Consider the following 115,343-nt stretch of genomic DNA (forward strand, 5'->3'; position numbering starts at 1 on the left):
CCAGTTCGCCGCGACGCCCGTCGCGACCACGACCACCGTGCGCGCGACCGTGCTCGGCCCGGGGGACGACCCGGCGCTCACCGCCCTGGACGGCGGGGCGGCGGCGCCCCTGGCCGCGGGGACGGACGCGGCCGTCGGCACGTCCGGCGACGGCGGGCGGGTCCTCACCGTCGACCCGGCACCCGACGAGCGCCTCCGGGCGGCCGCGTCGGCCGCGTCGGTCACCACCGCCGGGGACCTGCGCGGTCTGGCCGCCGCGTCGTGCGGCGCCCCGGCCACCGACCGGTGGCTCGTCGGCGGCGACAGCGCCACGGGCTCCAGCGCGCTGCTGGCGGTCCAGAACCCCAGCGCGGGCGCCGCCAGCGTGCACCTGGAGGTCTTCGGCCCGCAGGGACCCGTCCCCGTGGGCGGCAGCGCGACCCTCACGCTGGAGCCCGGCGCCGAGTCCGTGGTCCGGCTGGACTCCCTCGCCCCCGAGCAGGAGCGCCTCGCCGTGCACGTCCAGGCGACCGGCGCACGGGTGACGGCGTCGCTGCAGACGCAGGGGATCGACGGGCTCGTCCCCGCCGGCACGGACGTCGTGAGCGCCGGGGCGGCCCCCGGCACCACGGCCGTCGTCACCGGTGTCGTCTCCCGCGGCGAGGAGCCGGGGGACCCGCGGGCCGCCGAGCTCTGGCTGCTCGCGCCCGCCGAGGGCGGCCGGGCCGACGTGCACGTCTACGGCCCGGACGGTCGCGTCACGCTGCGCGGGGCCGAGAGCACCGACCTCGTCGCGGGCGCCGTGACCGCGGTGCCGCTCGGCGGGCTCGCCGCGGGCACGTACGCCGTGGTGGTCGACGCCGAGGTACCCGTCGTGGCCGCCGCGCACGCGGCCGTCCCGGGGACGCTCGGCGAGGACGCCGTCGTCGACGGCACCCCCTACGACGTCGCCTGGAGCCCGGGGCTCGGCGTCCCCGCGACCGACGCGGCCGCCACCGGCCAGGTCGCGCTGCCCGACGGCACCGCCGCGACCGTCGTGCTCGCGGGGGTCCCGGCGACACGCGGCGACGCCACCCCGGCCGGCGAGGTCGAGGTGACCGTGCGCGGGTTCGACGCCGCCGGGGCGGTCGCCGGGGAGCAGCAGGTCTCCGTGCCCGTCGGCGGGACCGTCGAGGTGCCCGCCGCTGACCTGGGTGCGGTCGCCGCGGTCGCGGTGGACGCCCCGGCCTCGGACGCCGGGTCGGTCACCTGGTCCGTGCGGCTCACCGCGTCCGACGGCACCGGCACGCCCGGCACGCTCGTGGCGACCCTCCAGCCCACGTCGTCCGGCGGCGTCGCGGGCGAGGTCGCCGTGCGCCGCGTCGACGTGCCCTGACGTCTCAGCGGTCCCGGAAGTCCGGGTCGATCTCCTCCGGCGTCCGGGCCAGCAGGTGCGCCACCTGCTCCACGACGACGTCGTGGACGAGCTCGTCCCGGTCGTCGGCGTCCAGCGCCCGGGTCTCCACCGGGCGGCGGTACACGACGATCCGCGCCGGCTGGCCCGCCTCCGCGGGGAAGAGACGACCGAGGGCGACGCCCCCGGTCTCCCACGGCGCCGGGTCCGACGGCGGCACGTCCTCGACGGCGAACTCGACGCCGCCCACCGCGGGCCACCGCCGCTCGAGACGGTCCACGGCCGCCAGCACGGCGTCGTCGAAGCGCTGCGCGCGCGTCCGGTGGGCGGGGGCGCCCGGCGGCAGCAGCGGGCCGCGCAGGCCCCGTCCGTGGCGGTCCCGGCGTCGCGACCCCCGTGGCGGCAGACCCCCGCCGAGCGGGACCAGGGGACCGGTCGGCGCGTCCGGCTCGTCGCTCGTCATGGACCGAGCGTAACCAGCGCGGCGCGCCGGTGAGCACGGCACCGTCCCGGCGGCGTATCCTCCCCGCGTGAGATCCGTCCGCCAGTGCTCGCGCACGGCATGCACCCAGGCAGCCGTCGCGACGCTCACCTACGTCTACGCGGACTCCACCGCGGTGCTCGGCCCTCTGGCGCAACGGGCCGAGCCGCACAGCTACGACCTGTGCTCCGTCCACGCGGGACGCCTCACCGCGCCCCGCGGCTGGGAGGTCGTCCGGCTCCAGCCGGAGTTCGACACCCCGTCGCCGTCCAAGGACGACCTGTCCGCGCTGGCCGAGGCCGTTCGCGAGGCCGGCCGCGGCGGACGCCCCGCGCCCGCACCCGAGCCCGACGGCGTCACCGAGACCGCACGACGCGGGCACCTGCGGGTGCTGCGGGGCGACTCCGACTGACCCTGCGCGGGTGAGGTCCGGGCTCACGACCCGACGTCGTCGTCGACGCGCCGTAGGGTGGGCACCGTGACCGACCTGACCGGCCTCGTCAAGGCCTACGACGTGCGGGGCACCGTCCCCGACCAGCTCTCCCCGGAGGTCGCTCGCGCTCTCGGCGAGGCGTACGCCCGCGTGGTCGTGCTCCCCGAGGGCGCCCACCGGGTCGTCGTCGGACGGGACATGCGCGACTCCGGCCCCGGGCTCGTCGCCGCGTTCGCCGACGGCGTCCGCGGCACCGGCGTCGACGTGGTCAACGTCGGGCTGTGCTCCACCGACGGGCTCTACTTCGCGTCCGGGCACCTCGACGCCCCCGGCGCCATGTTCACCGCGTCGCACAACCCGGCCGTCTACAACGGGATCAAGCTGTGCCGCGCCGGCGCGCGCCCCGTCGGGCAGGACACCGGCCTGGCCGACGTGCGTCGGCTCGCCGAACAGATCCTCGACGGCGCGCCCTCCGCGCCCGCGGACGCGCCCGGCGCGATCGAGGCGCGCGACCTGCTCGCCGAGTACGCAGGGTTCCTGCGCGGCCTGGTCGACCTGACCGGCGTCCGCCCCCTGAAGGTGGTCGTCGACGCCGGCAACGGCATGGCCGGCCTCACCGCGCCCGCCGTGCTCGGCACCGCCGCCGGGCTGCCCGCCCTGCCGCTCGAGATCGTGCCGCTCTACTTCGAGCTCGACGGGACGTTCCCGAACCACGAGGCCAACCCGCTGGAGCCCGCGAACCTCCTCGACCTGCAGGCCGCCGTCGTCGCCCACGAGGCCGACCTCGGGCTCGCGTTCGACGGCGACGCCGACCGCTGCTTCGTCGTCGACGAGAAGGGCGCCGCCGTCTCCCCGTCGGCCGTCACGGCGCTCGTCGGGCTGCGGGAGATCACCAAGGAGCAGGCCGCGGGCCGCACCGCCACCGTGATCCACAACCTCATCACCTCGCGCGCCGTGCCCGACCTGCTCGGCGCCACCGATGCGCGGCTCGTGCGCACCCGCGTCGGCCACTCCTTCATCAAGGCCGAGATGGCCGCCCACGACGCCGTGTTCGGGGGCGAGCACTCCGCCCACTACTACTTCCGCGACTTCTGGTTCGCCGACACCGGCATGCTCGCGGCGCTGCACGTGCTCGCCGCGCTCGGCGAGCAGCAGCACCCCGCCTCCGCGCTCGCCGAGATGTACACCCCGTACGTCGCCTCCGGCGAGATCAACTCCACCGTCGCGGACGCCGCCGCCGTCACCGACCGCGTGCGCGACACCTACGCCACGGCCTACCCCGACGCCGTGATCGACACCCTCGACGGGCTCACCGTCGCCCACTGGGACGGGCAGCACCCCCAGTGGTGGTTCAACCTGCGCGCCTCCAACACCGAGCCGCTGCTGCGGCTCAACGTCGAGGCCGCCGACGCCGACATCATGACCAAGCTGCGCGACGACGTGCTGTCGCTGGTCCGAGGAGAAGACGCATGACCGAGAACAGCCCCTGGATCGACCCCTGGGTCCGGTCCGTCCTGCGGTGCCCCGCCACCGGTGCCGAGCTCGTCGACGCCACCGGCCCGGACGGCGAGCCCGAGCTGCGGTCCACCGACGCCGAGCGCCCGCTGGCCTACCCCGTCCGGGACGGCATCCCCGTCCTGCTGGAGAGCGAGGCGCGGGCGCTCTGAAGCGTCGCGAGGTGAACGACAAATGAATAGATATTGCCGCCGCGATGAATTCCTCTCGTAACAGCACATTCTCCTTCAATTCGCTCATGCGATAGTTAGGATGCCTCAGTCGATCAAGACCGAGGAGAGTTCCACCCCATGAGTCAATTCGCCGTGGCGGCCAAGAGACGGTTCCGGCTCGCCGCCATCGAGAGGCTGCGCGGGACGCCGCAGACCCGTCGGGAGAACGCGACGGCCGCAGCCCTCCTCGCCGAGCTGAGTGCGATCGCGTCCGAGCTCTCCGGGAGCGCCGCGTGGCCCCACGTGCAGCTGACCCGCGCCGTCGTCGACCTGCAGGCCGCGGTGGCCGCCGATCGCGCCGACCCGGGACGCTCCGAGGCCGTGGCGCTGGGACGGGCCGCCTGGCACCGCGGTGCCGGGCCCGTCTGGGACGCGTTCCGCGTCGTGGGCGAGCGCCTGGTGCGGTACGACGCCGACCTCGCCGGCCGGGTGGCGACCCTGCTGCTGGAGGCGCGGCCGAAGAGCGACCCGGCGCGCGGCCTGCGCAAGGAGGCGCGCGCCGCGGTGCGTGACCGCGACCGGGACGCGGACCGGTGGCGCGAGCGTGCCGGGTCGAGGTCTCCCGACGGCGCGGTGCCGACCGTGCTGGCCGCGCTGGCACCTCCGACGGCGGTGGACGAGGACGGGTGGTTCGGCGTCGAGGACGCCCTGGACCGGGGCGTCGACCTCGCACCTGCCCTCGCGACCCAGCTCCGCCGGTCCTACCTCGGCGACGCGCGGGCGACGCGGGCCTACCTCCCGACGCTCCGCGCGGGAGTCGCCCGCGGGCTCGTGGCGGACCGTCCGCTGGGTGGGCTGCGACCGGTCCTCGACGCCACGTTCGACGAGTTCAGCTCCGCGGAGAGGCCCGGACTGGTCGATGTCGAGACGGTCGACATCTCGGGCCTGCGTGAATACCTGACAGGTCGGACCGTCTGCCTCGTCGCGAACTCGGCCGAGCTCCTCGAGCACGAGCACGGTGCCGAGATCGACTCCCACGACGTGGTCGTGCGCTTCAACTCCTTCGCGCTGGACCCGGTGCGGACGGGGGAGCGCACGGACGTGCACGCCACGATCCACCTGCACGACTTCAACTGGGACGTGCCGGTGGACGTGCGGCTCGTGTTCGCCGGTGACCAGTCGGCGTGGGGGCACAACCTGCGTCGGCACGTGCGCCCCGGTGCGCAGCGCCTCCTGGGGGACGACTCGCTGCGATGGCCGCGTCGGACGTTGCTGGCGCCCGAGCTGCGTGAGCGCTGCACCGTCCCGACGAGCGGGTTCAACATGCTGCTGGTGCTGGACTACCTCGACGTGAGCCCGCGCATCGACCTCTACGGCTTCAACTTCCACTCGGGCGCCCCGCACCGTCGGCCCGACGCGATGCACCTGCCGGTGGCGACGGCGCACTCCTACGACGTGGAACGGGAGTGGGTGGCCGCCCGGACGGTGTCCACCGCCCCGGGAAGGATCTCCCTGCGATGACGACCGCGACCGGCGGACGACGGGCCTACGCGGCCTTCGTCGACGACAACTACTTTCCCGGCTTCGTGGCCCTGCTCAAGAGCCTCCAGCTGTCCGACCCGGGCGGCACCGCGGACCTCGTCGTCCTGCACGACGGACTCGATCCCGCCAAGGTGGCGCGCACGCGGGCCCTGCGGCCCGACGCGCGCTTCGTGCGCGTGGACCCCGCACCCTACGAGCGGTACCGCAAGGGCGACGACTCCAACTACCTGTTCACCAAGGCGTACTTCATCCTCGACGCGTTCCGGCTGCGCGGCTACGACAAGGTGGTGACGCTCGACACCGACATGGTGGTCGTGGAGCCGATCGCCGACCTGTTCGACCTGCCCGCCGGGTTCGCCGCCGTCCCGCAGCTCTTCGACTCGGACGAGGGGCGCAAGCTCAACAGCGGCCTGATGGTGTTCGGCCCCGAGCACATGAGCGACGAGTTCGTGGCCCGCCTCGACGCCATCGGGGAGTCGGGGGAGTACGAGCTCGAACGGCACGACCAGGGCGTCCTGACCGCCGCCCTCGACGGCGACTACCTGCGGCTGGACCGCGCCTACAACTGGGTCAAGAGGGCGTCGCGCCCGGGCTCCCGGGCTCCGGCGGGCGCGAAGATCCTGCACTACACGGGTCGCTGGAAGCCGTGGCACGGTGGCGAGCAGGGCTACGCCGAGATCGAGCAGGCGTGGCACCGGTTCGCGATCAGCGACGCGGCGTACGTGGCCACGTTCCTGCAGGCCGCCGACGAGCTGGAGGCCGCGGGCGGGGTGCCGCACCCGGGGCTGACCTCCTGGTACCGGGACCTGGCGAGGGACCTCCCGGACGTCGTCCTCGAGCGGCTCCGCGTGGAGACCCCGACGACGCGGCAGGTCCTGGCGTCGGCACGCGAGCTGGCGGCCGGTGGCGACCACGACGGTGCGCTGGCGCTGCGCCGGCTGGTCGCGGCCGAGACGGGCCGCGTGGACGACGCGATCCTGCACGCGGTGTCGTTGCGCGCGGTCGGACGGGTCGACGACGCGGTGACGGTGGCGGGTCTCGCGGCCGTGGACGGCGACGGCGCGGACGGGCACCACCTCCTGGCCGAGACGGCCTGGGTGCGCTCGGACCGGGCGGCCGCCGAGCGGCACGTCCGGGCCGCGCTCGTGCGCCACCCGGCGCACACGAGGGCGAGGGCGCTCGCCCGCCGGCTGGCCGGAGGTGCGGCGGACCACCGGGTGGCGTCGACCCTCACGGACGGCGGCCTGCGACTGTCCCATGCCGCGTTCTACGTCGACGAGCTGGGAAACTTCGGTGACGAGCTGCTGCCCGTCGCGGTCCGCGAGAGCGTCGCCGAGCAGCGTCCTGTGGAGTCGTGGACCGGCTTCCACGTGCACCAGGTCTTCGACGAGGCGGCCGTCGAGCGGGCGAACGCGACCTCGGCGCTGCTGGTCGGCGGCGGCGGGCTGTTCCTGCCGGACACCATGCCGAACCGCAACAGCGGCTGGCAGTGGAACGTGCCCGACGCGAGCCTGCGACGGCTCGACGTCCCGCTGGCGCTCGTCGCGGTGGGGTACAACCTGTTCGACGGCCAGCGGATCACCGGGTCGAGGTTCGAGGAGTCCCTGCGCCTGACCGTGGAGACGGCGTCGCTCGTGGGGCTGCGCAACCACGGCTCGATCGACCGCGTGCGGTCGATGCTGCCCGCCGAGCTGGCCGACAAGGTCGTGTACATGCCGTGCCCGACGACGTTCCTCGGTCTGCTGTCCCACGGCCCCGGCGCCCGCGTGCGTGCGGGCGGCCCTGGCGGCGCCGACCGTCCGGTCGCCTACCTCAACGTCGCCTACGACCGTTCCTCCCTGCGCTTCAAGGACGGCTACGAGGTGTTCCTCGCCGAGATCGCGACGTTCGTCCGCTCGGTGGCCGACGCCGTCGAGGTGCGGGTCGCCGCGCACACCGTCGGCGACGAGCGGGTCGCGTGGGACCTGTACGCGGCGCACGGCCTGCGGGTCCCGGTGGACGCGTTCTACCGCAGGGGGATCGACGGCGCGCTCCAGGCCTACGCCGACGCGGCCGTCGTCGTGGGCATGCGCGGGCACGCGGGCATGATCCCGTTCGGGGTCGGCACCCCCATCGTCTCGCTGGTGTCGCACCCCAAGCTGCGCTTCTTCCTCGAGGACGTCGGGCACACCGAGTGGGGGATCACCGTGGACGACCCGGGTCTCGCCGAGCGCCTGGCGGACCTCGTGCGGGACGTCGCCGGGGACCAGGTGCGGTACCGCCGGGACGTCGAGGTCGCGCGCGAGCACCTGCGCACGCGGTACGACGAGGCGCTCGGCAAGCTGCTGGCAGCGGTGTGACGACGGACCGGGCCGCCACCTCGCTCGTGCGCACGGGCGAGGTGGCGGCCCCACCCGCGGGCGCGACACCCGTGCGGCGGGCCTTCCTGCCGGAGATCCAGGCCCTGCGCGCCCTCGCGGTGGGCCTGGTGGTCGTCTACCACGTACGCCCCGACCTTCTGCCGGGCGGGTTCGTCGGCGTCGACGTCTTCTTCGTCATCTCCGGCTTCCTCATCTCGGGCCATCTCCTGCGCGAGGTCACCGCCACCGGGCGGGTGTCGCTGGCCGCGTTCTGGGCGGCCCGCGTGCGGCGCATCCTGCCGGCGAGCCTCGTCGTCATCGCCGTGGTGCTGCTCACCTGCACCTGGGTGCTGCCGCCGAGCGAGTGGACGCTCGTCCAGCGGCACGGGTGGGCGTCGCTGCTGTACGTGGAGAACTGGGTCCTCGCCGCCGGGTCGGTGGACTACCTGGCCGCCGACGACGTGGCCACGCCGTTCCAGCACTTCTGGTCCCTCGCCGTGGAGGAACAGTTCTACCTGGTGTGGCCGCTGCTGTTCGTGGCGGCGGGCGCCCTTGCGGCACGAGGTCCTCGACGGCGCCGCCCCGTCCCGGTGCGGCGGGTGCTGCTCGTCGTGCTGGGCCTCGTCGTGGTGGCGTCCTTCGTCGAGTCGGCCGTCCGGGTCGGCGGGGGCGACCCGGCCGCGTACTTCGCGACGACCGCCCGCGTGTGGGAGCTCGGGATCGGAGGGCTGCTCGCGCTCGCCCCGCGCCCGACGGGCCGGGCCACGTCGCGTGCCCTGCTCGCCCTCGCCGGGCTCGGCACGATCGTCGCCGCCGCGTTCCTGCTCAGCGGCGCCGACCCGTTCCCTGGCCCGCACGCACTGTGGCCGGTGCTCGGCACGTGCGCCGTGATCGTCGCCGGGCGGACCGCGGGGCCGCTTTCGCTCCACCGGCTCGTCGACGCCCGTCCGGTCCAGTGGCTGGGTGCCACCTCCTACTCCGTCTACCTGTGGCACTTCCCGGTCGTCGTCTACGCCGCCACCTGGACGGGGCGCGAGCCGACCGCTCTCGAGGCCGTGGCGATGGTCGGCGCCGCGCTCGTCCTCGGCCGGCTGAGTCACCGGTACGTCGAGCAGCCGTTCCGTCGTCGTCGCCTGCCCGACGGCGTGACGTTGCGGCGAGCCGTCGTCGCGATGGCGGTCGTCGCGCTGCTGTCCCTCGTGGTGACCCTCCGGGTGGCGCTCGCGGACGACGTGACCGTGCCGGTGGCGCCCGGGTCGGGGTACGGGGCCGAGGCCGTCCAGGACGGCGGCCTGCCGACGTTCGTGGGACCGCACCGGGCCCTCGCACCCGCCCTCACCTCCGTGGTCGACGACGAGGTGTCGGCATTCGACGAGGACGCCTGCTCGGCCCGCGGCGACGGCCCGGTCTCCCCGCCCACCACCTGCTCCTTCGGACCCGCGGACGCCGCGTTCACCCTGGCGCTCGTGGGCGACTCGCACGCCCGCATGGTGGGCAGCCCGGTGCTGGCGATCGCCGCGCAGCACGGTTGGCGGGTCGACACCTACCTGCGCGACTCGTGCCCCTTCTCCACGGAGATGCGGACGATCGACCAGGGACCGGACTGCGTCGCCGCGAACGAGGCGACGCTGCGCGCCGTCCTCGACGACCCGCCGGACGCCGTCCTCACGGTCGCCTACGGCGCCTCGCGGTTCCGGGAGACGGAGGGGCCCGATCGCCCGGGGGTGCGCGGGTTCGCCCGGACGTGGAACGTCCTGGAGGACGCGGGCGTGGACGTGCTCGTGCTCAAGGACGCCCCGCAGCCGGACCCCTCTGTCGTCCGGTGCGTGACGTCCCACCCGGAGAACCCCCGGCGGTGCGCCCTGGACCGCGACACGGCCCTGAAGGGCCGCGACGTCGTCGACGACGCGGCCCTCCTCGCCCCGCGGGCGGAGGTGATCGACCTGACCGAGTACTTCTGCGGGCCGGAGGTCTGCCCGCCCGTCATCGGCAACGTCGTGGTCTACCGGGACACGAACCACCTCACGGACACGTACGCGCGGTCGCTCACCACGGTGCTCGGTGAGCGCATCGTGCCCGAGCGGTGATCAGCTGCTGATCCGGGTGATCCACGCCGCGGGCATGCTCCCGCGGGTGGTGGCGCGCCCGACCCAGGAGCGCATCTGGTCGGCCTTGCCGGTCAGCGTGGCCTTCGTGCCGTTGGGCTGGGTGGCGGTGAGCGTGCGCACCTGACCGCTGGACCAGGTGCGGGTCACCTTGACGGACTGCACGTTCTTGAGCCCGAAGAGCCGCCTGGCCTGCGCCTGGGTGAGGGTGCGGGTCCAGGACCGGTAGGAGTTGCCGGGGGCGCGCAGGCTGGCGGGATCGGCGACGCTGCGCTCGTAGGAGAGCCGCGAGGCCCACACGTCCTCGGAGTTCGCGGTGCGTCCGCCGCTCGAGGAGAAGTAGTGCGCGGCGACCGCGCGGCCCCCGACCTGCAGGACGCGGGCGTTCGTGCGGCTGCGGGTCGTGGCGTCGACCGCCTTGACCCACACCTTGCCGTAGCGGCCGCCGGACCCTTCGGCCTCCTTGCGCCAGCCGGCGTAGTTCTGGTCCCGGACGTCGTCGACGACGTGGCAGTTGCAGGCCGACTTGGTGCTCATCTTCGAGATCGCGTACGAGCGGGCGGTGACGGCCTGCGCGCGCAGCGCCCGGTCGCCGCCGTTCAGGCCCCACGACGACGGCATCTCGGCGATGCCGTACAGGTACTCGGTGTTGAGGAGCACGTCGTTGGTGATGTTGGGGACGCCGCGGCGGTTGACGACGGTGAGGCGGCCGTTCTTGTACGAGCCGTGGGTGCCGCTGATCGTGGCGACCGCGGTGCGGCCCGCGGGTCGCCAGTAGCGGGTCCCGGACCACTGGATGCGCAGCTTCGGGGCGACGTGCACCTTCCCGGCGACCTTGACCCGGACGTTGCCGCCGTTCCCGATGCGGACCTTGAGGGTCGTGGTGCCGCTGCCCTGGGCGACCGTGCCCTTGCCGGGCTCGCGGACCCGCCACTCGCCGCCGCGCACGGTCACCCACGTGGTGTCGCCGGAGTCTCCGTACCCGGAGTACCCGTACGGGTCGGGTCCGTGCACCTGGACGCTGACGCTCGACGGTGTCGTGCGGTATCCCTGCTTCGAGCCCTGGTAGTAGTGCCGGAGGATGCCGACGGCGGAGCGTCCTTCCCGCGCCATCTGGTAGGCGCCGTACTGGCTCATGCCCACGCCGTGGCCGTACCCGGATCCGGAGATCGTGAAGTCGTCGGGTACGGCGGCGGTGGCGGGTGCCGCGACGGCCAGCCCTCCGGTCGCGGCGACCAGCAGGGCGACGGTGCCCGCGAGGGCCCGCCGGAGTCTCAGGTGTCCCATGGTTGTTTGCCCCCTTCACCTCTACTGTGACTCAGGCAACAGAGGACGGCATCCGCTGGCTCCGGCGGGACGTGCCGCCCGGCGCCGGGGCGACTCCGCGTAGGCTCTCGCGCGTGCCTCTCGCCCAGCGCCTGATCCTGTCCGGTCGACCCGAGCGGCGTGCCCTGTGCGTCGAGGACGGTCCGGGCGTGCTCGCGGACGGCTCGCTCGCGGTGCCCGCCGGCGCCGTGCAGGGTCTGGGCACGTACCTCAACGGCTTCCCCGCGGCGTACTGGGCGCGCTGGACGGGCGCGTCGCGGGCGGTGCTGGTCGTCGAGGGGTCGGGGGACGCCACGGTGCGGCTGCTGCGCTCGGACGTCTCCGGCCGCGCGACCGAGGTCGCGAGCGGGGCGCTCGGGGAGCCGCTGGTCGCGGACCTGGCGGGGATGGACGACGGCGGCTGGTTGTGGGCCGAGGTCGAGGCGCACGACGACGTCGTGGTGACGGCGGGGGAGTGGGACGTCGACGTGGCCCCGCGCCGCGGCGGGACGGTCGTCGTGTCGATCACGACGATGGACAAGCCGGACTTCTGCGTCGCGACCCTCGGGGTGCTCGCCGGCTCGGCGGAGCTGGCCGCCGCGGACGTCACCGTGCAGGTGATCGACCAGGGCTCGCGGAAGGTCCGCGACCACGAGGGCTTCGACGCGGTGTCCGCGGCGCTCGGGGGGCGGCTGCGCCTGGTCGAGCAGGCGAACCTCGGCGGGTCGGGCGGGTTCTCCCGGGGCATGGCCGAGGTGCTCGACGCCGGCGCGGACGCCGTGCTCATCTGCGACGACGACGTCGAGGTGGAGCCCGAGTCGATGCTGCGGGCGGTGCGGTTCCACCGTGCGGCGGTGGACCCCGTGGTGGTCGGCGGGCACATGCTCGATCTGGCGCGTCCGACCGTCCTCAACTCGTGGGCGGAGGTCGTCCACCGTCGCACCTTCAACTGGGGCCCGCCGGCGATGGACCAGCAGTGGCACGACCTGGCGGGCGGGCTGACGGCGACCCCGTGGCTGCACCGTCGCGGGGAGTCGGAGTTCAACGGCTGGTGGATGTGCCTGATCCCGGCGTCGGCGCTGCGTGAGGTGGGCCTGAGCCTGCCGCTGTTCCTCAAGTGGGACGACGCCGAGTTCGGTCTGCGTGCGGCCGCGGCGGGGATGGCGACGGTGTCGCTGCCGGGCTTCTGCCTGTGGCACGTGGCCTGGACGGAGAAGGACGACTCGGTGGAGTGGCAGGCGTACCTGCACGTGCGCAACCGCGTGATCACGGCGCTGCTGCACGCCGACGGGCCGCGGCTGCTGCCCGCCGCGCTGCTCGCGACCGATCTCAAGCTCCTGCTGGCGATGCGCTACTACCCGGTGGACCTGCACGTGCGCGCCCTGCACGAGGTGCTGGACGGCCCGGGGCGCCTGCACCGCGAGCTCGGCTCGGTGGTGGGCGCCGTCCGGGCCGTCGGCCGCAAGCACCCCGAGACGGTCCGGCACGCCGCCGGCGACCCGGTCTTCGACGCGGCCCTCGCCGCGCGACCGGCCGCGGCGAGCGCCCCCAAGCCGGCCGGGGCGCTCGCCCTCGTCGCGTTCGTCGTGCGCGGCGCGCTGCGCACCCTGCGACCGGTGGTGGCGGCGGACCGGCGTGCCCCCGCGGCCACCCTCGACCGGCAGGACGCGCCGTGGTGGGAGCTCCCGCGGCACGACTCCGTCCTCGTGCTCGACGCCGCCGGCACCACGGGGGTGTGGCTGCGCCGCGACGCCCGGACGTTCTGGCGGCTCGCGGCCGCCTCGGTGGCCGCGCACGCCCGGCTGGCGGTGCGCTGGCGGTCGGTCGCGGGCACCTGGCGCCGGGCGGCGCCGGAGCTGGTCTCCCCGGAGACCTGGCGGGCGTCCTTCGGCGCCGATCGCTCCCACTAGGATGCTCAGGATGTCCGCCCCCGTAGTGGTCGCCGTCGTCGTGTCCTACAACCGGGCCGAGCTGCTCGGTGCCGCACTCGACGCCCTCGCCGACCAGAAGCGCCCTGTCGACCGTGTCGTCGTCGTCGACAACGCGTCCACCGACGACGCCCTCCAGGTCGCGCGTACCCACCCCAGCGCCCCGCACGTGGTGGCGCTGGCTCGCAACACGGGCGGCGCCGGCGGTTTCGCCGTGGGGCTCGCGACGGGGGTCGCGGACCTCGGGGCGGACCTGGTCTGGCTGATGGACGACGACACGATCCCCACCCCGACGGCGCTGGGCGAGCTGCTCGCCGCCCGCGACGCCTACGACGGCGAGGTCACGGCGCTGGCCAGCCGGGTCGTGTGGACCGACGGCTCGGACCACCCGATGAACACGCCGCGCCGGCACCCGCGCGCCACGGCCGCGGACGTCACGCGGGCCGACGCCGCGGGCGCGATGCCGGTGCGGTCGATGTCGTTCGTGTCGATGCTGATCGACGCCCGGGCCGTGCGCCGGTCGGGTCTGCCCGTCACCGACTACTTCATCTGGAACGACGACTTCGAGTACTCGACCCGCCTCCTACGGGACCGGGTCGGGCTGTACGTGCCGGGCTCCGTCGTCGAGCACCGCACGAAGAAGCTGGGCGCGACGGACGCCGACCCCGGACCGCGCTTCTACTACGAGGTGCGCAACAAGATCTGGATGTTCTCGCGCTCGCCCGCGCTGTCGTTCAGCGAGCGGGTGCTCTACGGCGGCTCCACGGTGCGCCGCTGGGTGCGCACCTTCGTCCGCTCGCAGGACCGCGGCACGCTGGCGAAGGCCGGCACCCGTGGCCTCTGGCACGGTCTGACCAAGCACCCCCGCCCCGACACGGAGGTCCTGTCGGGCGTCGGCCCCGCCGCCCTGACGGTCGCGCGCCTCGAGGCGGGCGCGGCGCTGCCGGCACCGGTGCACGTCAACCGGATCGCGGCGGCGCCGGGCCGGTTCGTCTCGGGCGAGCCGCTCACCGACCACCGGTTCTCCGTCCTGCTGCCGGTCTACCGCGGCGACGACGCGACCCACCTGGAGCGCGGGTTCCGCTCGGTGAGCGAGGACCAGACGCTGCGCCCGGACGAGATCGTCGTGGTGCGGGACGGCCCCGTCGGCGCGGAGATCGCGGCCGTGCTCGACCGGCTGGACCAGATCACGGACGTGCCGGTGACGGTCGTGCGCCTGCCGCACAACCTGGGGCTGGCGCGCGCGCTGGAGGAGGGGCTCGCGGCGTGCCGCCACGAGATCGTCGCCCGCGCGGACGCCGACGACATCTCCCTGCCGGAGCGCTTCGCCACCCAGGTCCCGCTGGTGGCCTCGGGCTTCGACCTCGTCGGTTCGGCCATCTGCGAGTTCGAGGACGACGAGGCCGAGCGCGGCATGGTGCGCGTCCCGCCGACGGGTGCCGCGATCGCCGAGTCGGCGCGGTTCCGCGACCCGTTCAACCACCCGTCGGTCGTGTACCGGCGGTCCGCCGTCGCGGCGGTGGGCGGGTACGAGCACCTCGACCTCATGGAGGACTACCTCCTGTTCGCCCGGATGATCGCCGCGGGCGCGCACGCCGAGAACGTCACCGAACCGCTCGTGCTGTACCGGGTGGGCGCGGGAGCGTACGCCCGGCGCGGCGGGCGCCGCCTGCTCGCCTCCGAGCTCGCCCTGCAGCGCACCCTGCACTCCGAGGGCTTCGTCTCGACGCCGCAGATGGTGCGCAACGTCGTGGTGCGGGCCGGCTACCGGCTGGTCCCGCAGCGGCTGCGCCGGGCCGGCTACCAGTCCTTCACCCGCCGCCGCGGCGGCTACGTGCCCGACGACCTCTAGGAGCCAGACCAGATGAATGCCGACGTCGTCGTCGTCGGGACGGGGTTCTTCGGCCTCACCGTCGCCGAGCGCCTCGCGTCCGCGGGCCGTCGCGTCCTCATGGTGGAGCGCCGCGACCACCTCGGGGGCAACGCGTACTCCGAGGCGGAGCCCACCACGGGGATCGAGGTGCACCGGTACGGCGCGCACCTGTTCCACACCTCGAACGAGCGGGTCTGGGAGTACGTCAACCGGTTCACGGCGTTCACGGACTACCGGCACCGGGTGTACACCACGCACCGCGGCGAGGTGTACCCGATGCCGATCAACCTCGGCACGATCAACCAGTTCTTCCGGTCGTCGCACGGCCCGGAGGCGGCGCGCGCGCTCCTCGCCGAGCAGGCCGCCGAGCTGGGCGACCGCACCCCGGCGAACCTCGACGAGCAGGGCGTGCGGCTCATCGGCCGCCCGCTGTACGAGGCGTTCATCCGCGGGTATACGGCCAAGCAGTGGCAGACCGACCCCCGCGAGCTGCCGGCGTCGATCATCTCCCGCCTGCCCGTGCGCTACACGTACGACAACCGCTACTTCAACGACCGCTACGAGGGGTTGCCCGTCGACGGGTACACCGCGTGGCTGGAGCGCATGGCCGACCACCCGAACATCGAGGTGCGGCTGTCCACGGACTTCTTCGACGACGCCCAGCCGGTGAGCAAGGCGGCCGTCGTCGGCCAGGTGCCGGTGGTGTACACCGGCCCGGTGGACCGCTACTTCGACTTCGCCGAGGGCGAGCTGTCGTGGCGCACGCTCGACTTCGAGCAGGAGGTCCTCGACGTCGGCGACTTCCAGGGCACGTCGGTGATGAACTACGCGGACGAGGACACCCCGTTCACGCGCATCCTCGAGTTCCGGCACTTCCACCCCGAGCGCGACTACCCGCGCGACCGGACGGTCGTGGTGCGGGAGTTCTCGCGGTTCGCGCAGCGCACGGACGAGCCCTACTACCCGGTGAACACGCCCGAGGACCGCGAGCGCCTGCTGCGCTACCGCGAGCTCATGACCGCCGAGCCCGACGTCCACTTCGGCGGGCGCCTCGGCACGTACCAGTACCTCGACATGCACATGGCGATCGGGTCGGCCCTGTCCATGGTGGACAACCAGCTCACCGCCTGAGCGCCCGCGGCCAGCGGCCGCAGGCGGTCAGGGCACCCAGGCGCAGACGAGGTGCCCGTCACCGGCGACGGTGGTCGCCCCGGCCGCGTGCGGCACCAGGCAGGACTCGCCGCGGCGCAGGTCGACCGACCCGGCCTCGGTCCGCACCTGTGCGGTGCCGTCGAGCGCGAGCACGATGCGCGGCCCGTCCGGGGCGAGGGCGGCGGGCTCGGCCGGGTCGAGGTCGAACGTGGTGAGCGCGAACTCCTCGACGGGCGCCCGGTAGGTCGTCACGAGGCTGTGCGTGCCGACGACGGTCGCGTCCGGCCGCACGGGCGGGCGGGGGGCGAACGCGGCGCACTCGACGAGCGCGTCGGTGTCGACGTGCTTGGTGGTGAGCCCGGCGCGCAGCACGTTGTCGGACGACGCCATGATCTCCACGCCGAGGCCGGACAGGTAGGCGTGCACCTCCCCGGCGGGGACGTACATCGCCTCACCGGGCTCCAGGGAGACCCGGTTGAGCAGCAGCGACACGATCGACCCGGGGTCGCCGGGGTGCTGCTCGGCGAGCTGGAGCAGCGTCGCGTCGGCGCGCTGCGACGGCGACGCCCCGGCGCGGGCGCGCACGCCGGCGACCGTCGCCTCGACGTCCGCCGCGCACCACGCGGAGCCGCGGGCGGCGACGAGCACCTCGAGCGCGGCGCGCAGGCCGACGGCGGAGCGCGTGCGGCCGAGCGCGTCGCGCACCTGCTCGACGAGCTTGCCGTCGAGCCCGTCGAGCAGCGTGAGGACGGCGCGCGGGCTGCGGAACCCGGCGAGGCCCTCGAAGGGCGTGAGCGCGACGAGCATCTCCGGCTTGTGCTGCTCGTCGTGGAAGGAGCGGCCCGGGGCGTCCAGGGCCAGTCCGGCGCGGTTCTCCCGCTGGAACCCGGCACGGGCGGCGTGCGGGCGGGGGTGCACCTGCAGGGACAGGGCGCGGCGAGCCGCGAGGACCTTGAGCAGGTAGGGCAGGCGGGGGCCGAACCGGTCGGCGACGCGGCGGCCCAGCACGCCGTCGGGGTCCGCGGCGACGACGTCCGCGAGGGAGGTGCCGCCGGGCAGCCGGGACGGGGCGGACGGGTGCGCACCGAGCCACAGCTCGGCGGCGGGGCTGCCGTCCGACGGGATCCCGACGAGGTCCTGGATGGCCTCCAGCCCGCCCCAGTCGTAGTGCTGCACGGTGTTGTCGAGAAGGGCAGGGAGTGCCGCAGGTGCCGTATCGACATGTGATGTTCGGCGAGAGTTCATCATCTCGACATCGACCTTCCCGATGCTGGCGTGATTCGCCTCGGCGGTCGAATTCGACCGCTGTTCCACCGTGATCGTTCGGAGCACCTGTGCACGCCTTTCATTCTCTCGCCTACCTCGACGTCGAGAAGTCCGGCTCGACGTACGTGTCGCAGTTCCTGCGCGACTTCCTCGACGACGACGAGGTCGTGTTCCGCAAGCACGTCGAGGTCGAGGACCGTCTCCCCGCCGGTCGGCTGCACGTCATCTCCGTCCGTGACCCGCTCGACTCCTACCTGTCCCTGTACTCCTACGGTTGTCAGGGTAAGGGAGGGCTGTTCGGCACGATGCGGAACGCGGGGGTGGAAAACCTGTACGACGGCACCGCGGACGGGTTCGACCGCTGGCTCGACGTCGTGCTGGACCCGGCCGGCGCGCACCGCCTCAACCCCGGGTCGTACGGGCGCAGCGGCGCCGCGCCGTACACCGGGCTGCTCTCGTTCCGCGTGGCCCGGCTGTCGGGCCCCCGGGCGCTGCGCTGGATCCGCCGCGTCCGCTCCGCCGACGAGTTCGTGGCGGCCTACCGCGAGCACCACGTCGTCGACGTGGTGCTGCACAACGAGACCCTGACGCAGGACCTCGTCGCCCTGGTGGGCCGCGACGACCTGGCGTGGCGGCCGGGACGGGAGGCGGCGCTCGCCGCCCTGGCGGCCCAGGACCGGCTCAACGCCAGCTCGCGGCTCGACGCGGACGCCGGCTTCGCGGTCCCCGACGACGCGTGGGACCGGGTCGCGGCGCGGGAGCGGCTGCTCACCGAGGTGTTCGGCTACGGGGCTCACCGGACCTCCACCCGCTCCGCCAGCCAGGCGATGTCGGCGGTGTAGCGCTCGCCCAGCTCCGCGGCGGCGTCGTCGGCCAGGAACCTGGCCGGCGCGTCGTCGGCGGCGGGCCGGCGGCCCAGCGTCGCCACGGTGAACCGGTGCAGCGCCTCGCGCTCGGCGCGGTCGTCGAGCAGCGGGAGGGTGGCGAGGGCCAGGTCGGCCATCCGCTGCGTGTAGCGGGTGTTGGGGCGGTGGTCCGCGTCGACCTGGACGGCGAGGTCGGGGACGCCGAGGCGCCCGACCGCGTCGAGGAGGATCTGGCGTACCAGGGGCGTGTCCGTGGCGCGCGAGCGGTCGTAGTCGTAGACGGTGACGTTCTCCGCACCGAACGTGTCGACGAGCCGCTCCACGACGGGTCGCCACGACAGCGAGCCCGCGACGCGGTCGGCGAGCGCCTCGAACGACGAGTGGTGGCCGTGCTTGAGCTGCTGCTGGTAGGCGGACTCCAGGAACGGCCCGTAGCTGCGCACGGTGAACTGGACGTGCCGGTCGGCGTGGGCCGTCGCGCGCGCGACGGCGTCGACGTTGGGCCCGAACCGGGGGTAGAGCTCGGCCGAGCCGGGCTGGAACGCGGCTCCCACGTTCGACTCGCACGAGTAGAACAGGCCGCGCAGCCGCAGGTCGTGCCACGGCGCCTCCAGGTACGCGGCGAGGCGCTCGTCGGCGCCGTCGCGGGACGTCTCGTACCAGCCGCCGAGCGCCTCGCGGACCTCCGGCTGGCTGGTGAGCGCGGCGAGCCCGGCGCCGGAGAGCTCGGCGGCGTGCTCCCGGCACCAGGCCTGCACGGCGGTGGTGCCGGTCTTCTGCGAGCCGAGGTGCAGCACGACGCGACGCTCCCGACGGTCCGGGAGCGGCATGCCGAGGGCACGGGCGGTGCGGGCGGCGAGGCGCCGCGGGGCGGTGGGACGGGAGCTCATCGGACCTCCACGAGATCGGTCAGCCGGGCGAGGTCGGCCGCGTCGCGTGCCGCGAGGTCGTCGGCCAGGGCGGCGGGCACCGGCCACGCCGGGGTGCCGCCGGCATCGATCTCCTCCTCGACGAAGCGGCGCATCGCGACGCGGTCCGCCTGCGAGCGCAGGTGCGGCAGGATCGCGAGCGCCACCTCGGTCTGCCGTCGGGACCAGTGCGCCGGGTCGGGCGGCGCCTCGAGGTCGGCGACCGGCACGGGGGCGCCGAGCCCGCCGAGCAGCGCGGTGAGGACGTCGTGCGCGACGGCGGTCGTGGCGGCGGGGTCGCCCCCCGGGCGGGCGCGGGTGGCGTCGTGCACGACGACGCGGTCGGCGCCGAGCGCCCTGACGAGCCGCCGCACGACGGGCACCCACGACGGGTCGGTGACCGATGCCGCGAAGTCGTCGAACCGGACGAGGTGGCCGTTGCGCACGGCCTCGACCCACGCGAGGACGACGGTGCCGGCGTGGTCGCCGATGCTCACGTGGGCGCGCCAGGGGACGTCCCGCAGCGCCACGGACAGGGCGGCGACACCCGCGCGGGCGTCGGCGTGCAGCGGCCCGCCGGTGTGCCGGTAGGCGGGCCCGAGGACGGCCGCGGAGGAGAACAGGGTGCGCGGCGCGGACACGAGGTGGTCGCGCAGCAGGTCCCGGCCGCGGTCGTACCGCCACTCGAGGCCGGGCACCGCCTTGCGCAGGGCCGCGTCCGAGGTCCGGGCGGTCACGCCGGCGGCGGTGAGCGGCGCGGGGTTCGCGTCGCACCAGCGGCGCACCGTCCGGCCGGTCGCCCGGTGGGCGGACAGGTGGACCGCGACGGCGCACGCGGTGCTGCGAGCGGTCGCAGTGGACATGGCGTCTCCTTGCTCGATCGGTTCGGCTCGGTCGAGACGTTAATGCACCGGCCCCCGCAGAAATGACGTCCGTGTGGCCGGATTCTGCTGATCGGTGGCGAGGTCGACAAATGTTCATCGACGGTCCACACGATGTTCGGTGACAGTTATCGAGAAGTGGCCGATCTCGCCTCATGGGCCTCCTAGTCTCGCCGCCATGAACGAATCCGTGCTCGTCGTGGTGCCGGCCCGTGGGGGGTCCGTCGGCGTGCCGCTGAAGAACCTCCAGCAGGTCGGCGGCGGCTCGCTGGTCGCCCGCGCCGTCCGCTCCGCGCTCGCCGCGCCGTCGGTGACCGACGTCGTGGTGTCGACCGACCACGCCGAGATCGCGGTCGAGGCCGAGCGGCACGGCGCCCGCGTCGTCCGACGCCCCGCCGATCTCGCCGGGGCGGCCGCCAGCTCCGAGTCCGCCGTGCTGCACGCCCTCGACGCGGTGGCCGCCGGGTCCGGCGCCGGCGACCCCGCCGTCACCGTGCTGCTCCAGGCCACCAGCCCGTTCGTCGACCCCGGCGACCTCGACGCCGCCGTCCGCCTCGTGCTGGACGGCACTCACGACGTGGTCGTCGCCGTCGCCCCCACCCACGACTTCCAGTGGCGGCTCGACGCCGACGGGCCGGTGCCGGTGGGCCACACGACCGACCACCGGCCGCGCCGTCAGGACCGTGCCCCGCACTTCCGCGAGACCGGCGCGTTCTACGTGATGCGCACCGCGGGCCTGCGCGAGCACGGCACCCGCTTCTTCGGGTCGGTCGGCCTGCGTCCCGTCGCGGCCGAGTGGGCCGTCGAGATCGACGAGCCGCGCGACCTGTGGCTCGCCCGCACCCTGCTCGACCAGCCGGGCGGCACCGCCGTGGAGCAGATCGACGTGGACGCGCTCGTCACCGACTTCGACGGCGTCCACACCGACGACGCCGTGCACGTGGCCCAGGACGGCACGGAGTCGGTGCGCGTGCACCGCGGCGACGGCCTCGGCGTCGCCCGCCTGCGGGACGCCGGGCTGCCCCTGCTCATCTTGTCCAAGGAGCGCAACCCGGTCGTCACGGCGCGCGCCCGCAAGCTCGGCGTCGACGTCCTCCAGGGCGTCGACGACAAGGCCGGCGCCCTGCGCGACTGGCTCGCCGTGCGCCGGATCGACCCGGCGCGCGTCGCCTACGTCGGCAACGACGTCAACGACCTCCCCGCACTGCGCGTCGTCGGCTGGCCCGTGGCCGTCGCCGACGCCCATCCCGACGTCCTCGCCGCCGCGCGGGTCGTCACAGCAGCCCGCGGCGGCCACGGAGCCGTCCGCGAGGTCTGCGACCGCATCACCATCACCCATCGGAAGGATCCCGCCATGACCGCCACCCCGACCGCCCCGAACCCGGTGCAGATCGGCGAGCACGTCGTCGGCGCCGGCGAGCCCGTCTACGTCATCGGTGAGATCGGCATCAACCACAACGGTGACGTCGAGATCGCCAAGCAGCTGATCGACGTCGCCGTCGCGGCCGGCTGCCAGGCCGTGAAGTTCCAGAAGCGCACCCCGGAGATCAGCACCCCCAAGGACCAGCGGGACAAGATCCGCCAGACACCCTGGGGCGAGATGACGTACCTGGAGTACAAGTACAAGGTCGAGTTCGAGCACGAGCAGTACTCCGAGATCGACCAGTACGCCAAGGCGCAGGGCATCCAGTGGTTCGCCTCCCCGTGGGACGTCCCCTCGGTGGCGTTCCTCGAGGAGTTCGGCGTGCCGACCCACAAGATCGCCTCGGCGTCCGTGACGGACACCGACCTGCTGCGTGCGCTGGCCGACACGGGCAAGCCGCTCATCCTGTCGACCGGCATGTCGACCCTGGAGCAGATCGACGACGCCGTGGAGATCCTCGGCACCGACGGTCTCGTGCTGCTGCACGCCACCTCGACGTACCCGCTGCCCCCGGAGGAGGCGAACCTCCGCACGATCTCGACCCTCCAGGAGCGCTACGGCGTGCCCGTCGGCTACTCGGGCCACGAGACCGGCCTGCAGATCTCGCTGGCGGCCGTCGCCCTCGGTGCCGTCGCCGTCGAGCGGCACATCACCCTCGACCGTGCCATGTGGGGCTCGGACCACGCCGCGTCGCTCGAGCCCAAGGGTCTGAGCAACCTGGTGCGCGACATCCGCATCCTGCAGGACGCGCTCGGCGACGGCGTGAAGAAGGTCATGCCGGGCGAGCTCGCCCCCATGTCCCGCCTGCGCCGCATCGGCTGACGGGGACGCACGACGCATGACAGACGCGCGACCGCAGGTGTCCGTCGTCGTCCCCGCGCGGGACGCCGGCGGGCACCTGCCCGACGCCCTGGGCAGCCTGGCCCGCCAGGGGATCGCCCCGACCGACCTCGAGGTCGTCGTCGTCGACGACGGGTCGACCGACGACACGCTGGAGGTGCTGGAGGAGGCCTCCACCCGCATGCCCGGTCTGCGCTGGGTGCACCACCGCACCGCGCGCGGGGTCTCCGCCGCCCGCAACCGTGGGGTCAAGGAGTCCCGCGGACGGTGGGTGACGTTCCTCGACCCGGACGACTGGTTCTACCCGGGCCACCTGGCCCACATGCTCGCGGCGGGCGACGCCCTGGACGTCGACTTCCTCGTCTGCGACCAGGTGCAGGCCTACGGCGAGGAGCGCCGCCGGGTGCGGGCCCCCGAGGTGCGCCGCCACGTCGGCCTCGACCCGCGCACCGGCATCCTGCCGACGACCCGCTCCACGATGGTCAACTACGTGCAGGTGTCCTCCCGGTTCCTGTCCCGCCGCGTGGTGGACGACGGGCTCGCCGTGTTCGACGAGGACCTGCCCACCGCGGAGGACCGGGAGTGGGCCTGGCGCCTGCTGCTCGGCACCCGGCGGTACGCCGTCGTGGACGCCCCCGGGTACGTCTACCGCCGGCAGGTCGCGAACTCGCTGACCGACATCGGCGACGTCCGCCAGCTCGGCTTCGTCACCGCCTACGACGGGGTGCTGGACCGGCTGCGGCAGGACGCGACGCTCGCCCGCTACGAGCCGAAGGTGCTGCGGGACACGATCGCCGTCCTGCACCACCACACCAAGCGGCGGCAGGCGTACCCGGACGACGTGTGGGCGCAGCTCGTCGACCGCTCGCAGGGGCTCGTCGACCGGTTCGACCCGGCGGTGCGCGCCGAGCAGCGCGCGGCCATGGACGCGAGGCGTGCGCACGACCTCCGCAAGCAGGGGGTCCACGTATGACCGAGGTGAGCTGTCAGGTCGTCACGGCCTCGACCCTGTTCGGCGCCGCCACCGTGGTGGCGGCCTGGGACGCGGGCGTGCTGCCGCGGCGCGAACGCACCGTGCTGGTCGTCCAGCACAACGTCCCCTCGCCGGAGGCGAGCGGCGACCTCACCGAGAGCCCGGCGTTCGCCGCGATCGCCGACCGCTTCGACGCGGTCGTCGCGTGGAACGACGTCGTCGCGCCCTACCACCCCAAGCAGTGGAAGCCGCGCCCCGAGGACGTGCCGCTGTGGGAGCGGCTGCTCCGGGAGCGCTGGGGCCTCGGCGACGGCCCGCTGGAGCTCGTGGGGGAGTCGGTGGCGACCTCGCCCACCGGCGCCCTCGTCGCGATCTTCGCGTCCGCGGCCGTGTCGGTCTACGCCGACGGGCTGATGGTCTACGGCCCCACCCGGTTCGCCCTGAAGTACGAGGTGGGCGGTCGCGTCGAGCGGCTGCTGCACCTCGACCTGCTCCCCGGCGTGCGGCCCACCCTGCTCGCCGAGTGGGACGTGCCGGGCGTCGTCGTGCCGTCCGAGTCGTTCCGCAAGGTCGTCGGCGCCCTCACCGAGCACGCCGTCCTCGGTGCACCGGCCTCCGGGGCCGCGCAGGAACGCTCCGGCGTGCGGCTCGCCGACCACCTGCCCGCACCCGGGTCCTACGCGCTCGTGCTCGGCCAGTACATGGCCGCGATCGGGCTGATCAGCGTGGCCGAGGAGGCCGCGCTGCACCGCCGGATGGTGGCGCACGCCGCCGAGCGCGGCTACCGCCACGTCCTGCTCAAGCCGCACCCCTCGGCCCCCCGGCAGGGCACCGAGGAGCTCGCCGCCCACGCCCGCACCCTCGGCGTCGAGCTCGAGGTGGCACCCGCCGCCGTCCTCGCCGAGTCCCTGTTCGGCGAGTCCGCGCCGGGGCTGGTCGTGTCCTGCTTCTCCACGGCGCTGGCCACCGCGGCCGCCCTCTACGACGTCGACGTGGCCGCGGTCGGCACGGACCTCCTCCTCGACCGGCTCGAGCCGTACCCGAACTCCAACCGGGTGCCGGCCGTCGTCGTCGACGCCCTGTGGTCGGCGCAGCCGTGGAGCGGCGACGCCGCGGACCTGCAGCGGCTCGTGCGCGCCGTGTCCTACTGCCAGCAGCCGGGCCTCCTGGCCGCCCTGCGCGACGACGCCACCGGGCTGCTGCCCAACCTGGAGGACGACCGGCTGCGGCGCTGGTTCCGGCGCAAGCGCCTCACCGCGCTCGGGCTGCCCGGCGGGTTCCCCGCCCCGTGGTGGCGCTCGCACCGCCTCGTCCACCTGGGCGACGCCGTCGACAAGCGGCTCCTCGGCGGGCGGCTGCGCCGCTTCGTGCGCCGCCGCTACGCCGCCGGCGGCGACGACCTGCGCGCCGCCGTCGGCGCGATGAAGGGGAAGCTGGACGCCGATGGCTGAGAGCACCCCGGCCCTCGGCGCGGTGCGGGTCGAAGGCCGGCCCGCCCGCTGCGACGTGCGGGTCGTCGCCTGCGTCCGGGACGAGGAGGACTACCTCGAGGCGGCCGTGCGGTCCGTCCTGGCGCAGGAGCACGACGGCGACCTGCACGTCGTGCTCGCCGTCGGGCCGTCGCGCGACCGCACGGCCGAGATCGCGGCGGCGCTCGCGGCGGACGACTCCCGGGTCACGGTGCTCGACAACCCGACGGGGTCCCGCTCGATCGGGCTGAACCTCGCCATGGGCCACGACGCCCCCGGCGACGCGGAGGTCGTGCTGCGCGTCGACGGGCACACGGTCCTGCCGCCCGGCTACGTGCACCGGTGCGTCGCCCTGCTGCACGAGCGGGGCGCGGTGGCCGTCGGCGGGGTGATGTCGCCGGTCGGCCACGGCGCCGTGCAGGAGGCGGCCGCCCGCGCCATGAGCCACCCGGTCGGGATCGGCGCGGCGTCGTTCCACACGGGCGGTCGCGCGGGGCCCGCCGACACCGTCTACCTGGGGGCCTTCCGCCGGGCGGCCGTCGAGGCCGTGGGCGGGTACGACCCGTCGCTGTTCCGCGCCGAGGACTGGGAGCTGTGCCTGCGGCTGCGCCGCGCCGGTGGTGTGCTCTGGTTCGACCCGTCGCTGGTCGTCGAGTACCGGCCCCGGCGCACGCTCGCGGCCGTCGCCAAGCAGTTCTGGCGGACCGGCATGTGGCGCCGCGAGGTCGTCCGGCGCGACGCGTCGACCGCGTCCCTGCGCTACCTCGCCCCGCCCGCGCTCGTGCTGCTGCTCGGGCTGGGGCTCCTCGCCGCGGTGGTCGGGGCGCTGACCGGCGCCGCCGCCCTCGCCGTGGCCGGGTTGGCGCTCCCGGCGGCGTACCTGGTGGGCGTCGTGGTGGCCGCCGTCGTCGCGGGCGCGCGCCGGCCGCGGCTGCGGCCCGCCGCCGCGCTCGTGCTGCCCGTCGTCCTCGTCGTCATGCACGTCACCTGGGGCGCGGGGTTCGTCCGTGGTCTCACCGCGCGGGCGGCGGCCGACCACCGGGCCTGACCCCGTCCCGCGACCTGCCCAGCGAGCCCTCGCCCCGAACGGGGGCGAGGGCTCAGCGCGTCAGGCGCGCGGACACCGCGACGGGCAGCGCGGACCGCACGCGGGACCAGCCGTGGCGGGGCAGCGAGTACGGCGCGACGGGCGCGAGGCCGGGCAGCGTGCCCGACCGGGCCGCCGCCGCGAGGCGCCGCACGGTCGACCCGAGCTCGTCCCGGTCGTGCAGGTACCCGTCGGCGCACCACGCCGCGTCGGGCGTCGGGCCGCCGGACCGCAGCGCGCCGGCGACCTCGTCGAGCCGGAGCAGGCAGCCCGACGCCGCGAACGGCTCGTTGAGCAGGGCGGGACCGACCCCGAAGTCGGCGAGGAACACCGTCGGCAGGCCGCGGGCGAGGGACTCCAGCGCGGCGGTCGAGCTGACCGTGAGCAGTGCGGTGCCCGGCGTCAGGTGCTCCGCCATCGGACCGACCGCGAACGTCACCGCGCCCGCGGCGTGCCCCGGCGCCCGGGCCTGCGCCGCCCACAGCACGTCGAGCGGGTACGGCTCGTTGTGCGTCTGGCGCTCCCCGGCGCGGGCACGCAGCTTCACCACCACCTCGAAGCCCGCGCCCGCCAGCGCCGCGAGCCCGTCGAGCAGCCGCACCCGGTCCGCGCGGGAGGCCGGGACCTTCGCCTGCGCGGCGACGACGACCCGGTGCGGGACCGTGCGCCCGGCGTCCGCCGCGGGTGCGACGTCGAGGAACGGCAGCCGGGTCACCGGCAGGGCCGGGGCGCAGCCGTGGTCGGCGAAGGCCGCCCGGTAGGGCTCGACCTCCGCGGGGGCGTGCACGACGAACGCGTCCGCCCAGCGACGCCAGCCCGTGCCGTGCGCCGTGGCGGGCAGCGCCATCCCCGGCAGGCCGGTGACCAGGGCGGGCCGGTGGTGGCCCGAGGCCCGGACGACCGCGCGCGCCACTAGCTCGGCCACCGGCCCGGTGGCTGCGACCAGCACCACGTCCGGGCGGGTGTCCCGCACCCGGCGGGCGACGGCGCGCGGCCCCAGCACGGCCGGCGGCTCGAGCCCCGTCCCGGCCACGGCGGCCCGGCCCTGCGCGGACGTCGGCGCGAGCGGGGAGCGGACGACGACGGCCTCGCCGCGGGCACCGGCGTCGTCGCGCAGCCGGGCGAGGGTCCACGCGGCCCACTTGAGGTAGGAGTCGGAGTCGGCGACGGCGAGGACGGACGGACCGGTCATGCGACGCGGCGCGCCCGGTCCCGCCCCGACGCGGCGGTCGCGAGGTCCGCCGCCAGGCCGAGGTGCGCGCGCAGGCGGGGCGTCGCGCGAGAGGTCCACCAGGCTTCCGGCACCTGCTGGGCCACGACCTCGACCCCCCGCGGTCCCAGCAGCCGGGACAGCGTGATCGCGGACGTCGAGGGCAGCGACACGACGCGGCGCCCGGCCGGCAGGTCCCGCAGCCGCAGCTCGACCGGCGCGCCGGGGGCGTCCACCCGGACGCCCGGGAGCTGCTCGAACAGGGCCGTCACCAGCGGGTCGTGGCGGCGGTGCGGCAGGTACCGCACGGGACCGTCCGCGGCGAGCCCGCGCAGCCAGGCCGCGTACGCGTCGGCGTGCACGAGCCGGTCGCCCACCAGCCCGGACCCGACGACCACCGTCGGCTCGTCGATCCCGTGCCCCGCACCGCCGGCGTCCGGCCGCGAGGCGAGCCACTCGAACGAGTGCTCGCGCACCTCGACACCGATCGCGCGCAGCGCGTCCGCGCGCACCGCGTCGGCCGGGAGCATCGTGCACAGCGTCAGCCTGCCCTGCCGGGCGGCCCGCTGCAGCCGCCGTGTCGCGACCGCGCCCAGCGCCGACCGCAGCGGGCCGCCCGGGGCGGCGAGCCGCACCATCGGCTCGCCCGCCAGCAGCCGCCGGGCCACGTCCACGGTGGCGAGACCGTCGTCGACCACGACGAACCGGTCCACCCCGCTCCCGCGCACCAGCGACGACTGGAACACGCCCGAGAACGGGTCCCCGACGACGCGCACGTCCGTACCCGTCAGGGCGGCCCGCGCCGAACCCACCTCGACCTGCAGCCCGTCCGGGAGCCCGACGGCACGCACCGCGTCGACCGCCGCCCCCATCGACGGGACGTCCGCGCGGGCCACGACCCGCAGCGACGGACCGGTCAGGCCGGCGGCGTGCGCCTCGACGACGCACAGGAGCTGCAACGGGGACTCGACCAGAGCACTCACGCCGACAGGGTGACACCGGCGGGCGACGCGCCGGGGGACGGCACGTGACCTGTCGATGAACGCCCGGTGCCCGCCCGTCCCGCGCGCACCGACCCGCTCCTGGCTACGATCCCCGGGTGACCGAGCCCGACGCCGCACCCGGTGCGGCGGACCGCCCCCCGCTCGGCGGCCTCGCGACCGCCACGTGGTCGATCCCGCACGACTTCGGCGGGATGACGTCGGCGCTGCTGCGCCGCTCCCGACTCCTCGCGGCGCACCTGGGCGAGCCCGTGCGGATCCTCACGTACGCCCCGGGGCTCGACGTCCACGAGGCGCGACGTCGCCTGGAGCGGCGCGGCGACCTCGGACCCGGCGTCACCCTGCACAACGTGTGGGAGGACCTGCGCGAGCTGCCCGACGAGGCGCTGGGGCCCCGGGACGACGCCCCCGCCGGGCCTCGCGTCCGCGGGCGGCGCGCCGAGCTCGTCCGGGAGGAGCGCCTCGGCGACGACGCCACGCGCACCCTCGTCTTCCGGGGGGACCGCAGCCTGCTCGCCATCGAGGAGAGCCGCGGAGGCCGTCGCACGATCGAGACGTTCACCCGGTCCGGCCGGCCGGCGCGGTCCTGGCCCACCCGGCGCGCGTTCTGGCTCGAGCGGACCCGCGCGCTCCTGCCCGACGTGCCGACGTCCGTCGTCGTGGACAGCAAGGAGCTCATCCGGTTCTTCGCGACGCTCCGCGACGAGCCCGGGATCCGGACCCTGCAGATGGTCCACGGTGCCCACCTCGCCACCGACGCCGCGGACGCCCACGGCCAGGTGGTCGGCCGACGGGGCCGCCTGCTCGGCGCGCTGGCGGACTACGACGCGGTCGTCCTGCTCACCCCCACGCAGGAACGCGAGATCGCCGAGCGCCTCGGCCCCGGCGTGCGGACCTTCGTGGTGCCCAACAGCATCGACGTCGACGTCCCCGCCGACCTCACGGGCCGGGACCCGGCGCACGGAGTGATGCTCGCCAGCCTCGACGGTCGCAAGCGTGTCGACCACGCCGTCACGGCCGTCGACGCCGTCCGGCGCCGCACCGGCCGTCCGCTCCGCCTCGACGTCTACGGCGACGGCCCCGAGCGCGCCGCCCTCCGCCGGCTCGCGGCGAGGTCCCCGGGCGTCCGGCTGCACGGGCACGTCCCCGGTGCCGCCGCCCGGTTCGCCGAGGCGTCGTTCATGCTCCTCACCAGCAGGTCCGAGGGCATGGGTCTCGTCCTCGCCGAGGCGATGGCGCGCGGCTGCCTGCCGATCGCCTACGACGTCCGGTACGGCCCCGCCGACGTCGTCACGCACGGCGTCGACGGGTTCCTCGTCCCCGCCGGCGACACCGCGGCGCTCGCGGCGGCCGTCGAGCAGGTGACCGGCCTCGACGAGGCCGCCCTGCTGGCCATGCGGCAGGCCGCGGTGCGCTCGGCGCAGCGCTTCGACGACTCCCGTGTCGCCCGGCGGTGGGCCGAGGTGCTGACCCGGGTCGCGGCGGCCCGGCCCGCCTGAGGACCGTCCACGGCACGGACCGGTGTCCACCAGGTGGGCCGGGCGGCCGTGGCGCACCACTACGATGGCTCGGTGCCCTCGACCCCCGGACGCGACACGACCGTGGCCTTCCCCTCGGGAACCTACGCCGCCGCCACCTGGACGATCCCGACGGACTTCGGCGGGATGACCTCGGCACTGCTGCGCCGCTCGCGCACGTTCGTCGAGGAGGCCGGTGTCCCCGTCAAGGTCCTGACCTTCGACCCCCTCCTCGACCTGGGACGGGCCCGCGCGGACCTCGAGGCCGTCGGCGCGCTCGCCCCCGGGGTCACGCTGCACAACGTCTGGGCGGACCTGCGCGAATGGTCCGACGACGACGTCCGCCCGGCGGAGGGCGCACCACCGACGCCGCGGGAACGCGGCAGCGACGGAGAGCAGGTGCGGGTCGAGCCCGACGCCGAGGGTGGGCCGGACCGCTACCTGCACTTCCGTCCCGACGGCTCCCTCGCGGCCGTGGACGAGCGCACCGACGACGGGCGGCGCATCACGCTGTACACGCGCGACGGCCGGGAGGGCCGGTCGTGGAGCTCCGTCTACTCGGTCTACCGCGCGTGGATCGGCCGTGTCCTGCCCGACCGCCCCGCCTACGTCGTCGTGGACTCCAAGACGATGACGAAGTTCTTCGCGGTGCTCCAGCGGCCCACCGTCTACACGGCGCAGGTCGTCCACGGCGCGCACCTCGCGGCGAAGGCCAAGGACGCGCACGGGCCCCTCACCCTCGCGCGCACGCCGCTCATGGAGAACCTGGACGCCTTCGACGCCGTCGTCTTCCTCACCGAGGGGCAGCGGCGCGACGTGATCGAGCGGGTCGGCCCGCGGGACAACACCGCCGTGGTGCCCAACAGCACCGAGCTGCCCGCCGCGCCGGCGACGCTGGGGCCGCGTCCGCCGCACGGCGTGATGCTCGCCGGGCTCACCGGTCGCAAGCGGGTCCCGCAGGCGCTGCGCGGGTTCCGCCTCGCCGCCGAGGCCACGGGCCTGCCGTTGCGGCTCGACGTGTACGGGGACGGCCCGGAGCGCGCCCGCCTGGAGGGGCTCGCCTCCGACGTGCCCGGCGCGACCCTGCACGGCTACGTCCGGGGCGCCGCCGAACGCTTCTCCGAGGCGTCGTTCATGCTGCTCACCAGCCGTGCCGAGGGCCTGCCGCTCGTGTTCGCCGAGGCCATGGCGCGTGGGTGCGTCCCCATCGCCTACGACATCCGGTACGGCCCTGCCGACATCATCACCGACGGCGTGGACGGGTTCCTCGTGCCCGACGGGGACGTCGACGCCCTCGCCCTGGCGATCGAGAAGTTCGTCCGCCTCGACGACGAGGCCGTCGCCCGGATGCGGGCCGCCGCGATCGCGACGGCCCAGGGCTACTCGGCGACCGCCGTCGTCGGCCGCTGGGCCGAGGTGTTCGCCGACATGACGCGTCGTCGCCCGGTCCACGTCGAGCGGCCGGGCCGGGGGCAGCAGGTCGTCCGCCGCCTGGCCGGTATGCTGCGACGCGCCCCTCGCTGAGACCGTCACAGGAGTTCCATGCCTGCCGCACCCCGGGGCGCCACCTGGCGCCGTCAGATCCGCTCGGCGGGCGGACAGGTCATCCGCCGCCTCGGGATGCTGCCCGCCGGCACCCCGGACGGCCACGGGGAGGACGCCGCCCTGCTCGGGACCTCCTGGCCGTACGAGGTGCTCGTCTACTTCGCCGACACCGCCGAGGCGCTGTACCAGATCGAGCAGTGGTACGACACGTTCCGCGCGCTGCACGCCGAGCACCCGCTGGTGGTGGTGACCCGCGACTCCCGCACGGCCGCGGCGATCCGCCGCGACTCGGGGCTCGACGTCCGCACGGTCGCGCACTACACGACGCTCGACGACGTCCTGCGCCGGTCGCCCACGAAGCTCGCGCTGTACGTCAACCACAACCCCGAGAACTTCACGTGCCTGCGGTTCGGCAACCTCGTGCACGCGTCCCTCATGCACGGCGACAGCGACAAGCTCGTCACGGTGTCGAACCAGACCAAGGCGTACGACTTCTCGTTCGTCGCCGGCCGGGCCGCCGTCGAGCGGATGGCGCGGTTCAGCACGCTCTACGACGCCGAGGCCCGCTGCGTGCCCGTGGGAAGGCCTCAGCTCGACGAGCAGCTCCGCCTGCGGGAGCAGACGCCCCGCGGACCGCTGCCGACCGTCCTGTACGCCCCGACCTGGGAGGGCGGCCAGCCGTCCGCCGAGTACGGGTCCCTGGTCAGCCACGGCCTCGCGGTCGTGCGCGCGCTGGTGACGTCCGGCCGCTACCGGGTCGTCTACCGGCCGCACCCGCTGACCGGCGTGCGGGACGCCGCGTACGGGGAGGCCGACGCCGCCGTGCGCCACTACCTCGCCGAGGCGCCGGTCCCCGCCGAGGGGCCGGGCCACGCGACCGACACCGCCGGCGACGTCGGCCCGGCGTTCGCGGGCGCCGACCTGCTCGTGTGCGACGTGTCCGGCGTGGCGATGGACTGGCTGGCCACCGGTGAGCCGATCGTCGTCACCCGGCCCACCGGCCAGGTGACGATCGCCCGCAGCCCCCTGCTGGAGCTGGCGCCCGCGCTGACCGTCGACGACCTCGACGACGTCCTCGCGCTGGTCGACCGCGAGCTCGGCGACGACCCGACGCGGGCCGAGCGACTGCGCCTGCGCGAGCACTACCTGGGCGACACGTCCCCGGGCGCCGCCACCCGCCGCTTCGTCGAGGCGTGCGAGCGGCTGATGGCCGTGCGCGACCGCGAGGTGGCGCGGGTCAACGCCGAGCTGGGTCGCTGATCAGCACGTCGCGGCGGTCGGTGGCCGAGACCATGAGGTCGAGGAACCGGCGGCTGCTCTCGCCGCGCGCGAACCCGAAGTAGTGGTCCCGCAGCGCCGCCCGCGCCTCGTGGTGCGGGTCGGCGGCGAGGTTGGCGCCGAGGATCGCGGCGACGTCGCCCACCGAACCGGCGTCGACCACGTCGGTGGCCGCCGCGATCGGCGCGTCCGCGAGGAGCCGCGCCCGGTCGGTGCGGCGGTCGGTCAGCACCATCGGCGCGTCCGGGCGCAGGTAGAGGAAGTCGAGCCCGACGGACGAGATGTCGGTCACCAGCAGGTCGACGCCCTCGAACACGCCCAGGACGTCCGCCGCCAGGGGCATGACGTGCCCGGCGGACGCCTGCGCGGAGAGCAGCCGCTGGATCTCCTGATGGGCGGCCGCGACCGGCTTGTCGTCCGTCGTCAGGACGCGGGGGTGCGGCTTGTAGACCACCCGGACGTCGTCGCGCGCGAGCAGCGCGCGCACGATCGCGACGCCGTACCGGTCGAGCGACGTGTAGTTGTTGGCGTCGTCCTCGCCGGACCAGGTGGGCGCGTACAGGACGGTCCGGCGTCCCGTGACGGGCCCGAGCACGGGCGCGACGTCGAGGTCGAGCTGCGGGCGGCCGCACACGACGAGCCGGTCGAGGTCGAAGTCGATGAGCGCCCGGCGGTGACGCTCGACGGCGGCCTGGCCGGCGACGACGACGTGGTCGTACGCCTTCACCTGGTTGGACACCATGGAGATCTTGTCCGACTCACCGTGGTTGACGTGCACGTGCAGGGCGTCCTGGTAGATGAGCGACTGGAAGTTCCGCATGCTGTTGTTGACGTAGACGATCGTCTTGGTGCCGAGCCGGCCGTAGGCGGGGCGCAGGCCGTCCAGCTTGCGGACGAAGACGACGGGCAGGTCGGTGAGGTCGCGCAGCGCCGCGGTCGTGCCCCAGTGCCGGGTGACGATCGCCACGGGCCGGTGCTCCGCCACCTGTGCCAGGACGGGGAGCCACTGCTGGACCTGGTAGACCAGGTCGGGCGGGTCGGCGAAGTAGACGGCGACGGGGTGCGGCGTCAGGGCCGGGAGGTCGGGGTCGAGCAGCGGCGGCTCACCCACCATGGTCTCGCGGACGAGGCGGTTGGCGACGTTCCCGACGCCGAGCAGGATCTGTCCGAGGCGGACCTTCCCGCGCTCGACGATCGACGGCTTCGGCGGGCTGACGTGCGACAAACCGATCCTTCCTCCGGACGGACCCGTGCGGGCACCCGCACGAGAGCACCCCGAGTATTCCACGGCAGGCGCGGGATTCCCGCCAACGTGCCGCTGTAGGATCGATGCGGCCGGACGGCCGGGGGCACCACTTCGAAGGGCAGGTAGAAACGCGTCGTGACCACCGACATCACCGCTGGTTCCACCTCGGGTGGACGCGGGAAGGCGGGGCCCGAGAAGCGGTCCGCCGCGCCGGAGCCACCCGAGCCGATCGTCCCCACGGGGACCTCGGCAGATCGCCGCGAGCTCGCCGAGCGCTACGGGCTCACCCAGATGGGTGTGCGCCCGCCGCTGTGGGCGTACATCAAGGACGTCACGTCACGCTGGGCGTTCGTCCGTGTGCTCGGGACGGCGTCGGCCTACGCGCGGAACCAGAACAACTACCTGGGCCAGCTCTGGGCGGTCCTCAACCCGGTGCTCAACGCGACCGTCTACGTGCTGATCTTCGGGATCATCCTGCAGACCAGCCGCGGTGTGGAGAACACCATCGCGTTCATCGTGATCGGCGTCTTCCTCTTCCGGTTCGTCGAGCAGTCGGTCAACGGCGGTGCCGGGTCGATCGCGAAACGCACGAACCTCATCCGTTCGCTGCACTTCCCGCGCGCGGTCCTGCCGCTGTCGAACGTCATGTCCCACCTGGCCTCGCTCGTCCCGGCGCTCGTGGTGATGTGCCTCATCGTGCTGGGCTCCGGGCTCCTGCCCAAGTACGACCCGGTGCCGGTGACGTGGGAGTGGTTGCTCCTGGTGCCGGCGGTCGCGCTCCTGTGGGTGTTCAACATGGGCCTGGCGTTCATCATGGCGCGGGTCGTGGCCATCACCCCCGACCTCGACAACGTCATCTCGTTCGTCCTGCGCTTCGCGATGTACGGCTCCGGCGTCATCTTCCCCGTCGTGCACTACGTGGAGCGGCTCCCCGAGTCCGTGCAGTCGTGGCTCGCGCCCCTCATGGAGTTCCAGCCGATCTCGGTCTACCTCTACCTGGGGCGCTCGTCGCTCATGGACGAGCCGGCGTTCGTCCAGGAGCCGATCATGTGGGTCCTGGGCGTGGTCTGGGCCGTGGTCTTCTTCGTGGCGGGCTTCATCATCTTCTGGCACGGCGAGGAGAGGTACGGACGTGACTGACGACGTGGCAGAGGCCGACGCCCACCTGGACTTCGACATGGAGGTCGAGGAGGACGACAAGGGTCAGCGCGCCCAGGAGATCCCGCTGGGCGACCCCTGCCTCGTGGTCGACGACCTGCACATCGTGTTCCGGGTGTTCGGCGGGCGCAGCCGTGACCGGGCGAAGCGTTCCGGCGCGACCGTGAAGGACGCCACGGTGAAGCGCAAGGGCTTCGTCAAGCGGCTCCTGGGCGCGGGGCAGCAGCACGTGGGTGCGGTGAGCGAGGTGCACGCCGTGCGCGGGGTGTCCTTCACCGCGCGGCACGGCGAGTCCATCGGCATCGTCGGCATCAACGGGTCGGGGAAGTCGACGCTGCTGCGCGCGATCACCGGCCTCATCCCGCCGCACCGCGGCGCCGTCTACGTGGACGGCAAGCCGGCCCTGCTCGGCGTCAACGCGGCGCTCATGCCGCAGATGACCGGGGCGAAGAACATCGAGATCGGTGGTCTCGCGCTCGGCATGACGCCCAAGCAGATCGACGAGAAGTTCGACGAGGTCGTGGAGTTCGCCAACATCGGCGACTTCGTCGACCTGCCGATGAAGACGTACTCCTCCGGGATGGCGGCCCGGCTGCGGTTCGCGATCAGCTCGGCCGCGGTCCCGGACATCCTCATGGTCGACGAGGCCCTGGCGACCGGTGACGCGGCGTTCAAGTCGCGCTCGAAGGCGAGGATCGAGGAGGTCCGCCAGCAGGCGGGCACCGTGTTCCTCGTGAGCCACTCGCTGTCGACCATCGAGGCCATGTGCACCCGGGTGCTCTGGATGCACCAGGGCAGGCTGGTCATGGACGGGCCGGTCGAGGAGGTGGCGCGCGCCTACGGCGACTTCGTGCGGGCGCACCGCAACGCGGGCACCGGTGGGCGCGCGGGCGGCAGGCAGCGTCGCCGCAACCGGAACAACGAGGAGCTGGCCGACTGACGCCCGCACCGGGAGCGTGACAGGGGCCGTACCGCCGCAGCGGTACGGCCCCTGTCGTCGGAGCGGCCCGTCGGGGCCGGTCCGGCTACAGCACGGCGCGCACCTGCGCGACGGCGTCGGCCACGGACACCTGGGAGGTGTCGATCACCAGGTCGGCGTCGTCGGGCGACTCGTAGGGTGAGGAGATGCCGGTGAACTCGGCGATCTCCCCGCGGCGCGCCTTGGCGTAGAACCCCTTGCGGTCGCGGGCCTCGCACACCTCCAGCGGCGTGGACACGTGCACGAGCACGAAGCGACCGGCCGCCTCGGCCAGCGCGCGGACCTTCGCGCGGCCCGACGCGAACGGGGCGATGGGCGCCGCGACCGCGACGCCGCCGTGGTGGGCGACGAGCGAGGCGACGTAGCCGATGCGCTCGACGTTCAGCTCGCGGGACGCCTTGTCGAAGCCGAGGCCCTTGGACAGGTGCTGGCGCACCTCGTCGCCGTCGAGCAGGGTGGTGCGCACGCCCTCGTCGTCGAGCTCGGCGGCGAGCGCCCGGGCGACCGTCGACTTGCCGGAGCCGGACAGCCCGGTGAAGAACACCACCGTGCCGGTGCGTCGCGCGTGCGCGGCGGCGTCGGCGACCTCGCGGGCGACGTCCGGCGGGTAGAGCCGCTCGACGGCGTCGGTCCAGACGGTGCCGAGCGCGGCGACCGCCTCCTGGACCTCTGCGGGGCGGGCGTCGGCGAGGCGGGTGACACGGTTCGCGCCGTGGGCCCGGGCCGCGTCCGCGGTCAGCGGGCCGTGGGCCCAGGGCACGACGACGGCGTCGACGCGGGGGGCGCCGGCGGCCAGGGCGGCGTCGCGGACCTGCGTGGCCACGCGGGCGAGCCCGGGGCCGCCGAGGGCTCCGGCGGCGGGGGAGCGGCGCGCGACGGGCGCGAGCACCAGCACGGCGGCGGCACCCGGGACGAGGCCGGGCAAGGCCCCGAGCTCGGCGGTGGTCGGCGCCTCGTCCACGACCACGGCCAGGACGTCGCCGTCGGGCCCGACGGCGCGGCGGACGTCGGTGGCGACGTCGCGGGCGGCCCGGCGCAGCGCCGGGTCCCAGTGCGGTCCGGCTGCGCGGGCGAGCGGCTTCACGGGGGTGGCCGAGCCGCCGTCGAGCACCGCCAGCGGGGTGTTCTCCGCGTCGGTGAGGGTGACGGGCCCGCCGTCCCCCGCCGTCAGGGCGGGCGTGGTGGTGCCGCCGCCGAGGTGGAGCTCGAGCGCGTCGAGCTCGTCGTCGGTGAGGACGTGCGTGGTCTCGGGGAGGTTCACGGGGTGTCGGGGTCCTTCGTCGGGGCGGCGGGGAGGGCAGGGTTCGCGCCGGCGTCGCGGCCGTCCTGGTCGGCACCTGCGGAGGGACGTGCGGCCGCGCTCGGACGGCGGATGAGCACGCTGGCACGCATGGACGGAATGGTAGCCTCAGCCGGGTTCCCGATGACCCCGTGCTGCCGCCCCAGACCCCGAGGAGCTCGATGCCCACGCCATTCCCGGCCTTGCCGGACCCCGCCCTGGGGGACGGTCCGCTGGCGACCGCGCTCGCGCAGGGAGCGGGCGAGGTGCTGCTGGGGCTGCGCGCCGACGTCGACGCCGCCGGCGGCGCGTTCGACGCGAAGCCCCTCAAGGACGCCGGTGACGCCGCCGCGCAGGCCTGGCTGGCGGCCGCCGTCGCCCACGCCCGTCCCGGCGACGCCGTGCTGTCCGAGGAGGCCAAGGACGACGCCGCGCGCACCGGGGCCGACCGGGTCTGGATCATCGACCCGCTCGACGGCACCCGCGAGTTCGCGGAGCGCGCCGGGGACGGTGCGCCCACGGATCCGTGGCGCGACGACTTCGCCGTGCACGTCGCCCTGTGGGTGCGCGGCACCGACGACGCCACCGACGGGCCCGGCGGGCTCGCCGCCGGTGCCGTCGCGCTGCCGGCGCGGGACGTCGTCCACACGACGCACGCACCGGCGTCGGCCACCGATCTCGACGCGGCCGTCGCCGCCGTCCTCGCCGGCGACCGGCCGCTGCGGATCGCCGCGAGCCGTTCCCGCCCGCCCGCGTTCGTCGCCGCGCTCGCCGAGCGCGACGACGTCGAGCTGGTCCCCATGGGGTCGGCCGGCGTCAAGGTGGTGTCCGTCGTCGACGGCACCGTCGACGCCTACGTCCACGGCGGCGGCCAGTACGAGTGGGACTCGGCCGCGCCCGTCGCGGTCGCCCTGGCCGCCGGCCACGAGTGCACGCGCCTCGACGGCACGCCGCTCGAGTACAACCGCCAGGATCCCTGGCTCCCCGATCTGTTCGTCTGCCACCCGGCCCTGGCCGCGCACCTGCGTGCGGCGCTCAGCGAGGTCGGCGTGGAGATCAAGGAAGGTGCCCAGTCGTGACGTCCCACGTCCTGAGCCAGCTCCGCAGCCTCGAGGCGGAGAGCATCCACATCATCCGTGAGGTCGTCGCCGAGATGGAGCGGCCCGTGCTGCTGTTCTCCGGCGGCAAGGACTCGATCGTCATGCTGCATCTCGCGGCCAAGGCGTTCGCCCCCGCGCGGATCCCGTTCCCGATCATGCACGTCGACACGGGCCTGAACTTCCAGACCGTGCTCGACTGCCGTGACCGCTGGGTCGACCGCCTCGGCATCCAGCTGGTCGTCGCGTCCGTGCAGGACGCGATCGACCGCGGCCTCGTCTCCGAGGAACCGAACGGGTCGCGCAACCGCATCCAGACGCCCGTCCTGCTCGAGGCGATGGAGAAGAACGGCTTCGACGCCGCGTTCGGCGGTGGCCGCCGCGACGAGGAGAAGGCCCGCGCCAAGGAGCGCGTCTTCTCCTTCCGCGACGACTTCGGCCAGTGGGACCCGAAGAACCAACGCCCCGAGATCTGGAGCCTGTACAACGGCCGGGTCCACCAGGGCGAGTCGATCCGCGTGTTCCCGCTGTCCAACTGGACCGAGCTGGACATCTGGTCGTACATCGCCGCCGAGAACATCGACCTGCCCGACCTCTACCTCGCGCAGGAGCGCGAGGTCGTGGACCGCGGCGGGATGCTGTTCGCGGTGAACGAGTTCACCCCCCTCAAGGAGGGGGAGACGTCCGAGGTGCGCTCCGTGCGCTACCGCACCGTCGGCGACGCGAACCTCACGGCCGCCGTCGCCTCGGACGCCGCGACGCTGCACGAGATCGTCGAGGAGACCGCGGCGGTCCGCATCACCGAGCGCGGCGCCACCCGTGGCGACGACAAGGTGAGCGAGGCCGCCATGGAGGACCGGAAGCGAGAGGGCTACTTCTAAGCCATGACCACCACGACCGACACCACCGCCGAGGCACTCACCGACGGCTCGGTGGACCTCCTGCGCTTCGCCACGGCCGGCTCCGTCGACGACGGCAAGTCGACCCTCATCGGGCGTCTGCTGTTCGACTCCAAGACGATCTTCGAGGACCAGCTCGACTCCGTCGAGAAGGTCTCCCAGGACCGCGGTAACGACTACACCGACCTGGCGCTGCTCACCGACGGCCTGCGCGCCGAGCGCGAGCAGGGCATCACGATCGACGTCGCGTACCGGTACTTCACGACGCCGAAGCGCAAGTTCATCATCGCGGACACCCCGGGGCACATCCAGTACACCCGCAACATGGTGACGGGTGCCTCGACGGCCGACGTCGCGCTGATCCTCGTGGACGCGCGCAAGGGCGTCATCGAGCAGTCGCGCCGGCACACGTTCCTCGCGACGCTCCTGGGCGTCCCGCACATCGTGGTCTGCGTCAACAAGATGGACCTCGTGGACTACTCCGAGGAGGTCTTCGAGAGCATCCGCAAGGAGTTCACGGAGTTCGCCTCCCGGCTTCGGGTGCCCGACCTGACCTTCATCCCGATCTCCGCGCTGGTCGGCGACAACGTCGTCAACCGGTCGGAGAACACGCCCTGGTACGACGGCTCGCCGCTGCTCAGCCACCTCGAGCGGCTGCACGTCGCGTCCGACCGCAACCTGGTGGACGTCCGCTTCCCGGTGCAGTACGTCATCCGGCCGCAGTCGCACGAGGCGCGGGACTACCGCGGCTACGCGGGCACCGTCGCGTCCGGCGTCATGAAGCCGGGCGACCGCGTCGTGGCGCTGCCGTCCGGCCTGGAGACGACCATCGAGTCGATCGACACGGCCGACGGTCCGGTCGCCGAGGCGTACCCGCCGATGTCCGTGACGGTCCGGCTCGCCGACGAGATCGACATCTCGCGCGGCGACATGATCGCCCGGCCGAACAACACCCCGGCCGCGCTGCAGGAGATCGACGCGCAGATCTGCTGGATGGACGAGTCCGCCCCGCTGGTCAAGGGCAAGAAGTACGCGATCAAGCACACGACCCGCTGGGCCCGTGCCATGGTCAAGGACGTCAGCTACCGCGTCGACGTGAACACGCTGCACCGCGACGAGGACGTGACCGAGATCAAGCTCAACGAGATCGGCCGCATCAAGCTCCGCGTCACGGTCCCGCTGTTCGTCGACCCGTACCAGCAGAACCGGCACACGGGCTCGTTCATCCTGGTCGACGAGTCGACGAACAAGACGGTCGCGGCCGGCATGGTCGGCGGACTGCCCCGATCGGCCTGACGGCGACGCACCGATGCCAGTCTTCACCAAGGACGGCCGCAACGTCCTGTTCGTCCACATCCCCAAGACCGGCGGGTCGGCGGTGGAACGCCACTTCGTCGACGCCGGCTGGGTGATGACGTACCACGACGGGCGCATGGCACGGGACAAGCCGAACTACCTGCGCACGTGCACGCCGCAGCACATGCACGGGGCGCTCCTGCGAGAGACCTTCCGGATCCAGCGGTTCGACGCCGTGTTCGCCGTCGTCCGTGACCCGGTGGCGCGCTTCCGCTCCGAGTACGTGATGCGGCACAAGCAGGAGCTGTCGACGAACGCCGCGGCGGTCGAGGCGTGGGCGGAGAAGAGCTTCTCGCGGTTCGGGACGAACCCCTTCGTCCACGACAACCACATCCGTCCGCAGGTCGAGTTCCTGGTGCCGCGCGCCCGCGTGTACCGCCTGGAGGACGGGCTGGACGCCGCGCTGGTGGACCTCAACGCGCGGTACGACCTCGGCGTGCCGACCGAGGTGGCCCGGGTGCGCACCAGCGAGAAGACCCGGGGCATCTCGAGCAGGGACGTCGAGGTGTCCGCGACGCTCGACGCCCGGATCCGCTCGTTCTACGCGGCGGACGTCGAGCGGTTCGGGTACCTGCGTCCGGGGGAGAAGGTCCCGGGCGAGTCCGCGAGCGTGGCCGCGCGGGCCGCGACGAAGGCGTCCCGCGGGCTCGCCCGCCTCGCCGAGCGACTCTGAACGATCACGGACGGGCCGCCACCGACGCCGTCGGTGGCGGCCCGTCCGTGTGTCACGCGACGTCCGGGAGACCACGTCGCGACAGCGGGACCAGGGGCTTCGTGCCGTATCCTGGGCCCGCCCCGACCATCCCCGGCCGCCGAGCAGGCGGACGCGCGAAGGAGTGAAGTCCCCGATGACCCAGCGCAGCGCCCAGGTACGTGGTCGGGTCGAGCTGTCCCCGGCGAGGCCCGCCGACGCGCGGGCCGCCGGCACGGTGTGGAACTCGATGGTCGTGCCGGACCGCAAGGTGGTCTTCGTCAACGTGTCGAAGAACGCGAGCACCAGCCTGAAGTGGCTGACGGCCGAGCTCAGCGGGCAGGACCCCGCGACCTTCCACTCGCTGCTGGGCTTCGCCCCGACCCGGCAGCAGACGATCCACCGCCGGGCCGCCTGGGTCGACGTGCCCAAGCTGACGGACCTCGACGAGGAGGAGCGCGCGGCGATCTCCCCGCACGACGGGTGGTTCGTCTTCGGGATCGTCCGGGACCCGCGCCTGCGGGTGTGGTCGGCCTGGCAGTCGAAGTTCCTCGTGGGGAACCCGCGCCACGCCTGGCAGATGTTCCGGGACGCCCCTTGGCTGCCCCGCGTACCGCGCGGGGCGGACGACGTGGTCGCGGACTTCGGCCGGTTCGTCCGTGAGCTCGAGGGTGACGACGGCCCGCGGATCCTGGCCGACTCCCACTTCAAGCCGCAGACGGCGCTCCTGCAGGAGTCCGCGGTGCCGTACACGCACCTCTACGAGACCTCGGGGCTGCCGCTGCTGCTGGACGACCTGCGCGACCATCTGGCCGCCCAGGGGCTCCACGGGGAGCACCGCCTCTCGCGCGAGAACGAGACGCCGCTGTCGGTCTCGGGCCGGGTGTTCACCCCGGAGGTGCTGGAGGTCCTGGACCGCGTCTACGCGCGCGACCTCGAGCGCTTCGGCCACCTGTGGGACTTCGACGCCGTGCTCGCGAAGGACCCGACGTGGTCCCCCGAGTCCTTCCTCGACATCTCGGGTCGGGTGGCGGCCGGGCAGCGGATCGCCGACCTCGCCCGGGGTGCGGCGGAGCTGCAGGACCGCCTCCGGCAGGTGGAGCGGGAGGACCGCCGGACGATCGACGGGCTCACCCGCCGGGTGGCGGACCTGGAGGCCGCCCTCGAACGCCGCACCCTGCGGGGCTTTCCTCGGGCCGCGGTGTCGCGCATGCGGCGGACCATCGCGCCGTCGCCCGACGCCTGACCGGCCGGGCCGGGGCCGGTCGCGGTCTCAGTCGCGGTGCAGGCGGCGGCTGACGCGGGCGCCGAGCTCGTGGGCGAGCTCACGCCCGCTGGCCTTCTCCACGGTCCGGGCCTTCTTCTTCTTCAGCGCGTCGAGCTCGGCGCGCACCTGCTCGAGCTCCGCACGGGCCGCCTCCAGGCGGGCCTCGTCGCGGCGGCCCTGACGCATGACCCCGAGCAGGGCCTCGGCGGCCGCGTCGATGGGGACCACGGCCGCGGTCATCGCCGGGTCGTCCTGCGACGGCACCCGGGCGGTGAGCAGCCCGAGGTCGCCGACGACCCGCACACCCGACGCCCGGATCTGCTCGACGTGACCCAGCGAGCGCTCGTGGGCCCGCTCCGCGGCCCACGTCGGCAGCACGAGCCGGGTGTCGTGCGGGCCCGGCGCGCGGCGCCGCAGCAGCGAGGTCGACGCCGTGTCGCGGAACCACTTGCAGTACTCGAGCCAGGTGAGCTGCTCCCGCAACGTGAGGTTGAGGACGCGGTGGAACTCGGCCTCCTCGACGGACATCCCGCGGTTCGACGCCTTGCCGTCGAGCCGCGCGGTGCCGAGCAGGCCCGGCGCGAGACCCAGCATCGACTCGAAGGCGTCGAACAGCACGGTCGGCGTGGACTTGTCCACGACGACCACGGTGACGTTCTCCGGCCCGAACGCCTCCGCCCACCGGGTGACGACCCGGCCCTGGTCGTGCCGGTCGGTGAAGGGGCGCAGGTCCTCGGGCGGTGAGTCGGCCAGCATGCCGGCGAGCCACGTCTCGAAGGGCCACAGGTCGCCCTCCTTGGTGGTCTGCTGCCACACGGAGGGGAGCAGGGAGCCGTAGCTGCGCAGCGTGACGACCACGTGGGCCCGCTCGCCGAGCTCCTCGTGCCAGCGGGCGGCCGTGGCGTCGTCGGCGTTCGCCCCGAACTCGTGGCACACCCAGATGCGGTTGTCCGTGTCCCGGTCGATCTCGCGGCGGAGCTTGGCCCAGGCCCCGGCGACGGGCTGGGTGCCCCAGCCCCACGAGTGGCCCATGAAGTCGTTGACGGCGCTGCGGTGGTTGACGTTGCGGCCCGGGTAGCGGACCCCCTGCGCGAGGAGCTCGGGGCGCAGGGCCGAGGCGGCGTTCTGGAGGCTGGTGGTGCCCGTCTTCATGAGCCCGATGTGGAAGAGCAGCGCCCGCTCGGGCAGCTCGAGCGTGCCGGGCCGGTCAACGCTGGTCGACATCCGTCTCCTCCGCGTGGCACGTGCTGGACGCCGGCGCCCGGGCGCGGGTCGGCCGGACGCGTCGTGCCGAGTCGTGTTTCCTCGTGGTCGGCGCCGTGGGGCGCCCGGCTCCGACTGTAGTTGACCGGCCCGACGACCGCGTCCATCGGACGGACAGGTGTCCGTCGGTCGGGACGGGTCCGCCGGTGGGCCGGCGCTCCTATGATGTGACGACCTCACCCGACGTCGTCGGGACCGGCAGCGAAGGGTGGACGCATGACCGACCCGACACGTGGCGCAGGGCTGCGACGCACGGTCCGCTCGTCGGGCGGCCGGCTGATCCGTCGCCTCGGCCTGCTGCCCGGCGGCGTGCCGGACGGTCTCGGGGAGGACGACGCGCTGCAGGGCACCACCCTGGACGCCCGCGCCGTGGTGTACTTCGGCGACCCGCCGCAGAGCATGTACCAGATCCGGCAGTGGTACGACGCCCTGGAGGCGCTCGACGGCCGGATGCCGCTCGTCGTGATCGCGGGGGACTCCCGCACGGCTCGGCTGCTGCGCGCCGAGACGTCGCTGCGGGTGGTGGTCGTGGCGCGGCACGCGACGCTCGACGAGATCCTCGCCGGCAGCGACGTCCGGCTCGCGCTCTACGTGAACCACAGCCAGCAGAACTTCACCATGCTGAGCTTCGCGCAGGTCGTGCACGTCTCCCTGCTGCACGGCGACTCCGACAAGACCGTCTCGGTGTCGAACCAGCACAAGGCCTACGACCTGGTGTTCGTGGCGGGCCGGGCCGCCGTCGACCGGTTCGCCCGGAACCTGCCGTACTTCGACGCCACCGGGCGGTGCGTGCCCGTGGGGCGCCCCCAGCTCGACGCGCTGTCGTTGACGACGGCGCCGCACCGCGACGGGCGGGCGACCGTCCTGTACGCCCCGACGTGGGAGGGCGCGAACCCGTCGGTGGCGTACGGATCGCTCGACGTGCTCGGGCCCGACCTGGCGCGTGCCGTCGTCGGCGACCCGCGGCTGCGCCTGCTGTACCGGCCCCATCCCCTCAGCGGGGTGCGTTCCGTCGCCTCCGCGGACGCCGACGCCGAGGTGCGCGCGGTCGTCGCGCGGGCCGCGGCCGAGGACCCGGGCGCGGGTCACGGGGTGCGGACGGACGGGGAGCTGGTCGAGACGTTCGGCGAGGCCGACCTGCTGGTGTGCGACATCTCCGCGGCGTCCACGGAGTGGCTGCCGACGCTGCGTCCGCTGGTCGTCACCGACGTGTCGGCCCCGTGGGCCCGGGTCGCCGCGACGCCGCTGCTCGACCTGGTGCCCCGGCTGCGGGTCGTGGACCTGCCGGGAGTGGCCGACCTGCTCGCCCGCGAGGCCACCGAGGACCCGCGCCGCGAGGAGCGGGGCAGGCTGGTCGAGTACTACCTGGGCGACGTCACCCCCGGTGCGTCGACCGCCCGGTTCGTGCAGGCGTGCCTCGACGCGGCCGCCGCCCACGACGAGGAGCTGGCGCGGCTCGACGGCCTGTCCTGAGCCCGCCTCCCCGCAGGGCGCACGTGTTCGTGGGTCGCGGCGGCGCTCCGGTAGCCTGAGCGCCGGTGCGCGGGCACGCGGCGAGGAGCCGCGAGGACCGGCACGCCGCCACCCGCCGAGGACATCGAGGACGCGCACGGTGCAAGAGATCATCAACAAGGCCGCCCGACGTGCCGGACGGATCCTGCCGACCAGGATCCGGGAGGCCGTCAAGGAGCACCGTGCCGCGGGCCGGTCGGTGCTCGTGTCGGTCGTGGTGCCGGTGTACAACGTCGAGGAGTACCTCGCGGAGTGCCTGGAGTCGATCCTCGCCCAGTCGCACCGCCGTCTGGACGTCGTCGTGGTCGACGACGGCTCCCCGGACCGCTCGATCGACGTGGCGCGGCGCTTCGCCGACCGCGACCGGCGCGTCCGCATCGTCCGGCAGGCGAACGCGGGCCTCGGCGCGGCGCGGAACACGGGTGCCCGGCACGCCCGCGGCCAGATGATCTGCTTCGTCGACTCGGACGACACGATCCCCCCGACGTCGATCGAGACGATGCTGCGCTCGCTCGTGATCAGCGGCTCGGACTTCGCGGTCGGCTCGCTGGTGCGTGACACGTCGGACGGCCGCTTCATGCCGCCCTGGGCGCGCAAGCTGCACGCGACGACCCGCCGTGGCCTGCGCTTCGCCGACGACCCCGAGGTGCTGAAGAACGTCTTCGCGTGGACGAAGCTGTACCGCACGGAGTTCTTCCGCCGGGTGGTGCGCGAGTTCCCGCACGGCCTGTACGAGGACCAGGTCCCGGCCGCCCGCGCCTACCTGCACGGGACGTTCGACCTCCTGCCCGACGTCGTGTGCCACTGGCGCATCCGCGACGACGGCACGTCGATCACGCAGCAGAAGTCGACGATGAAGGACCTCGTCGGCCGCTGGACGATGCTCGACGAGCTCGCCGAGGAGATGAAGGACGCGCCCGCCGACCTGCTGCGCGCCTGGCAGGTCAAGACGGTCGGCTTCGACATGCGCCTCTACTACGAGCAGGTGCCCCGCACCCCGGCCGAGTACTGGGAGTTCCTGCGCGACCGGGTGCGGCACTTCCTGGACGAGGTCGGGTACGACGTCCTGGCCGGCGTCCCGGTGTCCGACCGGCTCCTGGCGGCCGCGACCTACCACGGGCACCGCGAGGACCTGGCCACGCTCGTGGAGCGGCGCGAGTCGCGCACCTGGAAGGTCCCCGGGCACGTGGTCGACGGCCGCGGCGTCGTGCACGACCGGTACTTCGAGGGGCTGTCCCTGCGCCCGGACGAGGTCCTCACGTCGCTGGAGGTGGACGCCGAGGTCCGGATGCGCACCGACCTGGTGCGCATCGAGGACCGCACGCTCGTGCTGAAGGGCAGCGCACACCTCGCGAACATCACCACGACGGCGGACTCCGACGTCCGGGTCCGCCTGTTCGCGGTGGACGACGCCGGCTCCCGCGTGGAGGCCGCCGTCGAGCAGCACGACGACCCCGCGATCGACGCGTTCGCGAAGGACCCGTGGAACGAGCACGCGCAGGCGGGCTTCACCGCGACCCTCGACCTGGGCCTGCTGTCGCGCCGCAGCTGCACCTTCGAGGTCGAGGTGACGGTCGACGGGTGGACGCGCAGCGGGCGGGTCACGAAGCCCGACCACCGGGGGCGTGGGCGGCTGCCCGTCTTCGACGCGCTCGGCGACGACGGTCGGTGGTGCCTGGAGCGGCAGAGCGACTCCGGTCTCGTGCTGCGCCGCCTGACCGCGAACCGCGTGCCCGTGCACGCGGCGGAGCTCGACGGCACGCGCGTCCGGCTCACCCTCGACGGGCTCCCCGCCCAGGCGGTGGTGCTCGCGACCTCCGACGGCGTGGCGGTCGAGGCGACGCTCACCCCGCAGGACGACGGCACCCTCGCCGAGCTCGACCTCGGCCCGTGGCTGGGCGAGGAGCGGTCCTGGGTGTTCGCGATGCGCAGGGCGCGGTCCACGCAGACGGTCCGGCTGTCGTGGGCGCAGTCGTCGGCGACGTTGGTCGCGCCGCGTGGTGTCCTCGGTGCGATGTCGTCGTCCCAGTACGGCAACGTGACGCTCGAGACCGGGCCCGTGGTGTCCCAGGTCGACGACGTGCGCCTCACGGCGGACGGGCTGGAGGTGTCCGGGTGGTGCACGACCGGCCCGGTCGCCCGCCCGGTCACGGCCGTGCTGGTGGGCGGTGGCACCGAGACGGCACCGGTGCCGGTGGAGCCTGCCGCGGACGGGACGTTCCGGGTGGTGGTGCCGCTGACGGACCGGCACGGCATCACGATGCCGTCGGGTCCGCAGCTGTCCCTGAGCCTGGTCGCGGCGGAGGTGACCAGCCCGGCCCGCATCGCGACGGCGCTGTGGTCGCAGCTCCCGGTGGAGCGTGACGGCGCGGACCTGCGCGTCGAGGTCAACGCCTCGCCGAAGGCGGCCCTGGCGGTCGCGCTGCGGCCCCCGTTCGAGGACGACGCCCGGGGCCGCCGCCACCAGGAGCTCCTCATCGAGGCCTACCGGGCCTCCACGGAGCCGCTGCGTGACGCCGCCCTGTTCGAGGCGTTCAACGGCAGGACCGTCGGGGACTCGCCGCTCGCGCTGAGCCGGGAGCTGCACCGCACACGTCCCGACGTCGCGCAGTACTGGTCGGTCGCGGACCTGCGCACGCCCGTCCCGGAGTGGGCGACCCCGGTGCTGCGGTACTCCGGGCCGTGGTTCGAGGCGCTGGCCGTCGCGCGGCTCCTGGTCAACAACAACAACTGGCCCTGGTACTTCGCGAAGCGCCCGGGGCAGTTCTACGTCCAGACGTGGCACGGCACCCCGCTCAAGCGGATCGGCAACCACGTGCCGGGCGCCAGCCTGTCCATCACGTACCGCCGACTCATGGAGCGCGAGGCGGCCTGGTGGGACCTGCTGCTCGCGCAGAACGACTACTCGGCGAAGATCTTCCCCGAGGCGTTCGGATTCGACGGCAAAGTCCTCGTCGCCGGCTACCCCCGCAACGACAGCCTCGTCGGCGCCGCCGCGGAGGGCACCCGGGACCGCGTCCGTGCGGCGCTCGGTCTGTCCCCGGACGCCCACGTCGTGCTGTACGCGCCGACGTGGCGCGACAACCTGCGGACGGCGACGTCGGGGTACGGGAGGGTCTCGTACCTGGACGCGGAGCAGCTCCCCGCGGGCACGGTCGTCCTCTACCGCGGCCACTCGAACACGGCCGGGTCGACGACGACCCTGCCGGGCTCGGTGATCGACGTGACGCGCCACCCGGACGTCAACGAGCTGATGCTCGCCTCGGACGCCCTGGTCACCGACTACTCGTCGATCATGTTCGACTACGCGGTGCTGCGTCGCCCGATCTACTTCCTCGTGCCGGACCTCGAGGCGTACGCGGGGACGACCCGCGGGTTCTACCGTGACCTGGCCGACCTGGCGCCCGGCCCCCTGTGCGACAGCACGGAGTCGCTGGTGGAGGCGCTGCGCGCCGACTACTGGGCCGCGCACGGTGGCGCCTACGACGCCTTCGTCGCGGAGTTCGCCCCCCACGACGACGGCGCGGCGGCGTCGCGCGTCGTCGCGCGCATCCTCTCGACGACGGAGTCCTGACATGCCTGCTCGGAACCTGAGGTCCCGGATCGCGCTGGCGGTCCACGTGCTGCGCACCGGGGAGGTCCCCGACGAGGAACGGGGGGGCGCCGACCTGGCGGCCGGGGCGCCGGCGGTCCGCGAGCCCAGCGCTCTCGCGGACCTGCCCGGCACGGTGGCGCTCCTGCCGTCCCTCGGCTACTTCGGCGGGATCGCCGCCAACCATCTCTCGGTCCCGGTCCCCGGCCCGGTGCGCGAGGTGCGGCTGTTCCTGCCCCCGCAGGAGGCGGGCCAGATCGACCTGCGCGGCGTCGAGCTGTACCGCGCCGGTCGTCGCATCGACCCGGTGGCGGCGGGAGGACGCGTCGAGCAGAGCTCGGACACGACGAAGGACGACCGGTCGCCCTTCGCGCTCGGCGGGATCCGGACGGCGAAGGAGACCGGTCCCTGGTGGCGGGTCGGGTTCGACGTACCGGTGGCCGTCGACGAGGTGCGGGTCTACAACAGGCTCGACGGCTTCGGCCACCGCAACCGGCGCCTGACGGTCGCGGTCGCGGACGGCGCCGGACGGTACGGCACCGTGGTCACGGTGGACTCCGACCGGGTCGTGCGGCGCACGCTGGCACTGCTCGAGAGGCTGACCGGGATCGGTGTGCCGAAGACCGACCTCGACGCGGTGGCGACGGCGTCGGCGACGCGCGAGGCCGTCGTCGCGGCGCTGGCGGCCCGTGCCCGGGAGGGTCTGCTCACGACCGACCCGGTCGAGCAGCGGCTGCTGGTGTCCCTGGTGCCGCTGGAACCCGTGGAGGGTCGTGACCTCGGCGCCGACGACTGGGCGCTGCTGGGGCACGTGCTCGCCGCGGAGCGGCTCCGCGTCCCGGCCACGGCGACGTCGATCCGCACGTTCCACCTGCAGCTGCGCACCCGCGCGCGCCTGGAGCGGCTGACGGGCGAGGTCAACGCGGCGGGCGCGGTGGTCGGTACCCCGGAAGCGGTGCTCTCGCGTCACGGCATCGTGGACCAGAGCGGGCTGCGCAAGCAGTCGGAGCAGTACCTCGACACGATCGAGCGGGCGTCCGCGCTGCTCGGCGGCCTGGGGTACCCGACGATGCTCGCCTACGGGACGCTGCTCGGAGCCGTGCGCGAGGGCGACTTCCTGGCGCACGACGACGACGTGGACCTCATGGTGCCGCTCGACGTCCCGGATCGGGCCGCTGCCGAGCCGGTGCTGGAGAAGCTGCGGTCCGACCTGCGCGAGGCGGGCTGGAAGGTGTCCCGGCCGAACACCTACACGAACTTCCACCTGCACGACCCGTCGACGGGCCTGCACGTGGACGTCTTCCCGCTGTTCGTGGACGGGGAGCGGCTCACCCTGCACATGGAGGGCATGAGGCTGCGCACGATCCCCGCGTCCGTGGTCGTGCCGCCGGCCCCGCTGACGCTCAGGGGCCGACGGTTCCTCGGCCCGGCCGACCCGGAGGCGTTCCTCGCGGAGCGGTACGGCGAGGGCTGGTCCGTGGCGGACCCGTTCTACGACTGGCCGTGGCGCCTCGACGGCTGAGCGTCGTCGCACCGACCGGAGGCCCGGTCCGCAGGACGTCCTGCGGGCCGGGCCTCCGCTGTCGGAACGTTCGCCACCCGCTGTCACCGGGTTGCCACCGGGCTCTCACCGCCCGACGGCGTACCCCTGCTCCCCGCGGGAGTTGGCGGCGGCCCCGAGCACGCCGGTGGCGGGGTCGCGGGTGACGGCGGTGAGCCGTCCGAGGGCCCAGTCCCCGGCGAGGGTGAGCACGTGCCCGCGCTCGGCGAGCCCGGCCAGGACGTCGGCGCCGAGGCGGTCCTCGACGACGGCGCCGCCGGGCGTCCAGGTGCGCGGCCAGAACGAGCCGACGGCGGAGGTGGTGTGCAGGGTGGGGGCGTCGATCGCCTGCTGCGGGGTGTAGCCGCCGACGAGGACCCGCAGCAGGAAGGGGAGCTGCCACTGGTCCTGCTGGTCGCCGCCGGGGGAGCCGCAGGCGAGCACGGGCTGCCCGTCGCGCAGCACGAGGGTGGGCGTGAGGGTGGTGCGCGGCCGGCGGCCGGGGGCGAGCCGGGAGGGCGAGGCGTCGTCGAGCCACGTCATCTGGAGCCGGGTGCCGAGGCAGAACCCGAGGCCGGGCACGGTGGGGGAGGACTGCAGCCAGCCGCCGGACGGCGTGGCGCTGACCATGTTGCCCCACCGGTCCACGACGTCGAGGTGGCAGGTGTCGCCGCGCGTGCGGCCCGAGGCGTCGGTCTCCAGCCCGTCGCCGGCCACGACGGCGGGCGCGAGCTGGACGGTCGGCTCGCCGACGCCGGCGGCCGACCCACCGGCGGGTGCGCCGGGCAGCGAGCCGGCGGGGGCGTCGGTGGCGTAGGTGGTGCGCAGCGGCGGGAGCGACGGGGTGGCGCGGCCGGGGACCTCGCCGGGTCGCACCTCCGCCGACGCGACGTCGGTGACGAGCGCGCGCCGGGCGGCGGCGTACTGCGGGGACAGCAGGACGTCGAGGGGGACGTCGGCGTCGCCGTACCAGGCGTCCCGGTCGGCCAGCGCCAGCTTGAGCGCCTCCAGCACGGTGTGGGCGCCGGTGGTGGTCGCGGGGTCCAGGTGCGCGTCGTCGTACCCGTCGAGGATCGTCAGCGCCTGGAGCAGCGCGGGGCCCTGCCCCCAGGCGCCGGACTTCGCGACGGTGTGCCCGCGGAACTCCACCGTGACGGCGTCCTCGTAGCGGGCCTCGTAGGCGGCGACGTCGGCGGCGGTGAGCACGCCGGCGTGGTCGCGCCCGTCGCTGTGCCGGTGCGGGGTCGCGACGAACTCCTCGACCGCCCGTCCGACGACGTCGGCCCAGCGGGCGCGGGCGGCGTCGATGCCGTCGGAGCGGGTCCCGCCGTCGGCCAGCGCGACCCGCTCCGCCTCCGCGAGCCCGTCCAGGAGATCGGCGTACGCGAGGTCGGTGAGCAGGTCGCCCGGCTGCGGCAGGCGTCCGTCGGGCATCCATCGCGCGGCGGAGGTGGGCCAGTGCTCGGCGAACAGGTCGGCGACGCCGGCGACCGTGCGGCACACGGCGGCCAGCACGGGGTGCCCGTCCCGCGCGTACCCGACGGCGGGCGCGAGGACGTCGGCGAGGGACCAGGTGCCGTGGTCGCGCAGCAGCGTCAGCCAGGCGTCGACGGCGCCGGGGACGGCGGCGGCCAGCGCGCCGGAGCCGGGCACGAGGTCCAGCCCCTCGACGTCGCGGTAGTGCTCGATCGTCGCGCCCGCCGGTGCGGGACCCTGCCCGTCGAGGACGCGCGGGCGGCCGGGCTCCTCGGCGGTCGCGAAGACCGCCACGAGGTCCCCGCCCGGTCCGTTGAGGTGCGGCTCGACGACGTGCAGCACGAACGCGCCCGCCGCGGCGGCGTCGAACGCGTTCCCGCCGCGCTCCAGCACCGACTGGGCGCTCGCGGCGGCGAGCCAGTGCGTGGCGGCGGCCATGCCGGTCGTGCCGCGCAGGTCGGGGCGGGTGAGGTGGGCGTGGGGCGGGCTGAACGTCACTGGTCACACTCCTTCGGACGGGCGGTCGTCCAGGGCGGCGGGGCCCGGGCATCCGACACGGTACAGCCGACGAGCGTACTGATAGCCCAGCGCAACGTTCTGGGCCGGTCCTGGGACGACGACGGGCGGCGGGCCGGGTGCACCGGTCCGCCGCCCGTCGAGGAGCGGTCGCGTCAGAGCGTGCCGCCGGTGACCTCGCTCGCGAAGTCGGGGTTGGCCTCGAGCCACGCGTCCACGGCGGCCTCGGGGTCGTCGGCGTACGCCTCGTCGTTGAACATCATGTTCTCCAGCGAGAACAGCTGCTCGTCGGTGAGGGTGAACTCGGCGAGCCAGCCGGCGAGCTGCGGGTAGCGGTCCGCGAAGTCGGAGGTGCCCCACATGTGGATCTCCTCGGCCTCGCCGAGCGTGCCCTCGGGGTCCTCCAGGTCGCGGACGGGGAACTCGTCGTAGGCCCAGTGCGGACGCCACAGGGTGACGGCGACGTTCTCGCCGGCGTCGGTGGCGGACTTCAGCTCGGCGAGCATCGCCGGGGTGGAGGAGACGGCGTAGTCCATGCCCTCCAGGCCGTAGGTCGGGATGACCTCGTCCTGGGTGATCTGGGTGAGACCGGCGCCCGCCTCGATGCCGACGAGCTTGTTGCCGTACTCGTCGGACATCTCGGCGAGGTCGCCGATGGTCTGCGCGGGGGAGTCCTCGTTGACAGCGATGGTCAGCTTGGCCTGGTCGTACCAGACGCCGAGGTCGGTCACCTGGTCGCCGTACTCCTCCTCGTAGGAGGCGTGGGTGTAGGGCAGCCAGACGTCGAAGGTGACGTCGAACTCGCCGCCGGCGAGGCCGGTGTAGACGACGCCGACGTCGGCCGTCTGGGACTCGACCTCGTAGCCGGCGTCCTCCAGGATCGCGGTCCACAGGTGGGACACGGCGATGCCCTCGTCCCAGCCGGACGGGATGCCGATGGAGATCTCGGTCTCGTCCTCGCCGGTGGCGCCGGCGGCGGCCTCCTCGGGCTCGTCGGTGGCGCAGGAGGCGAGGGTGGCGGTCAGCGCGACGGCCGAGCCGAGGGCGAGGGTGCGGCGCAGGGTGCGTCGACGGGTGTGCACAGGAATCGTCCTTCCGGTGGGGGTGATGGTTCAGGGGTGTGCCGGAGCGGCGCGCCGGCGGGCCGGCTGCGCAGGTCCGGGCGGGGTCAGCGGGCGGCGGCCAGGGCGCGGGCCACGGGAGCCCGGTCGGCCAGCGCGGAGGTCACGCGGTCGAGGTAGATCGCCAGGAGGACGACGGCGAGGCCTGCCTCGGCGCCGAGCGCGACGTCGATGCGCTGGAAGCTCGCGACGACCTCCGCCCCCAGGCCGGGGGCTCCGACGAGCCCGGCGACGACGACCATCGACAGCGACAGCAGGATGACCTGGTTGACGCCGGCCATGATCGTGGGCAGTGCGAGCGGCACCTGGATCTGGCGCAGGATGCGGCCGTCGGTGGCGCCGAACGCGCGACCTGCCTCCACCACCTCGGTGTCGACCTGGCGGATGCCCAGCTCGGTGAGCCGGACGCCCGGGGCGATGGCGAACGCGACGGTCGCCACGAGGCCCGGCACGGGGCCCGTGAGGAAGATGACGACCGTGGGGATGAGGTAGACGAAGGCGGGCATCGTCTGCATGAAGTCGAGCACGGGTCGCACGACGCGGGAGACCCGGTCGTCCCGCGCCGCCCAGATGCCCAGCGGGATCCCCAGGAGCAGGGCGACGACCGTGGCGAGCAGCACGAGCGCCAGGGTCTCCATCGCGGTCGTCCACTGGTCGACGCCGGCGATGACGACGAACCCGACCAGGGTGCCGAGGCCCAGCTTCCAGCCCTTCGCCCAGAACGCCAGGGCGGCGAGCACGAGGGCGACGACGGCGAACGGTGGCGTGACGAGCACCCACTCGAGGCTCTCGTAGAGGGTCTCGAGGATCGAGCGGATCCCGTCGAAGACGGGGTCGAACGTCGCGGTGACCCAGTCGACGGCCGTGTCGACCCACTCGCCGATCGGCAGGCGGGGGACGAAGGTACCGGTGTCGGCGGCGGCGTGGATCATGCGCGGCCTCCTTCCGTCGGGGCGGCGTCCGGTGCGGCGGTGCCGCCCGGCTGGGCCATCGCGGACACGACGTCGTCGGCGGCGAGCACGCCCACCGTGGCGCCGTCGTCGCCCACGACCCGCAGCGGGCCGTCGGCGTCGGCGAGGGGGGCGAGCGCGTCGGCGAGGGTGGTCCCCTCGGTGACGGTGGGGGAGTCGGCGATCTCGGCCGCGCCGCCGGGGACGTCACCCAGCGCGGTCATGGCGGCGGCCGCCGTGATGACGCGGGACCGGTCGACGTCCGCGACGAACTGCGCGACGTACTCGTTGGCGGGGGCGTCGAGGATCTGCGTCGGCGTGCCGATCTGGTCGATGCGGCCGTCGCGCATGATGGCGATGCGGTCCCCGAGGTGCATGGCCTCGTTGAGGTCGTGGGTGATGAACACGACCGTCTTGCCGAGCCGGTGCTGCAGGTCGAGGAGCTGGTCCTGCATCTCGGTGCGGATCAGCGGGTCGAGGGCGCTGAACGCCTCGTCCATGAGCAGGACGTCGGTGTCGGCGGCCAGGGCTCGGGCGAGGCCGACGCGCTGCTGCATGCCGCCGGAGAGCTGCCCGGGCACGGAGTTCTGCCAGCCGGACAGGCCGACGAGGTCGAGTGCGGCGCGGGCCCGCTCACGGCGCTCGTCCGGTCGCACGCCCTGGATCTCCAGGGGGTAGGCCGCGTTGTCGAGCACGGTGCGGTGCGGCAGGAGCGCGAAGTGCTGGAACACCATGGAGACGTGCTCGCGGCGCACGGCACGCAGCTGCTTGCGGCCGACGCTGCCCAGGTCGGCGTCGCCGACCTGCACGGTGCCGGCCGTGGGCGTCCACAGGCCGTTGAGCATGCGGATGAGGGTGGACTTGCCCGAGCCGGACAGTCCCATGACGACGAAGATCTCGCCGGGGGCGACGTCGAACGTCGCGTCGATGACGGCGGCCGTGCCGAGCTTCTTCAGCTCGTCGCGGTGCTCGCCGGCCCGCAGGCGCTCGACGGCCTGGGCGGGGCGGGGCCCGAAGACCTTGTAGACGTCGCGGACGGAGACCGCGGGTGTCGGGGTGGTCGTCGGTCGGGTGGTGGGGGGAACGGTGGTGCTGGGGTCGGCTGCCATGTGGGCAGGACTCGCCGCCTTCCGTGTCGGTGACAGGGCACTCGCCTGTCGCGCGGCACGGCGCGGGATGCGCCGTGCGCCGTCGGACGGCGAGGCGCGTCGAGGGAGCCCCAACACCCTGCAACGAACCGGTAGGGCAGCGCCACCGCCGCCGATCGGTCGGTCATGGGCGTGTCAAGCGCATGGTCCTGCGGCTCACGGGGGGTCGAGGAACGGTCGAGCAGCGGGAGAATCGTTACCGTAGCGTGACCTGCGGGGTGACGGCCATCACCTCAGGGCCAAGGATTGCTGTGGCTTGCGTCACGTGCGCAGGGTGGGAGGCCCGGCCGACCCGGGCACGCTGCCGCTCCGCGAGGCGCTCGCAGGCGGCCGTCGTCGCCCGGCGCAGCGGCCGGTGCGCCGGGCGTTCGACGGCCCGGTGGATCGCGACGGCGAGCCCCAGGCTCGCGGCCGTCGCCGCCGCGAGGGTGACGGCGGTGCCGACGCCCGCCCGGGTGAGCCACTGCGTGACCGCCCAGCCGAACTGGGTGTGCACCAGGTAGAGGGGATAGGTGAGCGCGCCGGCCGTGACCGCGGCGCGCGCCGCCCCGGCGTGCCGCAGGCCCGCCCAGGGCCTGGTCGACGCCCAGATCGCCGCCACGCACGCACCGAAGACGCCGAGCGACACCCACGGGTCGACGTCCACGCCCTGCAGCGACGAGGCGGCGTGGGCCGACTCCGCGACGCGTGTCGTGGCGAGCGCGAGCAGGGCGCCGAGGGAGGCGAGGGTCGCGGTGATCGCCCGCCGGTCCGGTGCGTGGCCCGCGCGCCGGTCGCGGGCGTCCTGCCAGAGCAGGAAGAGCACCATCCCGATGCCGAAGTACACGGCGTGCCGCACCACGAAGTGCTCCGCCAGCTCCGGGTAGCCGAGAGCGCGCAGCACGATCCCCGCCGCGGGCCAGCCCAGGGCGAGCCCGAGGGCTCGGCTCCGGGTGATCGGGCCGAACGCGAGCAGCAGCCCGACCAGCACGTAGAACTTCAGCTCGACCAGCAGCGTCCAGTAGACGACCTGCGACAGCTCGGCCCCGAACAGGTCGGGGGCCATCGTGAGGTTGGCCAGCGTCTCCGCCCAGCTCAGGTGGCGTCCGTCCGTCCAGAAGGCCTGCAGGGCGGCCGTGGCCAGGACGCAGGCCCACAGGGCGGGATAGAGGCGCCCCGCGCGAGACCCGACGAACTGCGGCACCGTGCGACCCTGCGCGCTCCACAGGATGGCGAACCCGCTGATGACGAAGAACGCCTCGACGGCCAGCCAGCCGTAGCGGGTGACCTGGTTGAGCCCGTCGAACAGGACGGTGACGTCCTGCCCCCAGTACTGCGACGCCGTCGGCGTGGCCGTGAAGTGGTAGACGACGACGGCGGCCGCGGCGCCGAAGCGCAGCACGTCCAGCAGGTGCAGCCGCGGCGTCGCGGCGGTGGTCGCCCCGGTGGCGGGCGCGGGGGTGAGCGGGGGCGTCGTCGGTGTTCTCGTCTGCAGCATCCCGATCCACCATAGATCACGAATCGATAACGGTCCCGCCGCGGTGCTCCGGGACGGACCGGACGAACCCCCACCGGCGGCCCGCCCTCGTGTGATCTCTCCGGCCAGGGCGGGTGAAATCGCTGGTCGGAGGCCCGAACTGGACAGCGCTGTCCGCCGTCGCGGCTAGCCTTTCCCCACGACGACGTACAGGGTCCCGAGCGGCCCGCACCGAGGCGAGCACCCGCTCCGCGGTCACGACGTCCCCGTCGGGCACCCGCCCTTCCCACCGGAGGATCTCTTGCAGATCATGCTGTCCTCTCGCGCGCGCGTGCGCGCGAGGCTCGTCGCGGCGCTCACCGCCGCGACGCTCGTCACGTCCGGCCTCGCGGCGACCTCCGCCACGGCCACCGTCGGCGCCACGCCCACCGTCGCGGCCGTCCAGGTCGTGGCCGCCTCGAAGTCGACGCCCTCGATCTCGGGCACGGCCAAGGTCGGCAACCGGCTCAAGGCCAAGAGCGGCTCCTGGACGTCCGGCACGAGGCTCACCTACGTCTGGAAGGTCGCCGGCTCGAAGGCCGGGACCGGCAAGTACTTCACCCCGAAGGCGAAGCACCAGGGCAAGAAGGTGCAGCTCGTCGTCACCGGCAAGCGTCCCGGCCACGCCAAGGTCGTGCGCAAGAGCGCGAAGAAGACCGTCGCCGCCGGCACCTTCGCCACCGTGACGCCGAAGATCTTCGGCTCCGCGAAGGTCGGGTCCACCCTCAAGGTCACCCGCGGCACCTGGAAGCCTGCCCCGAGCAGCTACTCCTACCGGTGGTACGCCGACGGCCGCGCGATCTCCGGCGCCACCGGCACCTCCTTCAAGCTGACGGCCGCGCAGCGTGGCGACAAGCTCACCGTCCGCGTCACCGGCAAGCGCGCCGGTTACACGACGAAGACCCGGGTCAGCGCCAAGACGTCCACCGTGACGATGGCGGCGCCCCGGATCACGAGCCAGCCGCAGGGTGACTACCTCCTGGCGGGCCAGACCGTGCGGTTCAGCGTCGGTGCCACCGGCAGCAACCTGAGCTACCAGTGGCAGCGTCGCGGCCAGAGCGACGACTCGTGGCGCAATCTCACGGGTCGCACCTCCTCGACGCTCTCCTTCACCGCCCGTTCGGTGGACACCCTCGCCGAGTACCGCGTGGTCGTCCGGAACGCTGCCGGTACCGCCACCAGCGCCGAGGCCATGCTCTTGGTCGACTCGGTCGAGGCAGAGCCCTACCCTGCCGACACCATCTACCTGGGCAACTACTGGCTGCAGGTCGTCACACCGACCGAGAGGGAAGACCTCGGTGGCGGTTTCAGCGAGGTGTACGCCCTGGTCAGTGCCTGCTCGACCGGCGGCGACACCTCGGAGACCCCCTACTGGGACCTCTACTCCGAGTACCGGGCCGGCGGCGTCTGGTACGACGGCGAGGAGTATGACCTCGGCGCCGACGCGGATGGCTGCGGCCAGGTCCTGATCGACGCGGTCGTGCCGACGGCAGGCGCCCGTGGCGGCATCTGGTCGATCACCGACATCAGTGGTTCGTCGGAGTACGGCTTCACGACGCAGTACATCGACGGGCTGAACTGACCGTCCGATCCTCGGGCTGTGCCGCACCGACCCGGTGCGGCACAGCCCACCCACCCGGCCGCAGCGCGGCCACGACCCGGAGCACCACCATGCGCAAACTCCTCGCCGCCGTCACCATCGGCGCCCTGCTGTCCGGCGGGTCGCTCGCCGTGACCGCCACCTCCGCGACCGCGGCCCCCGTGAGCACGACGGTGGCCGCCAAGAAGGTCGTCCCGAAGGTGACGATCAAGAAGATCCCCACGAAGCGCGCCCCGTACGGTGGCAAGGCGACGGTCAAGCCGCGCGTCGCCGTCGTCGGCGTGGTGTCCGTGAAGTCCAAGACGCTCACGGTGAAGAAGAAGTCGACCGGCAAGACGGTCGTGAAGAAGGCGAAGAAGGCGAGGCTGGCGCCGGGCACGTACAAGGTGACGACCAAGGTCCGCTTCCAGCGGTACGACTCGGTGACACGGCAGGCGCTGGGCGGTGTCAAGACGAAGACCCGCACCCAGACGCTCGTCGTGAAGAAGGGCAAGCGTCCCTCGAGCACCGCCCCGATCAACGTGGACGACTGCCCGGGCTGGGCCCCGATCAAGGGCAACCAGTCGGGCATCTACCACGTGCCCGGCGGCCGCTGGTACGACGTGACCAACCCCGAGGAGTGCTTCACCACGGAGTCCGCGGCGGTCAACGCGGGCTACCGGGCCTCGAAGAACGGCTGACCTCCCCGGTCGGGTGAAGGGCCGGTGCCTGCGGGCGCCGGCCCTTCACCGTCCCACCCGGGGCCGCCGTCGGGTACGTGGGCGGACTACCCTGGAGGGGTCCGCGCCCACGGCGCGGCGTGCGCCGACGGGAGCCCCCAGTGCGCGACACGACACGACGACGTCCCAGGAGGGCACCCATGACCGACACCACGTCGGCACCCGCGACCACGCCCGGATTCGACGAGGTCCTCGGGCAGCACAAGGTCCGCTCGCTCGCGCTGGCCGAGGCCGGCCGCCACCAGATCCGGCTCGCGGAGCACGAGATGCCGGGCCTCATGGCGCTGCGCGAGGAGTTCGGTGCGGCGCAGCCGCTGGCGGGCGCCCGCATCGCCGGGTCGCTGCACATGACCGTGCAGACGGCGGTGCTCATCGAGACGCTGGTCGCCCTCGGCGCGCAGGTGCGCTGGGCGAGCTGCAACATCTTCTCCACGCAGGACGAGGCCGCCGCGGCGGTCGTCGTCGGACCGCACGGCACCCCGGAGGCGCCGCAGGGCGTGCCGGTGTTCGCCTGGAAGGGCGAGTCGCTGGAGGAGTACTGGGACTGCACCGAGCAGATCCTCGTGTGGCCGGGCGACGAGGGGCCGAACCTCATCCTCGACGACGGCGGGGACGCGACGATGCTGGTCCACCTGGGCCTGCAGTACGAGCGCGCGGGCATCGTGCCGCCGGACACCCTGCCCGGCGAGCCGGACCACACCCACGAGATGAACGTGGTGCGCAGCGTCCTGCGTCGTGCCCTGGAGTCGGACCCGCTGCGCTGGACGGGCATCGCCCAGCAGCTCGGTGGCGTCACCGAGGAGACCACGACGGGCGTGCACCGCCTCTACCACCTCGCGGAGGCGGGCGAGCTGCTGTTCCCGGCGATCAACGTCAACGACTCGGTGACGAAGTCGAAGTTCGACAACAAGTACGGCATCCGCCACTCGCTGCCCGACGGCATCAACCGCGCCACCGACATCCTCATCGGTGGCAAGGTCGCGTTCGTCGCGGGCTACGGCGACGTCGGCAAGGGCGCCGCCGAGGCGTTCCGCGGCCAGGGTGCGCGTGTCATCGTGTCCGAGGTGGACCCGATCTGCGCCCTCCAGGCGGCGATGGACGGCTTCCAGGTCGCGCGCCTGGAGGACGTCGTCGGCGAGGCGGACTTCTTCATCACCACGACGGGCAACAAGGACGTCGTGCGGGTCGAGCACATGCTCGCCATGAAGGACAAGGCCGTCGTGGGCAACATCGGCCACTTCGACAACGAGATCGACATGGCGGGCCTCGAGGGCGTGCCGGGCGTCGTCAAGACCGAGATCAAGCCGCAGGTCCACGAGTGGACGCTCCCGGCGGGCGAGGGCCGTGCCGAGCGGTCGATCATCGTGCTGTCGGAGGGTCGCCTGCTCAACCTGGGCAACGCGACCGGCCACCCGTCGTTCGTCATGTCGAACTCGTTCGCGAACCAGGTCATCGGTCAGCTCGAGCTGTTCGCCGACATGGCCCGCCCCGCCGAGGAGCGGCAGTACGAGCGCCAGGTCTACCGCCTGCCCAAGGTGCTGGACGAGAAGGTCGCCCGCCTCCACCTCGACGCCCTCGGCGTCCGGCTCACCGCGCTGAGCCCGTCGCAGGCCGACTACCTGGGTGTGCCCGTCGAGGGGCCGTACAAGCCCGAGCACTACCGGTACTGAGGTCCCGAGGCCGGCGCCCCGCCGGTCCGGGACGGACGACGCCCCCTGCCGCGAGTCGCGGCAGGGGGCGTCGTCGGCTCAGGAGCAGTTCTCCTGGGTGAACGCGTCGAGCTCGGTCGTGGCCTGGCCGAACTCCTCGTTCGTCATCCGCTCGGTGGCCTCGGTGAGCGCCTCCTGGTCGGCGTTCGCGGGGTCGGTCAGGGCGTCGCCCATGACCTCGGCCATGCCGCGGAAGGCGTCGGCGAACACACCGAACGACTCCTCGATCTCGGCCGGCGGCTCGACGGCGTCGAGCTCGGCGGAGATCGACTCGAGCTTCTCGACGGCGGCGTCCGGCTCGCCGGACATGATCGAGCCCATGTCGCCGGTCTGGGCCTCGAGCGAGGCGAAGGTGTCGCAGAACGCCGCCGTGCTCTCGTCGTCGCCGGAACAGGCGGCCAGGGTGAAGGTCAGGGCGGCGGCGGACAGCAGGGCCCCGCCGCGGAGCAGATGGTTGCGCATGGCACCCAGCCTAGGGTGCATCGAGGATCTCTTCAGCAGGCTCTCAGCGGATGGACGTCAGTCCCGCGGGTCGGGGACCGCGTAGGGGAGCCGGTGCAGGACGGCGGCCTGCGCGGCGGCGCGGTCCCGCTCGACCTCGCCGCGCACCAGCTCACGCTCCCGCCGCTCGTGCAGGACGGCGTGGAGGAAGGTCTCCGCGGACGTCCCGGGCGGCGGGCCGGGTGCCACGTACGCCTCGACCTGGCCCGCCAGGGTGTCGGTGAGATGACGCCGCGACGCCGGTGACAGGCGGGGCGCCCGGTCGAGCACCTGCCGCACCTCGAGCGCGAGGCCGTCCGGCAGCCGGCGGATGTCCGCGCCCCGCACCCAGGTCTCCAGCCCGGGCGCCAGCACCAGCGGCGTCGTCCACCCGCGCGAGCTGCGGACGCGCACCGCGTACGTCCCGGCCAGCAGGTCACCCAGCCGCTTGCCCTTCGCGTTCGACAGCGACGCGATCACCGCCACCGAGCCGAAGGTCAGCCACAGCTCGAACACCCCCACGAGCGCCCGCACCAGCGCGTGCCGGAACCGGACAGGACCGCCGTCGTCCCGCACGACGCGCAGCCCCATGACGAGCTTGCCCGTCGACCGCCCGCGCGACAGCGTCTCGACGGTCACCGGCAGGACGACCAGCAGCGCCACGGCCAGGGCGATCGACAGCGTCCGGCCCCACTGCTGGTCGAGCACCAGCGACGAGCCGGAGACCATGTACAGCACGACCAGGGCGAGGACCCCCACGACCACCACGTCGACCAGTGCGCCGACGGCGCGGGTCGCGAACGACGCGGGCCGGGTCTCGAGGACGACGCCCTCGCCGATGACGATTCCCTGGTGCACCGCGCCTCCGCTGTCGTCGCAGGCCGCACCCGTCCGGGGCGACCCGGTGCCCCGGTCGCAGGGGCACCTGTGGCAGGGTATCGCTCGTGGACCTGGACGCCTTCAGCACCGTGCACGGACCCGAGTGGCGACGCCTCGAGGAGCTCGTGCGCCGCCGCCGCCTCGACGGTGCGGAGTCGGACGAGCTGGTCCGTCTCTACCAGGCGGTCGCGACCCACCTGTCGACCGTCCGGTCGGCCGCCCCCGACCCGGTCACGGTCGCCCGGCTGTCGGACCTGCTGGCCCGGGCCAGGACCCGCATCTCCGGGGCGCACGAGCCAGGCTGGAGCGACGTGACCCGGTTCGCGCTCGTCACCGTCCCGGTCGCGCTGTACCGGATCCGCTGGTGGACGCTCGCCGTGACCGTCGCGTTCCTCGCCGTCGCGGTCGTGGTGGGGGTGCAGGTCGCCACCGACCCGGCCGCGCTCGCCGCGATGGGCACGCCCTCGGAGCAGGAGCAGTACGTCCAGCAGGCCTTCGCGTCCTACTACGACCCGAAACTGTCGTTCGCGGCGATGGTGTGGACGAACAACGCGTGGATCGCCGCGCTGATGATCGGGCTCGGCATCACCGGCGTCGGCCCCGTCTACGTGCTGTACACCAACGCCGTCTCCATCGGCGGCATCGGCGGCATGATGGCCGCCCACGGCGAGCTCTCGCTCTTCCTCCAGCTCATCACCCCCCACGGGCTGCTGGAGCTGACGAGCATCTTCGTGGCGGGGGCCGCGGGGCTGCGGATCTTCTGGGCCTGGGTCGCTCCCGGACCGCGACGACGCTCGGTGGCGCTCGCGGCGGAAGCACGCTCGCTGATCACCGTGGCCGTCGGCCTCGTGGGGGCGCTGGCGCTGTCCGGCGTCGTCGAGGGCTTCGTCACCGGATCGACGCTGCCGTGGTGGCTGAAGATCGTCATCGGGGCGCTCGCGCTCGGGGCGTTCCTCGCGTACTTCCTGGTGCTCGGTCGGCGCGCGGTCCGGGCGGGGGAGACCGGCGACCTCGACGCCGACCGGGCGGGCGTCGTCCTGCCGACCGCGGGCTGAGCGTCCGGCGCCGGCGCGTGGGCCGACACCGGGCGGCGGGCGCGGGCCGTCAGAGCCGCCCGGCCGCCTTGAGCGCGAGGTAGGTGTCGGCGAGCCGTGGGGCGAGCTGTGCCGGCAGCGCCTCGACCACCTCGGCACCGTGCCGGCGCAGCACCGCCGCGACGGCCGACCGCTCCAGGTCGGCGCGCGCCGCCGCCGCGGCCGTGTACACCTCCTCGGAGTCGCCCCGGTCGCGGCGCATGGTCGCCATCTCCGCGTCCGCGACGGCGGCGACGACGACCTGGTGGGTGCCCGTGAGGAGGTCGACCACGGGCAGCAGGCCGGTCTCCACGGCGGCGGGGTCGAGCGAGGTCAGGAGCACCACGAGGGAGCGCTGGGAGACGCGGGAGCGCACCTGGGCGACGAGGCCGGGCCAGTCGGTCTCCAGCAGCACGGGGTCGACCGTGGCCAGCGACTCGGCCATCGCCGGGAGCAGCCGCGGCCCGGCGGCGCCGGCGACCTGCGCCCGCACGGCCCGGTCGTAGGCCAGCACCTGCACCCGGTCGCCCGCGCGGTCGGCCAGCGCCCCGAGCAGCAGCGCGGCCTCGATGCTCGCCTCGAGCCGGGTGCCCCCGGTGTTGACCGAACCGTCGTCGAGGAGCCCGATGCGGGCCGCGGAGGTGCGGCCCGTGTCCAGCACGACGACGACCCGGCGGTCGCGCTCCGGGCGCCACGTGCGCACGACGACGTCGCCGCCGCGGGCTGTGGCGCGCCAGTCGATGGAGCGGACGTCGTCGCCGACGACGTACTCGCGCAGGGAGTCGAACTCGGTGCCCTCGCCGCGCACCTGGACCGCGGCGCGGCCGTCCATCTCGCGCAGTCGGGCGAGGCGGCTCGGCAGGTGACGTCGGGACGCGAACTCGGGCAGGACGCGCAGGGCGCCGCCGGCGGGCAGGGAGCGCTGGCGTCCCGCCAGACCCAGGGGACCGGTCGTGCGGACCGTCACCGGGCCCGCGAGCCGTTGCCCGCGGCGGGTCGGCAGCAGCGGGGTGCGCAGCCGCACCGACCCGCCGGGCGGCAGGTCGACGTCGTGCCGGGCGGTGGCGGTGACGGCCGCGGGGTCGGTGTGGGGCGTCAGACCGCCCTCGACGCGGTCCGTGGCCAGCGACGGCGGCCACGCGTCGCGGACCCGGCCGCGCAGCCGCCGCGCCCCGGTGTGCGTCACGACCAGCGTCGAGGCCGTCGGCGTGCCGACGCGCGCCGACGTCGGGACCGACCGCTGGACGGTCACCTGCTGAGGCGACGCGGCGAGCAGCACGTCCAGGGCGCACGCCGCCACGACGAGCAGCCCCCATGCGAGGGCCGTCCCCGGCACCGGCCACACGGCGACCGGGAGCACGCCGAGCGCGGCGAGGGCGACCGCCCTCCAGGTCAGGGCCACGTCAGCGGGGGACCGGGACGGTGGCCAGGACGGTGCCCAGCACCGACTCGGCCGTGACGCCCTCCAGCTCCGCCTCGGGGCGCAGCTGGACGCGGTGGCGCAAGGCCGGGAAGGCGAGCGCCTTGACGTCGTCCGGGGTGACGAACATCCGTCCCGACAGCCAGGCCCAGGCGCGGGCCGCGGCGAGCAGCGACGTCGCGCCGCGGGGCGAGACGCCGAGCTGGAGCGACGGCGACTGCCGGGTCGCGCGGCACACGTCGACGGCGTACCCGAGCACCTCGGGGGCGACCTCGACGCGGCGGACCTCCGCCCGGGCGCGGGCCAGCGTGGCACCGTCGGCGACGGCGCCGACCCCGGCCGCGGCCAGGTCGCGAGGGTCGAACCCGGCGGCGTGCCGCGCCAGCACCTCGACCTCGGCGTCCCGTTCCGGCAGGGGCAGCAGCACCTTGAGCAGGAACCGGTCGAGCTGCGCCTCCGGCAGCGGGTAGGTGCCCTCGTGCTCGACGGGGTTCTGCGTGGCGATGACGAGGAACGGCTCCGGCAGCGGGCGCGGCGAGCCGTCCACCGACACCTGGCGCTCCTCCATGGCCTCCAGCAGGGACGCCTGGGTCTTGGGCGGGGTGCGGTTGATCTCGTCGGCCAGCAGCAGGTTGGTGAACACCGGCCCCTGCCGGAAGGAGAACTCCGCGGAGCGCGCGTCGTACACCAGCGAGCCGGTGACGTCGCCGGGCATGAGGTCCGGGGTGAACTGCACCCGCTTGAAGTCGAGGTCCAGCGCGGCCGCGAGGGAGCGCACGAGCAACGTCTTGGCGACGCCGGGCACGCCCTCCAGCAGCACGTGCCCCGAGCAGAGCAGCGCGATGAGCAGGCTCGTCACCGCGGAGTCCTGCCCGACGACGGCCTTGCCGACCTCGGTGCGGACGGCGGCGAGCGCACGGCGCAGCTCCAGCGTCGGCTGCGCGGGCTCCGACGGCGGGGCCGCCGCGGTGGGGGCGGGCGCCCCCTGCGCGTCGGGCGCCGGCCGGTCGCTCACGGGGTCGGGTACAGACCCGGTGTCCTGGGCGGTCGGTGCCGCAGCGACGGCGGGCGCCGTCGGCGCCACGGCAGGGAGTCCGTCGGGTGCCGGGGCGCCGGGGGGTGTCGGTGCGGGCAGGTTCTCGTCGGGGTGGGTCACGATCGGTGGACCTCGCTCTCCAGGATGTCGAGTCGGCGCGCGAGCTCGACCAGCTCGGCGTCGTCGGCGGGTGGTGGGCCGTAGAGCAGGGCGTCGACCTCGAGCGGGTCGTGCCCGGTGGCGCGGGCGACGGCGTCGACGAAGGTCGTCCGGTCCGCGGACCGGGGGACGCCGAGGCGGCGGGCGATCTGGTCGGCCGTCGAGGCGCGCAGGGCGGCGCCGCCGTGGCCGCGGGCGCGCGCCCGGCGGTACAGGCGGGCGCGACCACGTGTCGACTCGGCGGCCGGGACGACCACGGGCAGGTCCTCGGCGACCAGCGGGCCGAGGCGTCGTCCGCGCCACACCGCGGCCACGACGGCCACGAGCGCGGCCCAGCCCAGCACGGCGGCGAGCCACCGCGGGACCACGTCGCCGGCCTCGGGCTCGACCTGGCCGGGTTCCGCCGGGTCGTCGATCGCCGAGAGGTCGGTGGGGTCCTGGACCAGCCAGACGAGGCGGTCGTGCGCGCCGAGCAGGTGCAGCGCCAGCGTGCCCGCCCCCTCGACGAGCACGGAGTCGTTGCGCAGGAGGGACGGGTCGTGCACGACCGTGACCTCCCGGCCGTCGACCGTCAGCGCTGCGAGGGCCGCCGCGCCGTCGTCGTCGGTCCAGCAGGTCGTGACGCCGGGCGCGGACGCCACCAGCCCGGTCTCCAGGCGCACGGTGCCGGCGGCGACGGCGGCGGGGAGGTCGCAGGCCGGTTCGAGGGTCGTCGGGGCGGTGCCCCACGCGTCCGGCAGCACGGCGCCCCCGGTGAGGGCGTCCGCGAGGTCGCGCCCCGGTCCGGCGAGGACGACGTCCGCGCCGACGGTGGCCAGGGCCTCGGCCTGCTCCGTCACCATCAGCGGGGCGGGCGCGACGAGCAGGGTGCTGCCCGGCCCGGCGGCCTCGACGGCGTCGGCGACGGTCGTGACGTGCTCGACCTCGACGCCCTGGTCGCCGAGCACCTGGGCGAGGGCGCGCCCGCCCTCCGGGCCGTCGTTGTCGGGGTCGAAGGGGATCGACGAGCCGGGCGGCCGGGAGACGGCCAGCACGAGCACCGTCAGGGCGAGCGCGACGAGGCCGACGGTGAACCAGCCGACGGAGCGGCGACGCCGGGAGGCGCGCTCGGCGTCGGGCACGCGGTCCTGGGGGGTGCTCGTCCAGGTCCGCGTGGGGACGGCGGGCGCGCTCATGCCACGACCGCCGGGGCGGGTGCCGGGCTGGCGGCGCGTACCTGCTCGTCGAGCCGGCGCAGCGTGTCGTCGTCGCGCGGACCTGCTGGGAGACGGCCGTAGCAGACGCCGTCGAACAGGGCGGCAGCAGCGTGCAGGGGGTCCGCGAGGCCGGGCAGCCGCTCGCCGCCCGCGACGGCGGCCTCGACCGCGGTGCGGCCCGGCCGCTCGTCGAGGACGACGCGCTCCTCGAGCTCCCGCACGACCGCCCGGAAGCGTTCGAGCACGGCGGTCGCCCAGTCGGCGCGTGCCGCGGCGGCGTCGGCGGCGGCCCGCATCTCGGCGGCCGTGCGCGGGTCGTCCTCGTGCACGACGACGGAGGAGGCGCGCCGGCGCCGGCGCAGTCGGACGGGGCCGGTGAGCCACCACGCGACGGCGATCACCGCGGCCAGGACGACCACGACCGCCACCGCGACCGGGGTCGACCAGACCAGGCTGCCCTCGAGGCCGTCGAACAGCCCGACGAACCAGTCGATCAGCCGCATGAGCAGCGACTCGTCCTGCGCGTACTCCGGCCTCGCCAGCTCCTCGGTGAGCCACCGGGTCGCCGTCGGGCGGTCCGGGTCCACCGGGACCTCGGACGCGAGGGCGGCCAGGGTCGTCGGGGCGGCCCCGGACGTCACAGGCTCGTCGCCGTCGGCGGGACCGTCCCGGTCGAGGGCTGCGCGGCGCGCGCGGCGGCCCGGGCGAGCGCGACGTCGAGACCCTCGCGCCGCATCCGGACGTCGGTGTAGACGAGCGCGACCACGCCGGAGACGAAGACGATCACCACGAGGGTCGCCACGACGGAGGCGACGATCGTGGTGAGCAGGAAGCCCCAGCCGAAGGACCCGCCGTCGATGGCCATGCCGACCATGCCCAGCGGGTAGCCGACCACCTGGCCGACGAGGCCGGCGATGATGCTCGCGAGCAGGTAGGTGCCGAGGATCCGCCAGAAGTTCTGCCGCGTCAGACGCCAGGCCCGCGCGATGGTGGCGCCGAGCCGCGCACCCTCGAGGACGAGGGCGGGCACGACCAGCACGAGCCGGACCATCAGCCACAGGACGAGCGCGACCGCGCCGACGGCCAGCGCGAGCCCGACGAGCACCGTGACGACCACGGACCCGGTGGCCTCGCCGACGCCGGCGGTGAGGAGCACGGCGGCGACCAGGACGACGCTCAGCCCGACGGTGAGGACCACCGTCCGCAGCAGCATCCAGCCGATGAGCACGCCGAGGCGGGGCCGCAGCCGGGTCCACACCTCGCCGGGGGTGAGCTTGCGGCCCACGACGGACTGGCTGACCGAGACCGTCACGATGCCCTCGGCGACGGGCTGGGCGAAGAGCAGGGTGAGCGACAGGGCGCCGGAGACGGCCATCAGCTGGGACAGCATCCCGACGTCGGGGGCCAGGAGCTCCGTGCCGGGCTGGCCGGCGAGGTCCCCGAACAGGCCGGCGAACCACGGCACCGCGAGCTGGGCGAGCAGCGTGGCGAGCAGCGTGGCGACGGCCACGACGATCGTGACCAGGCCCAGCACCACGGCGGGGTTGTGCCGGACGGCACCGAACGCGCCGTCGAACACCTCGCCGAGCGAGAGCGGTCGCAGGGGCACGATGCCGGGCTTGGCGGCGGCGGGCCCGTACGGGGACGGCGGGTACGGCGACCCGGGCGGCGGCGTCGGGCCGCCCTGCGGAGCGGGAGCCCCGTACCTGCCCTGCCCGTACTGCCCCTGCCCGTACCGTCCCTGCTCGGGCGCGGGCGGGCGCGGCGCGTCCCCCCAGCCCGCGGGCGGGGTCGGCTGGTCGGGCGTGCTCATGCGGCCTCCCTGAGGCGCCGGTGGACGAATGATGCCGCCACGACCCTATCGTCTCGCCACCTGCGGACGCGCCCTGCCACCGGACCTGTGGACGGGCTGGCAGACTGTGCCCATGAAGTCCCGTGTCCTGGTGGTCGACGACGACACAGCGTTGGCCGAGATGATCGGCATCGTCCTGGAGTCGGAAGGTTTCGAGCCGAGCTACTGCGCCGACGGCGACCAAGCCTTCGACGTGTTCCGTGCGACCCAGCCCGACCTCGTCCTGCTCGACGTCATGCTGCCCGGGAAGGACGGCATCGAGATCGCCCGGGAGATCCGTGCCGAGTCGGGCGTGCCGATCATCATGCTCACGGCGCGCACGGACACCGTCGACGTGGTGCTCGGCCTCGAGTCCGGTGCGGACGACTACGTCACCAAGCCGTTCAAGCCGAAGGAGCTCGTCGCCCGCGTGCGCGCCCGGCTGCGCCGCACCGACGACCCCGGCCCGGAGCGGCTGCGCATCGGCGACGTCGAGATCGACGTCACCGGCCACGCCGTGACGCGCGACGGGGAACGCATCGCCCTGACGCCGCTCGAGTTCGACCTGCTCGTCGAGCTCGCGCGCAAGCCGTGGCAGGTGTTCACGCGCGAGGTGCTGCTGGAGAAGGTCTGGGGCTACCGGCACAGCGCCGACACGCGGCTGGTGAACGTCCACGTCCAGCGTCTGCGGTCCAAGATCGAGCGCGACCCGGAGAACCCGGAGGTCGTCCAGACGGTGCGGGGCGTCGGATACAAGGCCGGTGCCCCCCGCTGACGACGCCGCGGCCGCCGGCGCGCGGGCGCACGCCCCGGCCCGGCAGCGCGGCGTCGAGGCGGTCGACTGGGTCGTGGTCGGGGCGCGGTCGCTGGCCCGCCGGTGGCGCTCGTCGATGCAGGTGCGCGTGGTCACGTCCGCCCTGGCGCTCGGCATCGTCGCGGTCGCGGTCCTGGGGATCTACCTGTCGTTCTCGATCCGTGACGGGCTCTTCGAGCAGCGTGTCGACCAGATCGAGAGCGAGAACGCGGCCCTGACCCAGCAGGTGCGCACCACGCTCGCCGGGTCGCCCGCGACCAGCCCGGGGGACCAGCAGTCCCTGCTGCGCGACGTCATCCTGTCCCTCAGCGCGGGCGGCTCGAGCGCCCAGGACTACTTCCTGCGGCAGGCCCCCGACCAGGGCCTGCCCCTGGTCGATCCCGCGTCGAGCCGCACCCTGGCCGTCGACGACGTCGTGTCGCCCGCCCTGCGCGCGGCCACCCTCGCCACCGACGACCAGGTCCTGCAGTCGGTGGCGATCCCCGGTGTCGCCACCGACTCCGGCGTCGACGAGCCGGGCGTCGTCGTCGGCTCCGTCGTCGAGGTCCCCTCCGGCGGCACCTTCGAGCTGTACGCGCTGTACTCGTTGTCCTCCGAGCAGGAGACCCTGGGGTTCGTGCAGCGCACCCTCGCCGTCGGTGCCCTCGCGATCCTCGCGATGATCGGCGTGCTCACCTGGATCGTGACGCGGCAGACGGTGGCACCCGTGCGGCGGGCCGCGGCGGCGGCCGCCCAGCTCGGGGAGGGTCGGCTCGACGTCCGCGTCCCGGGCTCCAAGGGTCACGACGAGATGGCGACCCTCGCGCGGACCTTCAACGAGATGGCGGCGAGCCTGGAGGAGCAGATCGCCCGCATGGAGGAGCTCTCCGCCGCGCAGCGCCGCTTCGTGTCCGACGTCTCCCACGAGCTGCGCACCCCGCTGACCACCATCCGCATGGCCGGGGAGGTCATCCACGCCTCGCGCGACGACCTCGAACCCGCGGCACGCCGGTCCGCCGAGCTCCTCCAGACCCAGCTCGACCGCTTCGAGGACCTCCTCACCGACCTGCTGGAGATCAGCAGGTTCGACGCCGGCGCCGCCGAGCTCGACGTCGAGCAGCGGGACCTGCGCGACGTCGTCACCAACGTCGTCGACACCGCCGCGCCGCTCGCCGAGCGCAAGGAGGTCTTCCTCTCCGTCGTCATGCCCGAACGGCCCGTCCGGGCCGACGTCGACCCGCGCCGGGTCGAGCGGATACTGCGCAACCTCGTCGTCAACGCGGTCGAGCACGCCGAGGACAGACCCGTCGAGGTGACGGTCGACGGCGACGAGCACGCCGTCGCCGTCGTCGTGCGGGACTACGGCGTCGGGCTCACCGTCCCCGAGCTCAACCACGTGTTCGACCGGTTCTGGCGTGCCGACCCGGCCCGCGCCCGCACCACCGGCGGCACCGGCCTCGGCCTGGCGATCTCCCAGGAGGACGCCCGCCTGCACGCCGGACGCCTCGAGGCGTGGGGGCGGCCGGGGGAGGGCGCCAGCTTCCGGCTGACCCTGCCGCGTCGCGCCGGGATCGCGCTCGGTCAGTCCCCGCTGCCGTTGCAGGGTCCGTCGCGGGCCGGCGGGCAGCACGTCCCCACCGGGCAGGTGCCCGTCGTCAACCCGCCGACCGGACCGACCCCGACCGCCATCCCCGACCTGGCGACCGCCGAGGAGGACAGCCATGAGGGCAGGTGAACGGTTCCGCCGCGCGGCGGCGCTCGCCGGGGGCGCCGCCCTCGCCCTCGCGCTGGGCGCCTGCGCGAGCATGCCCGACGACGGCCCCGTCATGGAGAGCACCGTCCAGGTCGACACGGCGGGCGAGATCGCCTTCAACGTGCAGGGTCCGGCGGTCGACGCCGGCCCGGAGCAGCTCGTCCAGAGCTTCGTCAGCGTCGCCCAGTTCGCGCCGGCCAGCGCCAGCACCGCGAACGTCGCCCGCGAGTACGTGCTGCCGAGCGCCTGGTCCGGCTGGGACCGCACGTCGCGCGTGCTCGTGCTGTCCCAGTACCCCGAGTGGCAGTCGGCCGAGGTCGAGGAGGGTGCCACGTCCACGACGGTCGAGGGTGTCGCCCAGGTCGTGGCCACGGTCGACGAGGTCGGCGTCTACACCGAGCTCGCCGAACCCTCCACCGTCGACGTGTCCTACCAGCTCGTCCGTGGTCCCGACGGCCAGTGGCGCATCGGCGGCCTCGACGACGGTCTGCTCGTCCTGGCGAACTTCCTCGGCGACTCGTTCCACCGGACCACCCTCAGCTACCCCACGCCGGACCGGCAGTGGTGGGTGCCGGACGTGCGGTGGTTCCCGGAGCAGTCCTGGCGCACCGCCGCGACCCGGGAGATCCTCGCCGGGCCGCCGGCGCACCTCGCCCAGTCGACGATCTCGGTCGTGCCCGACGGCACGACGCTCGCCATCGACGCGGTGACGGTCGACGAGGACGGGGTCGTCGACGTGTCGGTGACGTCGCCGATCAGCGGCGCGTCCGCCGAGGACCGGGCGCTCCTCGTCGCCCAGCTCTCCGAGACGCTCCGCGACCGGGAGGGCCGCAGCGTCGTGCTGTCCGACGGGTCGTCCCCGCTCGCGACCGAGTCCGTCGCCGAACCGTCGCGCCCGCTCACCGTGGGGGACGCCCTCGCGCTCGTCGACGCCGACGGCGTCCCCACGCTGCAGCGCGTCGTGGGGCGCGAGCTCACGGACCCCGCCGGACCGTACTGGCTCGACGGCCTCGACCCGACGGCGCTGGGCGTCGGCCCGGAGGACGGCGCGACCGTCGTGCGGGACGGCACCGACCGGCTCGTGCGGGTGTCCGGCGAGGCACCCGTCGAGCTGCTCGTCGGAACCGACCTCGTCGCGCCCGGCGTCGACCGGTTCGGCACCGTGTGGACGGCCGACCGGACGGCGGTCCGCGCCGTGCTGCCCGACGGGGCCGTCGTCGCGGTCGACGGCGACTGGGTGGACGGGCGGCAGGTGCGCTCCCTCGCCGTCTCGCCCGAGGGTGCGCGCCTGGCCGTCGTGCTGGACGGGACGGAGGGCCCGGAGGCGTGGGTCGCGGCGATCGAGCGGGACGCCGACGACGTGCCGACCGGCCTGGCGGCCGCGGCGCGCGTCGGCGCGCCGGTCGGCGGCGTCACCTCCGCCGCGTGGTTCGAGGAGTCGACGCTGATCCTGCTCGGGCGGGACGCGGACGGCGCCGAGGCCCTGTACCTCGCCGGCGTCGGCGGTCTCGCCGGCCCCGGCGGCGGGGAGTCCCGCCTGTACACGTCGCCGAGCGGGGTCACCCGGGTGACGGCCGGCGTGGGCGGGGCGAGCCCTCCGCTCGTGGTGGACGACGACGGGACCCTGCAGGTGCGGCAGAGCGCCGCCCTGTGGCCGTCGATCGCCGAGGGTGTCGTGGCGGTCGCCTACCCGGGCTGACGCGCCCCGGGGTCCGTCCACCGGGGACCGGGCGGCGCGCCTCTCCACCGTCTCCGGGACGACGACGGGGCGCCCGGGGCCCGGCGTGGCAGCGTCGCCGCCGTGCTCGCCAGACTCTCCCGGCTCGTCGTCCCCGTCGCCTGCCCCGGCTGCGGCCGCCACGACGTGCGATGGTGCGCGGACTGCACGGCCCCGCTGGGCGGCGTCCCCCGGCGCGTCGAGGACGCGGCCCCCCGCCTCGACCGGCTCGACGGCGTCCCGCCGCTGCCGACCTGGGCCGTCGCCGACTGCACCGGGGCCGTGCGCGACCTCGTCGTGGCGTGGAAGGACCGCGAGCGGGCCGACCTGGACCAGCTCCTCGCCGAGGTCGTCGACCGCGCGGCACGGCAGGTAGCGCCCGCGCTGCACGTCGCCGCGGCCGGCCTCCCGGTCGGGGTCGTCGCCGCGCCGTCCGGCCGGCTCGCCCGTCTCCAGCGCGGCCGCGAACCCGTCGCGGTGCTGGCCGCCGCGGTCGCGCGCGGGCTGCGCGCGAGCGGTGCCGACGCCGTCGTCGTGCGGGCACTGCGCCGCCGGGGGCGGGTACGGGACCAGGTCGGGCTCGGCGCGCGCGCCCGCGGACGCAACCTCGCGGGGGCCGTCGTGGCGCTCCCGCACGCCGTGCGTCCCGGCGGCGTCCACCTGCTCGTCGACGACGTGCTCACCACGGGTGCCACCCTCGCCGCCGCGGAACGCGCCCTGGAGATCGCGGGGGCCGCCGTCGCGGGCGCGATCGTCCTCGCCGCGACGCCCCCGCCCGGCGTCGTCACCAATTCTCCGCAGGCAGTTCGACGCCTCGGGTTCACCCTCGGGACACCTTCGGGATAGCCTGGGGACCCGACGACGACGGGACCCGCGAGGGCCCCGACGTCGCATCCCACGAGCGGGTCGGACCAGGTTCCGGCGACCGGGAGGTGGTGCTCTCAGCGGCACCCGTCGCGGTGCCCCAACCAGGAACGCCGGCCGCCGCGGGAGACGCGACGGCCACTGAACGAAGTGGAGCGACACGATGGAGATCGCCGTCGTCGGCAGGCACACGGAGGTGACGGACAGGTTCCGTCGCCACGTCGAGGACAAGCTCGCCAAGGTCACCCAGCTCGCGCCGCACGCGCGCCGCGTGGACGTCGAGGTCACGCACGAGAAGAACCCGAAGCTCGCGGACGTGAGCGAACGGGTGGAGCTGACCGTCCGGTCGAAGGGACCCGTGATCCGCGCCGAAGCGGCCGCGGACGACCGGTTCGGAGCACTGGACCTCGCCCTGGACAAGCTCAACGAGCGGCTCCGCCGCTCCCGTGACCGCCGCAAGGACCACCGGCGTCGAGGCGAGGACATCGTCCCCGCGGTCGACGTCCGCCCCTACGACGGCAGCGCCGAGGCGCAGCCCGAACCCGAGCCCGCCACGCTCAACGAGCCCGGCGACGCCGTGGAGCACCAGCTCGGCGACTCACCCGTCCTCATCCGGCAGAAGCTCCACCGGGGCGAGCCGATGACGACGGACGAGGCGGTCGAGCGCATGGAGCTCGTCGGTCACGACTTCTTCCTCTACATCGACAAGGCGTCCGCACGACCCGCGGCCGTCTACCGCCGTCGCGGCTGGACGTACGGGGTCATCGAGCTCGACGCCACGTGCAGCGGCGCCGCGCCGGTGTCCGACCTCACCTAGTCCGCTCCCCCGCGAGGGCCTCGCCCCCGGACCTGCCCGCACCTGCGGCGCCGGACCGGAGGCGGGGCCCTCCGCCGTGCGCGGGGCAGCGCAGGTCGGCTCGAGTCAGCGCAGAGTCCGGCGAGTCAGCGCAGGCCCCGGTGAGTCAGCGCTGGCTTGGCGTGACCTGTCGCGCTGACTCGTGCGCGCGTGCGCTGACTGGCGTCCGCGTCCGCTGACTCGTGCCGACGGTGGCGGCCGACGGTGTCAGGGGTGACCGGCAGGGTGGGGGCATGCTGACGATGTCCCGGTCCCAGGCGCGGCGGGTCGCGCTGCGTGCACAGGCGCTCGACGGCGCCCGGCCCGACGGGCCGGTGACGATGCGCCGGCTCACGACGACCGTCGACCGGGTGAACCTGCTGCAGATCGACTCGGTGAACGTGCTGGCGAGGGCGCACCTCGTCCCGCTGTTCTCGCGGCTCGGCCCGTACGACACGACGCTGCTGGACCGCGCGGCGGGCACCGCGCCGCGGCGGCTGGTCGAGACGTGGGCGCACGTCGCGTCGTACGTGCCGACGTCGACGTACCCGCTGCTGGAGTGGCGACGCCGCGCGTTCGAGCGGGAGGCGTGGCGGAGCATCGCGGACGCCGCCGAGCGGCTGGCGGAGCTGGACCTCGTGCGCTCCCTGGTGGCGGAACGGGGGCCGGTGACGGCGGCGCAGATCCACGACGAGCTGCTCGCGTCCGGCCGGACGACGCCCCGCGACCGGGTCGAGTGGGGATGGAACTGGACGACCGCGAAGCTGTGCCTGGAGCACCTGTTCTTCACCGGCGAGGTGCTGTCGGCGTCGCGCAACGCCGCGTTCGAGCGCCGCTACGACCTCGCCGAACGGGTGCTGCCGCCGGCGGTGCGCGCCGCGGACCCGGTCCCGGAGGACGACGCCGTGCGGCGGCTCCTGGAGCTGGGCGCCCGGGCGCACGGGGTGGGCACCGCCCGCTGCTTCCGCGACTACTTCCGGCTGCGCGGCCCGGCGGCGTCGCGAGCGCTCGCCGAGCTGGTGGAGGACGGCGTGCTCCTGCCCGTCGCGGTCGAGGGCTGGGACGAGCCGACCTACCTCCACCGGGACGCCGTCGTGCCCCGGCGGGCCACGGGCACCGCGCTGCTCAGCCCGTTCGACCCGCTGGTGTGGGAGCGCCGCCGGCTCGAGTCGCTGTTCGACGCCTACTACCGGATCGAGATCTACGTCCCGGCGGCCAAGCGCCGCCTCGGGTACTACGTGCTGCCGTTCCTGCAGGGTGAGGCGTTGACCGCGATGGTCGACCTCAAGGCCGACCGGAAGGCTCGCGCGCTGCGCGTGGTGGCGGCGCACCGCACCGCGCAGACCGCCGCGACCACCCCGGCGCTGCTCGCCGCCGAGCTGCGGCTCCTGGCGGGCTGGCTCGGGCTCGACGACGTCGACGTCGTGGGCGGCGACCTCGCGCCGGACCTCCGCGGTGCGCTCGCGGTCCCCGCCGGCGTGCTCGGGTAGTCCGCGCGGCGGGCACCGGGCCTCCCGGCGGGTGCCGACCGTAGGATCGGCCCGGGAGGTGGGCATGGACGTCGTCGCGCTGTACGTCGGGGTCGCTTTCGTCGCCGGGATGGTGGCGTCGTTCCTCCGGCTGCCACCGCTGGTCGGGTTCCTCGCGGCCGGGTTCGCCCTCGGTGCCGTGCACGCGCCGGAGATGCCCGGCCTGGAGGTCGTCGCCGAGATCGGCGTGGCGCTGCTGCTGTTCACCATCGGTCTGAAGCTGGACGTGCGGACCCTGGTCCGTCCGGAGATCTGGCTGACCACCGCGACCCACATGGTGGTGACGATCGTCCTCACCGGCGGCCTGCTGGCCCTGGCCGGGCTGGTCGGTCTCGCGCTGGTCGCCGGTCAGTCCCTGGGCACGTTCGCCCTGGTCGGTCTCGCGCTGTCGTTCTCCTCGACGGTGTTCGTCGTCAAGGTGCTGGAGGACCGCTCCGACGCCACCAGCCTGTACGGGCGGGTCGCCATCGGGATCCTCGTCGTCCAGGACCTGGTGGCGGTGGTGTTCCTCGCGGTCGCCGAGGGTGAGCCGCCGAGCCCGTGGGCGGTCGCGCTGCTCCTGCTGATCCCGGGGCGGCGGCTCCTGCACGCCCTGTGGGACCGGGTGGGTCACGGCGAGCTGCAGGCCCTGTTCGGGGTGGCGGTGGCGCTGGTGCCCGGCTTCTATCTCTTCGAGCTCCTGGGCCTGCGGGGCGACCTCGGCGCGCTGGTCATGGGCGCGCTGCTCGCGACGCACCCGCAGGCCGGCGAGATGTCCCGGTCCCTCATGACGTTCAAGGACGTCATGCTCGTCGCCTTCTTCCTGGAGATCGGGCTGCACGGCACGCCGCAGGGTCAGCACGTGGCGATGGCGGCGGGCCTGCTGCTGCTGATCCCGGTGCAGGTGGCGGTGTTCGCGGTCGTGCTGTGGCTGCTGCGGCTGCGGCGCCGGACGGCGTTCCTCACGGGGCTGGTGCTGGGCAACTACTCGGAGTTCGGGATCATCGTGGTCGCCGTCGGGGCGGAGGCGGGCCTGCTGGGCGAGGACTGGGTGGTCGTGGTGTCGCTCGCCGTCGCGGCGAGCTTCGTGGTCTCGGCGGTGGTGAACCGGCGCGGCGTCGAGCTCGCCACCCGCCTCACGGGCCTGCTGCCCGCGCGGGACCCGTCGCGCCTGCACCCGGACGACCGTCTGGTCGACGTCGGCGACGCCGACGTGCTCGTGCTGGGGCTGGGCCGGGTCGGCTCGGCGACGTGCGCGAAGCTGCGCGACGAGTACGGGTTGCGGGCCCTCGGCGTCGAGCACGACGTCGCCCGGGTGGCGTCGGCCCGGGTCGAGGGGTTCGACGTCGTGCGCGCGGACGCGACCGACCTCGAGTTCTGGGCGCGGGTGAAACGGGCGGGACACGTGCGGCTCGCGGTGCTGGCGATGCCGTTCCACAACGCGAACCTCATCGCGCTGTCCCGGCTCCAGGACGCCGGGTTCGAGGGGCAGGTGGCGGCGATCGCGCGCTACGACGACGACGCGGCGGAGCTGCGCCGCCACGGCGCGCACGCGGTCTACCACCTGTACGGGGCCGCCGGTGCCGAGCTCGCCGACCGCGCCGCGGAGGTCCTGTCCTCGGGTCGCTGACGGGCGCCTCGCGCCCGCCGTGCGGGTGGGGACGACCGTGCGCGTTGTTCGTCGGACGCGAAACCCGGTCCCGAGCCCACCGGGTGGGGGAATAGGATGGCTGACGGTGCGACGAGGACGACGGCGACGAGCCGGGTCCTCGCGGGCGCCAGCGAACGGACCCGGGCCGACCGGGCACCACCGACACGGGAGAACTGCGTGCCTGCGATCCTCGAGAAGATCCTCCGCATCGGCGAGGGCCGGATTCTCAAGAAGCTCAACGGATACGCCGAGCAGGTCAACGGCCTCGAGGCGAGCTTCACCGAGCTCAGCGACACCGAGCTGCAGGAGGAGACCGCCCGGTTCAAGGAGCGCCTCGAGCACGGTGCGACGCTCGACGAGCTGCTCCCCGAGGCGTTCGCCACCGTCCGCGAGGCGGCCCGCCGCACGCTGGGTCACCGCCACTTCGACGTGCAGCTGATGGGCGGTGCGGCCCTGCACCTCGGCAACATCGCCGAGATGAAGACCGGTGAGGGCAAGACGCTCGTCGCGACGACCGCGGCCTACCTCAACGCGCTGACCGGCAAGGGCGTCCACGTCGTCACGACGAACGACTTCCTGGCGAAGTACCAGGGCGAGCTGATGGGCCGCGTCTACCGGTTCCTCGGCATGACGACGGGCGTCATCGTGTCCGGCCAGAACCCGGAGGAGCGCCGCAAGCAGTACGCGGCGGACATCACCTACGGCACGAACAACGAGTACGGCTTCGACTACCTGCGCGACAACATGGCGTGGTCGCCGGACGACCTCGTGCAGCGCGGCCACCACTTCGCGATCATCGACGAGGTCGACTCGATCCTCATCGACGAGGCGCGCACGCCGCTCATCATCTCGGGCCCGTCGTCGGGCGACGCGAACCGCTGGTACGTCGAGTTCGCGAAGGTCGTCAAGCGCCTCGCCCGCGAGGACGACTACGAGGTCGACGAGAAGAAGCGCACCGTGGGCGTGCTGGAGCCCGGCATCGCGAAGGTCGAGGACTACCTCGGCATCGACAACCTGTACGAGTCGCTGAACACGCCGCTCATCGGGTTCCTCAACAACGCCATCAAGGCCAAGGAGCTGTTCAAGCGCGACAAGGACTACGTCGTGATGAACGGCGAGGTCATGATCGTCGACGAGCACACCGGCCGGATCCTCGCCGGCCGGCGCTACAACGAGGGCATGCACCAGGCCATCGAGGCCAAGGAGGGCGTGCAGATCAAGGCGGAGAACCAGACCCTCGCCACGATCACGCTCCAGAACTACTTCCGGCTCTACGACAAGATCGCCGGCATGACCGGTACCGCGGAGACCGAGGCCGCGGAGTTCCAGGGCACCTACCAGCTGGGCGTCGTGCCGATCCCGACGAACCGGCCGATGATCCGCCTGGACCAGGCCGACCTCGTCTACAAGAACGAGTCGGGCAAGTTCGACGCCGTCGTGGCGGACATCGTCGAGCGCCACGCCAAGGGCCAGCCGGTCCTCGTCGGTACCACCAGCGTCGAGAAGTCCGAGCTGCTCTCCAAGCTCCTCAAGAAGGCCGGCGTCCCGCACGACGTCCTCAACGCCAAGGAGCACGAGCGCGAGGCCGCGATCGTCGCGCAGGCGGGTCGCAAGGGCGCCGTCACCGTGGCGACGAACATGGCCGGTCGCGGTACCGACATCATGCTCGGCGGCAACGCCGAGTTCATCGCCGTCGCCGAGATGGCCGACCGCGGCTTCGACTCCACCGAGGACCCGGACGCCTACGAGGCGGCGTGGCCCGAGGTGCTGTCCAAGGCGGAGGAGTCCGTGGCCTCGGAGCACGTGGAGGTCGTCGAGCTCGGCGGTCTGTACGTGCTGGGCACCGAGCGGCACGAGTCGCGCCGTATCGACAACCAGCTGCGCGGCCGGTCCGGCCGTCAGGGCGACCCGGGCGAGTCCCGGTTCTACCTGTCGATGCAGGACGACCTCATGCGGCTGTTCAACTCGGGACTGGCCGAGACGATGATGTCGCGCGCCGGCTTCCCGGACGACATGCCGCTCGAGTCGAAGATGGTGACGCGCGGCATCCAGAGCGCGCAGTCGCAGGTCGAGGCCCGCAACTTCGAGATCCGCAAGAACGTCCTCAAGTACGACGACGTCCTGTCCCGCCAGCGCACCGTCATCTACGACGAGCGTCGTCGTGTCCTGGAGGGCGAGGACCTGCACGAGCAGGTGCAGCACTTCCTCACCGACGTCGTGTCGGCGTACGTCGAGGGCGCGGCCGACGACGGCACCGCCGAGGGCTGGGACCTCGACGGTCTGTGGACGGCCCTGAAGTCCGTGTTCCCGGTGTCGATCACCGTGGACGAGGTCGTCGCGGAGGCGGGCGGCCGCGAGCGGCTCACGAAGGAGCGGCTGCTCGACGAGCTGCTGTCCGACGCGCGCGTCGCCTACCAGGGGCGCGAGGACGAGCTGGGCTCGGCAGCGATGCGGCAGCTGGAGCGGCGCGTGGTGCTGTCGGTGCTGGACCGCAAGTGGCGCGAGCACCTCTACGAGATGGACTACCTCAAGGAGGGCATCGGCCTGCGTGCGATGGCGCAGCGCGACCCGCTCATCGAGTACCAGCGCGAGGGCTACCAGCTCTTCCAGGCGATGACGGAGGCCATCAAGGAGGAGTCCGTCGGCTTCCTGTTCAACCTGGAGGTCGAGGTGAAGGCGGGCGACGGCGCCGAACCGGGCGCCCCGGCGGTGACGGCCGCCTCCGCGGTGGCCGCCGCGACGTCCGCCGCGGCCCGCTCGATCGCACCGGAGGCCGCCCCGGCGCAGTCCGCGCCCGCGGAGCAGACGGCGGCACAGGCCCGTCCCGCGCCCGCCGAGCCGGTGGCCGAGCCGCAGCCCGAGATGCCCGCCGCGTTCGGCGGCCCGGAGGAGCCGGTGCTCGTGGCCAAGGGCCTCGACACCCCGCGCCGCCCGCAGAACCTCCAGTACACGGCGCCGAGCGAGGACGGGTCCACGACCCGCACCGCCGACGGCCGGGCGGCGCGTCGCGCCCTGCACGGCGAGGCGTCGGCCCCGGCGTCCGACGGGCGCACCTTCCCGGGCACGCCCCGCAACGCGCAGTGCCCGTGCGGCTCCGGCAAGAAGTACAAGGTCTGCCACGGCGTGAACGAGTAGTCCCGCCGGCTCAGCCGAGCTCGAGCACGACCACCCGCCACTGGCCGCGGTGCGCCTCCAGGCGCACCGCGGCCGCTCGCACCCTGCCGTCGTCGTCCAGCACGACCGACGCCTCCGCCGTCCCCGCCCCGAGGCGGAGCATGCGCACCCGGCGGACGGTGACCGGTGCGCCGCGGCGCCGCTGACGCGCCGGGCGGGCCGCCCGGACGAGCCGGGCACGCTCCACGAGGTGGTCGAGCACGGCGGGGGCCACCCAGCGGGCGACCTGCGTCGCGGGCCGTTCGTCGCGCAGGACCTCGACGGCGGCCCGCACGATCGAGCAGCACAGGGCCGTCGGGTCGCCGAGCTCGGGCGGGGCGGAGGGGCTCTCGCCCGGCGCCCCGGGCACGGGGACCGGCGGTGCGACCGGCGCGCCGACGCGCACGCGGCGGACGGGACCCGGACGACGCGGCGCCGACGGCGGTTCGGCGGGCCGGCGCCGGACGGGTGGCGCCGTGACGCGCAACGTGCGGGCGGGGGCGGTGTGCGGTGGGGCGACGGCGGTCATGGTGTTCCTCTCGTGTGCGGCGATGGTGCGGAGCAGCGGGAAGTCGGCCTGGGCCGGGAGGTCACGGGGCGCGGAGGACCTGTCCGGGCAGGACGACGTCGGGGTCGTCACCGACGACGGCGCGGTTCGCGTCGTGCCAGCGCAGCATCGCCCGCAGGACGTCGCCGTCGGTGGCGTCCTCGGGCAGGTGCCGGGCGGCGATGTCCCAGAGCGTGTCCCCGCGCACGACGACGACCTCGCCGGCCGGAGGCCCGTCGTGATGGGTGTCGCCGGTCCGCGCCGGCTCGCGGGTGCCCGCAGGCGCGCTGTCCCTGGCGTCCTGGTCCGCCGTGCCGGCGGCGTGGGCGGCCGTGCCGGCGCCGGCCGTGCTGTCGCCTGCCGGGCCGGAGGCGGCACCCGGGCGGCGGTCGGCCGTGTCGGCCGTGGTGCCGGACGACGACCCGCCCGGCGGCTCGGCACGCTGGGGTGCGGGGACGGACGAGCCGTCCGCGGTGGGCTCCGCCGGCTCCGCCGGCTCGCGGACGTCGTCCGTCCGGACGGCGGTCCCGACCGCGGACGGGGCCGGCGGGCCGCTCGTCGTGGCGGACGTGCCCGTGGTGTCGGTCGGAGGCGTCGCGGAGGGTGCGGGAGACGCCGCGCCCGCACCCGTGCGAGGCTCGGCCGCTGCGCCGTCCGTCGTGGCTGCCGCGCCGTCGAGCTCCGCCCCGCCGGACGTCGTGCCGTCCGCGGCGGTGGCCCGCCAGCCGAGGTCGAGCACGACGGCGGGTCCGTCCACCGGGGGCGCCTCGGTGGCGGTGGCGGCGACAGGGGCAAGAGCGAGACCCGCCCCCATGCCGACGCCGACGGCGCTGCGGGCGAGGCGGCGGACGACGACCGGCGCCCAGCGGCCCAGTGCGGCGTCGACCCGCTCTCCGGCCCGCCGTCCGCGGACGAGGAGCGCGCACAGGAGCGCGACGACGGCACCGGTGAGCATCCACAGCGCGGCCGCGACGCCGACGCCGAGCACGACGACCTCGATCCACACCTCGACCGGGACGATGCGCGGCGCCGCGACCACCGACGCTGCCAGGTCGCCGGCGCGGCCCCCGAGCAGGGCGAGCGCGGCGGCGGCGAGCAGCGTGAGTCCTGCCAGGGCGGCGATGCTCGTCGTGCGGGTCCTGCGCGGTGCGGTCATGTCAGCCTCCGTCGGATGAGCCATGATCGTGCTTGTTGATAGCAGTTGATGCCCGGTGATGGTCGATATCAAAGCGCAGTCTGGCGGGACTGTCCAGGGGGAGGGCATCCTGGGCCGCGTGCCGGACGACAGGAGGCAGGTCGGGATGACCGCGGGATCGAGGTGGTCCGCGCTGTTCGCGGACCTCGAGGCGCAGCTCGACGCCGCCGCGGCGGCCGAGCGCGACGGGGCGGTGGCCGAGCTGACTCGGGCCGAGCAGGCGTCGGTGCCACTCGCGGACCGCCTGCGCGCGGCCGTCGGTCAGGCGGTCCGTGTCGAGCTGCGCGACGGCGACGTCGTCGAGGGTCGGCTCGCCCACGTCGCGCAGGAGTGGTTCCAGCTGGACGCACGGACGGCGACCCGGCGGGTGCAGCACCTGGTCCCGACGGCCGCGGTCGCGACGTTCGCGGGGCTGCGACCCCAGGCGACGCCCTCCACGACCAGGACCGAGGCGCTCGGGCTGGGATCGGCGCTGCGGGCGCTGCAGCGGGACCGCCGCAGGGTCCAGGTGCGCACGGCGGCCGGGACGGTCGTCGGGCGGATCGACCGGGTGGGCCGGGACCACCTGGACCTCACGGCGGTCGACGGTGCGCGCGGGGCGGTGCGGGTCGTGCCGTTCGCTGCGCTGCTGCGGGTCAGCGAGGGCTGATCACAGGTCGCCGGAGGCGATGCGCTCCCGGGTGCGCGTGTACTGGCGCTCGATGTACTCCTCGAGCTTGGCCGCCTCGACCCGCCAGACCTTCTTCGGCCCGACCTGGATGGCGGGCAGGTCGCCCGAGCGCACCAGCGAGTACGCCTGGGCGGCGGAGATGTTCAGCATCTCCTGGACGTCGGCGAGTGAGAGGAATCGGCTGCCCATGGGAACCATGGTGGCACACCGTGCCGGTTGACGGCAGTTGTCCACAGAAGGTCGCGTTTGACTTCACGGCGGTGCTGCCGTCCCGGATCATGGATGGCGGTACCCGGCGCTCCGACGGCCTCGCTAGCCTGCGACGCGCACCCCGACGGACCACCCGACCTCCGGACCCACGACGGCGTCCGGCCGATCCGAAGGACAGCCCGTGAGCGACGAAGCCCTGCCGGCGCCCTCCGCACCCCGTCTGCGCCGCCCGACCTGGCGGGACCCGCGACTCGTCGTGGGACTGCTCCTGGTGGCGACCTCGGTCGCCCTGGGCTCGTGGGTGGTGTCCGGCGCGGACCGCACCGTGCCCGTCTACGCGGCGGCGGCCACTCTGACCCCCGGCGAACCCGTCGGACCCGACAGCCTGCGCGTCGTCGACGTCAACCTGGGTGACGAGCAGGACGTCTACCTCCGTGCTGACGCCGGGCCCCCGGAGGGCCGGGTCGCGCTGCGGGTCGTGGACGAGGGCGAGCTGGTCGCCGTCGCTGCGCTCGGCGACGCGGCCGCCGTCGACGTGCGCTCGGTCGCCGTCCCGGTGGCCTCGGGGCTGTCCGAGCGGATCCGCGCCGGCGCGGCGGTCGACCTGTGGTTCGTCCCGTCCCCGGGCGGGGAGGCCGGGAGCGGCCCGGACCCGGTGCCCGTCGTCGAGGGGGTCGTCGTGGAGCAGGTGGACGTCGCCGAGAGCGGGCTCGTGGTGTCCGACCAGGGGACGCTGCACGTCCTCGTGCCCCAGGACGACCTGCCCGGAGTGCTCTCGGCCCTCGGGGCGGACGGCGCGGTCGCCGTGGTCCCGGTGGCGAGCTGATGGCGGCCACCGTCACGGTGCTGTGCGCCGTCCAGGGACCCGCCGAGACGGACGTGGTCCTCGCGCTCGGAGCGCCCGGCGCCGGGACCACCGTGACGCGGCGGTGCGGCGACCTGGCCGAGCTGCTCGCCGCCGCCGCGGCGGGCACCGGAACGGTCGCGGTGGTCTCCGCCGAGCTGCCCGGGCTGGACCGTGACGTCGTCGCCCGGCTCCACGCGGCGGGGACGCGGGTGGTGGCGCTGGCGGACGACGGCCCGCTCGAGCGGGTCCTCGCGCTGGGCGTCGAGGCCGTGGTGGCGGGTGCGGCAGACCCGCGCCTGCTGGACGCCGTCCGGGACACCGCCCCCATCCGCGACCCGCTGGCGACCGCGGAGCACGACCTGTCCGAGCTCACCTCGCCGACCGGACCGGTGCGACGCGGCCGCGTCGTCGCCGTGTGGGGGCCTGTCGGTGCGCCCGGCCGCACCACCACCGCGGTCGAGCTGGCCGCGGAGCTCGCCGGCCTCGGTGGTGCCGGTCCCCGGCGGCGGCGCCGGGCGGGCCGCAGCGCCGGCGCGGCCGAGGGTCCGGTGCTGCTGGTGGACGCCGACACGTACGGCGCGTGCCTGGCGGCCCGTCTCGGCCTCCTCGACGACGCGCCGGGACTGGCGGCCGCGGCCCGGGTCGCCGCGCGCGGCGAGCTCGACGCCGTCACGCTCGCCCGGCTCGCCCCCGTCGTGGCGGGACGGCTGCGGGTGCTGACCGGGATCACCCGGGCCGCGCGCTGGCCGGAGCTCTCCGCGAGCGCGGTGGAAGCCGTGCTGGACACGGCCCGGCGGGTCGCGGACTGGACGGTCGTGGACTGCGGGCCGCTCGTCGAGGCCGACGAGCTGCTCATGTACGACACGCACGCGCCGCAGCGCAACGGCGCGACGCTCGCCGCGCTCGAGGCCGCCGACGTCGTCGTGGTGGTGGGGTCCGCCGACCCGATCGGCGTGCAGCGGCTGGTGCGGGCGCTGGAGGACCTGGGCGACGTCCCCGTGCCGGTGACGCCGGAGCGGGTCGTCGTCGCGAACCGGGTGCGGGCCTCGGCCGTCGGACCGGACCCGGCGCGGGCGGTGGCCGAGGCCCTGGCCCGGTACGCCGGGGTGGAACGGCTGCACACCGTGCCCGACGACCCGGCGGCGCTCGACGCGTGCGTGCTCGCGGGGCGGACCCTCGCGGAGCAGGTGCCGTCGTCGTCGGTGCGGGCGGGCTTCGCCGGTCTCGCGGCGACGCTGCGCGAGACGGCGGGGGTACCGGCGGCCTGACCGCCAGGGCCCGGCGTGCCTGCGGGTCGGGCGTCCGGGCGCCCGCGGCACGGGCACACTGGTCCCATGCGCATCTACGTGCCGGTCACGCTCGAGGAGCTCGCCACCGCCGTCGTCTCCCGGAACGCCACCCGCTGGGACGTGGGGCCCCGGCCTGCGCACGCGGTGACGGCGGCGCTCGTCGCGGAGCTCCCCGACGAGGACACCGAGGGGCACGAGTACGCGGCGTTCCTCATGGCGGCCGACGACTCGCTGGCGCTCGTCGCGGCCGGCGACGGCGTGCCGCTGCGCGTGGTCGTCTCGCTCGACGTGCCCGACGACGCGGTGGTGGTCGATGCCGGGGCGAGCACCGCCTCGTCGGGCGTGACGCTCACCCGGGACCTGCCGGCGGTGCAGGTCCGGGCGGTGCACGCCGACGAGCCGGAGGCCGCGGCGGACGTCCGGGCCGTCCTCGCCGCCGTGGACGCCGCCGACGACGCAGCGCTGGAGGAGGCCGTCGAGCGGGTCACCGACCGGGACCTGCTCTGGTTCGACCCGAGCGAGGTGCACGCCGTGCCGCGGCCCTGATCAGCCGCTGTCGTCGGTCCCGCAGGCCGGCGGGCGTCAGCCCAGGTAGACGAGCGCCTTGTCGTGCAGCCGACCGTTGGTCGCCAGCGCGTTGCCGCCCCAGGGTCCGTGCTCGCCGTCGAGGGACGTGAAGCGGCCGCCGGCCTCGGTGACGATCGGTACGAGCGCCGCCATGTCGTACAGCTCCAGCTCGGGCTCGGCGGCGATGTCCGCCGCACCCTCCGCGACGAGCATGTACGACCAGAAGTCGCCGTAGCCGCGGGTGCGCCAGCACTCGCGGGTGAGGTCGAGGAACCCGTTGAGCTTGTCGCGCTCCTCCCAGCCGTCCAGCGAGGAGTACGCGAACGACGCGTCGCCGAGGGTGTCGACGCCGGAGACGTGCATGCGGGTGGCCGACGCGATGGACTTGCCCGTCCACGCGCCGGAGCCCTTCGCCGCCCACCAGCGACGCCCCAGCGCGGGCGCCGAGACGAGTCCCATGACGACCTCGTCGCCGTCGGCGAGCGCGATGAGCGTGGCCCACACGGGCACGCCGCGCACGAAGTTCTTCGTCCCGTCGATGGGGTCGATGATCCAGCGCCGCGTGCCGGTGCCCGCCTCGCCGAACTCCTCGCCGACGATCGCGTCGCGGGTGCGGGCCCGGGCGAGCTGCGCGCGGATGAACTCCTCCGCGCCGCGGTCGGCGTCCGAGACGGGGGTCTGGTCGGGCTTGGTCTCCACGTGCAGGTCGATGGCCCGGAACCGGGACATCGTCATGGAGTCGACCTGGTCGGCGATGACGTGGGCCAGGCGCAGGTCGTCCTCGTACGTGCGCCCGCGCCCCTGCGGGCTGGAGGTCTGCGGATAGGAGGCCACGGTCACACGGTAGCGGTCCGCGACCCCAGCAGGCGTCGGAACGACACCAGCCGGACGGTGCGTGTCGCGCGGGTCTCGTCGTCGGCGGCGGCCGCCACCCAGTCGTCGAGCGCGCAGTCGGGGGCGTCGGCGGCGTGCGTGCAGCCGCGCGGGCACTCCTGTGCGGCCTCGTCGAGGTCCTCGAAGGCGTGCAGCAGCCGGTCCGTCTCGACGTGCGCGAGCCCGAAGGACCGCACGCCGGGGGTGTCGACCACCCAGCCCGCGTGCTCGTGGCCGCCGGGGGAGCGGGGCAGCCGCAGCGCGACGGCGGAGGTGGAGGTGTGGCGGCCGCGGCCGGTGACGTCGTTGACGACGCCGGTGGCGCGCCGGGCGTCCGGGACGAGGGCGTTGATGAGCGTGGACTTGCCGACGCCGGAGTGCCCCACCAGGACGGAGGTGCGGTCCTGCAGGTGCCGGCGGACCTCCTCGGCGCTGGCCGGGTCGTCGCGGCGGGTCACGACCACCTCGACGCCGAGCGGCTCGTACAGGTCGCGCAGCTCGTCGGGGGAGGCGAGGTCGGCCTTGGTGAGGCAGAGGAGCACGTCCATCCCGGCGTCGTAGGCGGCGACGACGCAGCGGTCGATCATGCCGGTTCGGGGCTCGGGCTGGGCCAGGGCGGTGACCACGACGAGCTGGTCGGCGTTCGCCACCACGATCCGCTCGTACGGGTCCGTGTCGTCGGCGGTGCGGCGCAGCACGGACGTGCGCTCCTGGACGCGCACGATGCGCGCGAGCGAGCCGTCGTCGCCGGACGTGTCGCCGACGACGTCGACCCGGTCCCCGACGACGGTGCGGGTGCGCCCGAGCTCTCGGGCCTTCATGGCGAGGATCTCGCGCTCGTCGGGGCCGCCGTCGTCCACCACGAGGGTGTAGCGGCCGCGGTCGACGCCCGTGACCATGGCGGCCACGGCGTCGGCGTGCTCGGGGCGCTGCTTGGAGCGGGGCCGGGAGCCGTGCTTCGACGGACGCGTGAAGCGGTCGTGCTCGTCGCGGTCCCGGGCCATCAGGCCCCCTCGTCGCCGGTCGCGAGCATGCGCGTCCAGAGGCGGTCGAAGCCGGGGAGCGTCTTGGCGGTGGTGGCGACGTCCTCCACCTGGACGTCGGGCACGCGCAGGCCGATGATCGCGCCGGCGTGCGCCATGCGGTGGTCGGCGTACGTGCGGAAGGTCGCGCCGTGCAGGGGGCGCGGGGTGATGACCAGCCCGTCGCGGGTCTCCTCGCACCGCCCCCCGAGGCGCGTGATCTCGGTGGCGAGCGCCGCCAGCCGGTCGGTCTCGTGGCCCCGCAGGTGCGCGATGCCGCGCAGGCGGCTGGGGGAGTGGGCCAGCGCGGCGAGGGCCGCGAAGGCGGGGGCGAGCTCGCCCCCGGCGTGCAGGTCGACGTCGATCCCGTGGACCGCGCCGGTGCCCGTCACCGACAGGACGTCGCCGTCGAGCGACACGGTGCCGCCCATGCGCTCGAGCAGACCGGGGACCATCGCGCCGGGCTGGGTGGTCTCGGCGGGCCAGCCCGCGACCCGCACCGTGCCGCCGGAGACGAGCGCGGCGGCGAGGAACGGGGCGGCGTTCGACAGGTCGGGCTCGACGCGCACGTCGCGGGCGGCGATCGGACCGGGGGTGACCTCCCAGATGCCGTCGCGGGAGTCGTCGACCCGCACCCCCACGTCGCGCAGCGTCGCCACGGTCATCTCGATGTGCGGCAGGCTCGGCAGGGTGGCGCCGATGTGGCGCAGCATGAGCGGCCGGTCGAAGCGGGCGGCGGCCAGGAGCAGCGCGGAGACGAACTGCGACGAACCGGAGGCGTCGACGTCGACCGCGCCACCCGCCACGTGCCCACGACCGTGCACGGTGAAGGGGAGGTGCGCGGGCAGCTCGGGACCGTCGCTGGACACGGTCACCCCGAGCGCGTGCAGGGCGGCCAGCACGGGCAGCATGGGGCGCACGCGGGCCTGCGGGTCGCCGTCGAACCGGACGGGGCCGTCGGCGAGCGCGGCGACCGGCGGCAGGAACCGCATGACGGTGCCCGCGAGGCCGCAGTCGATCTCGACGCCGCCCGTGACCGGACCGGGCGTCACGTGCAGGGTGCTGGGGGCGTCGCCCTCGGTGATCGTCGCGCCGAGCGAGCGCAGGGCGGCGATCATGAGGTCGGCGTCGCGCGAGCGCAGGGCGCCCCGCAGCACGCCGGGGCCGTCGGCCAGCGCCGCCAGCACGAGCAGCCGGTTCGTCAGCGACTTGCTGCCCGGGATCTCGACCGTCGCATCCAGGGGGCCGCCCGCGAGTGGGGCGGGCCAGAGCGGGAGATCGGTCCGGGCAGGCGAGGTCGTCATGGCTCCGAGGGTAGTGGACCGGCCCCGCCGACCATGGGGCGGTCCGCCGTCACGAGAGCTTCGCGGCCGCCTTCTCGGCCGACGCCCGTGCCTGCGCGACGGCGTGCTTCGCGTCCTTCCCGGCGGACTTCGCCGCACGCCGCGCATCCTTCGCGACGTGCTTGGCATCCTTGGCCGCCGACTTCGCGGTCCGCTTCGCCGACGACGTGGCCACGTCGGCCCGCAGCCGGGTCCGCTCCGCCGCGTGCTCGATCGACCGGCTCGCCGCGGCCCGCTTCTGCCCGATCCGGTACGTGACCCCGGGACGGCCCTCGAGGTCGATGCCGGCGATGACGGCGGCCCCCACGGATCCCAGGTTGCGGACGAACTTCGCCGTCCTCTCCTTGCGCTCGTCACCCTTGGCCGTGAACGGCTGGTTGACGACGGCGAGCGGTGCGGTGAGCGCGGCGAGCGTCAGCGCGGCGGTGCGGGGTGCCCGCCCGACGGCGAGCAGCAGCCCGGCGACCACCGTGGCGGCGCCGTGCGCGCGGACCAGCAGGGAGACCTGCGTGTCGTCGAGCGGGTCGAGGCCGAGGGTGCGCGTCACCGTGTCGGCGCCCTGCCGGGCGGCGTCGGTGTGCTCGGTCGGTCGCAGCGCGGCCGACAGGCCGTCGTACACGAACGGGACGGCCAGCAGGGGGCGGGCAAGTCGTCGCAGCAGCATGAGCCCCACTGTGGCAGAGCCGTCGCCCGGTTGCCCACCGGGAGCGCGCACGGGTCGACAGTCATGATCGGATCCGGTTCGATCTCCCCATGACCGGACGTGCGGGTGTGGCGGGACGGAGGCCGGGCCGGACGGCCACGGCGGCAGCGGCGGCCCTGGCGGTAGCGGCGATGCTGTCGGCGTGCGGGGCACAGGGACCGAGCGGCGCGGACGGCCCCGCGGACCTCACCGGGACGGTCGGCGCCGACGAGGCGGTCAACGGTGGTGGTCCGGCACTCGTGGACGCCTCCGACGTCTACTACGAAGGGCTGGCGCTCGACGACGGGGACGTGGTCGTCGTCGACGCGGACGACGCCGAGGTGGGCACGGACGCCCTGGTGGCGGGAGCGGCGGTCGAGGTGTGGGTCGGCGACGCCTGTGCCGAGTCGCAGCCGGTGCAGTGCGACGTGCTGGCGGTCCGCGTCCTGGGGTGAGGGCCTCAGGTGGTGGGCAGCTCGTCCCAGTCGCGGTGGGACCGCGGGACGGGTCGTCGTCCGTGGCCGTCAAGGCGGACGGCGCGCACGAGGACGGTGGCGTAGGCGAGGGCGGTCAGGAGCACGAGGATCAGCAGCACGGTCATGGCAGCAATTCTTCGACCGTGGCGATCCTGCCACGAGTGGCAGGATGGACATTGACCGTCGATTCTCTGCCAGGCCGTGGCATCATGAGGCCATGATCCGCAAGGTCGCCGCCGTCGTCGTCCCCGGCGTCGCTCCGTTCGAGCTCGGCATCGCCTACGAGGTGTTCGGGATCGACCGCAGCGCCACCGGTGGTCCCTCCTTCGACTTCACCCTCTGCACCCCCGACCCGGGCCCCGTCATGACCAAGGGCGGGTTCCCCGTGGTGGTCGACGCCGGCCTCGACGCCGCCGACGACGCCGACGTCCTCGTCGTCGTCGCCTACGACCTCCTCGACGCCGAGGACCGCGTCACCGTCCCGGCGGCCCTCCTCGACACCGTCCGCCGCGCCCACGAGCGCGGCGCCTGGATCCTGTCGCTGTGCACCGGCGCGTTCGTGCTCGGGGAGGCCGGGCTGCTCGACGGCCGCCGCTGCACCACCCACTGGATGTACACCGCACGCCTCGCCGCCGCCGTCCCCACCGCCGACGTCGACCCCGACGTCCTCTACGTCCAGGACGGCAAGATCCTCACCAGCGCCGGGACCGCCGCCGGCATCGACGCCGCCCTGCACCTGCTGCGCACCGAGCTCGGCGGGCAGATCACCCGGAACGTCGCCCGGCGGATGGTCGTCCCGCCGCAGCGCGACGGCGGGCAGGCGCAGTTCGTCGTCGACCCCGTGCCCGACGACGCCACCTCCCTGCGCGAGCTGCTCGACTGGATGCGGGCGCACCTCGCCGAACCCCACACCGTGCCCGCCCTCGCCCGCCGCGCCATGCTCTCCGAGCGCACCTTCGCCCGCCGCTTCCGCGCCGAGACCGGCACCACCCCCGCCGCCTGGCTCGTCCGCCAGCGCGTCGCCCGCGCCCAGGAGCTCATCGAGGGCACCACCGCGTCCGTCGACGAGATCGCCGACGCCGTCGGGTTCGGCAGCGCCGCCGTCCTGCGGCACCACTTCCACCGCGTCCTGCGCACCAGCCCGACGACGTACCGGCGCCGCTTCGCCGACGTCGCCTCCTGACCCCCGGGCGTCCCGCCGCCCGGCACCGGGAATGACAGGACACCGCCGTCCGTTGACGCCAGACGTGACAGCCTGCCCGACGCGACCGACCGCCGCACCGACCGAGGTACCGCTCTTCGCCCTCGCCCCCGACGCCCTGGCGCCCTCCGCCCCCGCCCGCGCCGCCTGGCCGACAGGGCTAGGCTCGACGGTGATGAGCGACGACAGCGAGCGCACCCCCGCACAGGACCCCGAGGCCGAGATCGGCGAGGACACCGAGCGCGCACCCCAGCAGGAGAGCAGCGCCGAGCGTGCCGCGCGCTTCGAGACCGACGCCCTGCAGTACGTCGACCAGCTCTACTCCGCGGCGCTGCGCATGACGCGCAACCCCACCGACGCCGAGGACCTCGTCCAGGAGACCTTCGCCAAGGCGTTCGCCGCGTTCCACCAGTACCGGCCCGGCACCAACCTCAAGGCCTGGCTGTACCGGATCCTCACGAACACCTTCATCAACTCGTACCGCAAGAAGCAGCGGCAGCCGCAGCAGTCCCAGACCGACGACATCGAGGACTGGCAGATCGCGCGCGCCGCCACCCACACCTCGCAGGGCCTGCGCTCCGCCGAGGCGGAGGCGCTCGACCGCCTGCCCGACTCGGACGTCAAGCAGGCCCTCGCCGAGCTGCCCGAGGACCGGCGGATGGTCGTGTACTACGCCGACGTCGAAGGCTTCCCCTACAAGGAGATCGCGGAGATCATGGGAACACCCATCGGGACGGTGATGTCCCGGCTGCACCGTGGCCGCCGGCAGCTGCGCGAGCTGCTCGCCGACTACGCCGCGGACCGTGGTCTCACCGCAGCACGTCAAGGAGAGTCATGAGCGGCGAGATCACCCCCATCCCGCACGAGCCGGCCGAGGGCGAGAGCGAGTGCGAGCACGCCCTCGTGCACCTCTACGAGTTCCTCGACTCCGAGATGACCGAGGCCGACGAGCACAGGATGCGCGCCCACGTGGCGCACTGCTCCCCGTGCCTCGCCGAGCTCAGCATCGAGGAGCTCGTCAAGAAGCTCGTCAAGCGCTCCTGCGCCGAACGAGCACCCGAAGGGCTCCTCGTGCGCATCCACCAGCAGATCACCGTCATGGCGATCGCGGACTGACGCCACCGACGACGAAGGGCCGGACCCCGCAGGGTCCGGCCCTTCGTCACGTCTTCATGCCGCGCCTCAGGCAGTTCCTTCGAACGCCTGAGGCTGCCGGTTCCGCGTCGGGCGAGTGCCTCCTTCGTCGGCCCTCACCCTCTGCTTCACCTCTGCCTCAGGCAGTTCCTTCGAACGCCTGAGGCTGCCGGTTCCGCGTCGGGCGAGTGCCTCCTTCGTCGGCCCTCACCCTCTGCTTCACCTCTGCCTCAGGCGTTGGGACGCTTGCCGTGGTTGGCGGCCTTGCCCTTGCGGGCACGACGCTTGCTGCCGCGCTTGCTCATGGCGGACTCCTCACGAGAAGGTGGGACGGGTGTCGACCCATGGTCCCACACCGGGACCGCAGCCTGGGAATCGCGGCACCACGGAGGTTTTCGATGAGCACCGAGTCCTGGGCGGTCGCCGCCCCGCAGACGATCGACGTGGGGCCGGTGACGGCGGCGTCGGTCCGGCTCCAGGCCGGGCGGGTCGAGGTGGTCGCGGACGCCGACGGTCCGTCCGCCGTCCTCGAGATCCTGGAGGTGGGGGACAAGCCGCTCCAGGTGGTCCGGGAGGGCGGCCGGCTGCGCGTCGGCTACGAACGGTCCGTCGTCGAGGCTTTCGTCGCCCGCGTGCGCTCCCTCGGCGACTCCGAGCGCGCCGTCGTGCGGCTGCGGGTACCCGCCGGGGTCACGGTGGACGTCGGGACGACGCAGGCCGACATCGACGTCACCGGCACGCCCGGCACCGTCGTCAAGACCGTGACCGGCGCCGTGCGCACCGTGGGGACCTCGGGCTCGCTGTACCTCAAGACCATCTCCGGCGACGCCGGCGTGGAGGCCCACGCGGGCGACGTGTCCGCCCAGACCGTCTCCGGGGCCCTGTCGGTCGGCGGCGCGCTCGGGCGCGTCAACGTCGCCAGCGTGTCCGCCGCGATCGCGGTCGCGGCCACGGGGTCGGTCCCGCTCGTGTCCGCCAAGACCGTGTCCGGCGACGTCGCCGTGCGCCTCGACGGCGGCACGCCCGTCAGCCTGAAGGTCCGTGGGGCGACCGGCCAGGCGGTGCTCGACGGCGCCGTCCTGGAGTCCCAGGGGCACACGCTGTCCGTCGACCACGCCGAGCCGCCCACCGACGGACGGCCCGTCGCCTACGTCACGGCGACCGTCACCTCGGCGCGGGTCGTCGTCTCCCGCGGCTGACGGCCCGACCGCCCGCCGGGGGCGCACCCCGAGGGCGGGCGAGGTGTCACTCGCCCTCGGCGGGCACCCCGAGCCACGCGTGCCAGCCGGTGTGCAGCACCAGCCACGCCATGAGGCCGTACCCCGCCTGGCCGGGGTACGTGTCGCCGGTGGTCGCGAGGTCGGCCAGCCACTGCTCGTGCTGCGCCAGCGGGGTGTAGGTGTCCACGTACGGCACCCGGCGCCGGCTCGCGACGTCGGCGAAGGCGGCCGACAGCTCCGCGATGCGTCCGCCGTCCTCGGGGTGTCCGGGCGGCGGCCCGACGACGAACGTCGACAACCGACGGCTGTCGGCCATGTCGAGGATGTTCGCCAGGTTGAGCCGGGACCGCGCGACGGACAGGCCCGGGTCGAGGTCGTGCCGGCCCAGCGCGACGACGAGCCGGTTGTCGTGCGTGGACTCCGGCCCGAACCGGGAGTCGGTCTCCGCCGCCCAGCGGGCACCCAGCGCCGACGTGCCCTCCCCGGGCACGGCCAGCACGAACGTCATCGCGGGCCGGTCGAACCGGGTGCGCGCCAGCACCCTGCCGGTCCAGCCCAGCGCGCGGGCGTCGCCGACGCCCGCGCTGAGCTCGTCACCCACCACGCAGATACGCACCTGTCGGTCGGTCACGACCCGTCACCATCCCCTGCCCGTTGCTTCCTGCGCCGTCATTGTCGCCGGACCCGGCGCAGCACCGCATGATCCCACGCCGTCGCCGCCCGCGTCCTCGGGACGTGGGGAGGGACGAGCGGGGAGTTCGTGACGTTTCGGACAGGACGCGGTGAACGCGACGTCCCGGAACGGCCGGGCGGTGCGGCGCGGGCGGGCTCAGCGCAGGGTCGCGCCCCAGCGCACCTCGTGCGACTCGCCGGGGCCCAGGTGCACCAGGCGGTCCCCGGAGTTGAAGGCGTCCGCGTAGCAGCTCATCGGCTCGGCGGCGAGGCCGAACCGCTCGTGGCCGGCGATGTGGTCGGCCGAGCAGACCTGCCAGCAGTCCATCGAGGAGTCCATCCACACCGCGGCGGTGGAGCCGTCGGGACGCTCCAGCAGGCACCAGGACAGGCCGTCGGCGTCACGGACGGCTCCCACCCAGGCGTCGTCCAGGTCGAGGCCCTTCAGCGGCCGCGGGGCGCGCAGGTCGTGGTCCCCGGTGACGGGCTCGACGCCGGTCGGCAGCAGGCGGTCGTCGACCGTCACGTGCTCGGTGGCGTCGAGGCGGACGACGCAGTCGTCGAGGTCCGCGCCGCCGGTCGACAGCCACGGGTGGAACCCGACGCCGTAGGGAGCGCTCCCACCGGCCACGTTGGTCGTCCGGACGCGCACCTCCAGACCGTCCACGGCGTCCACCCGGTACGTCACGCGCGAGGTGAGCTGGAACGGCCACCCCTTCTGGGCGGGCAGGGCGAGCTCGAGGGTCACCCGGTCGGCGGCGGCCTCCACGAGCTCCCACCGGTACCAGCAGCCCAGGCCGTGCAGGGCGGTGCCACGGTCCGGCTCGTTCAGCGGCAGCTGGAACGTCTCGCCGTCCACCGTGTACCGGCCGTCGCGCAGCCGGTTCGGCCACGGCACCAGCACCGCGGCGTTGTAGACGGGGGACGGCTCGTCGACGCCGAAGGGGACGAAGACGTCCACGTCACCGACGCGGTACTCGCGCACCATGGCGCCCACCTCGGTGATCGTGGCGGTGTGCTCGCCGGCGGCGATCCGGTGCTGCGTACCGGACGGCGCGGCGGTCTCAAGGGTCGTGTTCACCCTCACACGGTAGTCGGAGAGCCAGCCGGACGGGGTACGCGTACCGTGTGGAGTCGACCCCACCTTGGAGGACACAGATGCAACAGCGGGTGCTCGGACGGACCGGACGGATGGTCTCCGTCGTCGGCCTCGGAACCTGGCAGCTCGGCGCCGACTGGGGCGACGTGAGCGAGGAGGACGCCCGTGCGGTGCTGGAGACCTCGCTCGAGCACGGCGTGACGTTCTACGACACCGCCGACGTCTACGGCGACGGTCGTAGCGAGCAGATCATCGGCGGCTTCCTCGCCGACCACGCCGACGCCGGGATCACCGTCGCCACGAAGATGGGTCGCCGCGCCGACCAGGTGCCGCAGAGCTACGTCCTCGACAACTTCCGGCAGTGGACCGACCGGTCCCGCAAGAACCTCGGGGTCGAGCGCCTCGACCTCGTGCAGCTGCACTGCCCGCCGAGCGCCGTGGTCACCGACGACGAGGTCTACGACGCCCTCGACACCCTCGTCGCCGACGGCGTGACCGCCGCGTACGGCGTCTCGGTCGAGACGGTCGACCAGGCGCTCGCCGCGATCGCCCGGCCGGGCGTGGCGTCCGTGCAGGTCATCCTCAACGCGTTCCGCCACAAGCCCCTGGAGCAGGTGCTGCCCGCCGCCTCGGCGGCCGGGGTCGGGATCATCGCGCGCGTCCCGCTCGCGTCCGGCCTGCTGTCGGGCCGCTACACCGCGGAGACGACGTTCGCCGACGACGACCACCGCACCTTCAACCGCTCCGGCGACGCGTTCGACGTCGGCGAGACGTTCTCCGGCGTGCCGTTCGAGACGGGGGTCGAGGCCGCGCAGCGGTTCACGGCGCTGGCCGCGGACCTCCCCGGCGACCTCACCCCGGCCCAGGCGGCGCTCGCGTGGGTGTGGCAGCGCCCCGGCGTCTCCACCGTCATCCCGGGTGCCCGCAACCCCGAGCAGGCGCGGCTCAACGCCGCGGCCGGCGACGCCGACGTCCTCGGTCCGCTCTTCGCGGCGGGCGTCAAGGAGATCTACGACGACGCGATCCGCGAGCACGTGCACGACCGCTGGTGATCCGCCCGGCGGCGCCCCGCTCCCGGGCCGTCGCCGGACGGGCAGCACGACAAGGGCCCGGCAGCCGCGAGGCTGCCGGGCCCTTTCGTCGACTCCGTCGACGTCCCGGCGTCAGCGGGTGAAGACGCGCTCCAGCAGGACCGCCTGCTCCTCCTTGTGCCGCTTCGCGGTACCCGCCGCCGTGGAGGCGGACGCGGGACGCGAGATGACCTCGACGCGCGGCAGGTCGGTCGGCAGCGCCAGGTGCAGGTAGGACCAGGCGCCCTGGTTCTGCGGCTCGTCCTGGACCCACACGACCTCGGCGTCCGGGAACTGGGCGATCTGCTCGCGGACCTGCTCCTCCGGGAACGGGTAGAGCTGCTCCAGGCGCACCAGGGCGGTCTTGTCGTCGCCTCGCTTCACCCGCTCCGCGAGCAGGTCGTAGTAGACGCGGCCCGTGCACAGCACGAGGCGCTCGACCTTCGACGGGGTGATGCTGCCGTCGGCGACCGCGACGTCCCCGAGCACAGGCTCGAACGTGCCGGTCGTGAAGTCCTCGACGCCGGAGGCCGCCGCCTTGAGACGCAGCAGCTGCTTCGGGGTGAAGACGACCAGCGGACGACGCGGGCGGTCGTACGCCTGCTTGCGCAGCAGGTGGAAGTACGACGCGGGCGTGGACGGCTGCGCGACCGTCATGTTGTTCTCGGCGGCGAGCTGGAGGAACCGCTCGATGCGGGCCGAGGAGTGGTCCGGTCCCTGGCCCTCGTAGCCGTGGGGGAGCAGCATGACGACCGAGGAGCTCTGGCCCCACTTCTGCTCCGCCGACGAGATGAACTCGTCGATGACGGTCTGGGCGCCGTTGACGAAGTCGCCGAACTGCGCCTCCCACAGCACCAGCGCGTCAGGACGCTCCACCGAGTAGCCGTACTCGAAGCCGAGCGCGGCGTACTCGCTGAGGGAGGAGTCGTAGACCCAGAACTTCGCCTGGTCGCCCGACAGGTACAGCAGCGGCGTCCACTCGGCGCCGGTGTGACGGTCGTGCAGCACCGCGTGCCGCTGCGTGAACGTGCCACGACGCGAGTCCTGGCCCGCGAGACGCACCGGGGTGCCCTCCGCCAGGAGCGAGCCGAAGGCGACGAGCTCTCCGAAGCCCCAGTCGATCTCGCCCTCCTTGGCCATGATCTGGCGCTTCTCGAGGAGCTTGCCGAGCTTCGGGTGGACGTTGAAGCCCTCCGGCGGGGCGACGTGGACGTCGCCGACGCGCTCCAGCATCGAGTGCGAGATCGCGGTGCGCCAGCCCACCATCGTGCCGGCGTCCTCGCGCTGCGACTCCGGACGCTCCAGGCCTGCGACCTCCTCCGTGCCCGCGGGCGCGGTGTAGCCGCCGCCCTTGGTCTCGGTGAAGACGCGCTCGAGCTGCGCCTGGTAGTCCTGGAGGGCCTGCTCGGCCTCCTCGACGGTGATGTCGCCGCGCGCCACGAGGTTCTTCGTGTAGAGCTTGCGGACGGACTGCTTCGACTCGATGAGGTTGTACATCAGCGGCTGGGTCATCGAGGGGTCGTCGCCCTCGTTGTGGCCGCGGCGGCGGTAGCAGACGAGGTCGATGATGACGTCCCGGTCGAACTGCTCCCGGTAGGCGAACGCCAGCTCGGCGACGCGGACGCACGCCTCCGGGTCGTCGCCGTTCACGTGGAAGACGGGGATCTGGTAGCCCTTGGCGACGTCGGTCGAGTACGTCGTGGAGCGCGACGACGACGGGGCGGTGGTGAAGCCGACCTGGTTGTTGATGACGACGTGGATCGTGCCGCCGGTGCGGTACCCGCGCAGCTGGGCGAGGTTGAGCACCTCGGGCACGACGCCCTGGCCCGCGAACGCGGCGTCGCCGTGCAGGAGGATCGGCAGGACGGAGAAGCCGTCGCCGCCCAGGTCGATGCGGTCCTGCTTGGCGCGCACGATGCCCTCGAGCACCGGGTCGACGGCCTCCAGGTGCGACGGGTTCGCCGCGAGGTAGACCTTGGTCGTCGCACCGGACTCGGCGGTGAAGTTGCCCTCGGTGCCGAGGTGGTACTTCACGTCGCCGGAGCCCTGGACGGACTTCGGGTCGAGCTGGCCCTCGAACTCCGCGAAGATCTGCGAGTAGCTCTTGCCCGCGATGTTCGCGAGCACGTTGAGGCGACCGCGGTGGGCCATGCCGATGCCGACCTCGTCGAGGCCGTTCTCGGCCGCCTTCGACAGGATCGCGTCGAGCAGCGGGATGACGGACTCGCCGCCCTCCAGCGAGAAGCGCTTCTGGCCGACGTACTTGGTCTGCAGGAACGTCTCGAACGCCTCGGCCGAGTTCAGGCGGCGCAGGATGCGCAGCTGGTCCTCGCGCGGCGTCCGGGCGTAGCCGTGCTCCAGCCGGTCCTGCAGCCAGCGGCGCTGGGCGGGGTCGGAGATGTGCATGTACTCGATGCCGATGGAGCGGCAGTACGAGTCGCGCAGCAGCCCGAGGGTGTCGCGCAGCGTGGCCTTGGCCGTGCCGCCGAACCCGCCGGTCGGGAACGTCCGGTCGAGGTCCCACAGCGTGAGGTCGTGGTTCTGGATGTCCAGGTCCGGGTGCTTGCGCTGGCGGTAGGCCAGCGGGTCGGTGTCGGCCATGAGGTGGCCGCGCGACCGGTACGCGTGGATGAGCTCGGCGATCTTGGCGGGCTTGGCCGCCTCGACGTCCGCGTCCTTCGTGTTGTCGCGGACCCAGCGCACGGGCTCGTAGGGCACCCGCAGCGCCGCGAACACGCGGTCGTAGAAGCCGTCCAGACCGAGCAGCTTGTTGCTGAGAATCTTGAGGAACTCGCCGGACTGCGCACCCTGGATGATGCGGTGGTCGTAGGTCGAGGTGACCGTCATGGTCTTCGACACGCCCATGCGGGCGAGGCGCTCCTCGGACGCGCCGGCGAACTCCGCCGGGTAGTCCATGGCGCCGACGCCGATGATGGTGCCCTGGCCCTGCATGAGGCGCGGCACGGAGTGCACGGTGCCGATGCCGCCGGGGTTCGTCAGGGAGATGGTGGTGCCGGCGAAGTCGTCGACGCCCAGCTTGCCGCCGCGGGCCTTGCGCACGAGCTCCTCGTACGCGGCCCAGAACCCGGCGAAGTCGAGCTCGTCGGCCTTCTTGATGCTCGGCACGAGCAGCTGGCGCGAGCCGTCCGGCTTGGCCAGGTCGATCGCGAGGCCGAAGCCGACGTGCGCGGGCTGGACGACGCCCGGCTTGCCGTCGATCTCCTCGTAGCGCGCGTTCATCACGGGCATGTCGGCCAGCGCCTCGACGAGCGCGAAGCCGATGAGGTGGGTGAACGAGATCTTGCCGCCGCGGCCGCGGGCCAGGTGGTTGTTGATGACGATGCGGTTGTCCACCATGAGCTTGGCGGGCACGGCGCGCACCGACGTCGCCGTGGGGACGGCGAGCGAGGACTCCATGTTGGTCACGACGCGCGCCGCGGGGCCGCGGAGCTTCTGCTTGTCGTCGGTCGCGTCCTCGTCGTCGGTGCGCGGCTTGTGGCGCGCGACCTCGGCGTAGGGCGCGGTCGAGGGCATGGCCTCGGCGACGGGCCGGACCGCGGACACCTCGGGGTCGGCGGGCACCGGTGCGGCGGCGGCGGGCTGCGAGACCTCGGCGGCCGCGGTGCCCTCCGACGCGGACGACGCCGCGCTCGGCGACGCGGCGGGCTGCGCCGGGGCCGGGGACGACGCGGGGGCCGCCGACGCTGCGGGGGTGGCAGGGGCCGCGGGGGCGGCCGGGCTGCTCGACGCGGACGTCCCGTCGGACGACTCGCCCGGCGTGTAGTCGGCGAAGAAGTCCCACCACGCGGGGTCGACCGCGTTCTTGTCCTGGAGGTACTGCTCGTAGAGCTCGTCCACGAGCCACTCGTTCGCCCCGAACGACGCGCTTTCGGCGTTGATCGACTCTGACCCAGCCTGAGGGGATGCCACGCCCGGTTCGCCCACTTTCCCACATTGCTTCGTTGACGGTCGCGCCCAGGAAGGTTCCCGAGCACCTTCCAAGGGTAGGCCCTTCGCCACCGCGACCTCGCGGCCGCGGGGCCGCCGGAGGTGGCCCGCGGCGGCCAGTCCCACCGGGACGTGAGGGTCGGGTAATAGGCGGGGAAAGGGCGAGGCGTCATCGCGTCGAACGCCGTCATGCGAACGCCTGGTCGAGAGCCCGGTCAGGCCGTGGGTGTGACAGAGATCACTGATCTGCCGGGGTCTCGGTCGACACCCCGGGGGCCGGCCGGGCCACCGCGGGCAGGGTCACGCGCATGGTCGCGCCCGACGGGGTGTCGGCCACCTCCACGTGCCCGCCGTGCAGGTCGACCGCCCAGCGCACGATCGCGAGGCCGATCCCCGTGCCGCCGCTCGACCCCACGTGCGGGCGGGCCCCGGTCGTCCCCCGCGCGAACCGCTCGAACACTCGGTCGCGGTCCTCCGGCGCGATGCCGGGACCCTCGTCGCCCACCTCGATCACCACGGAGTCGTCCACCGGGTAGGCGTCGAGCCGGACCGTGCCCCCGAACGGCGAGTGCCGGATCGCGTTCTGCAGCAGGTTCGTCACGACCTGCCGCAGCCGCTCGACGTCGGCCTCCAGGGAGAGGTCCTCCGGGGTGACGTCCACGACGTAGGTCAGGCCCTTGGCGGCGTCCACCATCGACACCGCCTCCGCGCACTCCTCCAGGAAGTCGCCGACGGAGAACTCGCCGAGCACCAGCGCCGACGCGCCCGCCTCCACGCGCGAGAGGTCCAGCAGGTAGGTGACCAGCCGGGTGAGGCGCTCCGTCTGCTCCAGCGACAGCTCCAGCGCGGCCGGCGTCGGTTCCGTCACGCCGTCCACCAGGTTCTCCAGCTGCGCCTGGAGCGCCGCCACCGGCGTGCGCAGCTCGTGCGAGACGTTCGCGATGAGGTCGCGCCGCACCCGGTCGGACGCCTCGAGGTCGCGCGCCATCGTGTTGAACGCCAGCGCGAGCTGGCCCACCTCGTCGCGGCTCGTCGAGCGCACCCGGACCGAGTAGTCGCCGTCCGCCATCACCTGTGCCGCCCCGGTCATCTCCCGCAGCGGCGACGTCATGCCCCGTGCCAGGAGCTGGGTGAGCACCAGCGAGACGATGATCGCCAGCGGGAACGTGCGGCTCGGGCCGAGCTCGTTGCGCAGCCCGATCCACGTGATGAGCACCGCGACCGTCACGCTCGCCACGACCAGCAGGCCCAGCTTCGCCTTGAGCGAGTGGACCGGGTCGAGCGGGCGGACGTCGGGCAGCCGGTGGTCGCGCCGTCGGGCGCCGTCGTCGTGCACCTCGGGCACGTCAGCCCGCCGGCGGCTCGAACGCGTAGCCGACGCCGTGCACGGTGCGGATCAGCTCCGGTCCCAGCTTGCGGCGCAGCGCCTTGATGTGGGAGTCCACCGTGCGGGTGCCGGACGCGTCGGCCCAGTCCCAGACCTCGGCGAGCAGCCGCTCGCGCGTCTGGACGGTCTTGGGCGAGCTGGCCAGCATGACCAGCAGCTCGAACTCCGTCGGCGTGAGGTGCACCTCCTCGGTGCCCCGGTGGACCCGGCGCTGGGCGCGGTCGATCGTCACGTCGCCCGCCACCAGCGGCGGGTCGCTCGGCGCGGACGCGGCGGCCTGCGCCGCGCGCTCGACGCGGCGCAGCAGCGCCTTGACGCGGGCCACGAGCTCGCGCATGGAGAACGGCTTGGTCATGTAGTCGTCGGCACCGACGCCGAGCCCGATGATCATGTCCGTCTCGTCGTCGCGCGCCGTCAGCATGAGGATCGGCGTGGGGTGGTCGGCCTGGATGCGGCGGCAGACCTCCAGGCCGTCGATGCCCGGCAGCATGACGTCCAGCACCACGGCGTCGGGGTGCAGGCGCGCCGCGGCGTCGACGCCCGAGAGGCCGTCGCGGGCGACCTCGACCCGCCAGCCCTCCGCGGAGAGTCGCTGCGCGATGGCCGTCGCGATGGCCGGCTCGTCCTCGACGACGAGCACCGTGGCGTGCTGCTGGCCCTGGGCCGTGCCGCTCGAAGTGGTGGTCATGCGTCCATCTTGCATGCTGAACCTGAGGTTTCGCTGGGCATCGGCTGGCGTGGCGACCGTCACCGGGCCACGGGGCGGCCCCGGACGGGACACCGGGCGGGACGACCGGCTACCATCTCTCCACGATGGACGACAGTCGATATACCGCGCGGCGGTGCGCACCGTGCTGACCGAAGTGCTCCTCATCGGTGTCGGCGTGCTGCTCACCGCCGGTACCGCGATCTTCGTGGCGAGCGAGTTCTCCCTGGTGACGTTGGACCCCGCGGTCGTGGGGGCCGACGACGAGGAGGGCGACAGTCCGTCGCCCGGCCGGACGCCTCCCGATCGACGGGACCGCATCGTCCGCTCCGGGCTGAAGAGCCTGTCGACCGAGCTCAGCTCGGCCCAGGTCGGCATCACCGTCACCACGATCCTGCTGGGCTACACCGCCCAGCCGGCCCTGCTGTCGCTGTTCGGCGCGGGCCTTGCCTCCACCGCCCTCGGCGAGGGCGTCGCGGCCGTCCTCGCGGGCGTGCTCGCCCTGCTGGTGGTCAACGGCTTCTCCATGCTGTTCGGCGAGCTGGTCCCCAAGAACTTCGCGCTGTCGGCCCCGCACGCCACGGCTCGCGCCGTCGTCCCGCTGCAGCGGGTGTTCACGATCGTGTGCGGTCCGCTCATCCGCGTGCTCAACAGCTCCGCGAACGCGATCCTGCGCCGGGTCGGCGTCGAGCCCCGCGAGGAGCTGTCCGGCGCGCGCTCGGCGTCCGAGCTGATCTCGCTCGTGCGGCGCTCCGCCCGGGAGGGCACCCTGGAGGCCGGCACCGCGACCCTGCTCGCCAACTCCCTCGAGCTGGACGAGCTCACCGCGCGTGACGTCATGACCGACCGCACCCGCATGTCCGTCGTCGACCGGGACACCAGCGCGACCGAGGTGGTGGCGCTGGCCCACCGCACCGGGCACTCGCGGTTCCCCGTCATCGGCGACGACCGGGACGACGTCGTCGGCCTGGTGCACCTGCGCCGCGCCGTCGGCGTGCCGTTCGAGCGTCGCCACGACGTGCCCGCCGCCGCCCTCATGACGGACGCCCCGCGCGTCCCCGAGACCGTGACGCTCGGCCCGCTGCTCGTCGAGCTGCGCGGGCTGGGCCTGCAGATGGCGGTCGTCGTCGACGAGTACGGCGGGACCTCCGGCGTGGTCACGCTGGAGGACGTCGTGGAGGAGCTGGTGGGCGACGTCGCCGACGAGCACGACCGCCGGCGCGGCGGCGTGGCGCGGCAGGCGGACGGCTCCTGGGGCGTGCCCGGCGTGCTGCGCCCCGACGAGCTCCGGGAGACCACCGGGCTGCGCGTGCCCGAGGGCACCACCTACGAGACCCTGGCCGGCCTCGTCATGGACCGGCTCGGCCGGCTCCCCGAGGCCGGCGACGAGGTCGTGGTCGACGGCGTCGCGCTGCGCGTCGAGGTCGTCGAGACCCGTCGCGTCGAGCGTCTGCGCGTGCGGGAGGTGACGGCGTGAGCACCGGGACCGCCCTGCTGCTCGGCGTGCTGCTGCTCGCCGCCAACGCGTTCTTCGTCGGCGCGGAGTTCGCCGTGCTGTCCGTGCGTCGCAGCACCATCGAGCCGCGCGCGGAGGCGGGGGAGAAGCGCGCCAAGGTCGTCCTGTGGGCGATGGAGCACGTGTCCCTCATGCTGGCCTGCGCCCAGCTCGGCATCACCGTCTGCTCGACCGGCCTGGGCATCATCGCCGAGCCGGCTCTCGCGCACCTGCTCGAGGGTCCGTTCGAGGCCCTGGGCGTCCCCGAGCAGCTCGTGCACCCGGTCGCCGTGGTGATCGCCCTCGCGATCGTCGTCTACCTGCACGTCGTGCTCGGCGAGATGGTCCCGAAGAACCTCGCCGTGTCGGGCCCCGAGAGCGCCGCGCTGTGGTTCGCCCCGCCGCTCGTGCTCATCGCGCGCGTCCTCAAGCCCGTCATCGTCGCCCTCAACTGGGTGGCGAACCACTGCGTGCGCCTGCTCGGGGTCGAGCCCAAGGACGAGGTCGCCTCCGCGTTCACCGTCGAGGAGGTCCAGTCCATCGTCGAGCACTCGCGCGCCGAGGGCGTCCTCGACGACGACCAGGGCCTGCTGACCGGTGCCATCGAGTTCTCCTCGCGCACCGCCGCGGACGTCATGGTCCCGCTCGCGGACCTCGTCACCCTGACGCCGGCGGCCACGCCCGACGACGTCGAGCACCTCGTCTCGCGCACCGGGTACAGCAGGTTCCCGCTCTGCGACGACGGCGAGCCGGGCACCCTGATCGGCTACCTGCACCTCAAGGACGTGCTGTACGCGACGAACGGCAACCGGTCGCGACCGGTCCCGTCGTGGCGTTTCCGCGCGATGGCGGCCGTGGCCCCCGGCGACGAGGTCGAGGAGGCGCTGCGCGCCATGCAGCGCTCCGGCGCGCACCTCGCCCGCGTCGAGGACGGCGGACGGACCGTCGGCGTGGTGTTCCTCGAGGACATCCTCGAGGAGCTCGTGGGCGAGGTCCGTGACGCGATGCAGCGTCGCCGGTGAGCCCCCGGCGGCGCGCGGACGGCCGTGAACAAGTGCTGAACAACACGGGACTTGGCCGTGAGCCTGCTCACCGCTAGTGTGCGGTCACGGACCGGCGGCGACCCGGGGCCCCGGCCGGGCCCGGGGCGTGTCGTCGCAGGTCGCGAACCAGATCGAGGCGGTGCCACGGACGTGGCTGAGGCAGGAGGTGTCGTGGGCACGACGTCGCCGGACGGCAGCACCGTCCCGCGCTCCCGTCGGGAGATCCGCGAGGCCGAGGAGGCCCTCGCCGGTCGCACCCCTCGCCGCACCGCCCCCGCCTCGCGCACCCGCTCCCGCGGCGTCCACGCCGCCTCGCCCGGCCACACCTGGGTCACTCGCGTCACCGTGCTGGGCTCCCTCGCGGCCGCGACCATCGCCGCCCCGTTGACGGCCACCGCCGACAGCGAGGCCCGGTCGCCGTTCGACCTCGAGTCCGCGCCCACCGGGCCCTCCACCCTCGCGGTCCTGCGGTCCGGCAGCACCGCTCCCGCGACGTCGGCCGCCATCGCCGCCGCCCCGCGCGAGCGCAGCGTCGCCGCTGCCAGCCGTGCCTCGAGCGAGCGCGAGCCGCTGCCGAACTGTGACGGCGACGCGTCGGTGGACGGCGGCAACGGCCAGCTCGCCGACCACTCCCTGTGCGCCCTCTGGCAGGACGGCGAGCAGCTCCAGCCGGACGCCGCCATCGCGCTCTCCGCCCTCAACGAGGCCTTCAGCGCCCGCTTCGGTCGCAACCTGTGCCTCGTCGACAGCTACCGCTCGCTGTCCTCCCAGTACTCCGTCAAGGCCAGCCGCGGCTACCTCGCCGCCACCCCCGGCACCTCCATGCACGGCTGGGGGCTCGCCATCGACCTGTGCTCCAAGGAGACCGGCAGCTCCGAGGTCTACAGCTGGCTGTGGGACAACGCCCCCGCCTACGGCTGGGAGAACCCCCCGTGGGCGCAGCGCGGCGGCTCCGGCAAGTACGAGCCCTGGCACTGGGAGTACCGACCGGGCGTGGAGCAGATCACCACCTGGCACTGACGCCGGAGCGCGCCACACCGCGCGCACCACCCGTCCTGCGTGCGCCCGCACCCCGCGGGCCCCGAGGCCGTAGTGTCGGCAGCATGGCCACCGCGTACACCGACTTCGAGTTCGAGCGCCGCTTCCTCGTGCGCACGCTCCCCGACGCGCTCCGTGACGCGCCGTCGCTGATCGTCCAGTCCTACTTCCTGTCCGACGGCGGGTACGCGCTGCGCGTGCGGGTGCAGGCCGGCGGCGTGGACGGCCGGCTCGACGCGCAGAGCGACCCCGCCGACGTGCTCGACGCCGTCCGCGACCGCGTCGACTTCGCCGCCGTCACGGTCAAGGGGCCGTCCGCGGGAGGAACGCGGTACGAGGCCGAGCGCGAGCTCGACCCGCTGGTCGCGCTCGAGCTCGTCCGGCGCGGCGGCGCCCGCGTCGTCAAGACCCGCTACGCCGCGTGGATCGGCGCGGACGGCTGGTCGATCGACGTGTTCGGCGGCGCGAACCACCCGTTGATCGTCGCCGAGTGCGAGCGGTCCGGGCCCGTCACCGGCCTGCAGATCCCCGACTTCTGCGTCACGGAGATCACCGACGACCGCCGCTTCTCCAACGAGTCCCTCGCCGTGCAGCCGTACGCCGAGTGGGCCACCGACTACGCGCAGGAGCTGGCCCGGACCGGGCCCCGGTTCCGCGAGGACTTCGGCGAGAACACCTCCATCGACGCCACCTAGGACCGTCGGGGCCTCAGCGGGGGACGTCGCGTCGCTCGGGGCCGGTGTACGCCGACAGGGGGCGGATGAGGGAGTTCGCGGCCTGCTGCTCGGCGACGTGCGCCGTCCAGCCGACGATCCGCGCGGCGACGAAGATCGGCGTGAAGGTCTCGGTGTCGAACCCCATGAGGTGGTAGGCGGGGCCCGCGGGGTAGTCGAGGTTCGGGTAGATGCCCTTGCGGGCGACGAAGGCCGCCTCCAGCGTGTCGTACAGCGCGGCGAGGTCGGGCCGGTCGTAGTGCTCCACCAGGGCGTCGAGCGCCGCCTTCATCGACGGCACGCGGGAGTCGCCGTGCCGGTAGACGCGGTGCCCGAACCCCATGACCTTGCGCTTCGCGGCGAGCGCGTCGTCGAGCCACGCCTCGGCCCGGTCGGCGCTGCCGATCTCGGCGAACGCGTGCATCACGGCCTCGTTCGCGCCGCCGTGCAGCGGCCCCTTGAGGGCGCCGACGGCGGCGGTGACCGCCGAGTAGACGTCGGACAGCGTGGAGGCGACGACGCGCGCGGTGAACGTGGACGCGTTGAACGAGTGCTCGGCGTACAGCACGAGCGAGGTGCGGAACGCGTCGACGACGACGTCGTCGGGCACCTCGCCGAACGTCTGCCACAGGAAGTTGCGGGCGACGTCGAGGTCGTCGCGCGGGGGGACCGGGTCGAGGCCGTGCCGCCGTCGCTGCCCGTAGGCGACGATGCCGGGGAGCTGGGCGAGCAGGTAGACGGCACGGCCGCGGTTCAGCTCGGGGTCGAGGACTCCGCCGTCGCGCAGCAGGGTGGCGTCGAGCCCGCCGAGCTGGCTGACCGCGGTCCGCACCACGTCCATCGGGTGGGCGTCCCGGGGGAGGTCGTCGATCACGCGGCGGGTGCGCTCGTCCATCGGGCGCAGGGACCGTTCGAGGGACTCGAGCTCGGCGAGCTCGGCGGCGGTGGGCAGCTCGCCGTGCCACAGCAGGTGCGCGACCGCCTCGAACGGCTGGGTGGTGGCGAGGTCCTGCACGGGGTAGCCGCGGTACAGCAGCGAGTTGCTGTCCGGGTCGACCTTCGAGATCGCCGTGGTGTCGGCGACGACGCCGGCGAGGCCGCGGTGGACCTCGGGGGTGGGGGAGTCGGTCATCGGTGCTCCTTTGCTCGGATGACGTCGCGCGCCGGGCGGGATGGTGCCCGGCGGCGCAGCCGGGTCACTGGTGGTGGTGCTCCTCGAGGGAGAAGTCGTAGACGCCCGCGTCGAACGCGGTGTACGCCGGGTAGTCGAGCAGGTCGTACAGCTCGGCACGGGTCTGCATGTGCTCCACGTGGGAGGAGAGCGAGCCCTCGGTGCGCAGGTCGTCGAGGGCGCGGTCGGCGGCGCCCATCGCGAGCCGCAGCAGCGAGACGGGGTAGATGACGAGCGCGACGCCCGCGTCGCGCAGCTGCGCGGCGGTGAACAGCTCGGACCTGCCGAACTCCGTCATGTTGGCCAGCACGGGCACGTCGAGGGCCGCGGCGACGGCCTCGAACTCGTCCAGGTCGCGCAGCGCCTCCGGGAACACGGCGTCCGCGCCGGCGTCCACCAGGGCTCGGGCCCGGTCGATCGTGGCCTCCAGGCCGGCCCCGGCCCGGATGTCGGTGCGCGCCATGATGAGCAGGTTCTCGTCGCGCCGGGCCGTCGCGGCCGAGCGGATCCGCTGCAGCGCGGTGGCGTCGTCGACGACCTGCTTGCCGTCGAGGTGCCCGCACCGCTTCGGGTTGACCTGGTCCTCGACGTGCAGGCCGGCGACCCCGGCGTCCTCCAGGGTCTGGACCGTCCGGGCGACGTTCATCGCCTCGCCGAACCCGGTGTCGGCGTCGACCAGCACGGGCAGGTCCGTCACCCGGGCGACCTGCGCGGCCCGGCCCGCGACCTCGGTGAGGGTCGTCAGGCCGACGTCGGGCAGGCCCAGGTCGGCGGCGACGACGGCGCCGGACAGGTAGACGCCGTCGTAGCCCTTGCGCTCGACGAGGCGCGCGGACAGGGGGTTGAACGCCCCGGGGAGCTGGAGGAGCCCGCCGGCGCGGAGGCGCTCGCGGAACGCCGCGCGCTTCGCCGCGGGGGTGAGGGTCGAGTACAGCATCCGGACCTCCTCAGAAGATGCCGCGGGTGGCGGGCGCGGTGGTGGCGGGGTCGACGAGGGGTGCCACGGTGAGGCCGGCCAGCTCGTCGGCCGTGAGGTCGGGCAGGCGCTGCGCGACGTCGAGGAACCGTTCGACCTCGTCGTCCGCCAGGACGCCGGCGGCCAGGGTGCGGAACTTCGCGACGTACTGCTCGCGCCCGAACGGGCGCGCGCCGAGCGGGTGCGCGTCGGCGACGGCGATCTCCTCGACGACCCGCGAGCCGTCGACCAGCTCGATCTCGACCCGTCCGCCGAACGACTTCTCCGCCGGGTCGGACGAGTGGTACCGGCGCGTCCACTCCGGGTCCTCGGCCGTGGTGACCCTGCCCCACAGCCCGACGGTGTCCGGGCGTCCCGCCCGCTCGGGGGCGTAGCTGGCCACGTGGTCCCAGGCGCCGTCCTGCAGCGCGACGGTGAAGATGTACGGGATCGAGTGGTCGAGCGTCTCGCGGCTGGCCGTCGGGTCGTACTTCTGCGGGTCGCCCGAGCCGGAGCCGATGACGAAGTGCGTGTGGTGGCTGGTGTGCAGCACCACCGACCGCACCGCGGCGGGGTCGCGCAGCTCGGGGCGCTCGCGGCCGAGGCGGCGCGCCAGGTCGATCCAGGCCTGCGCCTGGTACTCGGCGGAGTGCTCCTTGGTGTACGTGTCGAGGATGGCGGTGCGCGGCTCGCCGGCGGCGGGCAGCGGCACCGTGTACTGCGCGTCGGGGCCGGACAGCAGCCAGGCGATGACGCCGTCGGTGCCCTCGTAGATCGGGCTGGGGGAGGTCTGGCCGCGCATCGCCCGGTCGACGGCCTCCACGGCCAGCTTCCCGGCGAAGGCGGGGGCGTGCGCCTTCCACGTGGAGATCTCGCCCTTGCGGGACTGGCGGGTGGCGGTCGTCGTGTGCAGCGCCTGCCCGACCGCCTGGTAGACGGTCTCGGTGTCGAGTCCCAGCAGGGTGCCGATGCCGGCCGCCGCGCTCGGGCCGAGGTGCGCCACGTGGTCGATCTTGTGCTCGTGCAGGCAGATGCCCTTGACGAGGTCGACCTGGATCTCGTACCCGGTGACGATGCCGCGCAGCAGGTCCGCGCCGCTGCGGCCCAGGTGCTGCGCCACCGCCAGGATCGGCGGGACGTTGTCGCCCGGGTGCGAGTAGTCCGCCGCGAGGAACGTGTCGTGGAAGTCCAGCTCGCGCACCGCCACGCCGTTCGCCCACGCCGCCCACTCGGGGCTCGTGCGCTCGCCGGACCCGAAGATCGTCGCGCCCGCGCCGCCCCGTGACACCGGGTGCGCCTCCGCCTGCGCGCGGGCCGCCAGGATCGGCGCCCGTCCCAGCGACGCCGTCGCCACCGCCGCGTTGTCGATGACGCGGTTGATCACCATGTCGGTGACGTCCGGCGTCGGGTCGAGCCGCTCGGCGGCCACCTCCGCGATCTTCCAGGCGAGCTGATCCGTGCGGTCCAGGGGCTCGTCGGGTCGGTACACGCGGACGGTGTGGTCGATCATGGGGTCCTCCGGGTCGCGGGGAGCGTCGTCGCTGCCCGATGTCAGGGCGCCCCTGGAACCTAACGCGACACCGTCGAGCCGTCCACGCCGGTACCGGGTAACCGGTGCGCAGGACGCCCGTGGACGAGGCGTGTGGTCGGCTTCACGATCCTGGCGCCACCGGTGGTGTCGCCGCACGTCAGCCGTGCGTCAGCGCGGTGCGGAGCAGCGTTCCGCGGCGCCGCCGGGCCCCACGAAAGATGATGCGCGGGGCAACTGTCGGTAACGTGTCCGCTCATGTTCGGGCCGGACCTCCTGCACGGAGGGTCCCGGCCGCCTCTCACGGGTCGACCGGCCGGGAGCCACCAGGGCTCCCCGCCCCGGCCACGGAAGGACGCATGACTCTCGCCCCGCACCTTCGCCCGCCTGCGCCCGGCACCGGCGCGCCCGCCGCCGACCAGGCCACCGACCCCGCCACCGGGACACGTCGGGCCGCACCCCGACGCCGCCTGCGCGCGCAGGACGTCACCGTCGTCGACGGCGGCACGCTCCGCCGGACCATCGGCGGCACCGCCGTCGGCAACCTCATGGAGTGGTACGACGTCGGCATCTACGGCTACCTCGCCGTCACGATGGGTGCCGTGTTCCTGCCCGCCGCGTCCTCCGGCGTGCAGATCCTCTTCTCGCTGGGCGTGTTCGCCGCGACCTACGTCGCCCGCCCGCTCGGCGGCATCGTCTGCGGTCGCATCGGCGACCGCGTCGGGCGGCAGAAGGTGCTGTCGTTCACCCTCGTGACGATGGCGTGCTCCACGTTCCTCATCGGGCTGCTGCCCACCTACGGCGTCATCGGCGCCGCCGCGCCCGTGCTGCTCGTGCTGCTCAAGATCACCCAGGGGTTCTCCACGGGCGGCGAGTACGCCGGCGTCACCACCTTCGTCGCCGAGCACGCCCCCGACCGCCGCCGCGGCTGGGCCGCCGCGTTCCTCGACGTCGGCAGCTACCTCGGGTTCGCCCTCGGCGCCGTCGTCGTGACGGTCCTGCAGATCACCCTCGGCGAGCAGGCGATGCTCGACGGCGGCTGGCGCATCCCGTTCCTCGTCGCGGGACCCATCGGCGCGTTCGCCGTGTGGTTCCGCCTCAAGGTCGAGGAGTCCCCGGCCTTCGAGGCGCAGCGGGCCGCGGCGCAGGACGCCGGGCAGCCGCGCGAGGCCGCCGCCGGCGCCACGACGCTGCGCTCGCAGTGGCGCCCCGTCCTCGTCGCCATGGCGCTCGTCGCCGTCGCCAACACCGCCGGGTACGCGCTCACCAGCTACATGCCCACGTACCTGACGGACACCCTCGGCTACGACCCCGTCGACGGCACCCTGCTCACCGTGCCCGTGCTGGTCCTCATGACCGGCCTGATCCTCGTCGCGGGGCCCCTCAGCGACCGGTTCGGCCGCCGCCCGCTGCTCTGGTTCGGCTCGGGCTCCCTGCTCGTGCTGGCCCTGCCCGCCTTCCTGCTGCTCGCGGCCGGCCACGTGTGGTCCACGCTCCTGGGGCTGGTCCTCATGGCGCTGCCCGTCGCGTGCATGGTGGGGGTCCAGGCGGCGACCCTGCCCGCCATGTTCCCCACCGCCGTGCGCTACCGATCGATGGGCGTCGCGTACAACGTGGCGCTCGCGGTGTTCGGCGGCACGACTCCGCTGATCATCGAGGCGCTCACGCAGGGGACGGGCTCGGACCTGGCGCCCGCCTACTACCTCATGGCGTTCGCCGTGGTCGGTGCCGTCACGGTCGGGTTCGTGCGCGAGAGCGCCGGACGCCCGCTGCCGGGCTCCATGCCCGCCGTCGACAGCGAGGACGAGGCTGCCGAGCTGGTCCGCACCCAGGACGACAACCCCCGGCTCGATGTCGCCGAGCTGCCGTTCGACGCGGTGCCGGCCACCGCCCGCTGAGGAGGGGGCACACCGCCCGTCAGGTACCTCGCGTCGTGGCGTCCGCGCCCGGTCCGCGCGGGTGTCCGGGCCGGAGCGCCCCGAAGCGCTCGAAGGCGTCCAGCACCTCGGCCTCGGTCGCGGCGACGTTCCTCGCCGAGAGGCACACGGGCGAGCCCACGAGACGTGTGTTGGCCCGGGCGCTCGAGCGTCGCGCCGCCGAGCCGAGGCGTGCGACGACGGCGTCGGGGTCGACCACGTCGACGACGACGAGCGGCTGCCCGCGCAACGTGCCCGTGCGCAGGCCGGTCGTCTCCGCCCACGCCACCCGGCCCACGGCCGTCGGCGCGGAGGTGTCCGTGAATCCCTCGGCGTCGAAGGCGAGAGCGGTGCGGTCGCGCCGCAGGAGCTGGGCGACGCCGAGGGCGAGCGCCACCCCGAAGGTCACGACCGCCAGCACCCCGACGACGCCGAGGAGGGGCCGGTCGGCCCTCTGGGTGAACAGGAGCGCGCCGACGGCGACGAAGGCGAGCGACCCGAGGACCACCAGCACGGCGCGCGACCTGGAGAGCGGGAAGCTGATGCCGGCGCCGGAGGTCATGGCCCGCAGCATAGTGGCGGACGACGACGGCCCCCGGTCCGTGGGACCGGGGGCCGTCGTGCTGGTGCGCCTGAAGGGACTCGAACCCCCGACCTTCTGCTCCGGAGGCAGACGCTCTATCCACTGAGCTACAGGCGCGCGGTGCCGGATCCGTCACCAGGAGTGACGTCGCGGCACGATCACCGAGACTACCACCGACGGTCCGCTGGTCGGTAAACCGGGGCGGGGGGCCGCCGCCGGGTCGATAGAATCGCCGGGTGACCCCCGACGAGCTCTCCCGAGCACTCAGCGCTGCCCTTGCCTCGGCCGTGGCCGACGGCACCCTCGCCCTGCCCGCCGACGACGTCCCGTCGTCGGTCCACGTGGAGCGACCTCGGCAGCGCGAGCACGGCGACTGGGCCACCAACGTCGCGCTGCAGCTCGCGAAGAAGGCGGGCACGACGCCGCGCGCGCTCGCGGAGGACCTCGCCGCACGCCTGGGCGCGACGCCGGGCGTCAAGGCCGTGGACGTCGCCGGGCCGGGCTTCCTCAACATCACGCTCGACGCCGGTGCGGCCGGCGAGCTGGCGCGCACGATCGTCGCGGCGGGCGACGCCTATGGGCGCTCCGACGCCCTGGCCGGGCAGGTGCACAACCTCGAGTTCATCTCGGCGAACCCGACGGGCCCGTTGCACATCGGCCACACCCGCTGGGCCGCGCTCGGCGACGCGCTGGCGCGGATCCTGCGTGCCGCGGGAGCCGACGTCACCGCCGAGTACTACATCAACGACGCCGGCGCGCAGATGGACAAGTTCGGCCGCTCCGTCCTGGCCCGGGCCCGGGGCGAGGAGGCCCCGGAGGACGGCTACCCGGGCGAGTACGTGATCGAGCGCGCCCAGGAGGTCCTCGCCCAGCACCCGGACCTGCTCGACCTGCCCGAGGAGGAGGCCGTCGTCGTCGCCCGCGAGGCCGGCTACGCCGCGCAGCTCGCCGCGATCCGCCGCACGCTCGACGGGTTCGGCGTGCACTTCGACACCTGGTTCTCCGAGCGCACCCTGCACGAGTCGGGTGCCGTCGACCAGGCCGTCGCGCGGCTGCGCGAGCAGGGTCACGTGTTCGACCAGGACGGCGCGGTGTGGCTGCGGACCACGGACTTCGCCGACGACAAGGACCGCGTGATGATCCGGGCCAACGGCGAGCCCACGTACTTCGCCGCGGACGCCGCCTACTACCTGTCGAAGAAGGACCGCGGGTTCCCGGGCAAGATCTACCTGCTCGGTGCGGACCACCACGGCTACATCAACCGCCTCAAGGCGATCGCCGCGTGCGCGGGCGACGACCCGGAGACGAACATCGAGGTGCT

General features: G+C 74.2%; 97 protein-coding genes, 1 tRNA gene and 1 pseudogene (2 of these 99 cut by a window edge). 57 read left to right on the top strand and 42 right to left on the bottom strand.

The genetic code is table 11. The annotated features are described in order from the left end of the window. Positions 1-1,354: the 3' portion of a DUF5719 family protein gene (locus I598_RS16430; protein ID WP_068204242.1), read on the top strand. It extends 245 nt beyond the left edge of the window; only the last 1,354 of its 1,599 coding nucleotides appear in the window; its start codon lies off the left edge, out of view; the stop codon is at positions 1,352-1,354. 4 nt (positions 1,355-1,358) lie between these two features. Here I598_RS16430 and I598_RS16435 read toward each other — a convergent pair whose 3' ends face one another. Then, positions 1,359-1,835, bottom strand: a complete 477-nt coding sequence (locus tag I598_RS16435; protein ID WP_068204244.1) for a metallopeptidase family protein — start codon at positions 1,833-1,835, stop codon at positions 1,359-1,361. 67 nt (positions 1,836-1,902) lie between these two features. On the opposite strand from I598_RS16435, the gene I598_RS16440 reads away from it, so the two are divergent. The 6 genes from I598_RS16440 to I598_RS16465 all read left to right on the top strand — a co-directional run bounded on the left by I598_RS16440 (position 1,903) and on the right by I598_RS16465 (position 9,921). Continuing rightward, positions 1,903-2,265: a DUF3499 domain-containing protein gene (locus I598_RS16440; protein ID WP_068204246.1), complete on the top strand. Its 363-nt coding sequence runs from the start codon at positions 1,903-1,905 to the stop codon at positions 2,263-2,265. Between the two features lie 66 nt (positions 2,266-2,331). Beyond that, positions 2,332-3,759, top strand: coding sequence for a phosphomannomutase/phosphoglucomutase (locus I598_RS16445; protein WP_083973644.1), 1,428 nt, complete (start codon positions 2,332-2,334; stop codon positions 3,757-3,759). Next, positions 3,756-3,953, top strand: a complete 198-nt coding sequence (locus I598_RS16450; protein ID WP_068204249.1) for a Trm112 family protein — start codon at positions 3,756-3,758, stop codon at positions 3,951-3,953. The genes I598_RS16445 and I598_RS16450 overlap by 4 nt, the downstream gene beginning before the upstream one ends. Positions 3,954-4,091: 138 nt before the next feature. Further along, positions 4,092-5,474 (top strand): glycosyltransferase family 29 protein, encoded by a 1,383-nt coding sequence (locus tag I598_RS16455; protein ID WP_157557277.1) that lies wholly within the window; start codon positions 4,092-4,094, stop codon positions 5,472-5,474. Further along, entirely contained in the window at positions 5,471-7,834 is a 2,364-nt protein-coding gene (locus tag I598_RS16460) for a glycosyltransferase (protein ID WP_068204253.1), read from the top strand. Before I598_RS16455 ends, I598_RS16460 begins: the two co-directional genes overlap by 4 nt. Then, positions 7,831-9,921: an acyltransferase family protein gene (locus I598_RS16465; protein WP_198155715.1), complete on the top strand. Its 2,091-nt coding sequence runs from the start codon at positions 7,831-7,833 to the stop codon at positions 9,919-9,921. Before I598_RS16460 ends, I598_RS16465 begins: the two co-directional genes overlap by 4 nt. Here I598_RS16465 and I598_RS16470 read toward each other — a convergent pair whose 3' ends face one another. Beyond that, positions 9,922-11,226 (bottom strand): SpoIID/LytB domain-containing protein, encoded by a 1,305-nt coding sequence (locus tag I598_RS16470; protein WP_068204254.1) that lies wholly within the window; start codon positions 11,224-11,226, stop codon positions 9,922-9,924. It lies immediately after the preceding gene. A 113-nt stretch (positions 11,227-11,339) separates the two neighbouring features. Between I598_RS16470 and I598_RS16475 the strand changes: the two genes are divergently transcribed. Genes I598_RS16475 through glf form a run of 3 tightly spaced genes read left to right on the top strand, consistent with a single transcriptional unit; the run spans position 11,340 to position 16,176 of the window. Further along, complete coding sequence (locus I598_RS16475; protein WP_068204256.1) at positions 11,340-13,154, top strand: glycosyltransferase; 1,815 nt, start codon at positions 11,340-11,342, stop codon at positions 13,152-13,154. A gap of 10 nt (positions 13,155-13,164) precedes the next feature. Further along, a complete protein-coding gene (locus I598_RS16480; protein ID WP_068205388.1) occupies positions 13,165-15,024 on the top strand; it encodes a glycosyltransferase in 1,860 nt (619 codons plus the stop codon). Positions 15,025-15,036: 12 nt separating this feature from the next. Further along, a complete protein-coding gene (gene glf / locus I598_RS16485) occupies positions 15,037-16,176 on the top strand; it encodes a UDP-galactopyranose mutase (RefSeq protein ID WP_068204258.1) in 1,140 nt (379 codons plus the stop codon). Between the two features lie 27 nt (positions 16,177-16,203). Here glf and manA read toward each other — a convergent pair whose 3' ends face one another. Next, positions 16,204-17,373 carry a mannose-6-phosphate isomerase, class I gene (gene manA / locus I598_RS16490; RefSeq protein ID WP_068204259.1) on the bottom strand — a complete coding sequence of 390 codons (1,170 nt, stop codon included), beginning with the start codon at positions 17,371-17,373 and terminating at the stop codon, positions 16,204-16,206. A 158-nt stretch (positions 17,374-17,531) separates the two neighbouring features. On the opposite strand from manA, the gene I598_RS16495 reads away from it, so the two are divergent. Then, positions 17,532-18,305 (top strand): hypothetical protein, encoded by a 774-nt coding sequence (locus I598_RS16495; protein ID WP_068204261.1) that lies wholly within the window; start codon positions 17,532-17,534, stop codon positions 18,303-18,305. Here I598_RS16495 and I598_RS16500 read toward each other — a convergent pair. Then, positions 18,257-19,219 (bottom strand): hypothetical protein, encoded by a 963-nt coding sequence (locus I598_RS16500; protein WP_068204263.1) that lies wholly within the window; start codon positions 19,217-19,219, stop codon positions 18,257-18,259. The two genes, I598_RS16495 and I598_RS16500, sit on opposite strands and share 49 nt — an antisense overlap. Beyond that, positions 19,216-20,100: a hypothetical protein gene (locus I598_RS16505; RefSeq protein ID WP_068204265.1), complete on the bottom strand. Its 885-nt coding sequence runs from the start codon at positions 20,098-20,100 to the stop codon at positions 19,216-19,218. Before I598_RS16505 ends, I598_RS16500 begins: the two co-directional genes overlap by 4 nt. A gap of 196 nt (positions 20,101-20,296) precedes the next feature. Here I598_RS16505 and I598_RS17950 point away from each other — a divergent pair. The 5 genes and pseudogenes from I598_RS17950 to I598_RS16525 all read left to right on the top strand — a co-directional run. Further along, positions 20,297-21,343 (top strand): annotated as a pseudogene (locus I598_RS17950) (cytidylyltransferase domain-containing protein); the annotation flags it as partial. Positions 21,344-21,472: 129 nt separating this feature from the next. Next, entirely contained in the window at positions 21,473-22,363 is an 891-nt protein-coding gene (locus tag I598_RS17955; RefSeq protein WP_068205389.1) for an N-acetylneuraminate synthase family protein, read from the top strand. 16 nt (positions 22,364-22,379) lie between these two features. Next, entirely contained in the window at positions 22,380-23,354 is a 975-nt protein-coding gene (locus tag I598_RS16515; RefSeq protein ID WP_068204268.1) for a glycosyltransferase family 2 protein, read from the top strand. Then, positions 23,351-24,805 (top strand): polysialyltransferase family glycosyltransferase, encoded by a 1,455-nt coding sequence (locus tag I598_RS16520; protein ID WP_068204270.1) that lies wholly within the window; start codon positions 23,351-23,353, stop codon positions 24,803-24,805. The genes I598_RS16515 and I598_RS16520 overlap by 4 nt, the downstream gene beginning before the upstream one ends. Further along, positions 24,798-25,871 carry a glycosyltransferase gene (locus tag I598_RS16525; protein ID WP_083973438.1) on the top strand — a complete coding sequence of 358 codons (1,074 nt, stop codon included), beginning with the start codon at positions 24,798-24,800 and terminating at the stop codon, positions 25,869-25,871. The genes I598_RS16520 and I598_RS16525 overlap by 8 nt, the downstream gene beginning before the upstream one ends. Before the next feature lie 52 nt (positions 25,872-25,923). Here the strand turns inward: I598_RS16525 and I598_RS16530 are convergent, their stop codons facing one another. After that, a complete protein-coding gene (locus tag I598_RS16530; RefSeq protein WP_157557279.1) occupies positions 25,924-27,102 on the bottom strand; it encodes a DUF6716 putative glycosyltransferase in 1,179 nt (392 codons plus the stop codon). Further along, a complete protein-coding gene (locus tag I598_RS16535) occupies positions 27,099-28,103 on the bottom strand; it encodes a hypothetical protein (RefSeq protein WP_157557280.1) in 1,005 nt (334 codons plus the stop codon). The genes I598_RS16530 and I598_RS16535 overlap by 4 nt, the downstream gene beginning before the upstream one ends. 116 nt (positions 28,104-28,219) lie before the next feature. Here I598_RS16535 and I598_RS16540 point away from each other — a divergent pair, with 116 nt between their 5' ends. From I598_RS16540 to I598_RS16550, 3 genes are all read left to right on the top strand, one after another. Beyond that, positions 28,220-29,620, top strand: coding sequence for a glycosyltransferase (locus I598_RS16540; RefSeq protein ID WP_068204276.1), 1,401 nt, complete (start codon positions 28,220-28,222; stop codon positions 29,618-29,620). A 72-nt stretch (positions 29,621-29,692) separates the two neighbouring features. Next, positions 29,693-31,162: a glycosyltransferase gene (locus I598_RS16545; RefSeq protein WP_157557281.1), complete on the top strand. Its 1,470-nt coding sequence runs from the start codon at positions 29,693-29,695 to the stop codon at positions 31,160-31,162. Between the two features lie 18 nt (positions 31,163-31,180). Further along, the gene (locus tag I598_RS16550) at positions 31,181-32,443 is read left to right on the top strand and encodes a CDP-glycerol glycerophosphotransferase family protein (protein WP_068204279.1); all 1,263 of its coding nucleotides are present in this window, start codon (positions 31,181-31,183) and stop codon (positions 32,441-32,443) included. Here I598_RS16550 and I598_RS16555 read toward each other — a convergent pair. Beyond that, positions 32,421-33,686, bottom strand: a complete 1,266-nt coding sequence (locus I598_RS16555) for a CDP-glycerol glycerophosphotransferase family protein (RefSeq protein ID WP_068204280.1) — start codon at positions 33,684-33,686, stop codon at positions 32,421-32,423. The two genes, I598_RS16550 and I598_RS16555, sit on opposite strands and share 23 nt — an antisense overlap. A 156-nt stretch (positions 33,687-33,842) precedes the next feature. Here I598_RS16555 and I598_RS16560 point away from each other — a divergent pair, with 156 nt between their 5' ends. Beyond that, positions 33,843-34,847, top strand: a complete 1,005-nt coding sequence (locus I598_RS16560; RefSeq protein WP_232314206.1) for an ABC transporter permease — start codon at positions 33,843-33,845, stop codon at positions 34,845-34,847. After that, a complete protein-coding gene (locus I598_RS16565) occupies positions 34,840-35,805 on the top strand; it encodes an ABC transporter ATP-binding protein (protein WP_418268501.1) in 966 nt (321 codons plus the stop codon). The genes I598_RS16560 and I598_RS16565 overlap by 8 nt, the downstream gene beginning before the upstream one ends. Before the next feature lie 85 nt (positions 35,806-35,890). Here I598_RS16565 and cysC read toward each other — a convergent pair whose 3' ends face one another. Together cysC and I598_RS18270 are read right to left on the bottom strand one after the other, a co-directional pair. Then, positions 35,891-37,105 (bottom strand): adenylyl-sulfate kinase, encoded by a 1,215-nt coding sequence (gene cysC, locus I598_RS16570; RefSeq protein WP_068204282.1) that lies wholly within the window; start codon positions 37,103-37,105, stop codon positions 35,891-35,893. Next, positions 37,102-37,236 (bottom strand): hypothetical protein, encoded by a 135-nt coding sequence (locus I598_RS18270; RefSeq protein WP_257722472.1) that lies wholly within the window; start codon positions 37,234-37,236, stop codon positions 37,102-37,104. The genes cysC and I598_RS18270 overlap by 4 nt, the downstream gene beginning before the upstream one ends. A 69-nt stretch (positions 37,237-37,305) precedes the next feature. Here I598_RS18270 and I598_RS16575 point away from each other — a divergent pair, with 69 nt between their 5' ends. The 5 genes from I598_RS16575 to I598_RS16595 all read left to right on the top strand — a co-directional run bounded on the left by I598_RS16575 (position 37,306) and on the right by I598_RS16595 (position 42,412). Beyond that, the gene (locus I598_RS16575; protein WP_083973440.1) at positions 37,306-38,202 is read left to right on the top strand and encodes an inositol monophosphatase family protein; all 897 of its coding nucleotides are present in this window, start codon (positions 37,306-37,308) and stop codon (positions 38,200-38,202) included. Further along, the gene (gene cysD, locus I598_RS16580) at positions 38,199-39,101 is read left to right on the top strand and encodes a sulfate adenylyltransferase subunit CysD (protein ID WP_068204286.1); all 903 of its coding nucleotides are present in this window, start codon (positions 38,199-38,201) and stop codon (positions 39,099-39,101) included. Before I598_RS16575 ends, cysD begins: the two co-directional genes overlap by 4 nt. 3 nt (positions 39,102-39,104) lie before the next feature. Then, positions 39,105-40,415, top strand: a complete 1,311-nt coding sequence (cysN, locus tag I598_RS16585; RefSeq protein WP_068204288.1) for a sulfate adenylyltransferase subunit CysN — start codon at positions 39,105-39,107, stop codon at positions 40,413-40,415. A 13-nt stretch (positions 40,416-40,428) separates the two neighbouring features. After that, positions 40,429-41,148 carry a sulfotransferase family 2 domain-containing protein gene (locus tag I598_RS16590; RefSeq protein ID WP_068204291.1) on the top strand — a complete coding sequence of 240 codons (720 nt, stop codon included), beginning with the start codon at positions 40,429-40,431 and terminating at the stop codon, positions 41,146-41,148. A 175-nt stretch (positions 41,149-41,323) separates the two neighbouring features. Further along, the gene (locus I598_RS16595) at positions 41,324-42,412 is read left to right on the top strand and encodes a sulfotransferase family 2 domain-containing protein (protein WP_068204293.1); all 1,089 of its coding nucleotides are present in this window, start codon (positions 41,324-41,326) and stop codon (positions 42,410-42,412) included. A gap of 27 nt (positions 42,413-42,439) precedes the next feature. Here the strand turns inward: I598_RS16595 and I598_RS16600 are convergent, their stop codons facing one another. Next, positions 42,440-43,657 (bottom strand): hypothetical protein, encoded by a 1,218-nt coding sequence (locus tag I598_RS16600; protein WP_068204295.1) that lies wholly within the window; start codon positions 43,655-43,657, stop codon positions 42,440-42,442. Between the two features lie 255 nt (positions 43,658-43,912). Here I598_RS16600 and I598_RS16605 point away from each other — a divergent pair, with 255 nt between their 5' ends. The 3 genes from I598_RS16605 to I598_RS16615 all read left to right on the top strand — a co-directional run bounded on the left by I598_RS16605 (position 43,913) and on the right by I598_RS16615 (position 50,322). Beyond that, entirely contained in the window at positions 43,913-45,169 is a 1,257-nt protein-coding gene (locus I598_RS16605) for a hypothetical protein (RefSeq protein WP_068204298.1), read from the top strand. Positions 45,170-45,308: 139 nt separating this feature from the next. After that, entirely contained in the window at positions 45,309-48,782 is a 3,474-nt protein-coding gene (locus I598_RS16610) for a bifunctional glycosyltransferase/CDP-glycerol:glycerophosphate glycerophosphotransferase (protein ID WP_068204299.1), read from the top strand. A 1-nt stretch (position 48,783) separates the two neighbouring features. Then, positions 48,784-50,322, top strand: a complete 1,539-nt coding sequence (locus I598_RS16615; RefSeq protein ID WP_068204301.1) for a LicD family protein — start codon at positions 48,784-48,786, stop codon at positions 50,320-50,322. A 105-nt stretch (positions 50,323-50,427) separates the two neighbouring features. Here the strand turns inward: I598_RS16615 and I598_RS16620 are convergent, their stop codons facing one another. From I598_RS16620 to I598_RS16640, 5 genes are all read right to left on the bottom strand, one after another. Further along, on the bottom strand, positions 50,428-52,314 hold the full coding sequence (locus tag I598_RS16620) for a gamma-glutamyltransferase family protein (protein ID WP_068204304.1): 1,887 nt from the start codon (positions 52,312-52,314) through the stop codon (positions 50,428-50,430). Positions 52,315-52,487: 173 nt separating this feature from the next. Further along, complete coding sequence (locus I598_RS16625) at positions 52,488-53,414, bottom strand: glycine betaine ABC transporter substrate-binding protein (RefSeq protein WP_068204305.1); 927 nt, start codon at positions 53,412-53,414, stop codon at positions 52,488-52,490. Between the two features lie 86 nt (positions 53,415-53,500). After that, entirely contained in the window at positions 53,501-54,385 is an 885-nt protein-coding gene (locus tag I598_RS16630; protein ID WP_068204307.1) for an ABC transporter permease, read from the bottom strand. After that, the gene (locus I598_RS16635; protein WP_068204308.1) at positions 54,382-55,512 is read right to left on the bottom strand and encodes a quaternary amine ABC transporter ATP-binding protein; all 1,131 of its coding nucleotides are present in this window, start codon (positions 55,510-55,512) and stop codon (positions 54,382-54,384) included. The genes I598_RS16630 and I598_RS16635 overlap by 4 nt, the downstream gene beginning before the upstream one ends. A 235-nt stretch (positions 55,513-55,747) precedes the next feature. Next, positions 55,748-57,028: an acyltransferase family protein gene (locus I598_RS16640; RefSeq protein ID WP_068204310.1), complete on the bottom strand. Its 1,281-nt coding sequence runs from the start codon at positions 57,026-57,028 to the stop codon at positions 55,748-55,750. Between the two features lie 289 nt (positions 57,029-57,317). Between I598_RS16640 and I598_RS16645 the strand changes: the two genes are divergently transcribed. From I598_RS16645 to ahcY, 3 genes are all read left to right on the top strand, one after another. After that, positions 57,318-58,628 (top strand): immunoglobulin domain-containing protein, encoded by a 1,311-nt coding sequence (locus I598_RS16645; protein ID WP_157557283.1) that lies wholly within the window; start codon positions 57,318-57,320, stop codon positions 58,626-58,628. Between the two features lie 89 nt (positions 58,629-58,717). After that, on the top strand, positions 58,718-59,326 hold the full coding sequence (locus tag I598_RS16650) for a sunset domain-containing protein (RefSeq protein ID WP_068204315.1): 609 nt from the start codon (positions 58,718-58,720) through the stop codon (positions 59,324-59,326). A gap of 179 nt (positions 59,327-59,505) precedes the next feature. Further along, complete coding sequence (ahcY, locus tag I598_RS16655) at positions 59,506-61,035, top strand: adenosylhomocysteinase (protein ID WP_068204316.1); 1,530 nt, start codon at positions 59,506-59,508, stop codon at positions 61,033-61,035. Positions 61,036-61,113: 78 nt separating this feature from the next. On the opposite strand, the gene I598_RS16660 is transcribed toward ahcY, so the two are convergent. Together I598_RS16660 and I598_RS16665 are read right to left on the bottom strand one after the other, a co-directional pair. Continuing rightward, positions 61,114-61,536, bottom strand: a complete 423-nt coding sequence (locus tag I598_RS16660; RefSeq protein WP_068204319.1) for a hypothetical protein — start codon at positions 61,534-61,536, stop codon at positions 61,114-61,116. A 57-nt stretch (positions 61,537-61,593) separates the two neighbouring features. Further along, entirely contained in the window at positions 61,594-62,412 is an 819-nt protein-coding gene (locus I598_RS16665) for an RDD family protein (RefSeq protein WP_068204322.1), read from the bottom strand. Between the two features lie 86 nt (positions 62,413-62,498). Here I598_RS16665 and I598_RS16670 point away from each other — a divergent pair, with 86 nt between their 5' ends. After that, positions 62,499-63,488, top strand: a complete 990-nt coding sequence (locus I598_RS16670; RefSeq protein WP_068204325.1) for a stage II sporulation protein M — start codon at positions 62,499-62,501, stop codon at positions 63,486-63,488. A 49-nt stretch (positions 63,489-63,537) separates the two neighbouring features. On the opposite strand, the gene I598_RS16675 is transcribed toward I598_RS16670, so the two are convergent. From I598_RS16675 to I598_RS16695, 5 genes are all read right to left on the bottom strand, one after another. Continuing rightward, positions 63,538-64,908 (bottom strand): DUF58 domain-containing protein, encoded by a 1,371-nt coding sequence (locus tag I598_RS16675; protein WP_068204328.1) that lies wholly within the window; start codon positions 64,906-64,908, stop codon positions 63,538-63,540. Position 64,909: 1 nt separating this feature from the next. Continuing rightward, positions 64,910-65,941, bottom strand: coding sequence for an AAA family ATPase (locus I598_RS16680; protein ID WP_068205393.1), 1,032 nt, complete (start codon positions 65,939-65,941; stop codon positions 64,910-64,912). Positions 65,942-66,078: 137 nt separating this feature from the next. Next, the gene (locus I598_RS16685; RefSeq protein ID WP_068204330.1) at positions 66,079-67,296 is read right to left on the bottom strand and encodes a DUF4350 domain-containing protein; all 1,218 of its coding nucleotides are present in this window, start codon (positions 67,294-67,296) and stop codon (positions 66,079-66,081) included. Continuing rightward, positions 67,293-67,958, bottom strand: coding sequence for a DUF4129 domain-containing protein (locus I598_RS16690; RefSeq protein ID WP_232314207.1), 666 nt, complete (start codon positions 67,956-67,958; stop codon positions 67,293-67,295). The genes I598_RS16685 and I598_RS16690 overlap by 4 nt, the downstream gene beginning before the upstream one ends. Beyond that, positions 67,955-69,130: a glycerophosphoryl diester phosphodiesterase membrane domain-containing protein gene (locus I598_RS16695; RefSeq protein ID WP_068204333.1), complete on the bottom strand. Its 1,176-nt coding sequence runs from the start codon at positions 69,128-69,130 to the stop codon at positions 67,955-67,957. Before I598_RS16695 ends, I598_RS16690 begins: the two co-directional genes overlap by 4 nt. Before the next feature lie 112 nt (positions 69,131-69,242). Between I598_RS16695 and mtrA the strand changes: the two genes are divergently transcribed. The 8 genes from mtrA (at position 69,243) to secA (ending at position 81,404) form a co-directional block, all read left to right on the top strand. Next, complete coding sequence (mtrA, locus tag I598_RS16700; protein WP_068204336.1) at positions 69,243-69,923, top strand: MtrAB system response regulator MtrA; 681 nt, start codon at positions 69,243-69,245, stop codon at positions 69,921-69,923. Further along, entirely contained in the window at positions 69,910-71,676 is a 1,767-nt protein-coding gene (mtrB, locus tag I598_RS16705) for an MtrAB system histidine kinase MtrB (protein WP_068204339.1), read from the top strand. The genes mtrA and mtrB overlap by 14 nt, the downstream gene beginning before the upstream one ends. Then, on the top strand, positions 71,663-73,393 hold the full coding sequence (locus tag I598_RS16710) for an LpqB family beta-propeller domain-containing protein (protein WP_068204342.1): 1,731 nt from the start codon (positions 71,663-71,665) through the stop codon (positions 73,391-73,393). Before mtrB ends, I598_RS16710 begins: the two co-directional genes overlap by 14 nt. Positions 73,394-73,495: 102 nt before the next feature. Beyond that, complete coding sequence (locus I598_RS16715; RefSeq protein ID WP_068204349.1) at positions 73,496-74,257, top strand: ComF family protein; 762 nt, start codon at positions 73,496-73,498, stop codon at positions 74,255-74,257. Positions 74,258-74,438: 181 nt separating this feature from the next. Then, entirely contained in the window at positions 74,439-75,092 is a 654-nt protein-coding gene (gene hpf / locus I598_RS16720; protein WP_068204351.1) for a ribosome hibernation-promoting factor, HPF/YfiA family, read from the top strand. Between the two features lie 272 nt (positions 75,093-75,364). Further along, positions 75,365-76,600, top strand: coding sequence for a winged helix-turn-helix domain-containing protein (locus I598_RS16725; protein WP_068204354.1), 1,236 nt, complete (start codon positions 75,365-75,367; stop codon positions 76,598-76,600). A gap of 64 nt (positions 76,601-76,664) precedes the next feature. After that, positions 76,665-78,248 (top strand): cation:proton antiporter family protein, encoded by a 1,584-nt coding sequence (locus tag I598_RS16730; RefSeq protein WP_068204357.1) that lies wholly within the window; start codon positions 76,665-76,667, stop codon positions 78,246-78,248. 198 nt (positions 78,249-78,446) lie between these two features. Further along, positions 78,447-81,404 (top strand): preprotein translocase subunit SecA, encoded by a 2,958-nt coding sequence (gene secA / locus I598_RS16735; protein WP_068204360.1) that lies wholly within the window; start codon positions 78,447-78,449, stop codon positions 81,402-81,404. A 10-nt stretch (positions 81,405-81,414) separates the two neighbouring features. On the opposite strand, the gene I598_RS16740 is transcribed toward secA, so the two are convergent. Both I598_RS16740 and I598_RS16745 read right to left on the bottom strand, forming a co-directional pair. Next, on the bottom strand, positions 81,415-81,951 hold the full coding sequence (locus I598_RS16740; RefSeq protein ID WP_068205395.1) for an Rv3235 family protein: 537 nt from the start codon (positions 81,949-81,951) through the stop codon (positions 81,415-81,417). A gap of 61 nt (positions 81,952-82,012) precedes the next feature. Further along, positions 82,013-83,125, bottom strand: a complete 1,113-nt coding sequence (locus tag I598_RS16745) for a LysM peptidoglycan-binding domain-containing protein (protein WP_068204364.1) — start codon at positions 83,123-83,125, stop codon at positions 82,013-82,015. Positions 83,126-83,270: 145 nt separating this feature from the next. On the opposite strand from I598_RS16745, the gene I598_RS16750 reads away from it, so the two are divergent. Then, a complete protein-coding gene (locus I598_RS16750) occupies positions 83,271-83,813 on the top strand; it encodes a hypothetical protein (RefSeq protein WP_068204367.1) in 543 nt (180 codons plus the stop codon). On the opposite strand, the gene I598_RS16755 is transcribed toward I598_RS16750, so the two are convergent. After that, complete coding sequence (locus I598_RS16755; protein WP_068204370.1) at positions 83,814-84,023, bottom strand: helix-turn-helix domain-containing protein; 210 nt, start codon at positions 84,021-84,023, stop codon at positions 83,814-83,816. A gap of 202 nt (positions 84,024-84,225) precedes the next feature. Between I598_RS16755 and I598_RS16760 the strand changes: the two genes are divergently transcribed. The 3 genes from I598_RS16760 (at position 84,226) to I598_RS16770 (ending at position 86,726) form a co-directional block, all read left to right on the top strand. Beyond that, on the top strand, positions 84,226-84,870 hold the full coding sequence (locus tag I598_RS16760) for an SAF domain-containing protein (RefSeq protein ID WP_068204373.1): 645 nt from the start codon (positions 84,226-84,228) through the stop codon (positions 84,868-84,870). After that, the gene (locus I598_RS16765; RefSeq protein WP_068204375.1) at positions 84,870-86,159 is read left to right on the top strand and encodes a CpaE/TadZ family protein; all 1,290 of its coding nucleotides are present in this window, start codon (positions 84,870-84,872) and stop codon (positions 86,157-86,159) included. Before I598_RS16760 ends, I598_RS16765 begins: the two co-directional genes overlap by 1 nt. Before the next feature lie 66 nt (positions 86,160-86,225). Then, entirely contained in the window at positions 86,226-86,726 is a 501-nt protein-coding gene (locus I598_RS16770; RefSeq protein WP_068204377.1) for a DUF6912 family protein, read from the top strand. Between the two features lie 36 nt (positions 86,727-86,762). On the opposite strand, the gene hisN is transcribed toward I598_RS16770, so the two are convergent. The 4 genes from hisN to I598_RS16790 form a co-directional block, all read right to left on the bottom strand. After that, a complete protein-coding gene (hisN, locus tag I598_RS16775; protein WP_232314376.1) occupies positions 86,763-87,482 on the bottom strand; it encodes a histidinol-phosphatase in 720 nt (239 codons plus the stop codon). Between the two features lie 101 nt (positions 87,483-87,583). After that, on the bottom strand, positions 87,584-88,624 hold the full coding sequence (gene rsgA, locus I598_RS16780) for a ribosome small subunit-dependent GTPase A (RefSeq protein WP_068204382.1): 1,041 nt from the start codon (positions 88,622-88,624) through the stop codon (positions 87,584-87,586). Continuing rightward, entirely contained in the window at positions 88,624-89,946 is a 1,323-nt protein-coding gene (gene aroA, locus I598_RS16785; protein WP_068204387.1) for a 3-phosphoshikimate 1-carboxyvinyltransferase, read from the bottom strand. Before aroA ends, rsgA begins: the two co-directional genes overlap by 1 nt. 49 nt (positions 89,947-89,995) lie before the next feature. After that, the gene (locus I598_RS16790) at positions 89,996-90,649 is read right to left on the bottom strand and encodes a DoxX family membrane protein (protein ID WP_068205397.1); all 654 of its coding nucleotides are present in this window, start codon (positions 90,647-90,649) and stop codon (positions 89,996-89,998) included. 89 nt (positions 90,650-90,738) lie between these two features. Between I598_RS16790 and I598_RS16795 the strand changes: the two genes are divergently transcribed. After that, positions 90,739-91,122: a hypothetical protein gene (locus I598_RS16795; RefSeq protein ID WP_157557284.1), complete on the top strand. Its 384-nt coding sequence runs from the start codon at positions 90,739-90,741 to the stop codon at positions 91,120-91,122. Positions 91,123-91,127: 5 nt separating this feature from the next. Here the strand turns inward: I598_RS16795 and I598_RS17770 are convergent, their stop codons facing one another. Beyond that, positions 91,128-91,268: a hypothetical protein gene (locus I598_RS17770; RefSeq protein WP_157557285.1), complete on the bottom strand. Its 141-nt coding sequence runs from the start codon at positions 91,266-91,268 to the stop codon at positions 91,128-91,130. A 92-nt stretch (positions 91,269-91,360) separates the two neighbouring features. On the opposite strand from I598_RS17770, the gene I598_RS16800 reads away from it, so the two are divergent. Genes I598_RS16800 through rsrA form a run of 3 tightly spaced genes read left to right on the top strand, consistent with a single transcriptional unit; the run spans position 91,361 to position 93,460 of the window. Then, complete coding sequence (locus I598_RS16800) at positions 91,361-92,326, top strand: helix-turn-helix domain-containing protein (protein WP_068204391.1); 966 nt, start codon at positions 91,361-91,363, stop codon at positions 92,324-92,326. A gap of 31 nt (positions 92,327-92,357) precedes the next feature. Continuing rightward, entirely contained in the window at positions 92,358-93,182 is an 825-nt protein-coding gene (locus I598_RS16805; RefSeq protein WP_083973446.1) for a sigma-70 family RNA polymerase sigma factor, read from the top strand. Beyond that, a complete protein-coding gene (gene rsrA, locus I598_RS16810; protein WP_068204397.1) occupies positions 93,179-93,460 on the top strand; it encodes a mycothiol system anti-sigma-R factor in 282 nt (93 codons plus the stop codon). Before I598_RS16805 ends, rsrA begins: the two co-directional genes overlap by 4 nt. A gap of 248 nt (positions 93,461-93,708) precedes the next feature. Here the strand turns inward: rsrA and I598_RS18390 are convergent, their stop codons facing one another. Beyond that, positions 93,709-93,783: a 50S ribosomal protein bL37 gene (locus I598_RS18390; RefSeq protein ID WP_374108520.1), complete on the bottom strand. Its 75-nt coding sequence runs from the start codon at positions 93,781-93,783 to the stop codon at positions 93,709-93,711. Between the two features lie 93 nt (positions 93,784-93,876). Between I598_RS18390 and I598_RS16815 the strand changes: the two genes are divergently transcribed. Beyond that, complete coding sequence (locus tag I598_RS16815; protein ID WP_068204400.1) at positions 93,877-94,677, top strand: DUF4097 family beta strand repeat-containing protein; 801 nt, start codon at positions 93,877-93,879, stop codon at positions 94,675-94,677. Between the two features lie 46 nt (positions 94,678-94,723). On the opposite strand, the gene I598_RS16820 is transcribed toward I598_RS16815, so the two are convergent. Together I598_RS16820 and I598_RS16825 are read right to left on the bottom strand one after the other, a co-directional pair. After that, complete coding sequence (locus I598_RS16820; RefSeq protein WP_068204403.1) at positions 94,724-95,329, bottom strand: GDSL-type esterase/lipase family protein; 606 nt, start codon at positions 95,327-95,329, stop codon at positions 94,724-94,726. A gap of 198 nt (positions 95,330-95,527) precedes the next feature. After that, a complete protein-coding gene (locus I598_RS16825) occupies positions 95,528-96,451 on the bottom strand; it encodes an aldose 1-epimerase family protein (protein ID WP_068204406.1) in 924 nt (307 codons plus the stop codon). Between the two features lie 77 nt (positions 96,452-96,528). On the opposite strand from I598_RS16825, the gene I598_RS16830 reads away from it, so the two are divergent. Beyond that, positions 96,529-97,521, top strand: a complete 993-nt coding sequence (locus tag I598_RS16830; RefSeq protein WP_068204408.1) for an aldo/keto reductase — start codon at positions 96,529-96,531, stop codon at positions 97,519-97,521. A 111-nt stretch (positions 97,522-97,632) separates the two neighbouring features. Here I598_RS16830 and I598_RS16835 read toward each other — a convergent pair whose 3' ends face one another. The 3 genes from I598_RS16835 to I598_RS16845 form a co-directional block, all read right to left on the bottom strand. Then, the gene (locus tag I598_RS16835) at positions 97,633-101,469 is read right to left on the bottom strand and encodes a multifunctional oxoglutarate decarboxylase/oxoglutarate dehydrogenase thiamine pyrophosphate-binding subunit/dihydrolipoyllysine-residue succinyltransferase subunit (protein ID WP_068205398.1); all 3,837 of its coding nucleotides are present in this window, start codon (positions 101,467-101,469) and stop codon (positions 97,633-97,635) included. Positions 101,470-101,725: 256 nt separating this feature from the next. Then, entirely contained in the window at positions 101,726-102,832 is a 1,107-nt protein-coding gene (locus tag I598_RS16840) for a sensor histidine kinase (protein ID WP_232314208.1), read from the bottom strand. A 1-nt stretch (position 102,833) separates the two neighbouring features. Beyond that, positions 102,834-103,562 (bottom strand): response regulator transcription factor, encoded by a 729-nt coding sequence (locus I598_RS16845; RefSeq protein WP_068204413.1) that lies wholly within the window; start codon positions 103,560-103,562, stop codon positions 102,834-102,836. Between the two features lie 163 nt (positions 103,563-103,725). Between I598_RS16845 and I598_RS16850 the strand changes: the two genes are divergently transcribed. The 4 genes from I598_RS16850 (at position 103,726) to I598_RS16865 (ending at position 107,851) form a co-directional block, all read left to right on the top strand. Then, positions 103,726-105,057, top strand: coding sequence for a hemolysin family protein (locus I598_RS16850; RefSeq protein ID WP_068205400.1), 1,332 nt, complete (start codon positions 103,726-103,728; stop codon positions 105,055-105,057). Then, positions 105,054-106,097 (top strand): hemolysin family protein, encoded by a 1,044-nt coding sequence (locus tag I598_RS16855; protein WP_068204416.1) that lies wholly within the window; start codon positions 105,054-105,056, stop codon positions 106,095-106,097. The genes I598_RS16850 and I598_RS16855 overlap by 4 nt, the downstream gene beginning before the upstream one ends. Before the next feature lie 192 nt (positions 106,098-106,289). Continuing rightward, entirely contained in the window at positions 106,290-107,138 is an 849-nt protein-coding gene (locus I598_RS16860) for a M15 family metallopeptidase (protein ID WP_068204419.1), read from the top strand. Positions 107,139-107,221: 83 nt separating this feature from the next. Beyond that, the gene (locus I598_RS16865; RefSeq protein WP_068204422.1) at positions 107,222-107,851 is read left to right on the top strand and encodes a CYTH domain-containing protein; all 630 of its coding nucleotides are present in this window, start codon (positions 107,222-107,224) and stop codon (positions 107,849-107,851) included. Positions 107,852-107,864: 13 nt separating this feature from the next. Here the strand turns inward: I598_RS16865 and I598_RS16870 are convergent, their stop codons facing one another. The 3 genes from I598_RS16870 to I598_RS16880 all read right to left on the bottom strand — a co-directional run bounded on the left by I598_RS16870 (position 107,865) and on the right by I598_RS16880 (position 111,505). Continuing rightward, the gene (locus I598_RS16870) at positions 107,865-109,001 is read right to left on the bottom strand and encodes a bifunctional 2-methylcitrate synthase/citrate synthase (RefSeq protein ID WP_068204425.1); all 1,137 of its coding nucleotides are present in this window, start codon (positions 108,999-109,001) and stop codon (positions 107,865-107,867) included. 64 nt (positions 109,002-109,065) lie between these two features. Continuing rightward, complete coding sequence (prpB, locus tag I598_RS16875) at positions 109,066-109,977, bottom strand: methylisocitrate lyase (RefSeq protein WP_068204428.1); 912 nt, start codon at positions 109,975-109,977, stop codon at positions 109,066-109,068. A gap of 10 nt (positions 109,978-109,987) precedes the next feature. Next, entirely contained in the window at positions 109,988-111,505 is a 1,518-nt protein-coding gene (locus I598_RS16880) for an MmgE/PrpD family protein (RefSeq protein WP_068204431.1), read from the bottom strand. 377 nt (positions 111,506-111,882) lie between these two features. Here I598_RS16880 and I598_RS16885 point away from each other — a divergent pair, with 377 nt between their 5' ends. After that, positions 111,883-113,421, top strand: a complete 1,539-nt coding sequence (locus tag I598_RS16885) for an MFS transporter (RefSeq protein WP_083973450.1) — start codon at positions 111,883-111,885, stop codon at positions 113,419-113,421. A gap of 19 nt (positions 113,422-113,440) precedes the next feature. On the opposite strand, the gene I598_RS16890 is transcribed toward I598_RS16885, so the two are convergent. Together I598_RS16890 and I598_RS16895 are read right to left on the bottom strand one after the other, a co-directional pair. Then, on the bottom strand, positions 113,441-114,001 hold the full coding sequence (locus I598_RS16890) for an STM3941 family protein (protein ID WP_157557287.1): 561 nt from the start codon (positions 113,999-114,001) through the stop codon (positions 113,441-113,443). 62 nt (positions 114,002-114,063) lie between these two features. Beyond that, positions 114,064-114,139, bottom strand: a tRNA-Arg gene (locus I598_RS16895). A gap of 119 nt (positions 114,140-114,258) precedes the next feature. Here I598_RS16895 and argS point away from each other — a divergent pair. Continuing rightward, positions 114,259-115,343, top strand: partial view of an arginine--tRNA ligase gene (gene argS / locus I598_RS16900; protein ID WP_068204437.1) — the 5' portion only. 583 nt of this gene lie beyond the right edge of the window; only the first 1,085 of its 1,668 coding nucleotides appear in the window; it begins with the start codon at positions 114,259-114,261; the stop codon falls past the right edge of the window.

The organism is Isoptericola dokdonensis DS-3, from assembly GCF_001636295.1.
GTDB lineage: Bacteria > Actinomycetota > Actinomycetes > Actinomycetales > Cellulomonadaceae > Isoptericola > Isoptericola dokdonensis.

Bases quoted from the DNA above. Each gene is read 5' to 3' on its own strand.
- I598_RS16590 (WP_068204291.1), top strand. From the start codon at position 40,429: ATGCCAGTCTTCACCAAGGACGGCCGCAACGTCCTGTTCGTCCACATC.
- I598_RS16790 (WP_068205397.1), bottom strand. From the start codon at position 90,649: ATGCTGCTGCGACGACTTGCCCGCCCCCTGCTGGCCGTCCCGTTCGTG.
- I598_RS16710 (WP_068204342.1), top strand. From the start codon at position 71,663: ATGAGGGCAGGTGAACGGTTCCGCCGCGCGGCGGCGCTCGCCGGGGGC.
- I598_RS18270 (WP_257722472.1), bottom strand. From the start codon at position 37,236: ATGCGTGCCAGCGTGCTCATCCGCCGTCCGAGCGCGGCCGCACGTCCC.
- aroA (WP_068204387.1), bottom strand. From the start codon at position 89,946: ATGACGACCTCGCCTGCCCGGACCGATCTCCCGCTCTGGCCCGCCCCA.
- I598_RS16600 (WP_068204295.1), bottom strand. From the start codon at position 43,657: ATGTCGACCAGCGTTGACCGGCCCGGCACGCTCGAGCTGCCCGAGCGG.
- I598_RS16880 (WP_068204431.1), bottom strand. From the start codon at position 111,505: ATGATCGACCACACCGTCCGCGTGTACCGACCCGACGAGCCCCTGGAC.
- I598_RS16815 (WP_068204400.1), top strand. From the start codon at position 93,877: ATGAGCACCGAGTCCTGGGCGGTCGCCGCCCCGCAGACGATCGACGTG.
- hisN (WP_232314376.1), bottom strand. From the start codon at position 87,482: ATGACGATGTCCCGGTTCCGGGCCATCGACCTGCACGTGGAGACCAAG.
- I598_RS16525 (WP_083973438.1), top strand. From the start codon at position 24,798: ATGGCTGAGAGCACCCCGGCCCTCGGCGCGGTGCGGGTCGAAGGCCGG.
- I598_RS16530 (WP_157557279.1), bottom strand. From the start codon at position 27,102: ATGACCGGTCCGTCCGTCCTCGCCGTCGCCGACTCCGACTCCTACCTC.
- I598_RS16805 (WP_083973446.1), top strand. From the start codon at position 92,358: ATGACAGGACACCGCCGTCCGTTGACGCCAGACGTGACAGCCTGCCCG.
- I598_RS16750 (WP_068204367.1), top strand. From the start codon at position 83,271: ATGACCGCGGGATCGAGGTGGTCCGCGCTGTTCGCGGACCTCGAGGCG.
- I598_RS16800 (WP_068204391.1), top strand. From the start codon at position 91,361: ATGATCCGCAAGGTCGCCGCCGTCGTCGTCCCCGGCGTCGCTCCGTTC.
- I598_RS16725 (WP_068204354.1), top strand. From the start codon at position 75,365: ATGCTGACGATGTCCCGGTCCCAGGCGCGGCGGGTCGCGCTGCGTGCA.
- I598_RS17955 (WP_068205389.1), top strand. From the start codon at position 21,473: ATGACCGCCACCCCGACCGCCCCGAACCCGGTGCAGATCGGCGAGCAC.
- I598_RS17770 (WP_157557285.1), bottom strand. From the start codon at position 91,268: ATGACCGTGCTGCTGATCCTCGTGCTCCTGACCGCCCTCGCCTACGCC.
- I598_RS16505 (WP_068204265.1), bottom strand. From the start codon at position 20,100: ATGTCCACTGCGACCGCTCGCAGCACCGCGTGCGCCGTCGCGGTCCAC.
- I598_RS16870 (WP_068204425.1), bottom strand. From the start codon at position 109,001: ATGACCGACTCCCCCACCCCCGAGGTCCACCGCGGCCTCGCCGGCGTC.
- I598_RS16520 (WP_068204270.1), top strand. From the start codon at position 23,351: ATGACCGAGGTGAGCTGTCAGGTCGTCACGGCCTCGACCCTGTTCGGC.
- I598_RS16550 (WP_068204279.1), top strand. From the start codon at position 31,181: ATGCCTGCCGCACCCCGGGGCGCCACCTGGCGCCGTCAGATCCGCTCG.
- ahcY (WP_068204316.1), top strand. From the start codon at position 59,506: ATGACCGACACCACGTCGGCACCCGCGACCACGCCCGGATTCGACGAG.
- mtrA (WP_068204336.1), top strand. From the start codon at position 69,243: ATGAAGTCCCGTGTCCTGGTGGTCGACGACGACACAGCGTTGGCCGAG.
- I598_RS16660 (WP_068204319.1), bottom strand. From the start codon at position 61,536: ATGCGCAACCATCTGCTCCGCGGCGGGGCCCTGCTGTCCGCCGCCGCC.
- hpf (WP_068204351.1), top strand. From the start codon at position 74,439: ATGGAGATCGCCGTCGTCGGCAGGCACACGGAGGTGACGGACAGGTTC.
- I598_RS16795 (WP_157557284.1), top strand. From the start codon at position 90,739: ATGACCGGACGTGCGGGTGTGGCGGGACGGAGGCCGGGCCGGACGGCC.
- rsgA (WP_068204382.1), bottom strand. From the start codon at position 88,624: ATGGCCCGGGACCGCGACGAGCACGACCGCTTCACGCGTCCGTCGAAG.
- I598_RS16695 (WP_068204333.1), bottom strand. From the start codon at position 69,130: ATGAGCACGCCCGACCAGCCGACCCCGCCCGCGGGCTGGGGGGACGCG.
- I598_RS16765 (WP_068204375.1), top strand. From the start codon at position 84,870: ATGGCGGCCACCGTCACGGTGCTGTGCGCCGTCCAGGGACCCGCCGAG.
- I598_RS16460 (WP_068204253.1), top strand. From the start codon at position 5,471: ATGACGACCGCGACCGGCGGACGACGGGCCTACGCGGCCTTCGTCGAC.
- I598_RS16595 (WP_068204293.1), top strand. From the start codon at position 41,324: ATGACCCAGCGCAGCGCCCAGGTACGTGGTCGGGTCGAGCTGTCCCCG.
- I598_RS16515 (WP_068204268.1), top strand. From the start codon at position 22,380: ATGACAGACGCGCGACCGCAGGTGTCCGTCGTCGTCCCCGCGCGGGAC.
- I598_RS16500 (WP_068204263.1), bottom strand. From the start codon at position 19,219: ATGAGCTCCCGTCCCACCGCCCCGCGGCGCCTCGCCGCCCGCACCGCC.
- I598_RS16730 (WP_068204357.1), top strand. From the start codon at position 76,665: ATGGACGTCGTCGCGCTGTACGTCGGGGTCGCTTTCGTCGCCGGGATG.
- I598_RS16640 (WP_068204310.1), bottom strand. From the start codon at position 57,028: ATGCTGCAGACGAGAACACCGACGACGCCCCCGCTCACCCCCGCGCCC.
- I598_RS16635 (WP_068204308.1), bottom strand. From the start codon at position 55,512: ATGGCAGCCGACCCCAGCACCACCGTTCCCCCCACCACCCGACCGACG.
- I598_RS16830 (WP_068204408.1), top strand. From the start codon at position 96,529: ATGCAACAGCGGGTGCTCGGACGGACCGGACGGATGGTCTCCGTCGTC.
- I598_RS16685 (WP_068204330.1), bottom strand. From the start codon at position 67,296: ATGAGCGCGCCCGCCGTCCCCACGCGGACCTGGACGAGCACCCCCCAG.
- I598_RS16885 (WP_083973450.1), top strand. From the start codon at position 111,883: ATGACTCTCGCCCCGCACCTTCGCCCGCCTGCGCCCGGCACCGGCGCG.
- I598_RS16435 (WP_068204244.1), bottom strand. From the start codon at position 1,835: ATGACGAGCGACGAGCCGGACGCGCCGACCGGTCCCCTGGTCCCGCTC.
- I598_RS16770 (WP_068204377.1), top strand. From the start codon at position 86,226: ATGCGCATCTACGTGCCGGTCACGCTCGAGGAGCTCGCCACCGCCGTC.
- I598_RS16450 (WP_068204249.1), top strand. From the start codon at position 3,756: ATGACCGAGAACAGCCCCTGGATCGACCCCTGGGTCCGGTCCGTCCTG.
- prpB (WP_068204428.1), bottom strand. From the start codon at position 109,977: ATGCTGTACTCGACCCTCACCCCCGCGGCGAAGCGCGCGGCGTTCCGC.
- I598_RS16650 (WP_068204315.1), top strand. From the start codon at position 58,718: ATGCGCAAACTCCTCGCCGCCGTCACCATCGGCGCCCTGCTGTCCGGC.
- cysN (WP_068204288.1), top strand. From the start codon at position 39,105: ATGACCACCACGACCGACACCACCGCCGAGGCACTCACCGACGGCTCG.
- I598_RS16480 (WP_068205388.1), top strand. From the start codon at position 13,165: ATGTCCGCCCCCGTAGTGGTCGCCGTCGTCGTGTCCTACAACCGGGCC.
- I598_RS16470 (WP_068204254.1), bottom strand. From the start codon at position 11,226: ATGGGACACCTGAGACTCCGGCGGGCCCTCGCGGGCACCGTCGCCCTG.
- I598_RS16755 (WP_068204370.1), bottom strand. From the start codon at position 84,023: ATGGGCAGCCGATTCCTCTCACTCGCCGACGTCCAGGAGATGCTGAAC.
- I598_RS16575 (WP_083973440.1), top strand. From the start codon at position 37,306: ATGCCCACGCCATTCCCGGCCTTGCCGGACCCCGCCCTGGGGGACGGT.
- I598_RS16455 (WP_157557277.1), top strand. From the start codon at position 4,092: ATGAGTCAATTCGCCGTGGCGGCCAAGAGACGGTTCCGGCTCGCCGCC.
- I598_RS16890 (WP_157557287.1), bottom strand. From the start codon at position 114,001: ATGACCTCCGGCGCCGGCATCAGCTTCCCGCTCTCCAGGTCGCGCGCC.
- I598_RS16605 (WP_068204298.1), top strand. From the start codon at position 43,913: ATGACCGACCCGACACGTGGCGCAGGGCTGCGACGCACGGTCCGCTCG.
- I598_RS16740 (WP_068205395.1), bottom strand. From the start codon at position 81,951: ATGACCGCCGTCGCCCCACCGCACACCGCCCCCGCCCGCACGTTGCGC.
- I598_RS16630 (WP_068204307.1), bottom strand. From the start codon at position 54,385: ATGATCCACGCCGCCGCCGACACCGGTACCTTCGTCCCCCGCCTGCCG.
- I598_RS16845 (WP_068204413.1), bottom strand. From the start codon at position 103,562: ATGACCACCACTTCGAGCGGCACGGCCCAGGGCCAGCAGCACGCCACG.
- glf (WP_068204258.1), top strand. From the start codon at position 15,037: ATGAATGCCGACGTCGTCGTCGTCGGGACGGGGTTCTTCGGCCTCACC.
- I598_RS16865 (WP_068204422.1), top strand. From the start codon at position 107,222: ATGGCCACCGCGTACACCGACTTCGAGTTCGAGCGCCGCTTCCTCGTG.
- I598_RS16615 (WP_068204301.1), top strand. From the start codon at position 48,784: ATGCCTGCTCGGAACCTGAGGTCCCGGATCGCGCTGGCGGTCCACGTG.
- I598_RS16745 (WP_068204364.1), bottom strand. From the start codon at position 83,125: ATGACCGCACCGCGCAGGACCCGCACGACGAGCATCGCCGCCCTGGCA.
- rsrA (WP_068204397.1), top strand. From the start codon at position 93,179: ATGAGCGGCGAGATCACCCCCATCCCGCACGAGCCGGCCGAGGGCGAG.
- I598_RS16645 (WP_157557283.1), top strand. From the start codon at position 57,318: ATGCTGTCCTCTCGCGCGCGCGTGCGCGCGAGGCTCGTCGCGGCGCTC.